The organism is Leucobacter sp. GX0328 (genome assembly GCF_053567315.1).
This window is the reverse complement of sequence record NZ_JBSGPC010000001.1, coordinates 624084-738133: the sequence shown is the minus strand read 5'-3', so window position 1 is coordinate 738133 and position 114050 is coordinate 624084. Positions and strand designations below refer to the sequence as shown.

Below are 114050 nucleotides of genomic sequence, written 5' to 3'. Positions count from 1 at the left end.
GACGTACTACATCGACCTGCGCAAGCTCTCGCTCGACCACCGCGCGGCCCCGCTCATCGGTCAGGTGATGCTCGACCTCATCGGCGACGTCGACGGCGTGGTCGCCGTCGGCGGCCTCACGATGGGCGCCGACCCGATCGCCTCGGCGATCATGCACCAGGGCGTCGCCCGCGGCGAGGTGTACGACTCGTTCGTCGTGCGCAAGGAGCCGAAGGATCACGGCCGCGGCCGCCAGGTCGAGGGCCCCGACCTCGCCGGGAAGCGCGTGATCGTCGTCGAAGACACCTCGACGACCGGCGGCTCACCGCTGCAGGCCATCGAGGCGCTCGAGAAGGTCGGCGCCGAGATCGCGGCCGTCGCCGTCGTGGTCGACCGCCAGGCGCCCGCCAAGGAGCGCATCGAAGCGGCCGGCTACGAGTACCGCTACGCGATCGGCCTCGCGGATCTGGGGCTCGACCCGCAGTGACTGCCGCCGCGGTGCCCGGGCGCGCGCCCGCCGTGTTCCCGCTGATCCTCGTCGGGGTCGCGGGCGGTCTGCTCTCGGGCCTGTTCGGAATCGGCGGCGGCACGATCATCGTGCCCGCGCTCGCCATCTGGCTGTCGATGCCGCAGAAGCTCTCGGCGGGCACCTCGGTCGCGGCGATCCTGCCGACGGCCGTCGTGGGCGCGACGACCTACGCGATCCAGGGGCACGTCGACTGGATCGCAGCGCTCTGCCTCGCGGTCGGCGTCGTCATCGGCGCCCAGATCGGCAGCCATCTGCTCGCGAAGCTGCCGCTCGGCGCGATCCAGTGGGGCTTCATGGCGTTCCTCGCCGTGATCATCGTGAGCCTGTGGTTCGTGGTGCCGCAGCGCGGCGACCAGATCGAGCTCACGGCGCTCACGATCTCGATGCTCGTGCTCACCGGCCTGCTGACCGGCGTCATGTCGGGCATCCTCGGTATCGGCGGCGGCGCCGTCGTCGTGCCCGTGCTCATGTTCTTCTTCGGCGCGGACGACCTCGCCGCGAAGGGCACGTCGCTGCTCATGATGATCCCGGGGTCGATCTCGGGCACGCTCGGCAACCTCCGGCGGAAGAACGTCGACCTGCGCGCCGCGGCCCTCGTCGGCGTCGCCGCCTGCCTGTTCGTGCCGGTCGGAAACCTCTTCGCGGTCGTCATCGACCCGTTCTGGGGCAACGTCGCCTTCTCGGCCTACCTCGCGTTCGTCCTCGGGCAGATGCTCGTGCGCAGGCTGCGGAACCAGTAGAGGCGTCGCCGGTGCGCTCGATCCCTGTCGAGGCCCTGGTTACGCCTCCGGCAGCAGCTCCGCCACCGAACCGAGCACCTCGTCGGGGCGGAACGGGAACTTCTCGATCTCGCGCTGGTCGGCGATCCCTGTCATCACCAGCACGGTGTGCAGCCCGGCCTCCATGCCCGCGACGATGTCGGTGTCCATGCGGTCGCCGATCATGCCCGTGTTGTGCGAGTGCGCGCCGATCTTGTTGAGCGCCGAGCGGAACATCATCGGATTCGGCTTGCCGACGACGTAGGGCGTCTTGCCCGTCGCCGTCGTGATGAGCGCGTTGATCGCCCCCGTCGCGGGCAGCGGACCCTCCGCGCTCGGCCCGGTCGCGTCGGGGTTCGTCGAGATGAAGCGGGCGCCCCGGTCGATGAGCCGGATCGCCTTGGTGATCGCCTCGAACGAGTAGCTGCGGGTCTCGCCGACGACCACGAAGTCGGGGTTCGACTCGGTCATGATGTAGCCGGCGTCGTGCAACGCGGTGTGCAGCCCCGCCTCGCCGACGACGTAGGCCGTGCCGCCGGGCTGCTGCTGCTTCAGGAACGCGGCGGTCGCGAGCGCGCTCGTCCAGATGCGATCCTCGGGCACCTCGATGCCGCTCGCCGCGAGCCGGGCCGAGAGATCGCGGGCCGTGAAGATCGAATTGTTGGTGAGCACGAGGTACGGGATCTCGTGCGACTTCCAATGGGCGAGCAGCTCGGCCGCGCCGGGGATCGCGTGCTCCTCGTGCACGAGCACCCCGTCCATATCGGTGAGCCAGCATTCGATGGCGGAACGGCGTTCGCGTGCGCTTTCAGTCATGCCTCCAGCGTATCGCCGCAGTGTGAACGGCGGGAGTCCTGCGCCGCGCCCTGGCAGACTAGGGGTATGCATGAGAGAGCGGGCAAGCCGGTTCCGGCCGATGAACTGATCGATGTCGAGGCGCTGCTGGCCGCGTACGCGGAAGTCGTGCCCGACCCGTCGGTCGCCGCGCAGCGCGTCGTGTTCGGCACTTCGGGCCATCGCGGGTCATCGCTGCAGGCGTCGTTCAACGACGCGCACATCGCCGCGATCAGTCTCGCGATCGCCGAGTACCGCGCCGAGCAGGGCATCCGCGGCCCGCTCTTCATCGGCTCCGATACGCACCCGCTGTCGGCCCCGGCGGAGGAGACGGCGCGCGAGGTGCTGGTCGCGGCGGGAGTGCAGGTGCTCGCCGCCGCGGGCACGGGCGACGAGATCTTCGTGCCCACCCCGGCGCTCAGCCACGCCATCCTGAGCCATAACCGCGATCGCGCGGCCGATGACCCCGACCGCGCCGACGGCATCGTGATCACACCGAGCCACAACCCGCCGGCCGACGGCGGCTTCAAATACAACCCGCCGCACGGCGGCCCGGCCGACACCGGCGCGACGAACCGCATCGCTGCCCGCGCGAACGAGCTGCTCGCATCGGGCGCCGGGATCGCCCGCGGCTCGGCGGCGGAGGCCGGCCACTACGACTTCCTCGGCGGCTACGTCGAGTCGCTCGGCGAGGCCATCGATATCGACGCGATCAGGCGGGCCGGCGTGCGCTTCGCCGCGCACCCGCTCGGCGGGGCGAGCGTCGCCTACTGGGCGGCGATCCGCGACCGCTACGACCTCGATCTCACCGTGCTCGGCCCGGGCGTCGACCCGCAGTGGGGGTTCATGCACCTCGACTGGGACGGCAAGGTGCGCATGGACCCGTCGTCGGCGCACGTCATGTCGACCGTCGACGAGTACCGCTCGCTGTACCCGCTCGTCACCGGCAACGACGCCGACGCCGACCGCCACGGCATCGTGACGGGCGACGCCGGCCTCATGAACCCGAACCACTACCTCGCGGTCGCGATCGACTATCTGCTCTCGCACCGCCCCGACTGGCCGGTCTCGGCGGGGATCGGCAAGACGCTCGTCTCGTCGGGCATGATCGACCGCGTCGTCGCCGCGCACGACCGCGAGCTGCTCGAAGTGCCGGTCGGGTTCAAATGGTTCGTGCCCGGCCTCGCCGACGGCTCCGTCGTGTTCGGCGGCGAGGAGAGCGCCGGGGCCTCGTTCCTGCGCTTCGACGGCACCGCGTGGAGCACCGACAAGGACGGCATCCTGCTCGCCCTGCTCGCCGCCGAGATCATCGCGGTCACCGGCCAATCGCCGTCGGAGCGCTACCGGGAGCTCGTCGAGCGGTTCGGCGCCCCCGCATATGCGCGCATCGACGCGCCCGCGACGCCCGAGCAGAAGGCGCGCCTCGGCGCCCTCGCGCCCGAGGACGTCACCGACACCGAGCTCGCGGGTGATCCGATCACCGCGATCCTCACGACGGCTCCGGGGAACGGCGCCGCGATCGGCGGTCTCAAGGTGCAGACCGAGCACGCCTGGTTCGCCGCGCGCCCCTCGGGCACCGAAGACGTCATGAAGGTGTACGCCGAGTCGTTCCGCGGCCCCGAGCACCTCGCGCTGGTGCAGGAGGCCGCGCAGGCGCTCGTCGCCCGCGTGCTCGGCTGAGCCGAGCGCGAAGGAGGCGCCGACCCCGTCGTCAGATCGGGAGCGCGAGATCGTCGAGCTCGGTCACCGTGCCTCCCGACGCCAGGACCTTCTCGTACGCGGCGAGCCGTTCAGCGTCGATCTGCGTATTGGTGGCGCCCCGTTTCCAGTAGCCGAAGACCGCGACGTCCTCCTTCGCGAGGCCCGCCTCGGTGCGGAAGAACCGCCGCACCTCGCGCATCTCATCGCGTTCTCCAGCGCCCCAGACCACGGCGGCAGACGGGTCCGCGATGTCGGCGAGCTGGGGGCCGAACCCGAAGCCGGGCCGGATCCGGCGGAGCGGCAGCCCGGGCAGCTGCGGCAGCTCCGCGAACGCCGTCGCGTCGTCGGTCGCGACCCAGCCCCGCCCGGTCAGCGACTCGTCCGCCTGCTGCAGGATCGCGTACAGCGCGGGAAGCGAGGTCGCATCCGCGAAGATCAGAGCCTCCCGTCCGTCGAGGTCGGGGATCGTGAAGTGGGGGCGCGGGCCGCCGAACCGCACGGCGTCCCCGATCTGCAGCGTCTCGAGCCAGCGCATCATCGGGCTCGCAGCACCGTGCCGCACCACGTCGACTTCCACGGTGCCCGCCACGGGGTCGGCCGAGCGCACCGTGTAGACCCGGGAGGTCGCCTCGAAGCGGTCGTCGAGGTAGAACCGCAGCGCCGTGTTCGGTCGCTCCCAGAGCGGCTCTGCGGCGAGGTCGGGGATGCGGAGCACGACCCGGACGAGAAACGGGGATATCTCGTGCAGCTCGTGCACCGCAGCGGTGCCCAGCACCAGGCCGCGATTGTGGTCGTCGGACTGGATCGCGGCGGATCGGTGCAGCGGGGTCTGGGAAGGCATGGGTTCTCCTCTAATCTGTCGGGGTTGGTCGAGCCGCGCGCCGGTCGCGCGGGATGATGAGCGGCCGCCCGGTCTCGGGGTCGGGGATGATTCGCGCGTCGAGGTCGAAGACGGTGCGCAGCAGCTCGACCGTGATGACCTCGTCGGGCGCGCCCTGCGCGACGATCGCTCCGTCGCGCATCGCCACGACATGAGATGCGTACCTGCCCGCGAGATTCAGGTCGTGCAGCACCGCCACCAGCGTGCGACCCTCCTCGTGCAGGCGGGCGCACAGATCCAGCACGTCGATCTGATGGGCCACGTCGAGGTACGTGGTGGGCTCGTCGAGCAGCAGGATCGGGGTCTCCTGCGCGAGCGCCATCGCGAGCCAGGCCCGCTGCCGCTGCCCGCCGCTCAGCTCCTCGACGAGACGGTCGGCGTGAGCGGTCATGCCGACCTCGTCGAGCGCGGCCGCGACGGCGCGCTCGTCATCGCGGCTCCACTGCCGCAGCAGCGCCTGGTGGGGGGTTCTGCCGCGCGCGACGAGGTCGGCCACGGTGATCGCGGCCGGCGTGGTCGGCGCCTGCGCGAGCGTGCCGACGCGGCGCGCGATCTGCTTGGCGCGCAGAGCGGCGAGATCCCTCCCGTCGAGCCGCACCGATCCGCGACTCGGGCGGATCATGCGCGAGAGCGATCTCAGCAGCGTCGACTTGCCGCAGCCGTTCGGCCCGATGATCACCGTGAACCCCCCGGTCGGTACTGCGAGATCCAGTCGGGAGACGACCTCGTGCCCGCCATAGCCGACGGTGAGGCCCCGCGCCGACAGGATCGCGGGCGCGGGGCTGCGGTCGGGCGGGACGGTCGCGTCCGCGATCGGAGGGGAGGCGGTGAGAGCATGTTCAGCCATGAGGGTCCGTTCAGATGCGGCGGGCCAGCAGCCACAGCAGGTAGAGGCCGCCGAGCACGCTCGTGACGAGCCCCACGGGTGTGCGCAGCCCGACATCGAGGTCCTGCGAGAGGAGGTCGGCGCCCGCGAGCAGCGCGGCGCCGATGAGGGCGGAGAGCCCGATCAGCACGCCCGGCACCGGCGCGAGGCGGCGGGCGATCTGTCCGGCGGCGAAGGCGATGAAGGCGATGGGGCCCGTCGCAGCGGTCGCGGCCGCGGCGGCGGCGACCGCGACGATCACGGCGACGAATCGGGTGCGCTCGACCTGCACGCCCACGCCGTGCGCGCTGTCGTCGCCCATCTCGATGAGCGCGAGATCGCGGCCGAGCCGCAGCAGCACCGGGCCGACCACGGCCAGCGCCGCGAGGGTCGCCCAGACGTGCGGCCAACCGCGGCCCGTGAGCGAGCCGGAGCTCCAGAGCTGCGCGAGCAGCGCATCGTCGATGTCGGCGCGCGCGATGAGCAGCGCCGATATCGCGCTGACGACCGCGCCCACCCCGATGCCGACGAGCACGAGACGCAGCCCGCCCGTGATCCCGTCCCGCCGGGCGAGGAGGTAGACGATCAGCGCCGTGATGATGCCGCCCAGCACCGCCGCGACCGCTGTGGCGATCATGCCGCCGCCGATCACGACGATCTGGAACACCGCAGCGGTCGCGGCCCCCGAGGTGAATCCGATGATGTCGGGGGAGCCGAGCGGATTGCGCGAGAGCGACTGGAAGGCGGCTCCGCTCATTCCGAGAAGCGCGCCGACGAGCGCGGCGGTGAGCGCGCGCGGCAGACGTCGCCCCAGCACCGAGCGGGTGAGCGACGGACGCGCCTCACCCGTGACGACCGCCGACAGATCGGAGAAGCCGAGCCGTTGCGAACCGATCAGCAGCGACGCTGTGACGATCGCGAGCAGTACGAGGAGCAGGATCGCGCCGACGAGCATCACCCGGGGCCGCACGCGCAGCGACAGCGGGCCGACGCGCAGCACCCGGCCGCTCGGAACGGGGAGCGCAGCCGCGCTCACAGCGATGCCACCCGTCGCGAACGCACGAGAGCGATGAAGAGCGGGCCGCCGAAGAGTGCGGCTGCGATGCCCGTCTGCAACTCGGACGGCGCGACGATGGCGCGGCCCGCCGTATCGGCGGCCACGAGCAGCGCCGCGCCGACGAGGGTCGCCGCAGGGATGAGGCGGCGGTGCTCGTTGCCGGTGAAGCGGCGCGAGATGTGCGCAGCGCCGAGGCCGATGAAGCCGATGGGCCCGGCCGCCGCCGTGGCCGATCCGGCGAGCAGCACGACCGCGAGGGCGGTTCCCGCTCGACCGGCGGCGACGCGCGTGCCGAGCGCCGCGGCCGTCTCGTCGCCCAGGCTGATCGCGTTGAGCGGGCCGATCAGCACCAGGGCGGCGAGGATGCCGGCCGCGATGAAGGGCAGCACGGTGAGGATCACCTCTGCCCCGCGCCCCTGGAGCGAGCCGACCACCCAGTACCGGTAGGTGTTGAAGGAGGTCTCGTTGCTGATCAGGATCATCTGGGCGACGGCGCCGAGCACGATGCTCACGGCGGTGCCCGCCAGCGCGACCCGCACGGGGGTCGCTGCGCTGCGCCGCGCCGATCCGAGGAGGTAGACCACCACCGCGGCGGCGGCCGCTCCGAGGAACGCGAACCAGATGTAGCCGCTGATGCCCGTCACCCCCAGATAGGCGATGGCGATGGTCACGAGCAGTGATGCTCCCGCGTTCACACCGAGGATTCCGGGGTCGGCCAGCGGGTTGCGGGTGACCGACTGCATGAGCGCGCCGGCGAGGCCGAGGGCTGCGCCGACGATGATCCCGAGGGCGACTCGGGGCAGTCTCGACTGCACGACGACGAGGTGGGCATCGTCGGCGGGATCGTACGCCGTCAGCGCCGCGACCACCGTCGCGGGGTCGATCCGGTTCGAGCCGAGTCCCAGGCCGAGCACCGCCGACACCGCGAGCGTGATCCCCGCGACGGCGATCAGCGCCGCGGTGCCGCGGGCCGGAGCGGGGCGGTGCTCGCTCGCCGCCCCGCTCTCGGCTCGAACCGTCAGGGCCATCGGCTCAGCCCGCGAAGGTGTCGACGAGCAGCTCGACGGTCAGCTTGGCGCTGTAGTAGTCGAGGCGGAACGACTGGGTGCCGAGGGAGAAGACACGATCGTTCGCGACCGCGGGCTGATTGGCGAGCAGCGGATCCGCCACGAAGTCGGCGACCGGATCGCCGCCGCCCATGGCGACCGCGAGAATGGTCTCGGCTCCGGCGAGGCCCGCCGCAGAGTTCTCGCTGGTGACCACGTCGACGCCCCGACCGCTCTGGTCATCGGCGCGGTACTCGGCTGCGACCGGCTCGTAGGTGAAGCCGAGCGATGCGAGGAGCTCGGCCTGGGGGCTGTCGGCGGTGAAGGCCCACGAACCGTCGGCTCCCATGTAGACGAGGGCGGTGACGGGCTGCTCGGGCAGCGAGATCTGCTGCGCCTGCTCGGCGACCCAGTCGTCGTACTCGGCGATGCGCTCGGCGGCCTCGGCCTCCATGCCCGTGATCTCGCCGAGCTCGGTGGTGAGCTCCTGCCAGGTGATGCTGCTGTAGTCGAGCATCACGGTGGGTGCGATCTCCGAGAGCTGCTCGTAGGCGTCGCCCGTGGCGTCGCCGCCGTTCGACGAGCCGATGATGAGGTCGGGCTCGAATGCGTCGACGGCGTCGATGTCGAGGGTGAGGTTCGTGTAGGCGACCTCGACGCCGCGCTCCTCGGCGGTCTCGGCCCACTGAGTGAAGAAGCCCTGGTCGTCGGTGAGCGGGGTCACGGTTGCAGCGCCGGAGGCGACGAGCGGTGCGTCGATCGCCAGCAGGCTTCCGGTGATCGAGGGCGAGGTGGAGACGATGCGCAGCGGCTTCTCGGGGATCTCGGCGGTGCCGAGCTCGTGCTCCACGGAGCGGGGCCAGCCCGCGGTGTCGGCCGAGCCTGTGGCGGTGTCGGATGCGGGGGCGGCCTCGCCGGATGCGCCGCATCCGGCGAGCAGGGCTGCGACAGCAGCGGCGACGATGAGGGCAGACAGGTGTCTCGCCATGCGGGGACCTCCGGGCGGTGTGGGGTTCTGGGCGCGGTCGGATCACCGCGCGGTACTATCAAGTTAGCCAACCCTTGCCTACATCTGTTGATTGAGAACGACACCGTGTTACCACCCCGAGCGACGCGACTTCCGGAGCCCCTGCTGTACGCCGTCCTGCGCGGTTCGGCGAGGATCATCGCGAACGGCGACCGCCACCTGGTCCGGAGCGGGACCGCGCTCTGGGCTCCCGCCGGAACGACGGTCGACGTGCGCGCTTCGTCGGAGGCGATCGTCGTCCCCGTGCCCGCCGCATCGACCGGACCCGTTCGGCCCGCGATCGTCGACGTGGCTCCGGCGCACCTCCCCGGCCTCCTCCACGAATTCGCTCGCGCGCTCGGCCACCTGGATGCGGCGCACGCGGACGCGGCCCGCTCCGAGCCGGGCGTGCGGGTGCGCGACGCGACGCGGAGCTGCGTCGGCCACGGCCTCTGGGCCCCGCCCGCCCCGGCGTCGCCCGAACTCCAGGACCTCGCCGAGATGCTGGCCGACGACCCCGACCTCGATCTCGCGAGCGCGGTCGAAGCCGCCGTCACCGGGTGGAGCGTGCGCACCGCGCAGCGCCGCTTCGCGGCCGAGACGGGGCTCACATTGAGCGCTTGGGTGCGCCGTGCGCGGGCCAGAACGGCGGCGGAGCTGCTCGCCGAAGGGCGCGACATCGAGTGGGTGGCCCACCGGGTCGGGTATCGCAGCAGCGCCGCGTTCGTGCGCGGCTTCGCCGAGGTCGTGGGAACGACCCCGGGGCGATGGCGTCGCTCCCCGGACGCCGAGGAGCCCGTGTCCGAACTCGTCGTCTCCCCGGCGTGGCGTCGTCGGGCCCACCGCACCTGGGCCCGCGTGAACGGCGGGCACGTCGCAGTCTGGGTCGCCATCGGATCCGCAACGATCGCGATCGGCGGGCGTGAGCTGCGCCTCCGCGCCGGAGAGGCCGTCGTGCTGCCCGCGGGAGTGCGCAACGACATCGGCATCGAGCCGGGGTCGCTGCTGCTCCCCGTCGGGTTCCGCTCCGGGCGCACCGGGGCGATCGGCGTGCCGATCGCCGCCGCCCAGGTGGGCGGCATCGACTCCTGGCACATGGTGTCCGCCATGCTCGACGCATACACCGACCGGGGCGGCGCAGACCCCTCGCGAGGATTCGACGCGGTGCTGCGGGGGTCGACGCGTGCCGATGTCGGAGACGACGACACGGGGCTCGCCGCGCTCGCGAGCCTCATCGCCCTCGAGCCCCATCTCACCATCGAAGCAGCCGGGCGCCGACTGGGGCGAGACGAGCGAGACCTGCACAGAATCGTGCGCGAGCGCAGCGGTGAGAACCCGGCCGCGTGGTCGCGGATGGTGCGGATGACCCGGGCCCGCAGCCGCCTCGGGCTCGGGGAGACGGCGACCGAAGTGTCGCGGGAGCTCGGCTACGCGCACCTTCCCGCATTCTCGCGGGCCTTCCGCGCGGCGCACGGGACCGCCCCTGTCTCGGTCGGATGCCGGGCACCCTCGGCACTGCTCCCCGTCCGTTCGGCGCAGCGCGTGCTCGCACCGCACGAGCGGTAGTCTGGTGTGCATGTCGCCCAGCCCCGAAGCACCCCGTCGCTACTCGTACCTCGGGCCGGCCGGCACCTTCACCGAGGCCGCGCTGAAGCAGGTGACCGAGGCCGAAGGGCAGGAGTGGAACCCCGTCTCGAACCTCGGCGAAGCGCTGAACGACGTCGTCACCGGCTTCAGCGACGCCGCGATGATCGCGATCGAGAACTCGATCGACGGCGGGGTCACGGTGGCGCAGGACGCGCTCGCGACCATCCCCGGGCTGCGCATCGTCGGCGAATACCTCGTGCCCGTGAACTTCGTGCTCGTCGCCCGACCCGGCACGCGCCTCGAAGACATCGCCGTCGTCTCGGGCCATCCCGTCGCCTACGGGCAGTGCCGCGCCTGGCTCGACGACCAGGTGCCCCGCCACCAGCACCTCCCCGCCGCCTCGAACGTGCAGGCCGTGGTCGACCTCTTCGAATCGAACGCCGAGATCGACGCGGCGATCGCCCCGCCCGGCATCGAGGCGCACCACGACGTCGAGGTGCTCGCCTCGGGCCTCGCCGAGAACCCCGACGCGGTCACCCGCTTCGTGCTCGTCAGCCGCGTGGTGGCGGTCGGCGAACCGACCGGGGCCGACAAGACCTCGCTCATCGTCGAACTGCCCGAGGACCGGCCGGGCGCGCTGCTCGACCTGCTCGAGCAGTTCGCGACCCGCAGCGTCAACCTCACCCTGCTCGCCTCGCGGCCGGTCGGCGACCGCATGGGGCGCTATCGCTTCGTGATCGACGCGGAGGGGCACATCAAGGACGAGCGCGTCGCCGACGCGATCCTCGGCGTGAAGCGCTTCAGCCCCCGCGTCGTGTTCCTCGGCTCGTACCCCCGCGCCGACCGCGTCGCCGCGACCTACCGCGATGCGCACGACGACGACGCCTTCCGCGATGCGCGCGACTGGCTGCGCGAGACGATCGCGGGTGCAGGTGCGCCTGCGAGCTCCGGTGCAGCTGCCGGCGCCGACGCGCCTCAGCCGGGGGAGTAGCCGGAAGCTCGGCGATCCCTGGCGGGACCGTGCGCCCGGGGCTTCAGGTCGCGGGCGTCCATTCGGGCAGCACGCGCACGATGAGCCCGCCCGGATCGACCGTACCGTTCACCGCCACCGCGAGCCCGAAGCCGTCGCCGTCGAGCTGGATCGGCTCGGGCTGCGGCACCGACAGCATGTAGTCGCGGGCGCGCAGGTAGTTCACCGACTTCGTATCGTTGACGAGATCGATGATCATGCGGCCCGCCTTCGACTTGCGCAGCACGCCGTTCTCCCAGCCGATCTTGTTCCAGATGCGCAGCCACGAGAACGGGCCGAGCGGGCGAAGCGCGACCACGTCGAGCATGCCGTCGTCGATCTCGGCGTCGGGGATGAGCAGCACGCCCCCGGGCAGCAGCCCGCAGTTGCCGATCATGACCGTATACACCGAGAGCGGCTTCGCCGGCTCGCGATTGACCGAGTAGTGGATCTTGAGCGGGCGATCCTTGATCATCGTGCGCAGCCCGGCGTCGACGTACGCCAGCCAGCCGACCCGCTTCTTCAGCCTCGACTTCGTCGCGGTGATCGTGCGGGCGTCGAGCCCCATGCCCGCGAGCACGAGGAAGACGTGGGTGCTCTCGGTCTCGTCCTCGCGGATGATGGTGAGGAGCCCGAGATCGACCGGACGGTTCTTGCCCGTGAACGCCGCGCGCACCGACGTCTCGATGCTGCCGAGCGGCATGCCGAGATTGCGGGCGAGCAGATTGCCGGTGCCCTGGGGTACGACCGCCATCGGCACCCCGCTGCCGCGCATGCCCTCGGCCACCGCGCGCACCGTGCCGTCGCCGCCGGCGGCGAGCACCACGCTCGCGCCGTCGGCGACCGCGCGCCGCGCCGCCGAGAGGCCCGCATCGTGCTCGGCGGTTTCGTACCATTGGGTCGGCGCCCACCCGAGCCGCGTCTCGTGCCGCGCAACGGAGGCCTGCAGCGCCGCGAGGTCGGTCTTGAACGGCTGGTAGACGACGGCAGCGTTCGGAAGGGCGCGCTCCACCGGTGTCGTCGTCATGGATCCCAGAGTAGCGGGGCAATCCTGCGGCCTCACCGGTAAGGTGAGGGGGGTGATCGATCCTGTTTTGCTCCGCAACGACCCAGAGGCCGTGAAGCGCTCGCAGCGCGCTCGAGGAAATGACGAGTCCGTCGTCGACGCGGCGCTCGCCGCCGACGCGGCCCGGCGCTCGGCGCTGACCGAGTTCGAGACGCTGCGCGCCGAGCAGAAAGAATTCAGCGGCCGCGTGAAGTCGGCGCCGAAAGACGAGAAGCCAGCGCTCATCGCGCAGGCGCAGGAGCTCTCGGCCCGCGTGAAGGCCGCCGAAGCCCGCGCCCGCGAGGCCGACGCCGAGTTCGAGACCGCCGCGCTGCGCATCGAGAACATCGTCGTCGACGGGGTGCCCGCAGGCGGCGAGGAGAACTTCGTCACGCTGCGCGAGGTCGGCGCGAAGCGCGAGTTCGACTTCGAGGCGCGCGACCACCTCGAGATCGGCGAGCTGCTCGGCGCGATCGACATGGGCCGCGGCGCCAAGGTATCGGGGGCCCGCTTCTACTTCCTCCGCGGTGTCGGCGCGCGTCTCGAGCTCGCGCTCATGAACCTCGCGCTCGACCGCGCCCTCGCGAACGGCTTCACTCCGCTCATCACGCCGACGCTCGTGAAGCCCGAGATCATGCAGGGCACCGGCTTCCTCGGCGAGCACGCCGACGAGGTCTACCACCTGCCCGCGCAGGATCTCTACCTCACCGGCACGAGCGAGGTCGCCCTCGCCGGCTACCACTCCGACGAGATCGTCGACCTCGCGGCGGGCCCGCTGCGCTACGCCGGCTGGTCGACCTGCTACCGCAGCGAGGCCGGCTCGCACGGCAAGGACACCCGCGGCATTCTGCGGGTGCACCAGTTCAACAAGCTCGAGATGTTCGTCTACACGACGCCCGAGGAGGCCGAGGCCGAGCACGAGCGCCTCGTCGCCTGGCAGGAGGAGATGCTGCAGATGCTCGGCCTCCACTACCGCGTCATCGACGTGGCGGCGGGCGACCTCGGCTCGAGCGCGGCGCGCAAGTTCGACATCGAGGCCTGGGTGCCGACGCAGGGCGCCTACCGCGAGCTCACCTCGACCTCGAACTGCACCGGCTACCAGGCGCGGCGCCTCGCGACCCGCTACCGCACCGAGACCGGCAAGACGGCCCCGGTGGCGACGCTCAACGGCACGCTCGCGACCACGCGCTGGCTCGTCGCGATCCTCGAGACGCACCAGCGAGCCGATGGCAGCGTCGTCGTGCCCGAGGCGCTGCGGCCGTACCTCGGCGGGCTCGAGGTGCTCGAGCCGCTCGCCGGGGCCGGAGCCGGGGCCGGTGCCTCGGGCGGGGCGCAGGGCTGACGGCATGCTGCAGCGGGTCTCGCCGGCCGAACGGCACATCATCGCGCTCGATCTCGACGGCACGGTGCTCGACCACGACTTCCTCGAGGGCGGCCCGAACGACGGCTACATCTCGGAGGGGCTGGCCGGGGCCATCCGCACGCTGCACGAGGCGGGCCACGAAGTCATCATCGCGACCGGCCGCTCGGTCGACGCGACGCTGCCGATCGTCGAGCGCCTCGGCATCCGCCCCGACTGGGTGATCGCCGCGAACGGCGCCGTGACGCTGCAGCGCGACGCGCTCGGCGACCGCGGCTACCGGCGCGAGTACGTCGAGGCCTTCGACCCCTCCGACGCGCTCCGGCGCCTGCGCACCCGCCTCGTCACGGCGCGGTACGCGGTCGAGCTCGCGTCGGGCGGGTTCCTCTTCACCGAGCCGATCCCTGCCGGCACCCTGCCCTCGCGCCAGCGCCAGGTCGCGTTCGACGAACTGCTCGGCGTGCAGGCGTCGCGCGTCGTCGTCGTGTCGCCCGATCATGCGCTCGAGGAGTTCCTCGACATCGTCGAGTCGCTCGGCCTCACCCACGTCACCTACTCGGTCGGCATCAACTCGTGGCTCGACATCGCTCCCGACGGAGTGACGAAGGCGAGCGCACTCGAGGTGCTCGCGACGCGGCTCGAGATCGACCGGTCGCGCGTCTTCGCCGCGGGCGACGGGCACAACGACGTCGACATGCTCGAGTGGGCCGGCCGCCGCGGCGACTCGGTCGCCATGGGGCAGGCCGCACCCGAGGTGCAGGCCTCGGCCCGCCGCGTGACGGCGTCCGTCGCCGAGGACGGGCTGCTCATCGCGCTGCGCGAGCGGTTCCCCGAGCTGCTCGGTTAGGCGCGCGGACGACCGGGGATCGGCGATCCCTGACGGCGCTCGCCCGTGTGCGCGGCCCGCTCCGACCTTGCTAAGCTTTCCCGCGGTGGGTTGTCCGAGCGGCCGAAGGAACTTGTCTTGAAAACAAGCAGGCGGTAACCCCGTCTCAGGGGTTCAAATCCCCTACCCACCGCCAGTCTTCCGCTCACGCGGCCGCGAATGCGGGATTTGGTGCGTAATCCGTCGATGATTGTGCACCAAATCCCGCATTCGCCGTTGCTGCGGGCGCAGGGCACGGGCCGCGGCACCCGGCACCCGGCACCTTGCAGCCCCGCGGCGCAGCGCGTATGCTTATGTGGTTTGCGTCCGCGCGCCCGAAAGCGCGAGCACGCGCGACGCGAACACGCACCGCCCCCCGGAACGGCCGGGGACGCGGGAGAGCACGCGCATCGGCGCGGGTTCGAGGAAAGGAAACAATCATGGCAAAAGCCAAGAAGGTTACCGGTCTGATCAAGCTTCAGATCGCAGCCGGCGCCGCCAACCCGGCACCCCCCGTGGGCCCCGCCCTGGGTCAGCACGGCGTCAACATCATGGAGTTCTGCAAGGCGTACAACGCGGCCACCGAGTCGCAGCGCGGCAACATCGTCCCCGTCGAGATCACCGTCTACGAGGACCGCTCCTTCACCTTCGTGCTGAAGACCCCTCCGGCAGCCGAGCTGCTGAAGAAGGCCGCAGGCGTTCAGAAGGGCTCGGGCACCCCGCACACCGTCAAGGTCGCGAAGGTCACCGCCGAGCAGGTTCGCCAGATCGCCGAGCAGAAGAAGGCCGATCTGAACGCGAACGATATCGACGCAGCAGCGAAGATCATCGCCGGCACCGCCCGTTCCATGGGCATCACGGTCGAAGGCTAAGGGGTACAGCACATGGCACAGAAGTCGAAGGCGTACCGCGCCGCTGCCGAGAAGATCCAGGCAGACAAGTTCTACACTCCCGCCGAGGCCGTCGCCCTGGCGAAGGAGACCGGCTCCACCAAGACCGACTCGACCGTCGAGGTCGCCGTCAAGCTCGGCGTGGACCCCCGCAAGGCCGACCAGATGGTGCGCGGCACCGTCAACCTGCCCCACGGCACCGGTAAGACCGCACGCGTCATCGTGTTCGCAGTCGGCCCGGCCGCCGAGGCGGCCATCGCAGCCGGCGCCGACGAGGTCGGCGGCGACGAGCTCATCGAGAAGGTGGCCGCAGGCTACACCGCATTCGATGCAGCGGTCGCGACCCCCGAGCTCATGGGCAAGGTCGGTCGTCTGGGCAAGGTGCTCGGCCCCCGTGGTCTGATGCCGAACCCCAAGACCGGCACCGTCACCCCCAACACGGCCAAGGCCGTCGAGGACATCAAGGGCGGCAAGATCGAGTTCCGCGTCGACAAGCACGCCAACGTGCACTTCATCGTCGGCAAGGCCTCGTTCTCGGCCGAGCAGCTGAACGACAACATCACCGCCGTTCTCGACGAGATCGTGCGTCTGAAGCCGTCGTCGTCGAAGGGCAAGTACGTCACGAAGGGCGCCGTTTCGACGACCTTCGGCCCGGGCATCCCGCTCGACGTCAGCGCGCTCTAAAGCGTCATCCGAGAACCCCCGTCTCATCGAGGCGGGGGTTCTCGCTTTGCTCCAGGGATCACCGCCGCCGATCCCGTGCGAATACCGCCCCCCGCGTGTCGTAGCATTGGATCATGTCTTCGAGCCAGGCCGAACCCGCGGTGCACCGCCTTGGCTAGCGCTGCGACGGTCGGCCCGCCGCGGATCTCGGGTTTCAACTATGTGCGCCCCCTCGGGTCGGGCGGTTTCGCGCAGGTGTACCAGTACGAGCAGGACATGCCGCGCCGTGTGGTCGCGGTGAAGGTGCTGACCGAGGATTTCACGACCCCGAGCTCGCGCTCGGCGTTCGAAGCCGAGGCCGATGCGATGGCGCGTCTGTCGAGCCACCCGTCGATCGTGTCGATCTTCGCGGCGAGCGTGTCGAGCGACGGGCACCCCTACATCGCGATGGAGTACTGCCCCGAGTCGTTGCGCAACCGTTCGAAGGGCAACCCGAGCCCGTTGCCCGAAGTGCTCGACGCGGGCGTGCGTCTCGCGGGCGCCCTCGAGACCGCGCATCAGGCGGGCGTGCTGCACCGCGACATCAAGCCGTCGAACGTGCTGATCGCGACGACCGGCCGCCCGAAGCTCGCCGACTTCGGCATCGTGTCGCTGCGCGGGCAGATGCGCGGCGAGGGTACGAGCCGGGCGATGTCGATTCCGTGGGCGGCGCCTGAGGTCGTGACCGAGCAGACGAGCGGCACCGTCGCGAGCGAAATCTGGTCGCTCGGTGCGACGCTCTACACCTTCGCCGCGGGCCGTTCGCCGTTCGCCCGCCCGGCGGGGTCGCACGAGACCGAGTCGCAGCTCGTCGGCCGCATCAAGCGGGCGCGGTACGCGCCGGTGCCGGGCGCGCAGGGCTACGAGCCGTTCGATCAGGTCATCGCGCGCGCCCTCGCCCAGCAGCCGGCGCAGCGCTTCGGGTCGATGCGCGAGTTCGGAGAGGCGCTGCAGCAGCTGCAGCGGCACTACGGCTTCGACGTGACGCCGCTCGACGTGGTCGGATCGGCATGGGTGCCGCCCGCGGTGACGACGAGCGAAGCGCGCGGCCCGGTCGTGTCGTCGGTGCACGGGGGCGGCGGCGGGCCGTCGCGCGCCGAGAAGCGCGCGGCGCTCGATGCCCGGTTGCGGGCAGGGGAGTCGCCGAGGCGCGAGCGCAGGGCCGGCGCGCCGGTGCTGAAGCCGGTGCTCATCGGCGCCGCGTCGGCGGTGGCGGTGCTCGTGGTCGCAGGGGTCGCGTTCGCGTTCGCGGGTGGCTTCTGATGGCGGCGGCGAGGCCCGAGGCACGGCAGCGGCGGGCTCGGGCGAACCCGGGCAAACGGGTGAAGCCGGGGCGGCCGGCGGCGCAGGGAGCCGCGGGTGCAGCCCCCCGCAGCCGCGTGATCAGCTGGATCGCGGGCGGGGTGTCGCTCGCGATGATCGGCACGATCGCGGTGCTGGCGTCGGGCTACGACGCTCGAGAGACGCCGCGCGAGGAGCCGTCGGTCTGGGCGGTGCGCAGTGCGGGGCAGTATGCGCGCGTGAACACGCTGACCGCCGAGATCGACACGGTGCGCAAGGTCGATGAGCCGAGCGGCGTACTGCAGTCGGGGGCCAGCGGCGTGGTGCTGAGCCACGGCGGCGGGCGCGCCTGGGTGATCGACCCGGCGCTGCCGGGCGACCTGGTCGATGCCGGAGCCCCGAGCGAGAGCGCGCCCGCAGAGGGCGCCGAGGCGACGCCGGCGGTGAACGACGAGGGTTCGGGCGCCGCGGCGGGCCCGGTCGCGATGCGCACCCCCGACGGCACGCGCGACATCCTGTCGTCCGACGACGGCGTGGTCTTCCGCACCGAAGACGGGCGGGTGTACTTCAGCGCGTACCTGCAGGCGGGCGACGACGCGACCGGCGAGGAGCCGCGGCTCGGCGACCCGGTGCAGCTCGACCCGCTGGCGCACGAGAAGCAGGCGCAGGAGGCACCGGCCGAGGGCGACGCCGATGCGGCGGCGGGCGCGCAGTCGAAGGATTACCACGCCGATGCGGTCGCGATCGACGCCGACGGGCGCATTTCGATGTATTCGAGCGCGGAGCAGGCGGTGCGCGGCTACGACATCGATCGCGGCGCGTTCGAGCGCGGCATGAGCGAGGTGCCCGAGGGGGCCCCGACCGAGAACCTGCAGTTCACCACGGTCGCGGGCGAGTGGGCGATGCTCGACGGCGAGACGGGCGATCTCTGGCGCGAGGGATCGGCCGACCCCGTCGCGCTCGCCCTCGAAGGCACTGCGCGCCTGCAGGCGGCCAGCCCGAAGCGGGCCGGCCCCGAGGTGCTGGTGGCCGACGAGGGCGGGCTCTGGTCGGTGGTCGACGCCGCCGCCGAGCGCGCCGACACCGCCGACGGGGTGCCGGCGCAGCCGATCGCGCTCGGCGAGGTGCGGCACGCGGCATGGATCGGCGCGTCGGAGGGGCGGCTGTGGTCGTCGGACGCGGAGAGCATCCCGCTCGAGCTCGACGGCAGCGTGAAGCTGCCGGGCGACCCCGAGGTCGCGATCCGTTCGAACGGCTCGAGCGCGCTCGTGACCGAGGTGAAGACGGGCATGATGTGGACGGTGCCCGACGGCACCCTGATCCCTGTCGACCAGTGGTCGCTCGCCGACCCGCCGCGCGAGCAGGAGGGCGTCGTGGTCGTCGACGACGTGACCGAGCAGGTGCCTCCGGTCGCCGTCGCCGATGCGTTCGGCGTGCGCGCCGGCGAGCAGGCGCCGCTGCCCGTGCTGCTGAACGACTTCGACCCGAACCGCAAGGACGTGCTGACGATCGTGCCCGAGGGGCTCGGCGAGGGCCTGCCCGAGGCGTTCGGTACCGTCTCGATGCTGCCCGACGGCCAGTCGCTCGTCGTCGCCCCGTCGCCGGCCGCCTCGGGCTCGGCGACCTTCAGCTACCGCATCACCGACGGCGTGCTCGTCTCGGAGCCCGCGAGCGTCACCCTGACCGTCGCAGATCCCGGCACGAACACCGCCCCCACGTGGTGCCCCGTCGAGGGCTGCCAGCGCGAATGGCCGAGCCCCGAGCTCGCGCCCGGCGGCACCCTCGTGATGCCGATTCTCGAGGGCTGGGTCGACCCCGAGGGCGACCCGATGATGCTCGAGTCGGCGCGGCTCGCGAACCCCGACGACCCGGCGCGCGTGCTCGTCACCGCCGACGGCCGCTTCGCGATCCGCCACGTCGACCCCAACGCCCCCGACAGCGACATCTCCGTGATGCTGCGCGTCGCCGACGCGCACGGCGAGGCGACCGAACGCGAGCTGCGCGTGCAGGTGCGCAGCAATGCCCGCGCCGAGCTGCTGCCCATCGCGGCGACCGCCGAGGTCGGCCGCACGATCGCGGTCCGCCCGCTGCCCCGCGTCGTCGGCGGCTCGGGCTCGGTCGTGCTCGTCGACGCCAGCGTGCTGTCGGGCAGCGCCACCAGCGCGGTGAACGCCGGCGCGGGCACCGTGTCGGTGACGGCGCGGGAGGCCGGCTCGACCGTGATCGCGCTCACCCTGCGCGACACCGTCACCGACGCCGAGATCACGGGCAACGTGCGCGTGACCGCCGTCGAGGCCCGCACGAAGCTCGGCCTGCCGCCGCTGCACGCCTTCGTACGCCCCCTCGCCGACTCGACGGTCGACGTACTGGCCGCCGTGCCGTCGGCGAACAGCCGCGAACTCGTCGTGCGCACCGCGAACGTCGTCGACGGCGAGCTGCGCGCCGACGTCATCGAGCATGCGACCGTGCGGGTGGCGGGCAGCACGCCCGATGGCGCGCCGGGCCGCATCGGCGCGGCCGATATCACGATCGCGGAGGGCGACGACGTCGCGGTCGGCAGGCTCACCGTCTTCCAGGTGCCCGACACCGGCTCGCTCGGCGCGATCGCCGTCGCCGACGCCGCCACGGTGCGCGCCGGCGACATCGCCGACATCCGCGTGCTCGACAATGATGTGGCGCCGCCCGGCCAGCGCCTCGTGCTGCACCCCGAGATCAGCGGGTCGGGCACGTCGGGCGAGCTCGCCTTCGCCTCGGGCAACACGCTGCGCTACCTCGCCCCGCAGACCCCGGGCACCTACACCGTGAGCTACACGACCTACAGCGCGAGCTCGCCCGAGGCGAGCGATGTCGGCCAGGTGCGCGTGACGGTGCTGCCGCGCGAGGGCAACCGCGACCCGCAGCCGAGCACGCTCACGGTGCGCGTCGCGCCGGGCGAGCGGGCGACCGCGCAGGTGCCGCTCTCGGGCGTCGACCCCGACGGCGACCGCGTGCGCCTCATGAGCGTCGGCGCTTCGGACGACCCGCAGCTCACCGCGACGCTCGCCCCGCGCAGCTCGGCCGTGCAGGTCTCGGCGTCGACGAACGCCGACCCCGGCACGCGCGCCATCAAGTACACAGTGCGCGACGACTTCGGCGGCAAGGCCGAGGGCACGCTGCGCGTCATCGTCACCGAGGCCGACCCCGCGGGCGGCGCCCCCGTCACCTACAGCGACTACGTGCGCCTCGAGAAGGGCGTCGCCGACCCCGCGACGGTGCGGCCCCTCGACAACGACGTCGACCCGGCGAACGGCCGGCTCGAGCTCGTCGAGGTCGTGCCCAACGTGCCGGGCGGCGCGGAGTCGCCCGAGTACCGCGATCTCGCCGCGCGGCTCGACACCTCCGATATGAAGCAGGGCCGCATCGCGGTGCGCGGCGGCGCCGAGCTCGGCACGGTGTCGTACCGCTACACGGCGCGATCGAAGGCGACGACGAGCACGGCCGACGGTCTCATCGTCGTGCAGACGTCGGCCCGCGTCGGCCAGCAGGCGCCGATGGTGCGCGACACGGTGCTCTCGGCGAAGGATCGCGCGGAGCTCGAGCGCGGCGGCGTCGATGTCGTCACCGACCGGGTCACCTGGGCCGGCGGCGATGTGCGCACGCTGAAGATGGCGGTCTGGGGCAGCGCGGCCGAGAACTTCATGGCCGACGGCAACCGCATCACGGGCACGTACCGCGCCGAGGGCGACCGGGTGCCGTTCAAGCTCTCGGGAGTCGACGCGACCGGGGCCGAGGTGTCGTCGTTCGGCTTCCTCGTGATCCCTCCGCTCGACGAGCTGCGCCTCACCTTCAAGCCGGGCCTGAAACCGATCAAGGTCGGCGAGGGCAAATCGGTCGACATCGCCCTCGCCGACATCATCGATCTCGCGAGCGGCGACCGCGCCGAGTTCCAGACCGGCGCCCTGCCGACCCAGCGCGGACAGGCAAGTTGCGAGGCGAGAAGCGCGACGTCGCTCACCTATTCGGCGGGCAAGGAGGCGCCGTGGGCCGACACCTGCGTCATCTCGGTGAAGCTCGCCGAACAGCAGGCGTGGACCCAGCTGGCGCTCCCGATCGAGATCGTGCCCGACTCGCCCGTCGTCGAGCTCGAGACGCTGACGCGCACGGTGCAGCCGGGCTTCTCCGAGACGATCGATCTCGCCGACATGGTGCGCTGGCAGGGCGGCCGCGAGGGCAAGGTCGGCGACCTCGCGTTCTCGGTCAGCGGCGGAGGCGGCGCCTTCGAGGTCGCTCTCGGCGGGCGGCAGCTGACGGTGCAGGCGCGCGCCGACGCCGTGCCCGGCACGCAGGATGCGCTGATCGTCGCCGTGACCGGCGCCGGTGAGAGCCGGGCGCCGCTCACGCTGCGCGTCGGCGAGGCCCCGCGCGATACGCCGCGCGGTGCGACCGTGCAGCTCAGCTGCACCGTCGGCTCGAACTGCCAGGCGCAGCTCATCGGCGCGCCGGGCGAATACGATCCCTTCCAGGGCAAGAGCGGCGGCGGGCTGAAGCTCGAGGGCGTCAGCGCCGGATCGTGCGCCGTCGCCTCGTTCCAATCCACGGGCGAGGGCGTCGCCGTCGCCTGGCCGAACGGCGCGCAGGGCCCCGGCGGCACGTGCACCGCGAGCTTCACGGTGCGCGATGCGCAGAACCGCGTCGGCCAGGGCACGATCGAGCTCGACGCGCAGGGCATCCCGCGCCCGCCCGCTGGGATCTCGCAGACGGGATACACCGGCAATAGCGTTACCTTGACGGTCACGTTGAGTGGTGAGGCCTCGTACCCGGCCACCACGGGCGTGCGTCTCCTCATGGACGGGCGTGCGGTCAACGCCTCTTGTTCCGGAGGCGGCAGCATATTCACGTGTGTAGTTGGGGGGCTGAATAACGGCGAGCAGCACGTGTTTTCGGCGATCGCCGTCAACGCCGTTGGTGACTCGGCGCCTTCTGCGAATGCAGCGACTGCATGGGCGTACGAACGCCCGGCGGCCCCAATGGTGACAGCGAAACAGGTATCTGCGGAATCGAGCGATACCGGCACCGTCCGCTTCGACATCACGGGCGCTCAAGGAACCAAGGCGTACCGACTGATCACAGCGGCTGGAGAAACCACCATCTCCGGGAAGAACGGTTCACCGAGGATCTCTGGCATTCCGGTCGGTTCGAGTCAGTTCACGGTGATTCCGCTGAGCGAATTCACTCCGCCGCCAGGAGACTCGTCAGAAGGCTCGCAAGTATCCGAGAATGTCACGGTTTCGGGGCTGCCCGTCGTGTCGGTCGCGTTCGAATCGTCCGAGCAGGGGAGTGAGAGCGCAACAGTATCGGTCGGCGTCGATCCCCGCGGTGGTTCCGCCGTCAAGTACGGTGCCGGAATCGACGGGTGCAGGGCGAATATCTCCGGGACCGGTGGCTCCGTCGAGGTTCAGGCTCGAGGGAAGACGTATCAACAAGTCTCGATTGTTGCTTGTGCAGAGAACGAATGGGGTCCCGCACCGACTAGGCCTGCCGTACTTGTGAGTATTGGCGGCTCGCCTCCCCAGCCGGTCGTCACATCCGGCTGGACCATCAGTACTTCGGCGAATGTCGGCAACAGGAATGCGCGATACGAATACACTTCGGGGCCGACGGTTGAAAACGCGTCCGGTCACCAACTCGACTATCGCGTAAATGGGGAAAGTGTTGGCCGATGGTTCCCGAACACAGTGGAAGCGGGCAATAGCTACTCAGTAGCGCAGTGTAAGAACAGTGTCTGCTCTGAGCCGGTAGAGATCACCGGAAACGCCCCGGGACCCGTGACCGTCGACCTGACCGGCTGCATCGCATCCACCGCCACCACGGCGGAGCTGCTGGCCAGGATCTCACCGCATGCTCAGGGTTCGGCATCGCCATCATTCGACCATGCCGCAGCTCAGCTCACGGTCGTCTGGTCGGGAGCGTACTCATCCCTCAGCACGCTCGTAGCGCCGGTCTGCGCAGAGCCTGATCCAACGTCGCCCGACCCGCCGACGACGCCATGACGCCGAGCGACGCCGTGGCCCGGCCTGAACGCGGAGCGATCCCTGGAGAGACTCCCGGGGGCCCGGCGCCCGACAGACATCCTCGCACCCGAGAGAAGGAAGCACCCATGACATCCGAGCCGAAGCTCACCGCCGACGCCGCGGGCCCCCTCACCGAAGAGCGCGCGCGCTGGGCGAGCGATGCCGTGCGCACTGCGGCCGACGCGATCGAGCACGCCATCCAGGGCAAGCGCCGCGTCATCGAGCTCGTCGTAGCGACGATGACGGCCGGCGGCCATGTGCTGCTCGAAGACGTGCCGGGCACGGGCAAGACCGCCCTCGCGCGTGCGCTCGCGAAGTCGATGCACGGCACCTCGTCGCGCATCCAATTCACGCCCGACCTGCTGCCCGGCGACGTGACCGGCATCACGGTGTACGACCAGAAGCAGGGCGTCTTCGACTTCCACGCCGGCCCCATCTTCGCGAACGTCGTGCTCGCCGACGAGATCAACCGCGCGAGCCCCAAGACGCAGTCGGCGCTGCTCGAGGTCATGGAGGAGCACCAGGTCACCGTCGACGGCAACACGCACCCCGTGCACGACCCGTTCCTCGTCATCGCGACCCAGAACCCCGTCGAGCAGGCCGGCACCTACCGGCTGCCCGAGGCGCAGCTCGACCGCTTCATGGTGAAGACGTCGATCGGCTACCCCGACGACGCGGCCATGATGCGCATCCTGCAGCACAGCGGCAGCGCCCCCGAAGTGCCGACCGTCATGAACGTCGGCACACTCACCCAGCTGCAGCAGTTCGCGCGGGGCGTCTACGTCAGCCCGCTCATCGCCGAATACATCACCCGTCTCGTCGAGGCCACCCGCCGCGCCTCCGAAGTGCGCCTCGGCGCGAGCGTGCGCGGTGCCCTCAGCCTGCAGCGCCTCGCCTCGGCCTGGGCGCTCGTCGCCGGCCGGCCCTACATCACCCCCGACGACGTGCGCGAGCTCGCCATCCCGGTGCTCGCGCACCGCCTCGTGCTCGAGGCCGAAGCAGAGTTCGACGGCGTCACCGCCGAGGCCGTCATCGGCCAGATCCTGCTCGACACCCCGATCCCGCAGGAGAACGGCACCGCGTGACCCAGGAGAACACCCGCAGCCGGCTCTTCCGCACCGGCAAGCGCGGCGGCACCCGGGGCAGTCGCGGCACGCAGGGCAGCCGCGGCACTCGCGGAACGCGCGGCACCGGCGGCACCGGCTACGGCGAGACGCGCACGCGCACCCGCGGGCTCGACAGCTCGCAGCTGCGGCGCGTCCGCCTGCGCCGGTGGTGGCGCCGTACGAAGCGCCGCATCGGCCGGGTGCAGCGCTCGGTGACGCGCGCCGTGACCCCGCTCGGCTGGTTCGCGATCGTCGTCACGGCGGTCGGGTTCGTGCTCGGCATCACGGCATCGTGGATCGAGGCCTGGTTCGTCGCGATCGTCGGCGCCCTGCTGCTCCTCATCGCGCTGCCCTTCCTCATCGGCAACCGCGCCTACAGCGTCGGTATCGTGCTCGACAAGCAGAGCGTCGTCGCGGGCGGTGAGGCGCACGTGCGCCTCCACGTCGAGAACCTCGGCGCCCGCCCCGCACTGCCGGCCGTCGCCGAGCTGCCCGTCGGCCCCGCCCTGCGCGAGATCACCATCCCGTTCATCGGTCCCGGCCAGAGCATCGACCTCGACGTCGTCGTGCCGGCGCCGCAGCGCGGTGTGATCCGCGTCGGCCCGCTCACCGTCGCCCGACGAGATCCGCTCGCCCTGCTGCGCCGCGAGGTCACCTGGCCCGAGAGGCACCTGCTGTACGTGCATCCCGCGACCGCGCAGCTGCCGCCGAACTCGGCGGGCCTCGTGCGCGATCTCGAGGGCGTCTCGAGCCGCCGCCTCACCGACTCCGACCTCTCGTTCTACGCCGTGCGCGAGTACGCGCCCGGCGACGCGATGCGGCACATCCACTGGAAGTCGACCGCGAAGACCGGCACGCTCATGGTGCGCCAGTACGAGGAGTCGCAGACCGCGCGCGTGGCCGTGCTGTTCGACGCGCGCCGCGAGGAGTACCGCAGCGACGAGGAGTTCGAGCTCGGTGTCAGCGTCGCAGCCTCGCTCTCGGTGCAGGCGGTGCGCGAGCGGCGCGAGCGCTTCGTCGTCTCGGCCTGGGCGCCGGGCCGCATGCGCCCGAGCATCGACGGCCTCGAAGAGCTGCCCTCGCGCGACCCGCAGCAGCTCTTGAACGCCTGGTCCGAGCTCGAGGCGGCTCCCGAGGGCCTGCCGTTCGAGGCGCTCGCCCGCGGCCTCGCCCACTCGCGCCGCCCGCTCTCGATCGTCGCGATCATCACGGGCGCCGAGGCCGACACGACGCGCATCCGCCGTGCGGCGGTCGCGTTCACGCCCGACGTGCACGTGCTCGCGGTGCGCTGCGAACTGCACGCCGAGCCCCGGGCGCAGCGCATCGACCCGCTCACCATGTTCACGGTCGGCGCGCTCGGCGACCTGCCGCAGATGATGATCAGGACGGCGCTGTGAAGCCGGGCGTGCGCATCATCGGGGGAGTATCGGCGTCGGCCGTCGCGCTCGCCCTCGGCGTGCTCGCCGCCTGGCCGATCTACCGCAGCGGCTGGCTCTGGCTCGTCGCGCTCGTCGCGCTCGTGCTCGGCGCCGGGATCGCCTGGGCGCGCGAGCGCTGGCGGCTCTCGTTCCCCGTGCTCGCGGCCCTCGTGCTCGGCGCCTTCGTCGTGACCGTCGTACCGGTCGCCGTGCCGCAGTCGCTCGCGAGCGGCCCGCTGCGCGGCCTCGTGAACGGTCTCGCCGCGGTCGCGCTCGGCTGGAAGCAGCTGCTCACCCTCACCCTGCCGGTCGGCACCTACCAGACCGTGATGGTGCCCGCCTACCTCGTGATGCTCGCGACCGCGCTGCTCGTCGTCTTCATCGCCGCGCGCCGCGGCCGTTGGCCCGTGCTCGCCGCCGTGCCGCTCGTCGCCCCCGTCGCGTTCGGTACGATCTTCGGCGCCTCGGCCGTCAGCCCGTCGCTGCGCCTCGGCCCCCTCGTCATCGCGGCCCCGCGCGAGATCGCGCTCTGGCTCGCCGCAGTCGCGCTCGCCGCCGCCTGGATCGTGTGGACCGCGGGCGCCGAACGCCGTGCGGCGCTGCGCCTCGGCCGGCTCGCGAGCGAGCGCGGCATCACGGGCGGCAAGGCCGCCCGGGCGGGCATCGGCGCAGGCATTCTGGTCGCCGCGCTCGCGGTGGGTCTCGCGGTCGCCCCGCTCGCCGATGACGGCGCGCGCACGGTGCCCCGCGATCGCATCGACCCCGAACTGGTGGTCAGGGACCGCCCGAGCCCCCTCGCCGCCTATCGCAATGCGAAGCGCGACGCCGCCCTCGACGCGCCGCTGTTCAGCGTCGCCTCGGACGGCGAGCTGCCCGAGCGGCTGCGCCTCGCCGTGCTCGACGCGTACGACGGCGTCGACTTCCACGTCAGCGGCGATGCCGCGGGCCGCTTCACCCGTTTTCCGAGCGGCGACCGCGTCTCGCGGCCCGCGCAGGTCGAGATCGCCGTCGGCGCAGGCTACGACGACATCTGGGCGCCGACCGCCGAGCTCGCCGACCCGCCGAAGTTCACGGGGCCGCGCTCGGCCGATCTCGCAGACGCGTTCTACGTGAACCGGCGCACGGGCGCCGCCATCGCGGTGCCGCGCGAGGGGCAGTCGCGCGTCGGGCTCGGCGAGGGCGACGGCTACATCGCGCGGATGGAGACCGCCGCCCCGAACCGGGTGCTCGGCGGCCCCGTCTCGAACGGCCCGCTCATCGACCTCGACGAGGTGCCGGCGCTCGCCTCGTGGATCGAGCGCCAGGGGGTGCCGGGCGACGCCCAGGGCCTCGAACGGCTCATCGGCATGCTGCGCGACCGCGGCTACCTCAGCCACTCGATGACCGAGAGCGCCGGCGACCGGCTGTGGCTGCAGCGCCTGAACGAACGGTACGGCACGGCGTTCGAGCCGAGCGCGGGCGGCCATTCGATCGCCCGGATCGAGGAGCTCTTCACGCAGCTGAACACCCAGCAGATCGCGGCGGGCGAAGACCCGAAGGAGTCCGATCTCGTCGCGGCCATCGGCGATGACGAGCAGTTCGCGACGGCGGCAGCGCTCGTGGCCCGGGCGCTCGGCTACGACTCCCGCGTCGTGGTCGGGCTGCGGCTCGCGGGCGAGGAGGTGCCCGGCACCCCGTTCTGCGCCGACACCTGCACGGGCGAGAACCTCGCCGCGTGGGTCGAGGTGCGCGGCGCCGACGGCGCATGGGCCGTGCTCGATGCGAGCCCGCAGGTCGAGCACGAGCCGCAGCGCCTCGAACAGGGCGAGCAGCTGCCCGAGTTCCCGACGACGCCCGAGGAGCGCGATGCGCAGGAGGTCGACCCGCCGGTCGGCTCGGGCGACCAGAGCGGCGACAGCGGTGAGAGCGACCGCGTGAACGACGGGCTCGGCTGGTTGACGGTGCTGAAGAACGTCGGCCTGTCGCTCGCGGCGCTCCTGCTCCTGCTGCTGCCGTTCCTGTTCCTCCCGTTCATGAAACGGCGCAGGTCGGCACGGCGCCGGCGCGAGACGGTGCCCGAACTGCGCGCGCTGGGCGCGTGGGAGGAGATGGTCGACCGGGCCCGCGACGCGGGCGTGGAGATCCCTGCAGACGCGAGCCGCGGCGAGATCGCGCGGCGGCTCGATACGAAGCCCGCGAGCTGGGCCGCGGTCGAAGTCGACCGGGCCGTGTTCTCGCACGCCGGGCTCGATGCGGCCGGCGCCGAGACCCTGTGGCAGGCTGTTGATGCCGACAGCGCCGAGCGCGCGGCCGGCCTCACGCGCCGCGCGAAGCTGCGAGCGGCCTATTCGCTGCGATCGTACAGAATTCGATTCGGGCGTCGAGCGCGCCCGACGGAAAGTGAGAACTCATGATCGACACGCCTGCAACGGGCGAGCACCCGCTCGTGTCGGGGCTGCCGACGCCTCCCGTGATCGAGGCGACCGCGCGCACCGACGTCGGGCTGCGCCGGCAGGTCAACGAGGATGCGATGCTCGCCGAGCACCCCGTCTACATCGTCGCCGACGGCATGGGCGGCCACGACGCGGGCGATCTCGCGAGCCGCGCTGCGGTCGCGGCGTTCCAGGGTCTGCCCGGCATCGCCGGGAACCTGGGTGTCGCCGACGTCGACGCCGCGATCGACGCCGCGCGGGCCGCCGTCGCGGCGGTCGCGGTCGGCACCGAGCGCGGTGCGGGGTGCACGCTCACGGGCGCCGTGATGATCGAGCACGAGGGCGCACCGCACTGGTACGTCGTGAACATCGGCGACTCCCGCGTGTACCAGTTCAGCAGCGCGGGCCTCACGCAGATCACCGACGACCATTCGCTGCACGCCGAACTGGCCGCGGCCGGTCGGGCCGAGGCCGCGGAGACGCCGCGCAATGTGATCACGCGGGCGCTCGGCTCGGACGATACGCGCCACGACGGCTGGCTGCTGCCGGTCGTCACCGGATCGCGCATGCTCATGTGCTCGGACGGGCTCACGACCGAGCTCGACGACGAGGAGATCCGGGCCGTGCTCGCGGTCGGCGGCCGGTCGGAGGCTGTGGCCGACGAACTCGTGCGCCGCGCGTTGGAGGCCGGCGGGCGCGACAACGTCACCGCGATCGTGGTCGACACGATCTCATCGGGCAGCGCCGGCACCGGGCCGATCGAGCTCGTCGGCGACGACGAGGCGGACACGTTGGAGACCATCGAGGTGACGAGGCCGGTGCGGTCGTGAACGACGCGGACGGGGCCATCGACGGGCCGGCGGACGCCGGGCCGGCGGACACCGGGCCGGCGGACGCCGAGGCGACGCGGGTCGTCCCGTCGCGTGTGCGCCGCGAGGCGACCGATACCGAGGCGACGCGGGTCGTCCCCGCGCGGGTGCGCCGCGATACGACCGGCGCGGAGGCGGCCGAGACCCATGCCGGGGCGACCGGGACCGACGCCGAAGGGACCGGGACCGACGCCGAGGCGACCCGCATCGTGCCCACGCGGGTGCGCGGGGCCGACCCAGGTTCGGACGGCCCGACGTCCGCACCCGGCCAGTCCGCACTCGGCGAGTCCGCACCCGGCAGCTCGTCGGGCGCGCAGACGCGATCTCGCTCGACGGAGCGGTCTCGGTCGCGGTCGGCGTCAGCATCGCGCCGCGGCATCCTCGAGCGCGCGGTCGGCACCACGGGCCCCGGCCCGGGCCCGGTGCCCGAGCCCGAGATCGCGCTGCCGGCGGGCCTCGGGTCGCCGACGGTGCCCCGCGCGTACGGCGCCCGGCAGATCCCTGTCGGCGGTGCCGAGCATCCGGATGCCGTGCAGCAGCGGCTGGGCGCGGCCCCCGAACCGGGCGGGGCCGGGCCCGGGTCTGCGCGCGAAGGGCTGCCATCGGTGCTGAAGCGTTCGGCCCGCGATCGTGCGGTCACGCTCGTGGCCTACGGCGCCGTCATCGCGATCTCGGCGGCGGGCCTGTGGGCGATCTCGCGGGTCGTCTGGGGCTGACCGTGGGCCCGCCGATGATGCGAACGCGTGCGGGATCGCGCGTTTTCATGGCAGAGTTATATGGCTGGACTGATGAATCGTGCGCGAATCGCGTACATCGAGCAGGGGATGCAGAACGACATGAGCAGTAGTGCGGGCTTTGACCCCATCATGATCCTGGTGCTGTACGGAATCTGGGCGGTCATCGCGATCGCGTTCTACGTCTGGTACCTGTGGTCGCTGTCGCGCCTCTTCCCGCGCATCGATCTGCCGTCGTCGCACGGCTGGATTCCGGTCTGGAACCAGTGGCAGCTCGTCGCCCGCGCCGGCCTGCCCGGCTGGCTGGTGCTCTTCGCGCTCGTGCCCGGCCTCGGCATCGTCGCCTTCGTCGTCCTGATCATCGCGATGAACCGCATCAACAACGAGTACGGCAAGGGCGCGGGCTTCACGGTGCTGGGCGCCCTGCTCGGACCCGTCTGGGCGATGCTGCTCGCGAACCACATCGATCAGACCGGCCACGGCGTCGTGCGCCGCAGCACCGCGAACCCGCAGGCCTACGCGCCTCCCGGGTACGCGCAGAACCAGCAGTACCCGCAGGGGCAGCAGTACGCGCAGCAGCAGCCGTACGTGCAGGCCCCGGCGGGCGGCTACCAGCAGCCCGCCGCCTCGCAGGCCCCTCAGCAGGCGGCTCCTCAGCAGATGCAGTCGAACACCGAAGCGCTCTTCGGAGCCCCCGCGCCCCGGCACGACCTGCCGCCCGTGCCGCCGCAGGCCCCGCCCGCGCAGCCCGCCGCCGATTCGGGCGCGGTGCGCATCACGCCGGCGGCTCCGTGGGAGACCCCGGCGCAGCCTGCTCCGAGTATGTTCCAGGCGCAGCAGCAGGCCGAGCAGGCCGCTCAGCAGCAGGCCCAGCAGGCTCAGCAGGGATCGTCGTGGGGCTTCAGCAACACCACGGAAGACGCGTTCGAGCGCCTCGCCGCCCAGGGCGCCGGGCCGCGTGCGGAGACCCCGCTCGGCTACGTCGAGCCGCCGCGCCCGTTCTCGTGGCCCGAGCAGCAGGCGCCGGTCGAGCAGGCACCGAGTGAGCAGGCACCTGTCGCGCAGGCGCCGGTCGAGCAGGCTTCCGCCGTGCAGGCGCCTGTCGAGTCGGCTCCCGCCGAGCAGGTTCCCGCCGAGCCGGCACCGGCCCCCGAGGCCGCGGTCGCCGACCACGCCGTCCCCGGGCAGTTCGTGCACGAGGAGCCGGAGTCGGAGCACACCGAGACCGTGTCGAGCACCGCCCCGGCAGCCCCCGCAGAAGTCGAGGCTGCCGCCGTGCAGGCGCCGGCCGCGAGCGCGCCCGAAGACGATGACGACGACCGCACGGTCGTGGTGCCGCGCCGCAAGCGCTGGGGCCTCGAATTGCCGAGCGGTGACATCGAAGAGCTCTTCGGCGACGACGTCGTGATCGGTCGCCGCCCCGAGAGCGACGAGGGCGTCACGCTGCTGAAGATCGCCGACCCGACCCGCACGCTGTCGAAGTCGCACGTGCGCATGCGGCGTACCGGCGACGACTGGACGATTGAGGACCTGCAGTCGACGAACGGCGTCTCGGTCGACACCGGCGCGGGCGCCGAGGTGATCGAGGCCGGTCGCGAGGTTCCGGCCACCGATCACATGGTCATCGGCACGCTCGAGGTCACGCTGCGCGAGGTCAAGTAGCTCAGCGGTCGGAAGGATTCGTGGTGTGGAGCCGAATGCACCACCACTGGGGCTCCAGTAGTGCAGACGGCTCCACGCGATTCCCTCCGGCCCCGCTGTGAGCGCGGTCAGTCGCTCGGCCTACGCTGAAGGCATGAACGCCGAACCGGCCCCGCTGCCGCGCCTCACGAGCGAGTTCGCGCACGAGCTGCCCGAGCTGTCGCTCCCGTGGAGCGCGGCCGAGTTCCCCGATCCGAAACTGCTCGTACTGAACGAGCCGCTCGCCCGCGAGCTCGGGCTCGACCCCGTGCTGCTTCGCTGCGAAGCGGGCACGGCGTCGCTGCTCGGCGCGCGCCTCGCCCCGGGCAGCGAGCCGGTCGCCCAGGCCTACGCGGGGCACCAGTTCGGTTCGTACGCGCCGCGCCTCGGCGACGGGCGCGCGCTGCTGCTCGGCGAGATCGTCGACGCCGGGAACCGCCGTCGCGACCTGCATCTCAAGGGATCGGGCCGCACGCCGTTCTCGCGCGGCGCCGACGGCTTCGCCGCGGTCGGTCCGATGCTGCGCGAGTACCTGATGGGCGAGGCGATGCATGCGCTCGGCATCCCGACGACGCGCGCGCTCGCGGTGCTCGGCACGGGCGCCCGCGTCATGCGCGACGAATCGCTCGACCCGCTCCCGGGCGCCGTGCTCGTGCGCACGGCGTCGAGCCACCTGCGCGTCGGCAGCTTCCAGTACGCGCGATCCCTCGAGAAGGGCGACGTGCTGCCGCGCCTCATCGACTTCGCCATCGACCGCCACTGCCCCGAAGCAGCCGGCGCCCCGCAGCCCGCACTGCGCCTGCTGCGGCACGTCGTCGAGGCGCAGGCCCGGCTCGTGGCGCAGTGGATGCTCGTCGGCTTCGTGCACGGCGTCATGAACACCGACAACATGACGATCTCGGGCGAGACCATCGACTACGGCCCCTGCGCCTTTATCGACGCCTACGACCCGGCCGCGGCCTTCAGTTCGATCGACTGGCGGGGCCGCTACGCCTACGGCAAGCAGCCCGCGATCGCGCTCTGGAACCTGACTCGGTTCGCCGAGACGCTGCTCGTGGAACTCGCGGATGACGGCGATACGGCCATCGAACTGGCGGTCGGCGAGCTCGACCGCTTCGACGCGCTCTACGCCGCCGCCTGGGGCCTCGGCATGGCCGCGAAGCTGGGCGTCGCGCACGCGGGCCCCGCGGTGTCGGCCGAGCTGCACGAGATCGCCGCGGGCCTGCTCGCCGAGCTGCAGCAGCATCACATCGATTACACGAACGCCTTCCGGGCGCTCGCCGGTGCCGCGCGGGGCGATGATGGGGCCCTCCTCGCGCTGTACCCGGGCGAAGCCGCGCCGGGCGAGTGGTACGGCCGGTGGCGCGCGCTCCGGCCCGATGGCGATGCGATGGACGCGGTGAATCCGCTCTACATCCCGCGAGGCCGCGTGGTCGACGACGCCCTCGGCGCCGCGACCGAGGGCGGCCTCGGGCCGTTCGAACAGCTGCTCGACGCGATGATGCGGCCGTACGAGGCGCGGCCCGGGTACGAGCGCTTCGCCGAACCCGCGCCCGCGGGCGCCCCGCGCTTCGTCACTTATTGCGGCACATAGTCTCTCGCAGAACAACTGTTTCGGTTGCGTACTTGACATATCACTACTGAAAACGCTGTGATATTGTATTTTTATCGCTGTTTCGGTTGAGTGAGTGTCGGGTTGAAGATGACTCGGCCGTCGTTGCAGCGTGTGAGTTGGAGTGATACCCGTGACCTCCCCAGGCCACACCTCGGGCGCCGATGCGCCCACCACCGCCCCCATCCACCTGCCGACGCGCGCGGTGCACGAGCCTCGCCCGGGCGCCCCATCGACGCGAAGCCGCCGCGGCCGGATTCGCGTCTTCCGCGGTCGCCCCGTGCTGCGGCGCGTCGTCTTCGTCGCCGGCTACGAGGGGCTCAGCGTGCTCTTCACCGTCGTGGTGCTCAGCGGGCTGCTCGGCCACGGTGGTGGCGACTCGACGGTCACCGCGATCCTGCTGTCGACCGTCGCGACCGGATGGAACTACATCTGGAACACCGTGTTCGAAGCGCTCGAGCGCCGTCGCGGCGTGACGGGCCGCAGCGCCCTCGCCCGCGCCGTGCACGCGGTCGGCTACGAGGGCGGCGTGCTCGTTTTCACGATTCCGCTCGTCGCCCTCATGCTGCACGTCGACCTGATCGCGGCGGCCCTCATCGAGACCAGCCTCCTCGTGTTCTTCCTCGTGTTCACCGTCGCCTACACCTGGGTGTTCGACCGCGTCTTCGGGCTGCCCGACTCCGTGAGCTGAGCCCGAGCCACGGGGCGCCGCGTCGCCGCAGCGCTGGCCGCGGTGAGGCTGCGCGCTCAGCGAAACCGCTGGTGCCCGCGAGCGCCGTGCGTAGGGTGGAGATATGGCACGCATCATTCTCTTCGGCGGACACGGCAGGATCGCACTGCTCCTCGAGCCCCTGCTCACGGAGCGCGGCGACGAGGTCACGGCGGTGATCCGCAACCCCGAGCACGCGGAGGAGGTGCGGCGCACCGGCGCCGTCCCGCTCGTCGCGGATGTCGAGCATCTCGACACGTCGGCGATCGCCGAGCTCATCTCGGGGCACGACGCGGTCGTCTGGTCGGCGGGCGCCGGCGGCGGCGACCCCGCGCGCACCCGCGCCGTCGACCATGCGGCCGCCGTGCGGAGTATGGACGCCGCCGAGCAGGCCGGGGTGCGACGCTACATCATGGTGTCGTACTTCGGCTCCTCGCCCGACCACGGCGTCGCCCCCGACCACGCGTTCTTCGCCTACGCCGCGGCGAAGGCCGCAGCCGACGAGTACCTGCGCGCGGGCGCGCTCGACTGGACCGTGCTCGGGCCGAGCACGCTGACCTTCGAAGCACCGACGGGCCGCATCGACACGGCGGCCGCGGAGCCGGGCAGCGTGTCGCGCGCGAACGTCGCCGAGACGATCGCGGCGACCCTCGCCGACGACGGCACGGTGCGCCGCACGATCCGCTTCAACGACGGCGAGACGCCGATCGCCGAGGCGCTGCGCCGGTAGCGGTCGCGCGAGCACCCCTGCGGGGGCCGCCGGCAGCGCGGGCTCCCGGGCAGCGGAACTTCTCAGGCGGTCTGGCCGGAGTGCGGACCCTCGGCGATCTCCTCGACGAGCTTCGCGTTGAACGCGGGCAGATCCTCTGGCGTGCGGCTGGTGACCAGGCCCTGGTCGACCACGACCTCCCGGTCGACCCACGTCGCCCCGGCATTGCGCAGGTCAGTGCTGAGGCTCGGGTACGAGGTCACGGTGCGGCCGTGCAGCACATCGGCGTCCGCGAGGATCCAGCCGCCGTGGCAGATCGCGCCGACCGGTTTGTGCTGATCGAAGAACTCCCGCACGAGCGCGACCGCGGCCTGATCCATGCGCAGCTTGTCGCCGTTCGCGACGCCGCCGGGCAGCACCAGGGCGTCGTAGTCGGCGGCCCGAGCGTCAGCGCTCGAGCACGACACGGGTACCTCGTGCCCGAGCTTGCCTCTGATCGTGCCGGACTGGGGCGAGACGATATCGATGTCCGCGCCGTGCTCGCGCAGCGCGGTCAGCGGCTCGGTCAGTTCCGAATCCTCGAAGCCGTGGGTGGCGAGCAGTGCGACGCGTTTTCCGGTGAGATGGGTCATGGCGCTCCTCCTGAGACGGGTGGCGATGGGGTGTGCGCCTCCCAGCCAAGCCTCCGGATCCCGCGCGCAACAGCCCGTTGCGCTCCGCCGCACGCCGCGTTACTCTCAGCGACCGCGCGGCCCGCGCCGCGCCGGCCTACAGCAGTGCGACGAGCCGGCGCAGCAGCTCCGCGAGGCGCGGCTCGGCCTCGCGCCCCGCCTCGATCACTTCGGCGTGGCTCAGCGGCGTCTCCTGGATTCCGGCCGCGAGGTTCGTGATGAGCGACAGCCCGATGATCTCCATGCCGGCTTCGCGCGCGGCGATCGCCTCGAGCGCCGTCGACATGCCGACGATGTCGCCGCCGATGATGCCTGCGTACCGCACCTCGGCCGGCGTCTCGTAGTGCGGCCCGGGGAACTGCACGTAGACGCCCTCGGCGAGCGCGGGCTCGATCTCGCGCGCGGCGCCGCGCAGTCGGGCCGAGTAGAGATCGGTGAGGTCGACGAAGGTGGCGCCCTCGAGGGGAGATGCCGCCGTCAGATTGATGTGGTCGGCGATGAGCACGGGCTGCCCCGGGCGGTAGGCCGGGTTCACTCCGCCGGCGCCGTTCGTGAGCACCATGGTGCGGGCGCCCGCGGCTGCTGCCGTGCGCACGCCGTGCACGACGGCGCGCACCCCGCGGCCCTCGTAGAAGTGGGTGCGGGCGCCGATGACGAGCGCGTGGCGCCCGTCGGGCAGCGCGATCGAGCGCAGCGTGCCCGAGTGTCCGGGCACCCCCGACGCGTGGAACCCGGGCACTTCGGCGGCGGGCACGACCGAGACGGTCTCGCCGATCGCATCGGCGGCCTTGCCCCAGCCGCTGCCGAGGGTCAGGGCGATGTCGTGCCGTTCGACGCCGCTGCGCTCCGCGAGCACGCGGGCCGCTGCGGCGGCGAGGGACTGCGGATCCTGCTCAGAAGCTGTCATGCGTCCCAGCATACGGCGGGCGATGCCGCGGGCGACAGCACCCGCTGCACCGCCGGCCGGACCGGTTATCCCTCGGGCCGCGTTTCGGGCCGCGTCTCGGGCGAGGCCTCCGGCTGAACCGCCGGCGGCCTCTCGGCCTTGAGGATGCGGTAGCCGCGACGCGGGTCGTAGCCGTGGATCTCGCGGGTATCGAGCACCGCCATGAAGTCGAGCACCTCGGCGGTGACGACCTGCCCCGGCACCAGTACGGGGAAGCCCGGCGGGTACGGCGTGACGAAGCCGCCCGAGACGGGGGCGTCGCCGGCCGCGACCCGCTCGCGCAGCTCGTCGAGCTTCACGTGCTCGACCGAACCGCGCCGCTGCCCGCGGAAGAAGGCGGGGCGGATGTCGCCGTCCGGCAGCCCGGCACCCGACGCGTACTCGGGTGCGAAGCGGCTGAAGTCGGGCATCGGCGGCATCTCCTGCGCGCCGTCGTCCACGAGCTCCGGGTCGAGTTGCGCCTGCTCCTCCTCGAAGCGCTCCGCGAGCTTCACCAGCACCTCGATGAGATAGGCGATCGCGCTGCGCGTCGTCCCGATATTGGTCATGAACAGTACGGTGTTGCGGCTCGTCTTGTTCACCTGGATGCCGTAGCGGTTCATCAGATGCTCGTGCTTGAACGTGTCGCCGTCGACGCCCGTGCGGGTGATCTCGACGGTGACCCGGCTCGGATCGATGACGAACTCATCGGCGGCCCACGCCTTCCACATGGCGCCGAATCCGTCGCGCAGCGGCATCGCGCGCGATTCGCCCCGGTGCTCGGCAGGGATCAGCTCCGACGCCGACAGTACGCGGAACGTGCGGCGCAGCAGCGGGTGCCGGGCGATCGCCTGCGACAGGCTCGTCGCGAGGTCGAGCTGCTGCTGCACGAGGTCGAAGCCCTCGAGCTCGACCTGGCGCCGCCCGAGGTCGAGCGAGGCGAGGATCTGGTAGTTCGGCGACGTCGACGTGTGGGTCATGAACGCCTCGTGGAACGCCTCCTCGGCATCGCGCACCCAGTCCTGGTCGTAGACGTGCACCATCGATCCCTGGCGCAGCGCCGTCAGCGTCTTGTGCGTCGAGTGCGTCGCGTAGACCCTGATGCGGGCCTCGGGGCTCGGGATCAGCCGTTCCGAGAGCCACACCTCGTCGCTCGCGGGCGTCCCGTCCTCGCCGTAGAGGCGCTGCTGCTGCTCGCGGTACGCCGCGGCGTGCGCGGCGGTCTTCAGACGCGCCTCGAGGTGCTTCGCAGACGCCATCGCCGTACGGCGGCGGGTGATCGGGTGGAAGGCGGCGAACGCGAACCAGGCCTCGTCCCACAGGAAGACGAGATCGGGTTTGATCGCGAGGCACTCGGCCATGACCCGTTCGGGGTCGTAGACGATGCCGTCGAAGGTGCAGTTGGTGAGCGTGACGAGGCGCACCTCGTCGAGCCGGCCCGCCGCGCGGTAGTCGAGCAGCATCTGCTTGATGCGGTGCAGCGGCACCGCGCCGTAGAAGGCGTAGTCGTCGAGCGGGTAGGCCTCGAGGTACGCCGGGCGCCCGCCCGTCAGCATCATCGCGTGATGGTGCGACTTGTGGCAGTTGCGGTCGACGAGCACGACGTCGCCCGGCGCGACGAGCGCCTGATGCACGATCTTGTTCGCGGTCGAGGTGCCGTTCGTGACGAAGAACGACTGCTTCGCCCCGAAGGCGCGCGCCGCGAGATCCTGCGCCTTCTTGATGGCGCCGGTGGGGGCGAGCAGCGAGTCGAGGCCGCCCGAGGTGGCGCTCGTCTCGGCGAGCAGCAGGTTGAGGCCGTAGAAGTCGGCGAGATCCTTGATCCACTTGGAGTTCACGACCGAGCCGCCGCGGGCGACCGGCAGCGCGTGGAAGACGCCGACCGGGCGGCGGGCGTGGTCCTGGATCGCCGAGAAGAAGGGGGTGTCGTAGAGGTGCGAAACGCGGCGCAGCAGCGTCAGGTGCAGTTCGAGCTGATCCTCGCGACGGAAGACGCGACGGAAGCGGCGAGTGAGGGCGCCCGCGAGCCCCTCGATGTGGGCGCCGGCGACGAGGTAGAGGTCGAGCTCGGGCCGCAGGGTCGCGAGGGCGTCGGCGAGGCCGAGCACCCGCTGCACGGCGGCGAGGGAGCTGTGCGACGAGGTCGGGTGCGAGTGCGCGGATCGCTGCGCCAGCCCGATCGATTCGCGCAGGTCGCGGCTCAGCGACTGCGACGTGCGATCGCTGAACCCCGGCCGCACGATGCAGGCGAGGATCTTCGGGTTCGTGAGCACCGCCGCGATCGCGTCCTCCGCCGAAGGCACGACGACGAAGTCGTAGACGAAGGCGTCGGCCTGGCCGCGCAGGCGCAGCCCCTCGGCGTGCAGCGCGTCGCGGTCGGCCTCGGTCGTCTCATCGACGACGAGCACCTCGAAGCGCGGCCGCGTGTCGACATCGGCGATCGCCTCGGCGCGCTCGGCCTCGTCGAGCACCTCCTCGCGCGACTCCTCGGCGATCGCTTCGCCCCGGATGCGGTTCACGACGCGGCCGATGCGCTCGAGCGCGATCTGGTAGTCGCCGTCTTCCAGCAGCTCGCGGATGCCGCGCACGTAGCGCTGACCGAAGCCGGCCCAGTACATCTCGATCGTCTCGAGCGCGCGCAGCGAGCGGTACGCCTCGCCGTCGTGCGCGAGCACGCTGTCGGAGTCGCCGCCGAGCGCGATGCGCTTCACCGCGAAGCGCAGGTACTCCCACGCGTCGCTGCGCAGGCGCCAGGTGCTCGTCGGCATGCCGGGGTCGCGCTCGAGCGCGCCGCCGACCGCGGCGGCCTTCGGCGCGGGCTGCGGCGCGAGCGGCGGCACATGGCCGGTGAAGAGGGAGTGCTCGGAATCGATACTCGTCATTGAACGCTGTCCTTCGTCGTCGCCGGTCTGTCCGGGCGCGGGGCCTGTGGCTCCGATCATATGACCTGGGAAATACCTCCTATTGCATCTGTTACGCCGTGCGGAACCCCGGCGGGTGGCGACCCCCACGTCTGATGATTTGCCGAAAGGTCAGCCGATGTTGGTAAGGATGCCCTAATATGGTGACGTGATGCCTTTCGAGTTCGAACACGCCGCCCCCATGGGCGACCTCGTGCTCGCCGTGGGCTCCGTGCGCGACCTCCCCGAGATCCGCGCCTGGCTCGCAGGCCTCCCCGCCGACGCGTACGGCCAGGTGCTCATCGAGAGCTGCAGCGGCCTCGCCGACGCCCTCGAACCGCTCGCGGCCCCCGCCGGCGTCGCCGTGAACAGCGTTCCGTTCGGTCTCGAACCGGGGGAGGGGCTCGCACGCGCGGTCACCGCCTGGCTCGACGAGTGGGTGTGGGCCGAAGCCGACATCGACCGCTCCGTGCAGATGCTCGCCTGCGACGACCCGTCGCCCGCGATGCGCGAGTGCTGGAGCCGCGTCGACCGCAAGATCGCGCGCAGGCGCTTCGCGATCGGAGCGACCGCGACGCCGGTCGACGCCACCGCCTGAACCGCGCGGCCGCGCAGGTCTGTGACGGCCGGCTCCCGAGTCGCGCAATCGGTCGAACGGCCCTGCCATCGTCACTAGACTGTGAGGCATGGCGAAAGCGTATGAGCGTAAGCATCGGATCGTCGTTCTCGGCGGTGGCCCGGGCGGGTACGAAGCGGCGCTCGCCGCGACCCAGCTCGGAGTGGACGTGACCCTCGTCGAACGCACCGGCGTCGGCGGTTCGGCGGTGCTCACCGACGTCGTGCCGTCGAAGAGCCTCATCGCGACGGCGGGCGGCGCGCAGGCCGTGCGCGACTCGGGCAAGCTCGGCGTGCAGGCGTTCGTGCCCGGCGGCGACGGCAAGCCGGTGCGCCCCCAGGTCGCCGTCAACCTTGCCGCGGTGAACAAGCGGCTGCTCGCCATGGCGGGCGCGCAGTCCGACGATATGCACCGCACGCTCGAGGGCGCCGGAGTGCGCCTGGTGCAGGGCGACGGTCGTCTCGACGGCCCGAACGCCGTGCTCGTATCGACCGCTCCCGGCATCGAGGGCACCGACTTCGACCGTATCGAGGCCGATACGATTGTCGTCGCCGTGGGTGCGAGCCCGCGCGAGCTCGACTCGGCGAAGCCCGACGGCGAACGCATCCTCACCTGGAAGCAGCTCTACGAACTGCCCGCGATCCCCGAGCACCTCATCGTCGTCGGCTCGGGCGTGACCGGCGCCGAGTTCGCGAACGCCTACCGCACCCTCGGCGCCGAGGTCACTCTCGTGTCGAGCCGCGAGCAGGTGCTCCCGGGAGAAGACCCGGATGCGGCGGCCGTCATCGAACGCGAGTTCACTCGCCTCGGCATGAACGTGATGTCGAAGTCGCGCGCCGACTCGGTCGTGCGCCAGGGCGACGGCGTGCTCGTCACGCTCGCCGACGGGCGCACCGTCGAGGGTTCGCACTGCCTCATGGCCGTCGGCTCCGTGCCGAACACCGACGGCCTCGGCCTCGAAGAGGCCGGCGTCGAGCTCACCGACAGCGGCCATATCCGCGTCAACAAGGTCGCGGCGACCTCGGTGCCCAACATCTACGCCGCGGGCGACTGCACCGACTTCTTCCCGCTCGCGTCGGTCGCGTCGATGCAGGGGCGTACCGCCATCATGCACGCGCTCGGCGACGTCGTGCGCCCCATCGACCTGCGCAACGTGGCGGCGAACGTCTTCACCTACCCCGAGATCGCGACCGTCGGCTGGAACGAGCGCACCCTCGCCGAGGCCTCCGACCTCGCCCAGCACGTCACCCACACGATCCCGCTGAGCATCAACCCGCGCGCCAAGATGATCGGTCTCACCGAGGGCTTCGTGAAGCTCTTCGCCTGGAAGGCTTCGGGCACCGTCATCGGCGGCGTCATCGTCTCGCACCGCGCCAGCGAGCTCATCTTCTCGCTCGCGCTCGCCGTCGAGCACCGTCTCACGGTCGACCAGGTCGCCTCGGCGTTCGCGGTCTACCCGTCGATGACCGGGTCGATCACCGATGCCGCGCGGGCGATGCATCGGGTATAGCGGGCGCATAGGAATGTTCCACGTGCAACTTCTCGCGGGGCGCCTGCTGCCGGCCCGCGCGCTCGCGGCGTTCGGCGCGATCGTCGCCCTGTGCGCGATGCTCGCGCTCGCCGGCTGCGCCGCGGGCAAGCCCGAGGTCGTGCCCTCCGACGACGAGGTGAAGGCCGCCGTCACGGTGCGCGTGATCGACAACGAGTTCGTGCCCGCCGAGGTGACCATCGCGCCCGGTCAGGCCGTGCGCTGGGTCTTCGAGGGCACCATGGAGCACGACGTCGTCGCCGAGGACGGCAGCTTCGTGAGCGGGCTGACGACGGAGGGCAGCTACACGCACGTCTTCGGCGAGGTCGGCGAGAACCCGTACGATTGCTCGATCCACCCCGAGATGACGGGAACGGTCACGGTCGCCGAATAGCAGGCCGGGCCTTCCGGGTTACCGGGCCTTCCGGGCTTGCACCCGCTCCCGACGCCCAGCACTCGGGCCGCGATTGCCCGAATAAGTGCGCAATCCTCGCGGAATTCTGCACTTTTCCGGGCAATCGCGGCCCGAGCCGCCGAGACGCCGAGCTGCCGGGCCTATTCGCGAGTGAAGACCGCCAGCGACTCGAAGTGGTGCGTGTGCGGGAAGAGGTCGAATGCGCGCAGCGTCTGCAGCTCGTAGCCCGACTCGCGCAGCGACTTCGTGTCGCGGGCGAGCGCGACGGGGTCGCAGGCGACGTATACGACGTTCGTCGGCGAGAGCTCGGCGAGCTGCGCCATCACGTCGCCGCCGGCGCCCGAGCGGGGCGGGTCGAGCACGATGGTGCCGCGGCGCAGGCGATCCCTGACCGGGGCCGCGGCCTGCAGCAGATCGGCGAGATGCCGGTCGACCTTCGCGGTCAGCGCGAGCGCCCCCACGAGCTCCGAGAGGTTCTCGGCGGCGTCATCGGTCGCGCCCTCGTCGGACTCGACGGTCGTCACCTTCAGGCCCGGGCCCGCGGCCTCCGCCATCGCCGCCGCGAGCAGGCCCGCGCCGCCATAGAGGTCGAGATTGCCGGCCGCAGGGTCGAAGAGCCCGTCGTCGATCAGCTCGCCGATCGCGTCGCGCACCGCGTCGAACAGCACGGTCGGCGCACCGCGGTGCACCTGCCAGAAGCCGCCGGCGCGCGCGATGAAGCCGCGATCCTCGACGAGCTCCTGCACCGTGTCGCGGGCGCCGGCGCGATCCTTCGCGCCGATCATGCCGAGCAGCATGCGGGGGTCGTCGCCCGCCGGGTCGACGAGGTCGACGGTCGCGACGTCGAGCATGGGCTCGCCGAGCGGGGCGATACGGTTGATGTTCTCGGTGGCGAGCGGCAGGGATTCGACCGGGATGACCCGCCGGCTGCGCGCCCCGTACGGGCCGACGAGGCCGGTGGCCGGGTCGACGTGCAGGCGCACGCGGGTACGGTAGCCGAGGCCGTTCGCCTCGTCGTCGCCGCGCACGGGCTCGACCATTTCGGCGAGGGCGTCGGCGAGCTCTTCGCCCTCCTCCGCCGCGAACTCGATGCCGCCGAAGCGCTGCATCGAGTCGGTGAGCACGCCGGCCTTGAGCGCGCGCTGACGGGCGAGGGCGATGTGCCCGAACTCGGCGCCGCCCGGGCGCTCTTCGGGGTCGCGCTCGACCGAGGCCTCGGCCCAGACGTGGTCGCGGCGATCGGCAGAGGCGTCGAGCACCTCGGTGACCGTCGCGCGGGCGAACGACTTCTTCTTCGCATCGGTCACCCGGGCGCGCACGCGCTCGCCCGGAATGGCATCGGCGACGAAGACGACTCGGCCGTCGTGGCGGGCGACGCTCACTCCGCCGTGGGCCATGCCGGTGACGTCGAGTTCGATCTCCGAGCCGATCTCGAGAGGGGCGGTGCTGCGCTGTGCTGACATGGGTTCTATTCTCGCATCGCTAGGGTGTGATCATGACGAATCCGAGAGGGCGGGGCCGGCCGAAGGGCCGCTCCGACGCGCGGAGGCGCATTCTGGCTTCGGCCGCCGAGGAGTTCGGCGAGCACGGCTACGAGGGGGCGACGATCCGTTCGATCGCGGCCCGCGCCGGCGTCGATTCGGCGCTCGTGCACCACTACTTCGGCACGAAGGCCGACCTGTTCGCCGAGGCGGCCGAGGTGCCGCTGCGCCCCGACATCGCGGTGCCGCAGATTCTCGCGGGCCCGCGCGACGGGGCGGGGGAGCGCATCGTGCGCTACGTGCTCGAATCGTTCGAGGACGACGCGGTGAGAAAGCGCGGCGTCATGCTGCTGCGCACCGCCGTCGGCGGCAAGCTGGGCGCTCCGCTCATCACCGGGTTCCTGGCGCGCGAGCTGCTGCCGCGGGTCGCGCGGCATCTCGAAGGTCCCGACGCGCAGCTGCGGGCCGAGCTCGTCGCCTCGCAGATCGCGGGGCTGCTCATGACGCGCTACGTACTGCGGCTGCAGCCGATCGCCGATGCCCCGATCGATGAGCTCGTGGCTCGGGTCGGCCCGACGGTGCAGCGGTACCTCTTCGACTGAGCGATCACTGCACGGGCCGGCGCCGCAGTCTTGACACCCGGGGCATCGCGATTTAAATTCATTCCATGATGAATAAATCGGCGGTCGAGCTCGCGGGCGTCGCCGTGCGCCGCGGGCGCCGCGCCGTGTTCGAGGGCCTCGACCTGACGGTTCGCGCGGGCGAAGTCACCGGCGTGCTCGGGCCCTCGGGCTGCGGCAAGTCGACGCTGCTGCGCACGATCGTCGGCGCGCAGGCCGGGGTCGACGGCGACGTGCGCGTGCTCGGCCTTGCCGCGGGCGCGAAGCCGCTGCGCTCGCGGGTCGCCTACGCGACGCAGGCGGCGTCGGTGTACGACGATCTCACGGTGATGCAGAACCTGCGCTTCTTCGCGCGGGCGCTCGGGGCTCCCCGGGGCGACGCCGAGCGCGTGCTCGAGCTCGTCGGCCTGCGCGCCGAGGCGAAGCAGCGGGTCGAGAGCCTGAGCGGAGGGCAGCGCAACCGGGTGTCGCTCGCCGCCGCCCTGCTCGGGGCCCCCGAGGTGATCGTGCTCGACGAGCCGACAGTCGGCCTCGACCCCGTGCTGCGGGCCGAGCTGTGGAGCCTCTTCGAGCGCCTCGCCGCCGCCGGCACCGCCCTGATCGTGAGCAGCCACGTCATGGACGAGGCGCTCCGGTGCGATCGACTGCTGCTGCTGCGAGACGGCGCGATCATCGCCGACACGACCCCCGACGAGCTGCTCGCCGCGACCGGGGCGGGCGATCCCGAATCCGCGTTCCTCGCGGTCATCGACGCCGAGGGCCTCCCGGCAGGGCAGGTCCAGGGATCGTCGCCCGCGGCGTCCCCGGAAGCGCAGGCGCCCGGTGCCCCGGATGCGCCGCGCCGCGGCCGCCACGGCGGAGGCGCATCATGAACCCGGGGCGCATCCTCGCCGTCGCGGGGCGCGTGCTGCGCCAGCTGCAGCACGACCCGCGCTCGATCGCGCTGCTGCTCGTGGTGCCCGCGCTGCTCGTCGGCCTCTTCGCGTGGCTCTTCGACGACCAGGCCGGCGTGTTCGATCGCATCGGCGGGCCGATCCTCGCGCTCTTCCCGTTCGTGCTGATGTTCGTCGTGACGTCGGTGACGACGCTGCGCGAGCGCCGTTCGGGCACCCTCGAACGCCTCATGACGACCCCGCTCGGCAAGGCCGACTTCATTCTCGGGTACGCCCTCGCCTTCGGGCTCATCGCCGTCGTGCAGGCGATCGTGACGGTGGGCTACGCGGTCGTCGTGTGCGGGCTGAGCATCGACGGGCCGGTCTGGCAGCTCGGTCTCGTCGCCGTCTGCGACGCCCTGCTCGGCACGGCGCTCGGTCTCCTCGCGAGCGCGTTCGCGCGCACCGAGTTCCAGGCGGTGCAGTTCATGCCCATCGTCGTGTTCCCGCAGATCCTCGTCGGCGGCCTGCTCATGCCGCGCGACGCGATGCCCGAGGCGCTGCAGCGCGTCTCGGACTGGCTGCCGCTGAGCTACGCCGTCGACGCGGTGAACGCCGTGACGGCGGGCGATGACGGGTGGGGTCTCTGGAAGCCGGTCATCGTGATCGTCGGCGTGTCGCTCGCCTCGCTCGCGGTCGCTGCCGCGACCCTGCGCCGCCGCACCCCGTAGCGATCACCGATCTCTGGTTGCACCGCCGCGAACCGTGGAGCCTGATGCACCACCGGGAACGGTCGGGCAGTGCATACGGCTCCACGACTCGCTGAGCACGGGGCAGTCGACCGCCCTAGACTCGACGCATGCGCCTGATCCTCGCCTCGACGTCGCCCGCCCGTCTCTCCGTGCTGCGGGGCGCCGGTATCGAACCGGTCTGCTTCGCCCCCGAGGTCGACGAGGAGGCCGCAGTCGCCGCCCGCGAGACCGAGCTCGGCCGCGCGCTGACTGCGCCCGAGCTCACCGAATACCTGGGGCGGTTGAAGGCCGAAGACGTGGTGCGGCGCTACGGCCCCGAGGGGTCGGGCGAGCTCGACGGGCTCGTGCTCGGCGGCGACTCCATGTTCCTGCTCGACGGCGAGATCCTCGGCAAGCCGCACCTGCCCGAAGTCGCGCTCGAGCGCTCGAAACGGCATCGCGGCCGCACCGGCGTGCTGCACTCGGGGCACTGGCTGATCGACTGCACGGGCGGCGAGGTGCGCGGCGCGGCCGGCTCCGTCGACACCGCGACGGTGACGCTCGCGAGCGATATCCCGGATGCCGAGCTCGAGGCCTACGTCGCGACGGGAGAGCCGCTCGAGCTCGCGGGCGGCTTCGCGATCGACGGGCTCGCGGGCGCCTTCATCGAGCGCATCGAGGGCGCGCCGAGCTGCGTCATCGGGCTCTCGCTGCCGGCGCTGCGCCGCCTCGTGATCGGGCTCGGGCACGACTACCCGGAGCTCTGGCAGAGCTGACCGATCGGCTCGTGGACGCCATGCAGACCCTGCGACCGCGCGCAGGATGCTCGACGGTCTACCCGCGCGCGAGCAGGGCCACGGTGAGCGTCGCGATGACCGTGCCGTCGGCGAGGTCGACGCTCAGCAGATCCTCGATCAGCGCGAGGCGCTGATAGAACACGGATCGCGAGAGCCGCGCCCGCTGCGCCGCGAGCGAACGGTTCGTCGGCTGCTCGAGGTAGGCGCGCAGCACGACGAGCAGGTCGCCGCTGTGGCCCGGGCCCGCCGCCGCGTCGTGCTCGATCAGGGGGCCGAGGGCGTCGTGCGCGAACTCCTGCACGTCGGGCATCGACGAGATGCGGCGCACGAGGTAGGCGAGCGCCTGCTGCTCGGCCTGCTGCACCGTGACCCGCCCGACCGTGGCCGAGGGGTCGAGCATCCCCGCCGCGCGCACGCGTTCGAGCGATGCGACCAGCGACCGGAGGCCGCTGCCGATCGACCCGAGTGCGAGATGCGCCCGCCACGGCGCAGGTGTCGTCGAGGGCAGCAGCATGTCGATCTCGCGTGCGAGCCGGGCTGCGAGCGGGGGAGTCGGGTGCGAGCCGAGCGCGGGCGCGACGCGAGGGTCGCCCTCGGGGAACGAGAGGAGCGCGAGGAGCGGCGGGCTGCGGTCGAAGCCGACGGTCGCGCCCGTGCCGGGGTCGCTCGAATCGGGCATGAGGATCGCCCGGCCCTCGGGAGCCACCGCCCGGCGGAGCGCGGTCTCGAGCACCGCCCGCTCGAGCGACGAATGCGCCCCGAAATCGCCGGCTCCGCGCAGCGTCGCCCCGACGAGCCGGCGCCCCTCGATCGGCAGACCCGCCGCCGTGAGCTGCACGGCCAGCTCGCTGTCGCGCCGGTAGCGGCCGCTCAGCAGGATGTCGAAGAGCTGCTTCGAGCCGAGGCGCAGCCATTGGTCGCCCTCGGTATCGGCGAGCCGGCCGAGCGCGAGCGCGAACGCCCCGAGCTCGAGCACCGTGCGCCGCCCGGCGGGGTGCGCGGGCCCGGGCAGCGACGACAGGCGGCCCCACCGCTTGCCCTGCGCCTCGACCGGCACGCTCGCCGAGCCCGCGGGCAGCGCCTCCTCGCGGGGCCCGAAACCGGGGCGCGCCCCGGCTGCCCATGGAGCCAGCACGACCTCGGGGTCGGCGTCGCGGGCCGACCACGAGACCACCCGGCCCGATGAGTCCTCGAGCACGACCGGCGCGTCGAGCGTCTTCGACAGTCGCTCGATCACGTAGTCGACCGGGCTGCGGTTGAGCCCGAGCTCGGTGAGCATCGCGTGCACCTCGGCGCGCGCCGCGAGCGCTTCGGTCTGCGCCTCGAGCACGCGCTGGTGCACGCGCTGCGTGATCTGCACGAAGCGCACCGGCCGGTGCAGCACGATGAGCGGGATCGCGTGCGCTCGGCACGCCGCGACGAGCTGTCGCGGGGCCGCCGAGAAGTACTGGCCGAGCTCGAGGATGAGGCCCGCGGGCCCCGACCCCACGAACTCCTCGGTCAGGGCATCGAGCGAGGCCGCGTCGGTGGGCCAGCCGGCACCGGTGGCGAGCAGCAGCTCGCCGCCGTCGAGCAGCGGGAAGGCGCTCATTCCCGCGACGACGTGGGCCCAGCGCACCGGGCGGTCGAGGCCGGCGCTGCCGGCGACGAGCTCCGGGTCGCCCGCGCTGAGCTCGGGGAGCGAGAGCACGTCGTCGACGCGCAGCCGGTTCTGCATCAGGGCCCTCCATCGGTCGCTCGAGCGAGCCTCGCCCGCTCCCGTACAAAGTGTATGGCAAACGGCCACAATTGCGATGGTGTGCGTCTGGCCTCGCCCGGTAGCCGCTGAAATACTGAATCCCAGACGGAGCGGTCGGCTCCGACATCTTGATCGAAAGGAACATGATGGCACGCATTCCTCACCTGATCGGTGGCGAGAAGGTGGACGCGGCGGAGCGTCTGCAGCCGGTGTACAACCCCGCGACCGGCGAGGCCCAGCACGAGCTGAGCATCGCTTCGGTCGCAACCGTCGACGAGGCCGTCGCGACCGCGAAGGCGGCGCTGCCGGCGTGGCGCGCGACCAGCCTGACGAAGCGCGCCAACGTGTTCTTCAACCTGCGCCAGCTGCTCAAGCAGCGTTCGCCCGAGCTCGCAGCGCTCATCACGAGCGAGCACGGCAAGGTGCTCTCGGACGCGGGCGGCGAGATCGCGCGCGGTCTCGAGAACGTCGAGTTCGCAGCTGGCCTCCTCCACCTCCTCAAGGGCGAGCGCGATGAGCAGGTCTCGACCGGCATCGACGTGCACTCGGTAAAGCAGCCCGTCGGCGTCGTCGCGGCCATCACCCCCTTCAACTTCCCGGCGATGGTGCCGCTGTGGATGGTCTGCAACGCCATCGCCTGCGGCAACACCGTCGTGCTGAAGCCGTCCGAGCGCGACCCCTCCGCCCCGCTCTTCATCGCCGACCTCTTCCACGAGGCCGGCCTCCCCGCCGGTGTGCTGAACGTCGTGCACGGCGACAAGGTCGCGGTCGATGCGCTGCTCGACAACCCCGATGTCAAGGCGGTCTCGTTCGTGGGCTCGACCCCGATCGCCCGCGCGATCTACACCCGTGCCTCGGCCAACGGCAAGCGGGTGCAGGCCCTCGGCGGCGCGAAGAACCACATGCTCGTCATGCCCGACGCGGATCTCACCGTCACCGCCGACGCCGCCGTCTCGGCCGCGTACGGTTCGGCCGGCGAGCGCTGCATGGCCGTCTCGGTGCTCGTCGCCGTCGGCGACATCGCCGATCGCCTGATCCCCGAGCTCAAGACCCGCATCGCGGCGCTCAAGATCGGCGACGGCACCGACCCCGCATCCGAGATGGGCCCGCTCGTCACCCGCGAGGCCAAGGAGCGCGTCGAGTCGTACGTCGCCGGCGCTGCCGCCGAGGGCGGCGAGGTGCTCGTCGACGGCCGCGAGCAGCAGTTCGAGGGCGACGGCTTCTTCACCGGGGTCAGCCTGATCGACCACGTGAAGACCGACAGCAAGGTCTACCTCGAGGAGATCTTCGGCCCGGTGCTCGCCATCGTGCGCGTCGACAGCTACGAGGAGGGCGTGAAGCTCATCAACGAGCACCAGTTCGGCAACGGCACCGCGCTCTTCACCCGCGACGGCGCGACCGCCCGCCAGTTCGAGTTCGAGGTCGAGGCCGGCATGGTCGGCATCAACGTTCCGGTCCCGGTCCCGGTCGGTTCGTTCTCGTTCGGCGGTTGGAAGGATTCGCTCTTCGGCGACACCCACATCTACGGCCCCGAGTCGATCAACTTCTACACCCGCTCCAAGGTGGTCACCACCCGCTGGCCGAACGCCGACCAGTCGCGCGTCGACCTCGGCTTCCCGAGCAACCACTAGCGATCCCCGCATACACGAAGCGCGGTGATAATGGAGTCGGGGCCGAAGAATCGGTCCCGACTCCGCCGCGCTTCCGCGACAGCTCACAGTTCTAAGGAGAAACAACCATGGCCGACTTCATCGACCTGAACGGTGCCGAGCAGAGCTTCGGCGATTCCGAGGCGCAGCGCAAGGTGCGCGCCGAGGACAAGCAGTACGTCTTCCACTCGTGGTCGGCGCAGAACAAGATCGATCCGCTGCCGATCGCCAAGGGCGAGGGCGCCCGTTTCTGGGATTACGACGGCAACGAGTTCCTCGATTTCTCGGCGCAGCTCGTCAACCTCAACCTCGGCCACCAGCACCCGGGCCTCGTCAAGGCGATCCAGGAGCAGGCGGGCCGCCTCGCGACCATCCAGCCCGCCGTCGCCAACGACGTGCGCGGCGAGCTCGCCAAGCGCATCGTCGAGCACTCCTTCGAGGGCGCCCGCTCGGTGTTCTTCACCAACGGCGGTGCCGACGCCAACGAATACGCGATCCGCATGGCGCGCCATCACACCGGCCGTCAGAAGGTGCTCGCGCGCTACCGCTCGTACCACGGCTCGACCGCGACGGCCATCACCATGACCGGCGACCCCCGCCGCTGGAACAACGGCGTGCTCGACGCGAACGTCGTGCACTTCTTCGGCCCCTACCAGTACCGCTCGGAGTTCTACTCGGAGACCCCCGAGCAGGAGACCGACCGCGCGCTCGCGCACCTCGAGCACACGATCGAGCTCGAGGGTTCGAACACCATCGCCGCGATCATCCTCGAGACCGTTACCGGCACCAACGGCGTGCTCGTGCCGACCCCCGGCTACCTCGCCGGCGTGCGCGCGCTCTGCGACAAGTACGGCATCATGATGATCTGCGACGAGGTCATGGTCGGCTTCGGCCGCATCGGCGAGTGGTTCGGCTACCAGGCCTTCGACGTCACCCCCGATCTCGTGACCTTCGCGAAGGGCGTCAATTCGGGCTACGTGCCGCTCGGCGGCGTCGTCATCTCCGAGGCGATCCACAACACCTTCGGCGACCGCGCCTTCCCGGGCGGCCTGACCTACTCGGGGCACCCGCTCGCCTGCGCCGCGGGCGTCGCGACGTTCGACATCTTCGAGGAGGAGGGCATCCTCGAGCGCGTGCGCGACCTCGGCGAGCGCGTCGTCGGCCCCCGCCTCGCGGAGCTTGCCGAGAAGCACAAGTCGATCGGCGAGGTGCGCGGTCGCGGTCTCTTCTGGGCCATGGAGCTCGTCGTCGACCGCGAGACCCGCGAGCCCCTCGTGCCGTACAACGCGGCGGGCGAGGCAGCGGCGCCGATGAACGCGGTGGTCGCCGCCTGCAAGCAGGCCGGTCTCGTGCCGTTCGTGCACTTCAACCGCCTGCAGGTCGCACCTCCGCTGGTCATCAGCGAGGAAGACCTCATCAAGGGTCTCGACATCATGGATGCGGCCCTCGACGTGGCCGACGGCTACTACACCGGCAACTGATCCGGATCCAGCCGCCGACCGGCTGCAGGCCCCGATCCCTCGAGCGATATTCGCCAGGGATCGGGGCCTGCGCCGTCTCCGCGGGCATCGCGCCGCGGGGCCGTTCGCCGGGTGCTACACCTCGGGCACCGCGTCGGGGCCCGCGCCGTGTTCGTCGAGATACGCTTCGGGGCCCTGCTCGGCGGCCTGCGGCTCCATGAAGTTGAACTCGATGATGTTGCCGTCGGGGTCTTCCATGCTGCGCTGGTACATGAAACCGTAATCCTGCGGCTCGCCGTTCTCGCTGCCGCCGGCCGCGAGCCCGGCCTCGACGGTCGCATCGACGTGGGCGCGGGAGTCGCGGGTGAGTGCGACGATCACCTGCGCGCTCGTGCGCGGGTCGACGATCTGCTTGTCGGTGAACTGCGAGAAGTGGGCATGGGTCAGGATCATGAAGTACGTGCGTTCGTCCCAGACGATGCACGCCGCGTTCTCGTCGGTGAAGAGCGGGTTGATCTCGCAGCCGAGCGCCGTGTAGAAGCCCTTGCTGCGCTCGAGGTCGGTGGTGGTCAGATTGACGAAGATCATGCCGGGCTCCTGGGGGTCGGGTCTCTCGGGTCGGCCGGGCGGCCGGATGGAACCCAGAATCGCAAGCTCCGGCCCCCGGGTCAATGCGCAATCGCCGTGAGAGAGTCGTCGTCGTACAAAATAGATAGGGATACGATGTAATCGGTGCTAGGATTCATGAACATGAGCGGAACGAATGCGGCAACCTCATCGGATATCGATGCGATCGCCCTCGCGCTCACGCGCAGCGCCGGCCGGTTCTCGAAGATCGTCGGGCGCATTCCCGGCAACGCGTACTCGCCGATCGCCTGGCGGGTGCTCGTCGAGCTCGACTCGGACGGGCCCGCCCGCATCAGCGAGCTCGCGCACCGGCAGCGCATCGCGCAGCCCTCGATGACCGGCCTCGCCCAGCGCCTCGAAGGCGAGGGGTGGGTCGAGCGCCGCCCCGACCCCGCCGACGGGCGCGCCACCCTCGTGCGCATCACCGCCGCCGGGCGCGAAGCGCTCGACGACTACCGGCGATCCGCCGCGTCGCGCGTGCGCCCCCACCTCGCCGACCTCACCGACTTCGACCGCGCCACGCTCGCCCGCGCGGCCGAACTCATGCAGCAGCTCAGCGAGCGCATCGAGCCGCACGGCTGAGCCCGCCGACCCAGAACCCTGCAGCACGACGACCCGAAGGAGCCTCCCACGTCTTCCACCGCCGCACCCCCGACCGCAGCCGCCGACCGGCCCTCGATCTTGCGCCAGCCCCTGGCCGTGTGGGCCATCGCATTCGCCTGCACCGTCTCGTTCATGGGCATCGGGCTCGTCGACCCCATCCTGCCGGCCATCAGCAAGGAGCTCGAGGCCACCCCGGGGCAGACCATGTGGCTCTTCACCAGCTACCTGTTCATCACCGGCATCGCCATGTTCTTCACGAGCTGGGTCTCAGGTCGCATCGGCGTGAAGAAGACGCTCATCGCGGGCCTCGTGCTCGTCGTCCTCTTCGCGGCGCTCGCCGGGGCCTCGGGCTCGGTCGACGCGATCATCGGATTCCGCGCCGGCTGGGGTCTCGGCAACGCGCTCTTCATCTCGACAGCGCTCGCCGCCATCGTCGGCGCCGCATCGGGCGGGGCCCGCCAGGCCATCGTGCTCTACGAGGCCGCGCTCGGCGTCGGCCTCGCGACCGGCCCGCTGCTCGGCGGTCTGCTCGGCAGCGTCTCGTGGCGCGGACCCTTCTTCGGCACCGCGGCGCTCATGGGCATCGCCATGATCGCGATCATCGCCATGCTGCGCACGCCCCAGGGCGCGCCGGCGCCGCAGCGCGTCTCGATCGCCGCCAGTTTCCGGGCCCTGCGCCACCCCGCCCTGCTCGCGCTCGCCGCGGTCGCGCTCTTCTACAACTTCGGCTTCTTCGTGCTGCTCGCCTACAGCCCCTACCCGATGGAGGCCGCCGCCGCGGCCCACGGCCAGGAGTTCGGCGCGCACGAGCTCGGGCTCGTCTTCTTCGGCTGGGGCCTCGCGCTCGCGATCACCTCGGTGCTGGTCGCACCGATGCTCACGCGCCGCTTCGGGCTGCGACCCGTGCTCTTCGCGATGCTCTCGGGGCTCGCGGTGTGCCTCGTGCTGCTCGGCCTGCTCGTCGAGCACCTGACCGGCCTGATCGCGGTCGTCATCGCCGCCGGCCTCCTGCTCGGCGTCATGAACACGGCGCTCACCGAGGCCGTGATGGAGGCGACCGACCTGCCCCGCAACGTCGCCTCGTCGGCCTACTCGGGCGTGCGGTTCATAGGCGGTGCCGTCGCCCCCGCTGTCGCCGGGCCCATCGCCGTCGCGTTCGGCGCCGGCGTGCCGTACGGGGTCGGAGCCGCCTCGGTCGTCGTCGCGATCGTGGTGCTCGCGCTGTCGGGCCACCGCCTCGCGCATATCGGCCGATCGCACGAGAGCGAGGTCGGCGAGGCCGCGGCGATCGCGGTGGGCGACGCGGCTTAGGGGGCGTGATCCCTGTCGGCTCGCCGCCCGAACCGCTCTGCTGTCGCCCTCTCGAAGGCGGCCGTCGCCCTTCCACGTGCTTTCGGCCTGAGATCTGACATTCCGCCAGGGATCGGCCGTATCTTCAGCCGAAGACATGCGGACGGGCGGTGCTACAGGCTTACCTGCCGCCCCGCGCTTTGCTCCGTGGGCCGCGGCAGTGGCCGCGGCGGGCTCGCGCCGAAAGCTGGCGCTTCCGGCTATGCTCGCCCGCCCGTCGCCATGCGCATGAGGTCGCTGTTCAGGTCGATGCCGAGCTCCGTGCCGCCCGCGCTGCCGTACGAGTGCTGGTACGACCCCCACGAGTCGCCGCGCACGGACTCGCGGAAGCCGGCGGCGACGAGCGCCACCAGCTCCGTCGCGACGCGCTCGATGCGGCCGCCGAGCCCGCGATCGTTCCAATCCTCCGGCGAGGCGAACAGCGACGTCGGCACGGTGATGGTGCGCAGGTATGAGAACAGGCCGCGCAGCTGGTCGTCGACCACGAGCGCGTGGCGCGGGCTGCCGCCCGTCGCCGTCAGCGCGACCGGAGTCCCGATCAGCAGATCGTTGTCGAGCACCTGGAAGAAGGCGCTGAACAGTCCGCTCGCGCCCGCCTTGTAGACGGGAGTCGAGGCGACGATCGCGTCGGCGTCGCGCATGATGTCGCTCGCCGCCTGCAGTTCGGGCGATACGTGCTGCGACACGAGCGCCGTCATCACGTCGTCGGCGATGGCGCGCAGGTCGACGAAGCGGATCTCGAGCGCGATGCCCTGGCTCGCGGCGAGCGACGCGGCCTTGTCGGCGACGCGATTGGCGAGCATCGTCGTGGTCGATGGGTCGCTCGTGCCGGCGCTCACCACCGCGAGCCGCTTGGTGCGGGGCTGCCCGGCATCGCCGGAGTCGATGCCGTCGATGCCGTCGAAGTCGATGCCGTCGTAGGGGGCGTTCATGAGGTGCTCCTCGAGAGAGTTCGTGGGGTGAAAGGTGAGTGCGGGCGGCCCGAGTCAGGGATCCCTGACCGGCCGTCGCTCAGTCTGCGGCGGGGGAGGCGCCCGCGGCGAGCTTCCGGGCGAGGCGCCCGAGCTCGCGGATCTCGTCGATCGACAGCGCCGCGGTCAGCTCGCGGGCGACGCTCTTGGCATGCGCCCGGCCGGCCTCGCGCTGCACGCGCGCGCCCTCCTCGGTGAGCGAGACGCGCACCGCGCGCCCGTCGGTCGCATCGGTCTCGCGCGAGACGAGGCCGCGCTGCGCGAGGCGCTCGATCATGCGCGAGAGCGCCGGCTGGCTGAGCAGCACCCCGCTCTGCACCTCGCAGATGCGCAGCGGCTCGCCGCTCTTCGCGAGCGTGTAGAGCACATCGTACTCGCGCATGTTCACGTCGCTCCACATGCCCTCCGAAGCGAAGAGGGCCATGAGCCCCGCGTGGGCCGACATGACGGCCTCCCACGATTCGTTCGCGAGGCGGATGTCGGTGCGGGGGCTCATGGTGCGTCCTTCGGCGTAGGTGGGGCGGTCGGGTGCGGGCGGCAGGGTCGGCTCAGAGGCCGAACGACGCGCCCTGCTTCATGGGCGAATCCTGGTAGGGGGAGCCGCCGGTGACATTATCGCCGCGATTGGCGTTCGGCTTCGGCTGGCGCGGCGCCTCATCACCGTACTTCGCCTGCACGAGGTCGGCATGCGACGGCGACTCGGGCACCTCGGGGCCGCGATCCTTCGCATACTCTTCGCGCAGCACCGGGATCACGTGCTCGCCCAGCAGATCGAGCTGCTCGAGCACGGTCTTGGTGGGCAGGCCCGCGTGGTCGATGAGGAACATCTGGCGCTGGTAATTGCCGAAGATCTCGCGGAAGCCGAGGGTCTTGTCGATGATCTCCTGCGGGCTGCCCACCGAGAGCGGGGTCTGCCGCATGAAATCCTCCATGCGGGGGCCGTGCCCGTAGACCGGCGCCTCGTTGAAGTAGGGGCGGAACTGGTCGAGGGCGTCCTGCGACTTCTTGGCGATGAAAGTCTGCCCGCCGAGGCCGACGATCGCCTGCTCCTTCGTACCGTGGCCGTAGTGCTCGAAGCGCTCGCGGTAGAAGTTGATGAGGCGCAGCGAGTGCTCGCTCGGCGCGAAGATGTGGTTCGAGAAGAATCCGTCGCCGTAGTAGGCCGCCTGCTCGGCGATCTCGGGGGTGCGGATCGAACCGTGCCACACGAACGGGGGCACGTCGTCGAGCGGGCGCGGGGTCGACGTGAAGCCTTGCAGCGGGGTGCGGAAATTGCCGTCGTAGTCGACGACGTCCTCGCGCCACAGGCGGTGCAGCAGGTTGTAGTTGTCGAGCGCGAGCGGCAGCGACGAGCGGATGTCCTTGCCGAACCACGGGTACACGGGCGCGGTGTTGCCGCGGCCGAGCATGAGGTCCATGCGGCCCTTCGCGAGGTGCTGCAGCATCGCGTACTCCTCGGCGATGCGCACGGGGTCGTTCGTGGTGATGAGCGTGGTGCTCGTCGACAGCTTCAGCGTCTTCGTGAGCGCCGCGATGTAGGCGAGGAAGGTCGTCGGGCTCGACGAGAAGAACGGCGGGTTGTGGTGCTCGCCGATCGCGAAGACGTCCATCCCGACCTCTTCGGCGTGCACGGCGATCTCGGCGAGGCCCTGGATGCGCTCGGCCTCGCTCGGGGTCTCTCCGCTGACCGGGTCGCGGGTGACGTCGCTGACGGAGAAGATTCCGAATTCCATGGCTCCAACTTTCTGTGACGGTACGTCAATTATATGCGTGTGCATGTAAATAACGGAACCCCTGCCCCGGGTATTCCCGGCCGTTCCCAACTCCGATGAAATGGCCTAGTCTGAGGCCATGCCTCACCTGTTTCGGCCCGGCTCAGAGCAGAGCGTCGGCGCCCAGATCGATATCAGCCCCGTGTTCGTGCGCCCCGGCGAGGCGACGACGCTCTCGAAGTACGAGCTGCCCGACGGGCTGATGGCGCCCGACACCGCCTATCAGATCGTGCACGACGCGGCGATGCTCGACGGCAACTCGCGCCTCAACCTCGCCACCTTCGTCTCCACCTGGATGGACGAGAACGCGCAGAAGCTCTACGCCGAGTCGGCCGACAAGAACATGATCGACAAGGACGAGTACCCGGCGACCGCCGACATCGAGGACCGGTGCTGGCGCATGCTCGCCGACCTCTGGAACGTGCCCGACACGGGCGACACCATCGGCACCTCGACGATCGGCTCCTCCGAGGCGTGCATGCTCGGCGGCCTCGCCCTGAAGCGCCGCTGGCAGGAGGCCCGGCGGGCGGCGGGCGCATCGACCGAGCGCCCGAACCTCGTGCTGTCGGCCGGGGTGCAGGTCGTGTGGGAGAAGTTCTGCAACTACTGGGAGGTCGAGCCGCGCTACGTCCCCGTGACCGAGGAGCATCTGGTGCTCGACGGCTTCGAGCTCGAGCGGTACGTCGACGAGAACACGATCGGCGTCGTGGCCATCCTCGGCCAGACCTACACTGGACTCTACGAGCCGGTGCGCGAGATCGCCGCGAAGCTCGACGAGATCGAGAAGGCCACCGGGGTCGACGTCAGGATCCACGTCGACGGCGCATCGGGCGCGATGGTCGCCCCGTTCTGCCAGCCCGAACTCGAGTGGGATTTCCGGGTCGACCGCGTGAACTCCATCAGCACTTCGGGGCACAAGTACGGGCTCGTCTACCCGGGCGTCGGCTGGGTCGTGTGGCGCGACAAGGTGGCCTGCCCCGAGAGCCTCATCTTCCACGTCAGCTACCTCGGCGGCGACATGCCGACGCTCGCGCTGAACTTCTCGCGACCGGGCTCGCAGGTGCTGCTGCAGTACTACCAGTTCTTGCGCCTCGGTCGCGAGGGGTACCGTCAGGTGCAGCAGGATTCGCTCGACGTCGCCCAGTACCTCTCGGCCGCGATCGCCGAGATGGGGCCGTTCGAACTGGTGAGCCGCGGCGATACGATTCCGGTGTTCGCCTGGCGCCTGAAGCCGGGGCCCGCGAAGAACTGGGACCTGTACGACCTCGCCGACCGCCTGCGCATGCGGGGCTGGCTCGTGCCCGCGTACCCGATGCCCGACGACCTGGCCGAGCTGGTCGTGCAGCGCATCGTCGTGCGCCTCGGGCTGAGCCGTGACCTCGCCGGCTACCTCCTCGATGCGATCCGCGAAGAGGTCGCCTTCCTCGAAGCGCTCTCGGCGCCGCTGCCGCGCGAGGCGGCGGGCACGAGCTTCGCCCACTGAGCCCGGGGGAGCGCGTCCCGCCTGCCCGGCCCTGCCTGCCCCGTCCGGCCCGTCCTGACCGCGCTGCCCTGCCCCGCCCTGCCTGCCCTGCCCGGCCCTGCCCCGCCCGGCCTGCCCTGACCGCGCTGCCCGGCCCTGATCCTTCGCGGTTCTTGCGTTCGCCGGGTACCCGAAGCGCGAGCGTATAGCTCGGTCGCCGTGATTCGCCTATCCAGTGGTGCGTCAGCTATCCGGTGGGCGTCCGGGGGCGAGACTGGCGGGGGCCGGAGCCGTCGCGCCCGGCGAGGCTGAACGCCGGCTGGGTGTCTTCTTGACGCACGCGCATCTTCGTTTTAGACTGACTAGTCAGTTCAAGAAAACGCAATCATCCGTGAGGAACCAACGTGAGCACATCGGAAATCGCACCGATCCTCGACCTGCAGGGCGCCGGCGTCAGCGCGAAGCGCGGCACCGTCTTCGGCCCGCTCTCCACGACCAGCGCGCGCCCCGTCACCGTCGTGCGCGGCACCACCGGCACCGGTCGCACCTCGCTGCTGCTCAGCATCGCCGGCCGCATGCGCCTGACCGAGGGCGCACTGAGCACCCTGGGCGAGTCCGGGCTCTCGAGCATCCGCGAGCGCGTCGGCATCGTCGGCTTCGCCGAGATCGACGCCCTCGAGCCCGCCGTCACGCTCGGCGCCACGCTGCGCGAGCGCCTGTCGTGGGCCATGCCCTGGTACCGCCGTACGCCCCGTATGACCGACGAGCTGGCGGCGGACCTGCTCGGCGGCGCCTTCGGCGAGACTCCGCTGCCCGCGCACGAAGACCTCGTACGCGAACTGAACGCGCATGAGCAGATGCTCGTGCGCATCGCCCTCGCGCTCATCGACGGCCCCGAGATGCTCGTCGTCGACGACTTCGACGCGCTGCGCGATCCCTCCGACCGCGCGCTCGTCGCCGGCCGGCTGAACGCCCTCGCCGCGAACGGCATGCCGATCGTGCTCGCGACGAGCGACCCGGGCGACGTCGGCCTCTTCGCCGAGCACGACCCGGCCGTCATCGAACTCTAGGCGACGGGCGGCCGCGGCCCGATCGCCGGCCCCGCCCCTCGCGCCACCGCACGTCACCAGCAGAAACCTGAAAGCACATGTCACTCTTCACGCGCAGCACCGAGCTCAAGCGCTTCCGCCAGGGCGTACTGCCCAAGATCGCGCTCGCAGTCCTCCTCGTCATCCCGCTCATCTACGGCGCCCTCTACCTGTGGGCGTTCTGGGCGCCGACCGAGAACATGAACCGACTGCCCGTCGCGATCGTCAACCTCGACGAGTCGGCCGAGGCGCCCGACGGTTCCGAACTCGCCGCGGGCGACGACGTCGTCACCGAGCTGCAGAAGGGCGGCGACCTCGACTGGAAGCCGCTCTCGGACGCCGACGCACAGACCGCGGTCGCCGACGGCGACGTCTACTTCGCCGTGACGATTCCCCGCGACTTCTCGCAGACCCTCGCAGGGCTCCAGGACGACCCGAAGGCCGGCCAGCTCGAGGTCGTCTACAACGACAACAACTCGTTCCTCGCGTCGACCCTCGGCAAGACGGCCATGGTGCAGTTGCGCGACGCGGTCGCCGAGACCACCACCCGCACCGCGGCCGAGCAGGTCATGGTCGGCGTCGAGAAGCTGAGCGACGGTACGCGCGACGCGGCAAGCGCCGCCGGCACCCTCGAAGACGGCACGAAGGCCGTCGCCGACGGCACCACCCAGCTCAGCGCGGGCCTCGGCGAGCTCGCCGACGGCACCGCCCAGATCGTCGCGGGGTCGCCCGAGCTCGTCGACGGCACGAACCGCCTCGCAACCGGCCTCGGCGCGGCGAGCAGCGGCAGCGCGCAGCTCGCGGCAGGCGCGGGAGAGCTCGACGCGAAGCTCGGTGAAGCGCAGGCCGGTTCGACTCAGCTCCGCGCCGGTATGGACGAGCTCGCCGCGCAGGCACCGCAGCTCTCCGGAGGAATCGATGCCGCCCTCGCCGGCAGTCAGCAGCTCCAAGCGGGCGTCGGCGCTGCACAGGCCGGCGCGCAGACGCTGTCGGGCGGCCTGGATGCGGTCGCCGCACTCGCAGCCGCCAACCCGACGATGACCCTCGCCGAGCTGGATGCGGCGCTCGCCACGCAGGGCTCCTCGATCGCGGGCCTTGCCGCCGGCGGTCAGCAGCTCAGCGGCGGCATCGATGAACTCAGCGCCGGCTCCCAGGGCCTCACCGGCGGACTCACCGAACTGAGCGGCAAGGCCTCCGTGCTTCCGGCCAAGGCGAACGAGGCGCAGGCCGGCGCGACGCAGCTCGAGCAGGGTCTCGTGGCGCTCAAGGGGGGAACTTCGACGATCGCCGGCAAATCGGGTGAACTCGCGGCAGGGATCGCGACCGCCTCCGACGGAGCGAACCAGCTCGCGGCCGGGGCGTCGCAGCTCGCCGACGGGGCGTCGCGGCTCAACGACGGTGCGCAGCAGGCCTCCGAGAAGTCGGGCGAGCTCGCCGAGGGCGCCTCGAAGGTCAGCTCGGGCTCGGCGACCTTCGCCGACAAACTCACCGAGGGCGCCGCCGAGGCGCCGGCCTTCGCGAAGGGCCAGCCCGAGAAGATCGCCGAGACCATGGCCGCTCCGATCGAGCTGACCGAGGTCACCGAGAACGAGGTGCAGGGCTTCGGCGAGGGCTTCGCCCCGTTCTTCATCGCGCTCGCATCGTTCGTCGGCGCGCTCATCACCTGGCTCATCCTGCGGCCGATGCCGCGCCGCCCCTTCGCATCGAACGTGTCGGGCCTGCGCTCGGTGCTGACCGGCTTCTGGCCGGCCGCGCTCATCGGACTCGGCCAGGTCGTCGTCATGATGCTCGTGCTCGTCTACGGCATCGGCATGCAGCCCGTGCACTGGTTCGGCATGGCCTCGTTCATGCTCCTCGTGACGCTCGCGTTCCTGGCGCTGCAGCAGATGTTCATCGCCGTGCTCGGTACCGCGACCGGACGCGTCGTGAGCCTCGTGCTGCTGATGCTCATGCTGTCGTCGTCGGGCGGCACCTACCCGGTCGAGACGACGCCCGCGTTCTTCCAGGCGCTGCACCCGTTCATGCCGGCCTCGTACGTGGTCGACGGTCTGCGCCAGCTCATCGGCGGCGGCATCGACGGTCGATTCTGGGGGTCCCTGCTCGTCATGGTCGGTGTGCTCATCGGGTCGCTCGCGATCAGCGCGATCGCCGCCCGGCGCCAGAAGGTGTGGACGATCGGTCGTCTGCATCCTGAACTGGCGATCTAAGTCGGGAGCCCCGGGCGGCGATCTCACGATCGCCGCCCGGATACGAGAGGATTGAGAGCATGGCACGCGGGAAAACGAAGCAGCTCATCGTCGATGCGGCGGTGCAGGTCGCCGCGCAGCACGGCATCAGCGGTGCATCGATGGATCTGATCGCCGAGACGGCCGGCGTCGCGAAGGGCAGTCTCTACTACAACTTCGCGTCGAAGGATGCGCTGTTCGCCGAGGTGATGCGCGACGGCTTCGAGAAGCTCGGCGCGACCATCGACGAGGCGCACGCCCGAACGGTCGAGAACGGCGACGCGACCGGTCTGCCCCGTGCGGTCGCCGCGGCGACGCTCGAAGGGCTGCGCGGCAACCTCGACCTCGCGAAGCTCATGGCCTCCGAGGTGTTCCGCACCGATCGCGCCTGGGCCGAGATCATGGAGCACGCCCGGTCGTCGGTCGTCGTGAAGTACCGCGATGCGCTGCGCGAGGCGCAGGCCGCCCGCGGCGACGACGGCGAGATCACCGAGACCGCCGGAGCCGCGTTCTTCGGCGCGATCGCGGGAGCCTGCCTCGACTGGCTGCTGTTTCGCCCCGAGCAGCCCGTCGAACAAGTGCTCGACCAAGTGCTGCGCGCGTTCTGACGGGTGTCCGCGCTCCGCTGCGCCGTGTGCTCTGCTCGGCGGAGCGCTCCGCCCTGCAGGGGAGCGGAGCATGCGCGCTATCAGCCTCGAAGCTGAGGGCGTTCACTCCGACGGCTGATGCCTCTAGAGCACCGCATCTCTAACGTGGAAGGTACCCGGTCACCGATACCGATACCGACCACGGAACCCCAGGGGGCGCGCATGATCGAACAGCTGCAGGAATTCGCGAACGGCTTTCCGGAATGGTCGCGCGGTCTCGCCGTGGCGCTCATCGCGGCGATCCCGTTCGTCGAGTCGTACTTCGGCTCGGCCATCGGCGTCGCGATCGGTCTGCACCCGGTCGCCGCGATCTCGGCCGCCGTCATCGGCAACGCCGCCTCGATGCTCGCGTTCGTGCTCGGCGCCGATGCGACGAGGCGCAAGGTGCGCGCATCGCGCGGTAGCGCCGATGAACCGCTGACGCCGCGCAAGGCGAAGGTCAAGCGCATGTTCGACCGCTTCGGCGTTCCCGGGGTCTCGCTGCTCGGCCAGACGATGCTGCCGAGCCAGATCACCTCGGCCGCGATGGTCGGGTTCGGCGCCTCGCGCAACGCCGTGATCGCGTGGCAGATCGTGTCGATCGTGCTGTGGGGCGTGCTCTTCGGGATGCTCGCGCACCTCGGCGTGGGCTTCGCGGTCGGCGCGTAGTCTGCGGGCTACTCCGCTTCCGACAGCAGCTTCTCGATGCGGCCGACACCCTCGACGATCGCCTCGTCGCCGAGCGCGTAGCTCAGGCGCAGGTAGCCGCTGCGGCCGAAGCCCTCGCCGGGCACCGTCGCGACCTCGGCCTCGGTGAGGATGAGGTCGGCGAGCTCGAGCGTGTTCGCCGGCGTGACGCCGCGGTAGGTCTTGCCGAGCGCGGCGGTCGCGTCGACGTAGGCGTAGAAGGCGCCCTCGGGCATCGGGCAGTGGAACCCGGGTACGCGGCCGAGCGCCTCGACGATCAGGCCGCGGCGGCGCTCGAAGGCGACGCGCATGTCCTCGGCCGCCTGCTGCGAGCCGTTCAGCGCCGCGATCGCCGCGCGCTGCGCGATGTTGTTCACGTTCGAGCACAGGTGCGACTGCAGGTTGGCCGATCCCTTGATGATGTCTGCCGGGCCGACCATCCAGCCGAGGCGCCAGCCCGTCATCGCGTAGGTCTTCGCGACGCCGTTCACGAGGATCGCGCGATCCTGCAGCGCGGGCACGGCCTCCACGATCGAGAGTGCGCGCCCGCCGTTGTAGACGAGGTTCTGGTAGATCTCGTCGGCGACGACCCACAGGCCGTGACTCTCGGCCCACTCGCCGATGGCCCGCGTCTCCTCGGCCGTGTACACGGCGCCGGTCGGGTTCGACGGCGACACGAACAGCAGCGCCTTCGTCCTCTCGGTGCGGGCGGCCTCGAGCTGCTCGACCGTCACCTTGTAGCCCTGGTCGGCGCCGGCGAAGACCTCGACGGGCTCGCCGTCGGCGAGACGGATCGCTTCGGGGTAGGTCACCCAGTACGGTGCGGGTACGAGCACCTCGTCGCCCGGATCGAGCAGCACCTGGAACGACTGGTAGACGGCCTGCTTGCCGCCGTTGGTGACGACGACCTGCGACGGCTCGATGTCCCAGCCCGAATCGCGCGCGGTTTTCGCGGCGATCGCCTCGCGCAGCTCGGGCAGGCCCGTCGCCGCGGTGTAGCGGAAGTTCTTCGGGTCGTCGAGGGCGGTGCGCGCGGCGTCGATGATGTGGGCCGGCGTCGCGAAATCGGGCTCGCCGGCGGCGAAACTGATCACATCGCGGCCCTCGGCCTGCAGCGCCTTGGCCTTCGCATCGACCTTGAGGGTGGCGGACTCGGCGATCGCGCCGATCTTCTTCGACAAACGGGAGATGTTGCTCACGTCTGCAAGCCTACGGCACCTGCCCCCGGCGCGTGCGAGTGGAGCACGGGTGAAGTTCTCGCCGAATGCGTTCACGGGGCCGTTACGCGGCGGCAGAGCTCCCGTCACCTTGTATTGACAACTTTGATGCGGGGCGAAATCGCCTCTATCGAGCATCACGGAATCGAGCATCGGAGCAGTACATGGGGAAGCGTTGGATCGCGACGGTCGTGTTGGGGGCGTCGGCACTGATCGTCGCGCAGGGAGCCGGGCCGGGTGTGCCGTCAGCCGCGGTCGTCGCGGCGAGCGGGGGCGCCGCGCCCTCGGCGAGCATCGAGAGCGGCCGCTACGTGGGCGCCCAGGTCGTCGAGCTCGCGGCCGATGCGGGGGCCGAGATCCGCTACACGCTCGACGGCACGCTCCCGACGCGCGCGAGCGCGTTGTACGAGGCACCCGTCACGGTCTCGGAGTCGGCGAATCTCACCGCCGTCGCCTTCACCGACCGCGGCGAGAGCCGGCCGGTGATCCGGGGCATCCTGATCAAGACCGAGGAGGCTCCGCTCGCGCAGTTCGCGGTGATGAGCGACATCCACCTCTCCTCGGACAGCGAGGACCAGGTGGTGAAGTGGCAGAGCTACTTCGACACGCTGCAGCGCGTTGCACCGGTCCTCGACGCGATCGTGTCGAACGGCGACCAGATCAACGACAACGATTTCGACAGCGCGAGCGACCACCGCTACCCCCGCGCGATGCTCGAGCAGAATCTCGAGCGCACCGGCATGGTCGGCACCGACGTGCTCATGACCTTCGGCAATCACGACGACCTCGTGACCCGCATGGCCGAACAGTACCCCGACGAGTGGTTTCCGGGCGATACCGGCTACTACGAGGCCGAGATCGGCGGGTTCCCCGCGTTCGTCGTGAATACCGAGGCCTGGAACGCGCAGCAGGCGGGCTGGCTCTACGCGAGGCTCACCGAGCTCTCGAACGACCCCGCGACCGCGGGCGCTCCGGTCTTCGTATTCGGTCACCGGCCGCTGCCCGACACGGTGTGGGATGGCGCCCAGGCGTCGAACGCGGGGCTCAGGAGCAACCTCGCCGACTTCCCGCAGGTGGTCTACTTCTCGGGGCATTCGCACCTGAACATCAGCGATGAGCGCTCGATCCACCAGGAGTCGTTCACCTCGATCAACGAGGGCTCGATGTCGTACGAGGAGATCGACAGCATGTACCAGGCGTTCGGCGCCGGGCTCGCGAGGGAGCACACGGTGCCGACCGCGCAATCGGTCGTGGTGGAGGTGTACGGAGACCGCGTCGAGGTCGATCGCATCAACTACGCGGCCGACGCCGGCCGCACCTACGACGACACCGGGGCCTGGAGCTTCCAGAAGCAGCCGCCGTTCGCTTCGACCGGCACGCTCGCCGGGCCGAGCTGGGTGATCGGCAGGGGCGAGGATCCGCAGGCCGTGCAGGCCGGGTTCACGTACACCGCCGCGAACCGCAACGCCGTCGCTCCCGACTGGGGCGATGCGGCGCCGACCGTGAGGCAGACGGTGGCCGGGCCGGTGCTGCGGCTGCCGCAGGCCCGGGACGACCAGTTCGTCAACGACTACACGGTCGAGCTGCGGGATCTGGAGACCGGTGCGGTCGTCGAGCTGATCCCTGCCGGGCAGCGCCTCTATGCGGAGTACGTCGTGGCGCCCCGCCCGTCGGTGCTCGACGTGCCGCTCGCGGTGCGCGAGGGCGGCAGAGTCGGCGGGACCGTGCAGCAGGCGCTCGTCGACGGCCGCGCGTACGAGGCGACGCTCATCGCCCGCGACTCGTACGGCAACGAGAGCGCCGCGCGGGCCATCGAGTTCGTGGCAGGGGCGCTGGATCGCACCGCACTCGACGCCGTCGCCGCGCGCGTCGAGGAGCTCGCGGCGACGATCGAGCGGGTGCTCGGCGCGACGACGCCCGCCGAGGAGGGCGACTACGGCTACGCGATCGCCGATGCCGCAGCGGCCGAGCAGCTCGTCGCGGATGCGCGAGGGATAGTGGGGGCGGAACCCGCGACCCAGGACGCGGTCGATGCGGCGGCGCTCGATGCCGAGGCCGCGGCGGTCGCGCTCGAGCGGGCGCTCGTCGCGGTAGACCGCGCCGGTCTGGTCGATGCCATCGCGCGCGCCGAAGCCGTGCTCGAGGGGGCAGAGGGCGCAGGCGGCGGTGCCGCTGACGACGGTGCGGCTGACGACGCCCTGCGCGACGCGATCGCCGAGGCGTCCGGGGTCGTCGAGGCGCTGAATCGGTCGCAGGCGCAGCTCGATGAGGCCACGGCCGTGCTCGAGACCGCGCTCGAGGCGTACCTCGAGGGCGGCTCCGGTGCCGACGGTGTCGACGGTGTCGACGGTGCGCACGGTGCCGACGGTGCCGACGGTGCGGACGGTGCGGACGGTGCGGCGGGCGCCGCAGGCGGCTCGGCACCCCTCGCCGCCACGGGCGGCTCGGCCGAGGCGGTCGCCGGGTACGCCGGTGCCGCGGGGCTGCTGCTCGCGGCGGGTGCCGGCGCCGTCGCGCTCGGTCGCTGTCTCCGTTCGAGCGGGGAGTGACCCGCGGGGCGGCCCGATGCATCGATCGGGCCGCCCCGGGGCACCGCGCCCGGGCGTACGCGCGCGGTTCGACATCCCGGGCTGGATCGCGTAGAGTGTTCTCAGGTGATTGACTTTCACCAGAATTTTCTGTGCCCGAAGTAGTTTTTCAGCTGCGATGGTGTGAGATGGTTCTGGAGGAGTTCGTTCTCCATAGGGTGGTGGCGCAATTGGTAGCGCAACGGTCTCCAAAACCGTAGGTTGCAGGTTCGAGTCCTGTCCGCCCTGCCACGTTGCCGTTCGATACCCAGTGGTATCGGCGGCGTGATGAAAGGACGTGCATGAGCAGCGGAGAAGTCGAGGAAAGCGGCGGCGGTCTCGTCGAGCGTGCCAAGGCCGATCGCGCAGCCAAGCGCGGTCTCTTCGGCCGCATTATCCTGTTCATCCAGCAGGTGATCGCGGAGCTCAAGAAGGTCGTCACGCCGACGCGCAAGGAGCTGATCAACTACACCATCGTCGTGCTCGCGTTCGTCGTGATCATGATGCTGCTCGTGTGGCTGCTCGACCAGGCGTTCCTCTGGTTCACCCTCTTCGCATTCGGCACTCCGGTCGGCTGATTCGCCGCCGAGCGCGAGCGACAGACCCCCGAATCCTCAAGCAAAGTAAGGCATGGAAATGACGAGCGAGAACACCAACAACCCCGAGGCCGACCTCAACGCGGTACTCGACGCGATGGTGCTGTCGGAAGATCCCGTCGCCGATGCCGCAGTGACCGACGCCCTCGAGATCGACGATGCCGCAGAGGCCGCTGCCGCCGCCTCCGCGATCGTCGACGAGGAGTCTGAGGAAGAGGCTGTCGACGGCGAAGCCGCCGCGGCCGAAGACCCCTACAAGGCGTTCAAGAAGGATCTGCGCCGCCGCCCGGGCAAGTGGTTCGTGATCCACACCTATGCCGGCTACGAGCGCAAGGTGAAGTCGAACCTCTGGAACCGCCGAGAGGTCATGGGCGCTGTCGACGACATCCACGAGATCCAGGTCCCCATGGAAGAGGTCATGGAGGTCAAGAACGGCCAGCGCAAGATGGTCACCCGCGTGCGCATCCCGGGCTACGTGCTCGTGCGCATGAACCTCAACGAGATGACCTGGGGCGTCGTGCGCCACACGCCCGGCGTGACCGGCTTCGTCGGCAATGCGAACAACCCCGTGCCGCTGCGCCTGAACGAGGCCTTCGAGATGCTCAAGAGCACCGTCGAGCTCGAGCCCGCCGCAACGGCGAAGGGCAAGGCCGCCGCGACCGCAGTCGCCCAGGGCAATGTCGAGATCGACTTCGAGATCGGTGAGACCATCACGATCAAGTCGGGCTCGTTCGAGGGCCTCCCGGGCACCATCAGCGAGATCAATCCCGCGTCGGGCAAGCTCACGGTGCTCGTCTCGCTCTTCGAGCGCGAGACCCCGGTCGAGCTCAGCTTCGATCAGGTCACCAAGGTCGTCTGACTCGTAGACCCTGCGGTCCACTGCGTGCGAGAACGTCCGCGCCCTCTTCGGAAGGCGCGGGCGTTCTGCGTTTCCGGGGCGCGCCCCGCGGGATCGCCTCGGGGAGCGTGCTGGGCGAGCGCGGCGCTGGGAGCAGCGCCGCTCGCTACTCGCCGGCCGGCGGGGTCGCGAGCGGGTGGCGCACCATCTGCGGAGCGTCATCGAGGTACTCGTCCTCCTCGACCCGTTCGCGCACGTCGGCGTAGGCGATGCCGATCGCGAAGATCACGAGCACGAAGGCGATGATGCCGAGCGGGTTGCAGAGCGCGATCGACATCTCCGACGAGAACGCCGACCCGCTCCAGTGCCCGAGCAGCGACACGAGCCCGTCGGGGGTGCTCTCGGGCGCCGTGAAGCCGAATCCGATGGCGCACGCCCATGACAGGATGAGCGTGACGGTCACCGAGCGGCGGTTCCGCTTGCCGAGGCGCTTCGTCACGACGAGGCGGTGCGCGAGCCAGATCTGCAGCGCCGCGTACGCGAAGCCGATGGTCGCGACGAACCAGAGCGAGAGGGGCCCCATGATGCCGAACGGCCAGCGGCCGATCGACATCCACAGTGCGAGCAGCACTCCGACGACGCCTACGATGCGGCTGTTCACGCGACCTTCTCCTTCTCGGCCGGCACTCTGCGGGGTGAGCGCTCGGCGGGTTCGGGGAGAGCGGCGGGCGGGTGCCCTGCGATGCTCGATCCCTCCCCTCGAGTCTAGTTCGCGGCGGCATCTACGGGCTCCGATTCGCCAGGGATCGTCGCGCCCACGCATGCGACACGCACGGGCGACGCAGCATGCCCGCCCGATTTCGCATCGCGCCGGGAATGGTGTTATTCTTTAACGGTTGTCGCCGAACGGGTCTGCCCGAGATGGCGACTTCGCCCTGATAGCTCAGTGGTAGAGCACTTCCATGGTAAGGAAGGGGTCGCCAGTTCAATCCTGGCTCGGGGCTCTGACTCTCTGGCCCGCCTCGTGCGGGCCAGTTTGGCTGAGTAGCTCAGCTGGTTAGAGCGCACGACTCATAATCGTGAGGTCGCGGGATCGAGCCCCGCCTCAGCTACAGAGAGTCACGAGTGAAACCCCCGGTCTTCCGGGGGTTTCGTCGTTCTCGGGGGAGCCCCCGCGCTGTTCACCTCGCCGCTACCCGGGCGACGTTCTCCGGCTACGCGGCTCTGGTGTGATCGAAGCGATTCTGCTTCGAGAACGAAAGGCCCGTGGTGCCTCGACCTGCTCTGCTCACGATGATCGCCGCCGCCCTCGGCGTCGCCTCGCTCACGCTCACCGGCGCGACCGCCGCGCTGGCGGCTCCCGACGCCGCCCCGGCGGCCCCGAACCTCAAGATCAATGAGATCGAGACCGATGGGGGGCCCGACTGGGTCGAGCTCATCAATCTCGATGCGGTGCCGGTCGATGCCTCGGGCGTCACGGTGACCGACCGTGAGAACGCCGCGACGAAGGCGATCCCGGCGGGCACGGTGATCCCTGCGGGCGGCGTCACCCTGCTCGAGGGCGACGACGTCTTCAAGTTCAAGAAGAACGATCGCCTCGAGCTCTTCGCCGCGGACGGCACGACGCTGCTCGACTCGTTCGAGTGGGGCGACCACCACCTGAGTACCTGGGGCCGCGTGCCGAACGGCACCGGCGACTTCGCGGCGCAGGCGACGAAGACTCCCGGCGCGCTGAACCCCGAGGGCGGCACCGGGGAAGAGGGTCCGGGCGACGCCGCCGCGATCACGATCAACGAGGTGACCTCCGAGAACGTCGCCCCGTACCGAGACGCCTTCGAGCTGTTCAACAGCGGTGACACCGACATCGACGTCGCCGACTGGCTCCAGGCCGACAGCGGCAGCGCACCCGCCGCGATCATTCCGCAAGCCGGCAGCACCGTGGTGCCCGCGGGCGGCTTCCAGATGTTCCTGTCGAATCAGGGCCTGAGCTCCGACGGAGACTCGGTGCGCCTCTTCCTGCCCGACGCGGTCACGCTCGTCGACCAGGCGACCTGGGGCATGAACGACGCGCAGCCCGGCTCGTTCAGCCGCTGCGGCGACGGATCGGCCACCTGGCTGCACACCGAGAGCAACAGCTGGGGCGAGTCGAACGCCGAGGCCTGCAGCGGCCGCATCATCGACCTGAGCGGCGACAGCGACGTGCCCTGCCAGACCGAGCCCGCCTCCGACCTCGCCGCCGAGATGCCCGGAGGCATCGCCTGGCCCGGCAGCCGGGATTGGCGCACCGCCGACAACCAGTGCCAGTTCGACTCGGCTGTCTCGGGGCAGGACGTCTCGGGCCTCGACATCGACCCGAACGAGCCGGGCGTCATGTGGGCCGTGAAGAACAAGAACCATCTGTACCGCCTCGTGCAGCAGGGCGACCTCTGGGTGAAGGATCGCGCGAACGGCTGGGCCGAGGGCAAGGCGCTCGTCTTCCCGGGACAGACCGACCCGCTCACGAGCCAGCCCGACACCGAGGGCATCACGGTCGGCCCCGACGGGCTGCTCTACATCACCACCGAGCGCGACAACGTCGACAAGAACGTCGCCCTCGACAGCGTGCTGCGCTTCGACCCGAACGAGGCGGGCTCGGTGCTGCACCCGACCGCGCAGTGGGATGTGACGGCCGACTTCGCGGGCGTCATCGACCCCGGAGTGAAGGCCGACGCGAACCTCGGCTTCGAGGGCATCACGTGGGTGCCCGACGCATTCCTCACCGCGCAGGGCTACATCGACGAGAGCACGGGCGCGGGCTACGACCCCGCCGACTACCCGCACCACGGCGACGGCCTCTTCTTCCTCGCGCTCGAGAAGAACGGCAATCTCTACGCCTACGCCCTGGGCGAGGACGGTGCGACCGCCGACCGCGTCGGCGTCGTCGAGTCGGGCATGCCGCGCATCGCCGAGGTGCAGTGGGACGGCGACAACGGCCGTCTCTGGGCCGTCGCCGACGACAGCGTCGGCGGTTCGGTCACGCTCATGAAGCCTTCGGGCGGCGACTTCGTGGTCGACCGGGTCTTCAATCGCCCGACCGGGCTCGAGAACCTCAACCTCGAGGGCTTCGCGCTCGCCCCCGACTCGAGCTGCGTCGAGGGGCAGAAGCAGGTCGTGCGCTCGGACGACGGCAACAACGGCGGGCACTCGCTGTGGGCGGGCACGGTCGACTGCGACCTGGCGCTGGGCGACGGCACCGACGGCGGTGCCGGTGGTGCCGCTGATGGCGGTGCCGGTGGTGCTGCCGATGGCGGTGCGGCTGGCGCCGGCACTGCCGGTGCCGGCGAAGGATCGGCCGCCGTCAGCACGACCGCGAGCCCGCAGACGCTCGCGTCGACCGGCGGCGGCCTCGGCGGGCTGACCGCCCTCGCAGCCGGCGCGCTGGTACTGCTGCTCGCGGGCGCCGCGCTGCTCGATGCCCGTCGCCGCACCGGGGCCCGCCGTACCCGCTGACCCGTCGGGGCCAGCGCAGGCCTTGAGCAAGGAACTCGGCGCTCGGGGCGGGAGCCGCCTCGCGTCCGGCGGCTCCCAGGAACTTCCCGGCGTTTCCGAAGCCGGCCGCGGAGCGCGCGGGCCCATCGGGTGCGAGACTCGACGCATGCGCGAAGTCCGCGCCCGTCGAGAGGAGCCCGACAGTGAACGGCACGCATATCGGAGTGGTCTGGAACCCTACCAAGGTCGAGCGCGCCGAACTCGACGCGGCCTTCGATGCGGCGCGCGGCGGCGCGAACGGTGCGCGCATCGGCCGGGTCGACTGGTTCGAGACGCAGGAGGACGACCCGGGGAGCGCTGCGGCGCAGCGGGCGCTCGACGCCGGCGCCGAACTCGTGCTCGCAGCCGGCGGCGATGGCACGGTGCGCGCGGTCGCCGAACGGCTCGCCGAGCGCGCGGGCTCGGGAAACGGAGCCGAGATGGGCATCATCCCGCTCGGCACCGGCAACCTGCTCGCGCGCAACCTCGACATCCCGCTGAACGACATCGCGGCGGCCCTCGACCGCGCGCTCACCGCCACCGCGCAGCCGCTCGATGTCGGGTGGGTCGAGATCACGGGCCCGGAGACCGTCGAGAGCTCAGCAGCCCCCGATCGGCACGCATTCGTGGTGATGGCCGGCTTCGGCATCGATGCGCACATGATCGTCGAGACCGACGACGGCCTCAAGAGCAAGGCGGGCTGGCTCGCCTACGTCGAGTCGATCGGCCGGGCGGTCTCGGCGAGCGAGGTCATCGGCCTGGGCATCGCCCGCGACGGCGGCGAGGCGGCCCGCGACGAAGCGCACACGCTCATCGTGGGCAACTGCGGTACGCTCCAGGCCGGCATCACCCTGCTCCCGGACGCCGACCCGCGCGACGGCAGCCTCGACCTGCTGCTGCTCCGTTCCGACGGCGTCGCGGGGTGGCTCGATACGCTCCGCAACCTCACCTGGGACAACGGACTGAAGCGTCTGCTGCCCGGCGCCGGCGATCCCGAGGACGACGCCGAGAGCACCGACTCGACGGCCCACGGCAGGGCGCGGTCGCTCGTCGTCGAGCTCGACGAGCCGCGCGTGTTCGAAGTCGACGGCGACGACCTCGGCGAGACCGTCCGCATCGCGATCGAGGTGCAGCCGGCCGCGATCCAGGTGCGCTGAGTCGCCCGGGTCACACCCCGAAGCACCGGCTTCGCATCGAAATGCCGAGGTCGTACGTCATTCGTGTGAATAACGTACGACCTCGGCAGCAGTGCGCGAACTCGGCGCGGGGGGCGAGCCCCGACGGCCCCCGGCCTGCTACTTCAGCTGCTTCGCCGCCTGCGCGGACGCGCGCTGCGAGAAGTAGACCGGAATGAGCGACATCAGGATGATGACGGTGGCGACCACGTTCACCTGGTTCGCCTCGTTGGGGCGGCCCATCTGGTTCATGAACCACAGCGGCAGGGTGTCGACGCCCGGGGGAGCGGTGAAGATGGTCACGTAGACCTCGTCGAACGACAGGGCGAAGGCGAGCAGGCCGCCGGCGATGAACGCGCTGCGGAACTGCGGGAAGGTGACCTGGCGGAAGGTCTGCATGATGCCCGCGCCGAGATCCATCGACGCCTCTTCGAGGTTGGGGTTCATGCGGCGCAGGCGCGCGATGACGTTGTTGAACACCATGACCACGCAGAAGGTGGCATGGGCGATGATCATGCCCATGTAGCCGACCTTGATGCCGATCGGGTCGAGCACCTGGTAGAAGGTGTTCGACAGGGCGACACCGGTGACGACGCCCGGCAGGGTGATCGGCAGGATGATGATGAGGTTCACGGTCTCGCGGCCGTAGAACTTGAAGCGCTGCAGCGCGAACGCCGAAAGCGTGCCGAGCAGCAGTGCGATGGCGGTGGCCGCCGAAGCGACGATGACCGAGTTCAGCACGGCGGCGTGCATCGCCGGGTTCGTGAGCGCCTTCTCCCACCAGACCAACGAGAAGTCGACGACGGGCCAGCCGGCGACGCGGTTCGCGTTGAACGAGTTGATGACGATCACGAACAGCGGGATGTACGTGCAGATGATGATGAGGGCGGTGATCACCGAGAGCGTGATCTTGGTGCCTCGACCGAGACGCAGCATGGCGGCCTCCTAGATGTTCTCGATGGCGCCGCTCTTGCGAACGACGAGCAGGTAGACCACCACGATGACGATGGGCACGACCGAGAAGGCGGCGGCGACGGGTGGGTTGAGGTTGATGTTCGATGCGATGATCGTGCCGATCATCTGCGTCGAGCCGCCGACGAACTTCGCGGCGAGGTAGTCGCCGAGGCTCAGCGAGAAGGTGAAGATCGACCCGGCGATGAGGGCGGGCTTCAAGAGCGGCAGCACGACGGTGAAGATGGTGCGCACGCCCTGGGCGCCGAGGTCGGCGGAGGCGTCGAAGAGGTTGTTCGAGACCTGGCTGACGGCGGTGTATACCGGGATAGCCATGTACGGGAACCAGAGGTAGACGAGGGCGACGATGGTGACGAAGACGCCGTAGCCGGGGCTCGTGATGCCGAGAGGGCCGAAGACCGAGTTGATGAAGCCGCCGTCCGAGAAGACGATGCGCACGGAGAGGATCTTGACGAGGTAGCCGGCCCAGAGCGGCAGGGTGACCATGACGGCGAGGGTGGCGCGCTGCCAGGGGCGTGCGATCTTCGCCATGTAGATGGCGAGCGGCACGGCGAGGGTCGCGCAGATCGCGGTGACCGCGAGGGCGATACCGAGGGTGCGCAGCGCGGCCGAGAGGTAGGCGGGCACCGTGACGATGCTGGTGAAGTGCTCGAGCGTGAAGCCGGGCTTCACCTTCGACGTGAAGGGGTCGGTCTCCCAGAACGCCGTGATGAGCATCAGGATGATGGCGAGGATGTAGACGCCGACGAGCCAGACCATCGGCAGCGTCAGGAGCGCGGCGAGGCGTCCTTTCGGATGCCGGTGCAGGGCCGAGGAGACCGGCTTGGGGCGGGTCTCGAAGATTTTGGGAGTCGACACGACGAGTCCTTACGTGAGCGTGCTGTCGATGGAAAAGGAGAGGGAAGCGGGGAGGGTGGGGCCGGTGGCGGGCATGCGCCCGCCACCGGGGTGCTGCGGATGCCGGGGATCAGCCCTTGACGGTCATCCAGGCGTCGGTCCACTGCTGGAAGTTGGTGCAGGTGACGTCGGTGCGGCCGTCGATGCACTGCTCGATCGGGGTGGTCCAGAACCATACCTTCGAGAAGTACTCTTCATCGGTCGCGTTGAAGGTGTCGCAGTGCTCGCGGGCCTCGTCGCTGGTCTCGCAGAATGCCGCGTTCGCGGGGGCCATGCCGAAGTTCATGGCGATCGCACCGTTCACCTCGGGCGACGAGGTGTAGTCCATCCACAGGTAGCCGCAGTTGGGGTTGTCGGATTCGGCTGCCAGCATCCAGGCATCCGACCAGCCGGTCGAGCCTTCTTCGGGCAGCGTGCCCTCGAGCGACGGGTTCTCCGACAGCTTCTTCAGCACCTCCCACGAGGTGCCGGCGACGACGTCGCCGCCGTTGAACGCGGTGATCTGCGCGGTCGGGTCCGACCAGTAGTCGCCGATGATCTCGTTCTGCTGCTTCAGCAGCTCGACTGCGGCATCGAGCTGATCCTGATCGAGCGCGTAGGGGTTGGTGATGCCGAGGTCGGGCTCGTGCTCCATGAGGTAGACGGCCGCGTCGGCGATGTAGATCGGCGCATCGTAGCCGATGATCTTGCCGGCGTAGGGGCTGTCCTTCTCCCAGGTGATGTCCCAGCTGGTGGGTGCTTCCTTCACGACATCGGTGTTGTACTGCAGGATGTTCGCCCCGCGGCCGATGGGCACGCCGTACGACTGGCCGTTGAGCGTGTCGTAGAGCTGGCCCTTCATGCCCTCCACGATGTCGTCGCCGAAGTTCGGGATGAGGTCGAGGTTGAGGGGCTGCACGTCGCCGCCGACGATGAGGCGCAGGCTCGCGTCGCCCGAAGCCGAGACGAGGTCGTAGTTGCCGGTGCGCATGAGCTGCACCATCTCGTCCGAGGTGCCGGCGATCTTGCGGTTGACCTTGCAGCCGGTCTCTTCTTCGAACTGCTGGGTCCATTCGGGCTCCACGAAGCCCGACCAGGCGACGATGTTGACTTCCTTCTCGGCATCGCCGAGCGACTCCATCATCGGGATATCGGGCACGTCGATCTTGAGTTCGCCCGAGCCGCCTGCGGTGTCGCCGCCGCCGGCGCAGCCGACGAGGGCGAGCCCGATCGCAGCGGTCATGGCGAGCGGTGCTGCCAGTTTCTTGAGTTTCATCATTACTCCTTCGTGTGATGTCCCGCTGTGCGAGAGAGTGCGGGCCGGGCCCGCGGTGGTGATGCTTCCGGGTAGTGGTGGGTGTACGGGGTCTGGGGGGGGGGGGGGGTCAGGCGGCGGTCTGCTCGGCGCCCGTGCCATCGGCGCNTCCCCTTTTTCTCTCCGTCTCGCCTTCTCATCCTCCGGTCTGCTCGGCGCCCGTGCCATCGGCGCCGGGGATCGGCGTGGCGTGATCCCTGTGGAAGCGCACCGCGACCCGGTCGCCCCGCTGCGCCGAAGCGACAGTGGAGGGGGTCTGCGAGTTGTGCTTCTCGGCGATGATGCGCTCGCCGCCGTCGGTATCGATGAGGTAGCGGGTGTTGGGGCCGGCGTACACGGCCTCGGCGATGGTGCCGCCGAGGGTGACGGTGCCGAGCTCTTCGGGCGCCGTCGGGTCGACGAGGTGCACGCGCTCCGGGCGCAGGCTGTGGGTCTGCGCCGAGCCGAGCAGCTCGTGCGAGAGCTCGGCGGGGAGCAGGTTCGTGACGCCGAGGAACTTCGCGACGAACTCGGTCTGCGGGAATTCGTAGACCTCGCGGGGGCTGCCGACCTGCTCGATCTTGCCGTTGTTGAAGACGGCGACGCGGTCGGAGAGCGTGAGCGCCTCCTCCTGGTCGTGCGTGACGAAGATGAAGGTGATGCCGACTTCGCGCTGGATCTGCTTGAGCTCGACCTGCATCTGCTCGCGCAGCTGCTTGTCGAGGGCGCCGAGGGGCTCGTCGAGCAGCAGCACGCGGGGGCGCAGAATGAGGGCTCGGGCGAGGGCGATGCGCTGGCGCTGGCCGCCCGAGAGCTGCGAGGGGCGGCGGTCGGCCACGTGGGCGAGCTGCACCTGCTCGAGCGCTTCGGCGACGAGGCGGTCGCGCTCCGCCTTGGCGACCTTGCGCACCTTCAGGCCGTAGGCGACGTTCTCGGCGATGGTGAGGTGCGGGAAGAGCGCGTAGTCCTGGAAGACCGTGTTGACCTCGCGGTCGAAAGGGGCGTCGTTCGTGACGTCGTTGCCGTGCAGCTCGATCTTGCCCGCGGTGACGTTCTCGAAGCCGGCGATCATGCGCAGGACCGTGGTCTTGCCCGAGCCCGAGGGGCCGAGCATGGAGAAGAACTCGCCGTCGCGGATCTCGATGTCGAGATCCTTCACCGCCGTGAACGAGCCGAACTGCTTCGTGACACCTTGCACCGATACCGCGGTGGAGGCGGTGGGGAGCAGGTGGGTGTGCTCCTCGTGCTTGCGAGGCCGGGCGATGCCGTGGCCGAAATCCGCGCCGGTGTCGGCGGGTGAAGTGTGAGACATGTCTCGCTCCTCAACGTCGTTGTCGAATCGATGTTTGAAACCATAACATATGTTTTTATAGGTAATAATTGCAAACGGGCGCTCCCGAATCACGTTTTGGTTACGATCGATGCATCGGATTCAGTGGCTTCGAAGGCGGGACCTGCCAGAATCGAGGCGTGGCGCATGCCGCACGGAAAGGAGACTCCGATGAACACCATCGCCGCGCAGTCTCCGCCGAGCCGCCTGCGCACCGCGGCATTCGCCCCCATCGGCGAAGAGGGCCGCACCGCGCTCGTCGAATCGCGACTGGTGCAGGCGATCTCGGTCGGCGCGTTCACCGAGGGCGAGAAGCTGCCGAGCGAGAACGAGCTCTCGAGCCTCATGGGCGTGGCCGTCGTGACGGTGCGCGAGGCGCTCGGCACGCTGCGGCACCGCGGTCTCATCGAGACCAAGCGCGGCCGCAACGGCGGCAGCTTCGTGCGGCCGAGCCGCATGGCCGTCGAAGAGGTGAACGCGCGCGCCCTCATGGAGATCCCGCGCGTCGAGCTCTCGGATCTCGGGCTGCACTACGAGGTCGTCTCTGCCGCGTGCGCCGAATACGCTTGTCAGCGCGCGATGGAGGACGAGCTCGACATCGTCCGGGGCATCCTCGAGGCCGCGCGCGGTCTCGAAAGCGACGCCTGGCGCCGACGCATCACCGAGGTGCAGCTCGAGCTCGCCGCCCTCAGCCAGTCGGTGCGCCTCACGCGCGAGCATGTGCGCGTGCAGACGGAGTTCACGCCGCTGCTCGCGCTGCAGGATCTGGACGACGCGGCGCGCGGCGCCACCCACGAACTGCTCGCCGCCCAGATCGCCGCGACGCGCGCGGGGGATGTCGCCGCGGCCCGCGCTTCGGTGCGCGAGAGCGTGCGCGGGTCGATGCGCTGGCTCATCGGATTCCGCACCGAGCTCCTCGCCGCTCCGCAGGGGAGCGATCTTCATGACACACTTGAGGCACGTCGACAGCCGGAGGCGGCGGTCGAGAGCCGGTAGGGGGAGTTGATGACGCTGACGTGCCAGACCCGCGATGAAGCGCTGAGCGGGATGCTCTCGAAGGTCGACGTGTTCTTCGACGGGGTCTTCACGCCGCTCGAAGCGTGGCGCCCGCGGCTCGTCGACGAGCTGCGCGGCGCGGTGGCCTCCGGCCGCCTGACGGGCGCGCAGCTCGCAGCCCTCATCCGCCCCGGTGCCCACGAGGTGCTGTCGGTCACCGAACGGCCCATCTACGGCGCCGGCTACTGCGCGAGCGACGCGGTCGTGTCCGAGGGCAACCCGCTGGCCTGGTGGCAGGGCGAAGACCGCAGCCTGCTCGCCTCCTCGACGTTCGGGCCGGGCCAGGCCGCCATCGACCTCGTGCGCCTCGAGTGGTATCGGGTGCCGCAGGAGACGGGCGAGCGCCATGTCGCAGGCCCCTTCGTCGACTACCTCTGCTCGAACGAGATCACGCTGACCTCGGCGGTGCCGCTCGTCGTCGATGGCGCGTTCTGGGGCGTCGCGTGCGCCGACGTGCTGGTGTCGTCGCTCGAGCGCGCCATGCTCGCCGACCTCGCCGACGTGCCGAACGTCACCCTCGTGAACTCGGGCGGCCGCGTCGTCATCTCGACCGACCCCGACTTCGACACGGGGCAGCGCTACCCGGGCGCCGATGCCGCGGGCGGCGTCGGCGGCGACGGGGTGCGGGTCGCGCGCTCCGAGCGCTACCCGTTCTCGCTCGTCGTGCCCGAATAGGGGCGTTCGAGAGCAGGCGCGCGCCCGAATCTGGTCGGCCGGCTACAGCAGGTGGCGGCCGCCCGACCCCTTGATGCGGTTCACCAGGTTCTTCACGTCTTGAGCGCGGCTCTTCGAAGTGACGAGCAGCACGTCGGCCGTGTCGACGACGACCACGTCGTCCATGCCGACGAGCGCGACGAGCCGGTCGCTGTCCGAGACGACGATGCCGCTCGACGCGTCCGAGAGCACCTGCGCCCCGTCGCCGAGTACGGCGAGGTCGCTGCCTCGGCCGCGGGTGAGCAGGTTCGCGACCGACGCGAAGTCGCCCACGTCGTCCCAATCGAAGTGCGCGGCGACGCAGACCATATTGCCGGCCGCCGCCGCAGGCTCGGCGACCGTGTAGTCGATCGCGATCTTCGGCAGCGTCGGCCACAGGCGCTCGCGCACCGCCGCGGCATGCTTCGTGCCCCACGCGGCGGCGATCTCTCGCAGCGAGGCGACCATCTCGGGCTGCTGCTCGGCCATCTGATCGAGCAGCACGCTCGCCCGCGCGATGAACATGCCGGCGTTCCAGAGATAGCCGCCGTGATCGAGGTAGGCCTGCGCCTGCACGGCGTCGGGCTTCTCCACGAACTCGGTCACGTCGTAGAGGTCGAACGGCGCGATGTCGGTGCGGGCGCCGCCGCACGCGATGTAGCCGAAGCCGGTCGCAGGGTTCGACGGGTGGATGCCGATCGTCGCGATGTAGCCCTGGGCCGCGGCGCGGGCAGCTGCGGCGACGGCGCGCTGGAAGAGCACATCGCCGCGGATGACGTGGTCGGCCGCGAACGAGCCGAGGATCGCATCGGAGTCGCGCAGCTCGAGGATGGCCGCGGCGAGCCCGATCGCGGCCGACGAATCCTTCGGCTCGCTCTCGGTGATGAGGTTCTCGGGCAGCAGTTCGGGCAGCTGGTCGACGACCGAAGCGCGGTGCGCGTTGCCGGTCACGACGAGCACGCGCTCGGGCGGCGCGATCGGGGCGAGCCGCGACCACGTGTCGCTGAGCAGGGAGTCGCCCGAGCCCGTGAGGTCGAGCAGGAACTTCGGGGCGTTGGCGCGCGAGAGCGGCCAGAGCCTCGAGCCGACGCCGCCGGCAGGGATCACGCACGTGAGTCGATCCAACGCGCTGTCTCGCACAGGCATAGCTGAACACATGCCGACCAGACTATCGCGCGCAGGAGGGCGATCGGCTGGATGCGGACATCGGGCGGAACGATCGCGCCAGCGCCCGGGCGGCCGGCATCGGCCCGCCGGCATCGCAATCATCAGATGTTGCGGGGGTGCGGAGCGCAGCCGTGCCGTGCTGGAGCCGGGCGAGAATGGTGCCATAATGGGTCTGCAGCGGATTCTCAGTTACGGTTCGGCGCGCCTCGACGTGCCCGGGCCACGGAACCGCGGCGGCAGCGTCGGGCAGGCCCCGACTCGGCAGGACCAAGGAGGACGCACGTGACAGCCCAAACGGCAGAGGCCGCAGCCGCGCCGAAGCGGAAGAGCCGGCCCGGCGGCACGCTCTACCGCGGCAACGAAGGAATGTGGTCGTGGGTGCTGCACCGCATCACCGGTGTCGCGATCTTCTTCTTCCTCCTCGTGCACGTGCTCGACACCGCCCTCGTGCGGGTCAGCCCCGAGGCGTACAACGCCGTCATGAGCGTGTACAAGACCCCGATCATGGGCCTCGGCGAGGCCGTGCTCGTGGGAGCCGTCGTCTTCCACGCCTACAACGGCATCCGCATCATCCTCGTCGACTACTGGCGCAAGGGCGCGCACCACCAGCGCGCCATGTTCTGGATCGTCATCGCACTGTGGGTCATCACCATGGCCGGCTTCCTGCCGCGCCACCTGATGAACGTGTTCGGGTTCTGAGAGGGGAGACCAGGGATATGACATCGACCATCGAAGCTCCTCGTTCGCAGGCTCCGGCCAAGAAGCGCACCAACTGGGAGAAGTGGGGCTGGATCTACATGCGCGTATCGGGCGTTCTGCTCGTCGTGCTGGTCTTCGGCCACCTCTTCTCGAACCTCATCGCGACGCCCGGCGGCGTGCACGCGATCGACTTCGGCTTCGTCGGCGGCAAGCTGGCCAAGCCCTTCTGGCAGTGGTGGGATGTGCTGCTGCTCTGGCTCGCGCTCATCCACGGCGGCAACGGCATGCGCACCATCGTCAACGACTACGTGTCGCGCACGGGCGTCGCGAAGACCCTCAAGGTGCTGATCTTCCTCGCGGTGGCGCTGCTGATCGTGCTGGGCACCCTCGTGGTGTTCACCCTCGACCCCTGCCCTGCCGGAGCCGACCCCTCGCTCGTCGCCTCCTTCTGCCCGGCGAGCTGACCGGCATCCCGCTCACGGGCTGAGCGGCGCACGCAGTGAACACAGATTTCGAAGAATAGGAAGCACGTGACTACGAACACCCACGAGGGCGAAGAAGTTACCGTCAAGGACGGCGTCACCTACCACCAGTTCGACGTCGTCATCATCGGCGCCGGCGGTGCCGGGATGCGCGCGGCGATCGAGGCGGGGCCGAAGGCGAAGACGGCCGTCATCACGAAGCTCTACCCGACCCGCTCGCACACGGGTGCGGCGCAGGGCGGCATGGCCGCGGCGCTCGCCAACGTGGAAGAGGACAACTGGGAGTGGCACACCTTCGACACCGTCAAGGGCGGCGACTACCTCGTCGACCAGGACGCGGCCGAGATCCTCGCGAAGGAGGCCATCGACGCGGTCATCGACCTCGAGAACATGGGCCTGCCCTTCAACCGCACCCCCGAGGGCAAGATCGACCAGCGCCGTTTCGGCGGTCACACCCGTGACCACGGCAAGGCGGCGGTGCGCCGCGCCTGCTACGCCGCCGACCGCACCGGCCACATGATCCTGCAGACGCTGTACCAGAACTGCGTCAAGCTCGGCATCAACTTCTTCAACGAGTACTACGTGCTCGACCTCGTCATGACCGGCGAGGGCGCGGACCGCCGCCCCTCGGGCGTCGTCGCCTACGACCTCGCCTCCGGCGACCTGCACGTCTTCCAGGCGAAGTCGTTCGTCTTCGCGACCGGCGGCTTCGGCAAGATCTTCAAGACCACCTCGAACGCGCACACCCTCACGGGCGACGGGGTCGGCATCGTCTGGCGCAAGGGCCTGCCGCTCGAGGACATGGAGTTCTACCAGTTCCACCCGACGGGCCTCGCGGGTCTCGGCATCCTCCTCACCGAGGGCGCGCGCGGCGAAGGCGCGATCCTGCGCAACGCTTCGGGCGAGCGCTTCATGGAGCGCTACGCCCCGACCATCAAGGATCTCGCGCCGCGCGACATCGTGGCGCGTTCGATGGTGCAGGAGGTGCTCGACGGCCGCGGCGCCGGCCCGCACAAGGACTACGTCTTCCTCGACTGCACCCACCTGGGCGCCGAGGTGCTCGAGACGAAGCTCCCCGACATCACCGAGTTCGCCCGCACCTACCTGGGCGTCGACCCGGTGACCGAACCGGTGCCCGTCTTCCCGACCGCGCACTACGCGATGGGCGGTATCCCCACGAACGTGCAGGCCGAGGTGCTGCGCGACAACGAGACCGTCGTGCCCGGCCTCTACGCCGCCGGCGAGTGCGCCTGCGTCTCGGTGCACGGCTCGAACCGCCTCGGCACGAACTCGCTGCTCGACATCAACGTGTTCGGCAAGCGCGCGGGCAACGCCGCGGCCGACTACTCGCAGACCGCCGAGTTCACCCCGCTGCCCGAGGACCCGGCCCGCGAGGTGCGCGAGATGGTCGAGCAGCTGCGTACCGGAGGCGGCACCGAGCGCGTCGCCGATCTGCGCCGCGAGCTGCAGGAGAACATGGACCGCGGCGCCCAGGTGTTCCGCACCGACGAGTCGCTCACCCAGGTGCTCGGCACCATCCACGATCTGCGCGTGCGCTACATGAACGTCGGCGTGCAGGATCGCGGCAAGCGATTCAACACCGACCTGCTCGAGGCGATCGAGCTCGGCTTCCTGCTCGACCTCGCCGAGGTGCTCGCGTACACCGCGCGCAACCGCAAGGAGAGCCGCGGCGGCCACATGCGCGACGACTACCCGAAGCGCGACGACGAGAACTATATGAAGCACACCATGGCGTACCTCGTCGGCGACCCGCATTCACCGGACCCCGAGGATCACATCCGTCTGGACTGGAAACCGGTCACGTTCACGAAGAACGAGCAGGGCGAGTTGCGCTACCCGCCGCTGGAGAGGAAGTACTGAGCCATGAGTCACGCCACCGCACCCGCACCGAAGGCCGCTCCCGACGCGCCCCAGCCGTTCACCGTCACCTTCCTGGTCCGCCGCTACATCCCCGAATCGGGGCGCGAGGCGTACTGGGAGGACTTCGACGTCGAGATGTACCCGACGGACCGCGTGCTCGATGCGCTGCACCGCATCAAGTGGGAGGTCGACGGCTCGCTGTCGTTCCGCCGCTCGTGCGCGCACGGCATCTGCGGCTCCGACGCGATGCGCATCAATGGTAAGAACCGCCTCGCCTGCAAGACCCTGATCAAGGACCTCGACATCTCGAAGCCGATCTACGTCGAGGCGCTCAAGGGCCTGCCCCTCGAGAAGGACCTCATCGTCGACATGGAGCCGTTCTTCGACGCGTTCCGCGCCGTCAACCCGTTCCTGATGCCGAACTCGGCACCGGCGACGCCCGGTAAGGAGCGCCTCCAGTCGGCCGAGGATCGCGAGCGCTTCGATGACACCACCAAGTGCATCCTGTGCGCCGCGTGCACGACGAGCTGCCCGGTCTTCTGGACCGACGGCCAGTACTTCGGCCCGGCCGCCATCGTGAACGCGCACCGCTTCATCTTCGACTCGCGCGACGACAACGCGCAGGTGCGCCTCGACATCCTCAACGACAAAGAAGGCGTGTGGCGCTGCCGCACGACCTTCAACTGCACCGACGCCTGCCCGCGCGGCATCCAGGTCACCAAGGCGATCGCCGAGGTGAAGGCTGCGATCCGCACCGGCAAGACCGACTGAGTCAAGGCCCTCACGCCCGCTGCGGCGAGTGCGATAGGCTCTGCCCGTGATGACGCCCCCTGAAGCCCCCCGGCGAGATGCCGAGGCCGCTTCCGGGGCGTCGCTCGTCTCCGAGACCGTCGAACGCGGCAAGGGCTTCTGGGCGTGGGTGCAGCGCACCCGCGCCTGGCGCACCTTCTCGCGCTTCACCGACGTCGGCGGCAGCGTGCTCACCGGCGGCATGAGCTATCAGGCGCTCTTCGCGGTGTTCGCCGCGCTCTGGCTGGGCTTCGGCATCTTCGGCATCCTGCTGCGTTCGCACGACGAGCTCTTCGACACGCTCGTCACGCAGATCAACGGCTTCGTGCCGGGGCTGCTGTCCCTCGACGGCCAACCGGGCGCGGTCGACCCGGCCCTGCTGCTGCAGGCGCGCACGCTCGACTGGACGAGCGCCGTCGCCGGCGCCTCGCTGCTGTGGGTCGCCGTGAACTGGTTCACCGGCACACGGCGCTCGCTGCGGCTCATCTTCGGGCTCGAGGTGAAGCAGTACAGCAACGCGCTGCTGTTGAAGCTGCGCGATCTCGTGCTCGCGGTCGTCTTCTTCCTGCTGATCCTGACCTCGGCGGCGCTCACGGTGGCGAGCACGACGCTCATGTCGGTCATTCTCGACTGGCTCGGTGCGAGCCCCGACAACTGGCTGCTCGGCACGCTCGGCCGGCTCGTGCGCTATGCCGTCATGGTCGCCTTCGACACGCTGCTGCTCGCGATCATGCACCGCTACCTCGCCGAGATCGAGGTGCCGTGGCGGAGGCTGCTCATGGGATGCCTGGTCGGCGGGCTCGCCCTGCTCGGGCTCAAGCTCGGCGGCACGGCGCTGCTCGGCGGGGCGACGAGCAACCCCCTGCTCGCGACCTTCGCAGTGGTGGTCGGTCTGCTGATCTGGTTCAACCTGATCTGCCGCGCCCTGCTGCTCACCTCGTCGTGGATCGCGTGCGGCCTCGACCGCGCGCTCGGGGTGCGCGAGGCCGACCTCGGAACGTCCGATGCGTCCGCCCCGCTGCGGGAGGGCGTCGACGGCGCGAAACCCGACGGGGCGGAGCGGGACTGATCTCCGCTGCCGTTCCGGGGGCGCCGACGCTCCGGATCAGCAGTTCGGCGTCGCGCTGCCGGCGGTCTTGATCGTCTCCCAGGGGGAGACCGCGCCGCCCGGCGTGACGAGGCGGGCCTCGATGACGGCTGTCGCGTAGTCCGTGCCCACCGCGGCCGCGCCCCACTGATCGAGCGGTGCCAGCGCGGGGAGCTGCCAGTAGGTCAGCCAGCTCGGATCGGTCAGCGTCATGAAGCCGGTGGTGAACGCATTGCCCCGCGGGTCGATGTAGACGCCGTCCACGAACAGGGACGCGGGGCTCGCGGGGTCGAAGTCCGGGTGCACCAGTTCGACCGGTTCGCGGCCCGGCGATGTCGCGCGCATCTCGATCGCTCCATAGGCATTCGCGATGCCCCAGAACTCGAAATCCGTGCGGCAGACGAACCCGGTGGTGAGCATCGGATCGACCCAGGGGGTCGGCGGATCGACCGGCGGGACGACGACCGGCTGCTCGGTCTCCCCTGAGCCTTCGGAGTCCCCGGAGCCTCCGGAATCTTCGGGCGCCGGCGGCTCCGGGGGAGCGGCGGTCGACGGGTCGGCGGCGCCCGCCGCTGCGTCGACGACCGCCTTTCCGGGACCACCGGCGTCGCCCACGGGTGCGGCATCGGGTACGACGCGCGTCTCGCGCTCCTGCTCGGACCCGATATCCTGCTGGCCGTCTTCGTCGTCGGTATCGGAGGCGGCGCCGTTCGCGGGCTCGTCGGCGGAGGAGGCCGCGGGCGGCTGGGCGATTATCTCCGACGACGGCGGGCTGGACAGCCAGACCGACGCCGTGACTACCGCTGCGGCGACCGCGATCCCTGCCGCCACGAGCGAGATGCCGCCGAGCCCGATGCCCGCGCCGACGGTGCCCGCTGCGGTCGTGCCCGCTGCCGTCGCGCCCGCGGATACCGAGCCTGCTGAGGCCGTGCCGGCAGAACCCGCCGTTCCGGTCGAGCCAGCCGTGCCGGTCCCTGCGCCCGGGATCGCCGGCAGCGCGGCGGCCATCGCGGCCGTCGGCTGCAGCGTCTGCAGCAGCGCGGCGGCTCCTCCCATGCCGAGCACGATGCCCGCGAGCACGAGGCCGATGCGACGGTTCAGGGTGCCGAACTCGGCGGCGATCTGCGCGCACTGCTCGCAGTGCTCGAGGTGCGCGGCGACCTCGCGGCCCGCCCGCGCGGTGAGCGTGCCGCGCTGGTAGCGCTGCAGGCGTTCGATCGTCGTGCGGCACTCCGCGGCAGCGACCTCGCGGTTCGCGTGCGCCTCGACCCAGGCCGACTGCAGCGCCGACCGGGCTCGCGCCGCGAGCGCCGATGTGCTGTTCGCCGAGAGCCCGAGGTGCTTGGCAGCCTCACGGGGCGGCAGCTGCTCCACTTCGGTGTACCAGAGCGCCGCCTGCCAGCGCGGCGACAGCGTCTCCCAGGCCTCGGCGACGGCGTTGAGGTCGAACGCGTTGTCCTCCCACGGGCCCGCCTCGTGCAGCTCGGGCACGCTCTCGATGTCGGCGTGCATGCGCTCGGGCGAGCGCAGGCGGTCGGCGGCGACCGTCTTGATGACCTGGTACAGGTAAGGGCGGAACGCGCCCTGCGGCCCGCGGCCGTTGCGCACCAGCGTGAAGATCTTCAGATAGGCCTCCGAGACCACGTCCTCGGCCTCGAGGCCGGGGGCGAGACTGCGGGCGGCAACGATCCCTGCCCCGCGGTGCATCTCCCAGAGCTTGGAGAATGCGGCGGTATCGCCTTCGCGGCTGGCGCGGAGGAGCTCTTCATCGGCTCCGGACTCGCTGCGTTCCAAGATGGTCTCCCCGAGAAAAACGCACGCGCATCGTCCGAATGCGCATGCGCGTCGTGCGCGACTGATGCACCGCAACGGGCTGTTCCCGTCGAGTTCCCCCGCTCCAGTATGCGCAATTTTCCTGAAAGTTACACATCGACCGGAAATTTTTTTCAGATCTTGTCAACCGAGCGTCACGAAACGCGAATTCCGCCGTGTTAGAGAGTGCCCGGCTTCTGCCCTGAAGTTCCCCCCTGAACACATCGCGGGGTAGAAGCCGGGTCGGTGCAGCGCGATCTGGCGCTGCGGAGCAGACCTGGGGAAGAGGGTAGTGATGGAACTGCGGAACGAGTCGCCTCGCGGCGCGAGGTGGCGATTGAAGCTGAAGCGCGCGATCGCCGGAGTGGTCGGGTTCGCACTCGCGGCCACCGGAGCGGTCGCGACGTCGAGCGTCGCCTACGCCGCTGAGGGCGACGGCAACACGATCAACTCGATCACCCTCTCCACCGTCTACGACGGCGCCCAGGTGCCGAACGAGTTCGATGACGGCGCGAACAACGGCGTCGTCGCGAACAATGACGTCGTCGGGTTCCGCTGGGACCTGAACGCGACCGACCTCACCGGCGGCGTGTTCGAGCAGACTCTGCCCGAGGGCTGGAGCTGGGACCCGCAGTCGCTCGGCTCGCTCGACAGCTCGAGCAGCGCCTACCAGGCGAGCTACACGCTGTCGCCCGACGGCCGCACCCTCACCGCGACCGTGAGCATCGGGAGCGGCACGGGCAACCCGAGCGTCGTCGGCTTCGGCGTGCTCAAGGCGATTCCGTCGGGCGCGGTGCTGAACGGCAGCGTCTACGAGCCGGAGCTCACCGCATCGGTCGCGGAGACGCAGGTGACCGCGACGACCGGCCCGATCGAGGTGCGCGGCGCACCCCGCGCCGACATCGTGAAGACCCGCGCCGACAACAACAAGAAGTCGACCTTCGACTTCGGCGACGGCGCAGGCGCCGTGCCCGCCCGCTACATCGACTTCCCGATCACAGTGACGGACGCGGCCGGCAAGATCGGCGCGATCGACACCCAGCTCGCGCAGCCCTTCACCATCACCGACAGCTTCGCGCTCGAAGCCCCGAACGGTTTCGCCGACGCAGAGTTCGTCGCGCAGGTCGTGTCGGTCTCCGAGGCGAACGCGAGCGTCGGCATCGAGCAGTCGGGCAACAGCCTGACCCTGACCTACGACGGCTTCGCCCAGGCCCCGACGGCCTCGGCGACCGTGCGCTTCTGGGTGCGCGACGCCGAAGTGCCCGTCGACACCGTCGGCGCGATCAAGCTGAAGAACACCGTCGCCGCGGGCGACGGATGGACGAGCACGACCGGCGGGCCCGTCGCCGAGGAGCCCGCAGGCAACACCGCCGAGGGCACGGTGAACCGACCGCCGGCGCACGGCAACATCTCGCGCGACAAGTCCATCTGGCTCTACACCGACCAGCAGGGCGATTTCTCGATCACCGCCGACCCCTACCGCAAGGGCCAGCCGTTCCAGAACGTCAGCCAGAAAGAGATCTCGCTGGGCAGCGTCGTCGCCTCGCGCACCTCGCTGCGCCCCGCGGTCGACAACGCGACCGGCCAGGCGACGCCCGCGACGAACCTCGTCGCGTACGATTTCTGGAACCCGGCCGAGCAGCAGATCGTCGACGGCGCGAGCATCTACGTCGGCTCGAACAACGGAACCGCCCCGACGGATGCAGCGAACTACACGCTGCAGTACACCTCGGGCACCGACACCGCGAACCCCGAGAACAACACCTGGGTCGACTCGATCGCCGCAGCCGGCGGCGTCGCCGGCGTGAGCGGTGTGCGCATCGCCTACACCGCGGGCGCCTGGGTCGCGCAGAACGGCTACTTCACCGTCGCGGTGCCGCTGAAGATCGTGGCCCCGCTCGGCGCGAGCGTGCAGGATCACGCCCGCTGGTCGTTCACCGACTGGCAGGGCGCGACGCAGACCCCCGCCGTCACGCAGTACGTGAACATCGGCTCGTACCGTCTGGGCCTCGCGAAGAGCTCCGACCGCAGCTCGATCGTGAGCGGCTCGCAGCTCGCCTACACGCTCACGCCCACCGTGCAGCGCGCGCTCGGCGCGATCGAGGACGTCGAGGTGCGCCAGCTCCAAGTGGTCGACACGCTGCCGGCCGGCCTCGTGTCGGTCGACACGAGCTCGCTCCAGGCCCCGTGGCAGGTGACCCGCAGCGGCAGCGCCGAATCGGGCCTCGTACTGACCTTCACCTACGACGGCGTCGTGCGCACCGGCGACACGCTGCCCGAGATCACCTACACCGCCACCACCTCGGTGCAGGCGCCCGCCGACAGCCGCCTGGTGAACACGGCGGTCGTGAGCGCGGAGGGCACGCTGCAGCCCGAGCGGGCGCGCACCGCGACGAACACCGTCACGGTCTACCAGGCCGAGGTCATCACCGAGGAGAAGGTCGTCGTCGGCGAGGAGCAGATCGAGGTCGGCGACCCGCAGGTATCGTGGGAGGGCCGCTGGTTCAACTTCCAGACCGCCTCGCAGGGCGAGAGCCACTTCGTCGACGTGCTGCCCTACAACGGCGACGCGCGCGGCACGAGCTTCTCGGGCACCGCGAAACTCGCGTCGGCGGTCGTGACCGACGGCGCCGGCAACCCGGCGGCCGACGGCTACGGCACGCTGCAGTACACGACGGCCCCCGCGGCAGACGTGTATCAGGCAGCCGCGAACGATGACTCGATCGGCTGGGTCGACGCGACCGGCGTCGACCTCGCATCGATCGACGGCATCACCGCGCTGCGCGTGGTCGTGCACGACTTCGTGAGCGGCGCCGCCGGCACCGGCGGCCTGCTCGTCACGATGGATGTCGCCGGGCAGCGCTCGGGCGACCGCTACGTCAACACGATCAACGGCTGGCTCGGCCACAACGGCGAACTCGGCCGTTCGAACCCGGCCGAGGTGAGCGTAGTGGGCTCGTCGATCAGCGGCGTGGTCTGGGAAGACCTCAACGCCGACGGCGTGCGCGACGCGGGCGAGCCCCTCATCCCGGGCGGCACCGTCCAGCTGCTCGACGCCTCGGGCGCCGTGATCGGCACGGCGCAGACCGCGGCCGACGGCTCGTACCTCTTCGACCAGCTGCACTCGGGCGAGTACCGCACCGTCGTCGACCCCGCATCGCTCGGGTTCGCCGCGAACATGGTCGTTGTCAACACGTACGACCTCGACGGCGATCTGAACAGCGACTCGGGGCCCATCGTGCTCGCGAAGGCCGAGCAGCGCACCCTCGTCGACTTCGGCTACATCACCCGCGTCTCGGATATCGATCTCGAGAAGACCGGGAAGCTCGCGGGCGAAGCGCGCGCGGGCGAGTGGGTCGACTGGTCGTTCACGATCACGAACTCGGGCGAGAACCCGCTGACGGCGGTCGAGCTGATCGACCACCTCGACGGGGTCGTCGACCTCGAGATCCAGTGGCCGGGCGCAGCCGGCGAGCTCGAAGCGGGCGCCAGCGCTCCCGCGACGGCCCGGTACCAGCTGACGCAGCAGGATATCGACCGCGGCTACGTGACCAACACGGCGACCGCGCAGGGCCTCGACCCCAACGAGACCCCCGTCGACGACCCCGCCGACGCCACGGTGACCCTGCCCGAGGGCGGTTCGCTGCAGCTGCTGAAGAGCGGCGAGCTGACGGGCGACGCCGCGGCGGGAGAGACGGTGCGCTGGAGCTTCACGCTCGTCAACACCGGCAATGTGACGCTCACGGGCATCGAGCTGCACGACGATCTCGCCGGCCTCGGCGAGATCGCGTGGGGCGAGTGGCCGGCCGAGCCGTTCGTGCTCGCTCCGGGCGAGCAGGTGCAGGCGACCGCCGACTCGGGCCTGACCCAGGCGCAGGTCGACGCGGGGTGCGCGGTGAACACCGCGAACGCCCAGGCGACCACCCCGGGCGACGCGACAGTGCCCTCGAACGAGGCGACTGCCGAAGCGTGCTTCAGCGCCGCGTCGTCGATCTCGCTGGTCAAGAAGACCAACGGGGTCGAGTACGACAAGGCGCCGGGCGCGCAGCTCACCGTGGGCGACAAGGTCGAGTGGAGCTACGTCGTGACGAACACCGGCGCGACGACGCTCACCGATGTGCGGGTCGATGACGACATGGAGGGCGCCATCGCACCCCCGGCCGGCTTCGACGGCGTGCTGCTGCCCGGCGAGTCGGTGACCTTCACCGCTCACGGAGTCGCGAAGCTCGGCCAGTACCACAACACGGCCGTGGCGACCGGCGAGACCCCGTCGCAGCAGGGCGTGACCGACGACGACGAGTCCTGGTACTCGGCGGCGGCACCGGTGCCCCTCGCGGTCACCGGTGGGCAGCTCGCGGGCCTCGCGGGCGGCGGTGCGTTGCTCATCGCAGCCGGTGCGGTGCTCTGGCTGATGCGCCGACGCCGCGCATAACCCGCAGCGGTCCCAGGGACCGCAGGGATCGACGGTGGCCCACAGCGCCTGTGCGCCGGGGGACCCCGACCGTCCGGNCAGGGATCGATGGTGCCCCCCGGCGCTTGCGCGCCGGGGGCCACCGCTCGTCCGGGTGCATCGTCGCCGGGGCCGGGGCCGGGGCCGGGGCCGGGGCCTTGCCGATCCTTGCCGTGCCAGTTCGCGCACGGCCGCGAACGCTACGATGGTGCCCATCTGACCGTGTTCCGAAGGAGAACTACTGTGTGCGCACGCGTGACCTGTGAAAACTGCAGCAAGCCGACCTGGCAGGGGTGCGGCGAGCATATCGAAGACGCGCTCGCGGGCGTGCCCCAGGCCGACCGCTGCGCCTGCGCGCGCTGAATTCATCGGCGGGCTGATCGAGCCGGCTCGCTGAACTCATCGGCCGGCTGAACTCACCGGCCTGCTGGTCGAGACGGCCCGCTGAGCTCGCCTGCCCGCAGCCGCGCGAACGCCGCAGGCAGCGCATGCGCCGCATCGAGCGCCGTGATCGGTCGGCCCTCCGCCGCATCATCGATGCCGCCGCTCGCGATGCGGGCGGCGGCATCGTGCAGGTGGGCGGCCGCGGCGCCGAGCTCGGCGAGCAGCGCCGGGTCCTGCCGCACCGCATCGGCATGCGCGGCCACGAGCGCGCCCAGCGTTCCCGCGAGCACGTCGCCCGTGCCGGCCGTCGCGAGCCACGCGGTCGCAGGCCCCACGAGCACGGGGGCGGCGCCGGGAGCAGCAGTGATCGTCACCGATCCCTTCAGCAGCACCGTCGCACCGAGCGCCTCGGCGAGCCGGGCGACGCCCGCCGCCCGTGAGCGCTGCGACCCGGCATCGGGCGTCTCCCCGAGGCCTGCAGCGACCCAGAGCCCGGTGAACTCTCCGAAGTGCGGGGTGAGCACCGCGGGCGCGAGCGCCTCTCCCGAGCGCGCGATCTCGGCCGTGAGCCCCAGCGCCCCCGCGTCGACCACCACCGGTGCATCGCCCGTGAGCATCGCGCGCAGCTCGGACGTTTCGGCGTCCGGCCGCGTCGCCGCGTCGGTGCCCGAGCCGATCAGCCACGCGTCGCAGGGCCGCCCGCTCCCCTCACCGAAGACAGTCTCGGGGTGCGCGGCGAGTACGGCGGCGGCGGGGGAGGGCAGGCCGTGATCGGCCCGACGCACTTCGACCGGCGGCACGTAGCGCACCATGCCGATGCCGGCCCGCCAGGCCGCGGCGACGCCGAGTACGGCGGCCCCGGGGTATGCGGCAGAGCCGGTGCGGGCGCCGAGCACTCCGCGACGGTATTTGTGGTCATCGGCGCCGGGCACGCGCAACCAGGCGGCGGTACGCGTCTCATCCCAGCGGGCCGGCACGGTTACGCGTCTCCCTGCAGACCCTCGAACAGCGCCCGCACCGCAGCCTCTACGCGCGAAAGGGCCGCCTCGGCCGCGGCGCGCCGCTCGGCCGCCGTGCCCGTGTCGCTGAACGTGTCGAGATACACCTTCAGCTTCGGCTCGGTGCCGCTCGGCCGCATCATGATGCGCGAGCCGTCGACCAGGTCGAATCGCAGTACGTCGGCGGGCACCTCGGCAAGGCCCGGCTCGAGCAGATCACGCACCTGCTCGACCGCGACGCCCGCGAATGCGCTCGGCGGGCTCTGCCGCACCCGCTTCGACAGCGCGCTCGCCGCGGCCATCGACTCGAGGCGCAGCGTGACCTGCGTGCTCGCGAAGTGGCCGAATCGTTCGCTCGCCTCGTCGAGCAGGTCCCACAGCGTGCGGCCCGTCGCCTTGCACTCGCGCGCCATCGCGATGGCATCGGCGCTCGCCGAGATACCGTCTTTATCGCGTACGACCGCGGGGTGCGTGAGGTAGCCGATGGCCTCCTCGAACCCGAAGATGAGGTCGGGCACCCGCGACACCCATTTGAACCCCGAAAGCGTCTCGGCGTAATCGAGGCCGTAGGCGTCGGCGACGACGCGCAGCGCGGGCGACGAGACGATGGTGCAGGCGAGCGCGCCGCGCGGCTCGACGCCCGCGAGCTCGGCACGTACCCGTTCGCGTTCGGCGGCGCGCCAGCCGAGCAGCAGACCGAGTTCGTTGCCGCTCAGGCGGCGGTAGCCGCCGGCATCGCCGGGGCTCGTACCGGGCGCCGGAGCCGCGATCGCGAGCCGGTCGGCGTCGGGGTCGTGAGCGACGATGAGTTCGGCGCCGAGCGCCTCCGCGTCGCGGAACGCCAGATCGAGGGCGCCGTGCTCCTCCGGATTCGGGAACGCGACGGTCGGGAAAGCACTGTCGGGCCGATCTTGTTCGGCGACCGGATGCACCGCGGGCAGCCCGGTCGCGGTGAAGACGCGGCGGGCGATATCGGCGCCGACGCCGTGCATCGCGGTGTAGACGATCTCGAGGTCCTCGGTGAAGCCGATCGCGGTGCCGGGCGCTGCCGGCTCCTGCGGCAGGCCCGCCAGCACGGCCGCAGCGGTGAGCGCCACGTAGCGGTCGGCGACTTCGCCGCCCGCCGTGCGATAGGCGTTCGAGCGCGGCAGTTCGGCGACGGGCCCGGCCGCGGCGGCGCGCTCGATGCAGGCCGCGATCTCGGCATCGACCGGCGGCACGATCTGCGAGCCCGCGTCGGCGTCGCCCAGGTAGACCTTGTAGCCGTTGTCCTGCGGCGGGTTGTGGCTCGCGGTGACCATGATGCCGGCCGAGACGCCGAGCTCGCGCACGGCGAATGCGGTGAGTGGGGTCGGGCCGGCGACGGGCAGCAGCGTCACGGCGATGCCCGCGGCGGCCATGACCTCGGCGGCGTCGCGTGCGAAGACGTCGGAGTTGACGCGGCCGTCGTAGCCGATGACGACCGACGGCGGCGTCGCACAGGCTCCGGCTGCGGCACGATCGTGCAGGTAGGCGGCGAAGCCCGCGCTCGTCTGCGAGACGACGACCCGGTTCATGCGGCGGGGGCCCGGGCCGATCTTGCCGCGCAGACCGGCGGTGCCGAAGGCGAGGCGGCCCGAGAAGGCATCGCGCAGCTCGTCGATCGAGCTCTCGGAGCCGGTGCGGGCGAGCGCCACGAGGTTCAGCGCGGCGCTGCGGGTCTGCGGGTCGATGTCGAGCTCTGCCCAGGCCTCGGCCTGTGCGATCAGATCATCGAGCGCGGCGAGTGCAGCCATAGCCGGTTCCTCATCCCTCCCCGGGGACAGCCGGGTCGTTTCAAGCTATCACTTGAAACCGCGCCCGCCTATCACGTGCGGCGCCGGTGTCGCGGCTCGGTCGTGTCACGGGTGCGCAGCGGCAGCCGCAGCGGCAGCCGCGCTGCTGCCGCGCTGCTGCTGCGCTGCTGCTGCGCTGCTGCCGCGCTGCTGCTGCCGCCCGGTCGCAGCGGTCATGCCGCCCCTGCACCCGCGCGCTGCCGCCTGCCGAGTTCGAGCGCGTTGTCGGCCTCGAGCCTCGCCTGCAGCTCGGCGACGAGCAGCGCGAAGTGCTCGTTGCAGTCGGCGATCTCGGCTCCCAGCGCCCGTTCGGCCGCGTCGGAAGGCCGTGCCTCGAGCTCGAGCGCAGCATCGCGCACCCGGTCGAGCTGGAACGCGATGCGGGCGACGTGCTGCAGCACGTCCTCGTTGTCGCCGGTGGTGGTGAGAAATTCGGCCCAGCGGCTGAGCGCCTCCGAGAGCGATCTGCGCTCGGTCGCGACGGTTTCGCGCAGGGCGTGCAGTTCGGCGGCGAACTCGGGCGACGCCTGTCCGGCGACGGCCTCGGGGAGCCGCCGCGGCACGATCACCCCGTGCGCGATCTCGCTGCGGTCGTCGTCGGCGATGGCGTGCAGAAATTCGACGATCGCGATGCGGTTCACCGGCGCCCAGCGCTTCGCGGTCGCCCGCGCGACGAGCGAGCGGAGCACGAGCGTGGTGAGGAAGAACGACACGAAGCCCGCGGCGAGCCCCGAGAGGATGACGAGGTTCTGCCAGAGGCCGGTCGCGACATCGATCCACACGATGATCACGATCATGAGCGCTCCGCCGACGAACGAGGCGATCTTGAGAATGCGCTGGCGATCCTCTTCGCGAATACGGGTCACGGTCTGCTCCTTCTCGAACCGGCTGTGATTGCCGCCCACCATAGCGCGGAATCATGCCGCGCGGCGCGGCCTGCGGGGTGTCGCGTGCGGGTGCGGCTCCGTGCCCCCGGAACGTCTGCGGGACATCCCAGGCAGCATGTGCCAGGATACCCGGTATGGGTATCGGAGTCAGGTTCGCGCCGCTGATCGTCGCCGCCGCGCTGCTGCTCTCGGGCTGCGCCGCCGGGACCGGAGGGGCAGCGGGTGCTGACGGCCCCGAGAACTCTGACGGCCCTGCTGCGCCCGCGGGCGCGCTGCCGTCGCCGGCCGACGCGCTGCAGCAGCTCGGGCTTTCAGGCGACGACCCCCGAGGCATCGTCGACGCGCTCGACGCGCTGCCCCTCGCCGAGCGCCCCGACGATCTCATCGTCTCGGTGCTGCCCGATGCACTGCGCGTGCAGCCCGACCAGCCCGACGAGCTCGTGCTGCCGCTCGAAGCGGGCGAGTTCTATCTCTCGATCGCCCCCTACAGGGATCAGACCCACCCCTGCACCTTCCACAGCCTGACGACGTGCGTCGGCGAGATGCGCTCGGCCGAGGTCGGGCTGCGCATCACCGACGCCGCGACCGGCGAGCTCATCGTCGACCGCCGGACCCGCACCGCCGACAACGGCTTCGTCGGCGTGTGGCTGCCGGCCGACCGCGAGCTCGAGGTCGAGATCACGGCCGAGTCGGCCGCCGGCACCGAGGCCGGGCGCACGACCGTGACGACGGGTGCCGGCGACCCGACCTGCCTCACGACGATCCGCCTGACCTGACCTGACCTGACCTGGCCTGGCCCTGACGTCGCCTGGCCCTGACGTCGCCGGCCCGGCCCTGACCTCGCCGGCCGATCCCTGTCGACGCACCCGCGAATGCCCGAATATGTGCGTAATCCCGCCCGCATTCTGCACTTTTCCCCGCACTCGGCGCGGAAGCTCGGTGCGAAGGCTCGGCGCGGAAGCTCGGCGCGAAGGCACGGGCGGAGGGCCAACCGCGCGGCTACAAGGTCCCCGCTCACCCGGCGAGCGTCAGCCGCACCGACTCCAGCTGCTCGACCCGCGTTGGCGCGACGTGCACCGTGACGAGCTCGTCGGCGTCGGCGTGCGCGGCGAATTCCGCGAGCTCGGTGCGCACGCGCTCGGGCGACCCCATCGCCGTGAACCGCAGCATGCCGCGGATATCGCGGCCGGCGGGCGTATCGAACAGCGCCGAAGCCTCGTCGTCGGTGAGTTCGCGCTCACGGCCGCGCGACAGGAACGAGCGCACGCGGGCCAGCTCGCTGCGGGCGAAGAGGGCCTCGGCGGCGGCGTCGTCGGCGGCCGCGACGACGTTCACCCCGGCGCTCACGTAGGGCTCGGGGTGCGCCTCGCTCGGCACGTAGTGGCTGCGGTAATAGGCGACGGCCGAGGTGAGCTGCTGCGGCGCGAAGTGCGAGGCGAACGAGTAGGGCAGGCCGAGCTGGGCAGCGAGCGAGGCGCCGAAGAGGCTCGACCCGAGAATGGTGAGGGGCACGCGGGTGCCGTGCCCCGGGTAGGCGTTCACGGCAGTTCGGGGCAGATCGTCCGAGAGGTAGCGCTGCAGCTCGATGACGTCGCTCGGGAAGCTGTCGGCGGCCTCCATCGTGCGGCGCAGCGCGCGGAACGTCGCCCCGTCGGTGCCGGGCGCGCGCCCGAGTCCGAGGTGGATGCGGCCGGGGTGCAATTCGGCGAGCGTGCCGAACTGCTCGGCGATGACGAGCGGGGAGTGGTTCGGCAGCATGACGCCGCCGGCGCCGAGGCCGATCGTCTCGGTGTGCGCCGCGATATGGGCGATGAGCACCGAGGTCGCGCTCGACGCGATCGAGGGCATGTTGTGGTGCTCGGCGTACCAGATGCGCTCGTATCCGACCTGTTCGGCGAGACGGGCGACAGCGAGCGAGTGCGTGAAAGCGTCGCGTATGGTGCCGCCGGCCTCCACTGTCGCGAGATCGAGCAGGGACAGTTTCAGGGCAGCCATGCGAAGTGCAACCGGGGTCCGGTCCCGGGTATTCCGTTCGCCCCGAAAACGATCGACGCCCCTGCCCGGCGCGGGTGCTGCGCGGGCAGGGCATCTCGTCAGGGATCGCCCTGGGCGCGCCTCGGTTTCTTACTCCGGGTCGACGATGCTGAGCAGCACGTGCCCGTTCGGCACGGTCTGGCCGACCGGCGCGTCGATGGACTGCACGACGCCGCTGCGGTGCGCGTAGATGGACTGCTCCATCTTCATCGCCTCGAGCACGACGACGAGGTCGCCCTCGGCGACCGTGTCGCCCTCGGCGACGGCGAGCTTCACGACAGTCGCCTGCATCGGCGTGGTGACCGAGTCGCCGGCCGCGGCCGCGACGCCGGCGCCCTTCGCGCGCTTCGGGGCGGGGCCGCGGGTGACCTCCTGGTCGACGAGCGGCAGCAGCGTCGCGGGCATGACGACCTCGATGCGGCGGCCGTCGGCCTCGACGACGACGGTCTGACGCTTGGCGTCCTGCAAGAGCGGGGGCACCTCGCCCTCCCAGGCGTCGATGTCGTTCACGAACTCGCTTTCGATCCACAGGGTGTAGACGCCGAAGCGGCCTTCGGCGGCGACGAAGGCGGGATCCCTGACGATCTTGCGGTGGAAGGGCAGCACGGTGGGCAGCCCCTGGATCTCGAACTCGTCGAGGGCGCGGCGGGCGCGCTCGAGCGCCTCCTCGCGGGTGGCGCCCGTGACGATGAGCTTGCCGAGCATCGAATCGAATGCGCCCGAGACGACGTCGCCCGAGACGACGCCGGTGTCGACGCGCACGCCGGGGCCGAGCGAGGGGCGGAACACGGTGACGGGGCCGGGGGCCGGGAGGAACCCGTTGCCGGGGTCTTCGCCGTTGAGGCGGAACTCGAACGAGTGGCCGTGCGCGACGGGGTCGGCGTAATCGATGACGCCGCCCTCGGCGATGCGGAACTGCTCGCGCACCAGGTCGATGCCGGTGACCTCTTCGGAGACGCAGTGCTCGACCTGCAGGCGCGTGTTCACTTCGAGGAACGAAACGGTGCCGTCGCGGGCGACGAGGAACTCGCAGGTGCCGGCGCCGACGTAGCCGACCTCTTTCAGGATGGCCTTCGACGACGAGTAGAGGCGCTCGATCTGCTCGTCGGTGAGGAAGGGCGCAGGCGCCTCTTCGACGAGCTTCTGGTGGCGGCGCTGCAGCGAGCAGTCGCGCGTCGAGACGACGACGACGTTGCCGTGGGCGTCGGCGAGGCACTGCGTCTCGACGTGGCGGGGCTTGTCGAGGTACTTCTCGACGAAGCACTCGCCGCGGCCGAACGCCGCGACGGCCTCGCGGGTGGCCGACTCGAAGAGCTCGGCGACCTCGTCGCGCTCGTAGGCGACCTTGAGGCCGCGGCCGCCGCCGCCGAACGCCGCCTTGATGGCGATGGGCAGGCCGACCTCGTCGGCGAACGCGAGCACTTCGTCCGCGTTCTGCACGGGGTCGCTGGTGCCCGCGGCGAGCGGGGCGCCGACCTTCTCTGCGACGTGGCGCGCCGACACCTTGTCGCCGAGCTGCTCGATCGCCTCGGGCGAGGGGCCGATCCAGGTGAGACCCGCGGCGATGACGGCGCGGGCGAAGTCGGCGTTCTCGGCGAGGAAGCCGTAGCCCGGGTGCACTGCGTCGGCGCCCGAGCGGCGGGCGACGCCGAGGATCTTCTCGACGACGAGGTAGGTCTCGGCGCTCGTGGTGCCGTTCAGGGCGTACGCCTCGTCGGCCAGGCGGGCGTGCAGAGCATCCCGATCCTGGTCGGCGTAGACGGCGACCGAGGCGATACCGCTGTCTGCGGCGGCGCGGATGATGCGGACGGCGATCTCGCCACGGTTGGCGATGAGCACTTTACGAATACGCGACATGAGAACCAGCCTATTCCAGGTCGGGTCGCTCGCCTTGGATATACGTCACAAACCTTTCGAGAAATCGTTGCCGGAGTCCACTACGGAGCGTCGTTCGCGGCGCGACAGGGATCGCCGACCCATGAGGCCCTGCTGAGAGGTCTCGCTGCGACGCCACGCTGCGAGGCCCCGTGCGGCGCCCTCAGCACGGCCCCCGGGCGCGCCCCGTTAGACTGGATGCGTGGTGAATCCAGAGATCCAAGGCCGGGTATACCCGCCGACCGCCCCGTATCTTGTCGGCCGCGAGAAGGTGCGCGAGTTCGCGCGCGCCGTGCTCAGCGAGTCGCCGCTGCACCTCGACCCCGAGGCCGCGCGCGCCGCGGGCTTCGCCGACGTCATCGCTCCGCCGACCTTCGCGGTCACGGTGCAGGAGGCGACGCTGGCCCAGCTGCTCGCAGACCCCGAGGCCGACGTCGACTTCACCCGCGTCGTGCACGGCGACCAGCGCTTCACGTACACGCGCCCCATCGTCGCGGGCGACGAGCTCACCGCGACGCTCACGATCGCGGCGGTGAAGCAGCTCGGCGGCCACTCGATGGTGACCGCCTCGAGCGAGGTCGTCGACGCGTCGGGTGCGCACGTGGTGACCGCGATCTCGACCCTCGTGGTCCGCGGCGAGGAATAGGGATCGGGAGACAGACATGACTGCAGCACCGGATTTCGCAGCCCTGAGCGTCGGCGACGTCGTCGCCGAGCGCGAGCTCGTCTTCACCCGCGACCGCCTCGTGCGCTACGCGGGCGCCTCGGGCGACTTCAACCCCATCCACTACCGCGACGACGTCGCCCAGTCGGTCGGCCTGCCCGGCGTGCTCGCGCACGGCATGCTCACGATGGGCGCCGCCGGCTCGGTCGCGACCGACTGGCTCGGCGCCGCGGGCTGGGTCAAGGACTACCAGTCGCGCTTCACGCGCCCCGTGCCCGTCGACGCAGCCGACGGCGCAGCGGTCACGATCACGGCGACGGTCGGCGCGCTCGACGCCGATGCGCGCACGGCGCGCATCGATCTGAAGGCCGTCTTCGACGGCTCCACGGTACTCGGCAAGGCGCAGTTGGTGGCGGCGTTCGCGTGACCTCCGCAGACGCCTTCGACGCAGCGGCCGCCGGCGCCCTCGAGAGCACCGCGCGCCTCGCCGACCTCACGACGATGCGCGTAGGCGGCCCGGCCGATCGACTGCTCGTCGCCCGCACGCGCGATGAGCTGATCGCGCACGCGACCGAGCTGTGGCGCATCGACGAGCCGTGGCTGCTGCTCGGCGGCGGGTCGAACACGGTCGTCTCGGACGAGGGCTTCCCGGGCACGGTGCTGCTGGTGCGCACCTCGGGCATCGAGGCGGTCGACGACCCGGCGCTCTTGCCGGGCACGCTGCGGCTGCGCGTCCAGGCCGGGCACGACTGGGATGCGCTCGTCGCGGAGTGCGTCGAGCGCGGGCTCGTGGGCCTCGAAGCGCTCTCGGGCATTCCGGGGCTCGCGGGGGCGGCTCCGGTGCAGAACATCGGAGCGTACGGCGCCGAGCTGTCGGACGTGCTGCACTCGATCGAGTTTCTCGACGCCGGCACCGGCGAGGCGATCACGATGACGGCGGCCGAGCTCGAGCTCGGCTATCGCGATTCGGTCATCAAGCAGGGCCTCGAGGGCGTGGTGCTCTCGGTCGACCTGGTACTCGTCGACGGCGGCCAGGGTGCCCCGGGTGCTCCGGTCGGTCGCCGCCGCGGGCGCCACGGCGCCGACGAAGCAGGCGGCGCGGGCGCGGGCGCCGACCGCACCGGCGCCGAAGCCGGGGCGCTCTCGGCCCCGATCGCGTACGCGCAGCTCGCGAAGGCGCTCGGCGTCGAGCTGGGCGCGCGCGTGCCGGTCGCCGATGTGCGCCGCGAGGTGCTGCGCCTGCGCGCCTCGAAGGGCATGGTGCTCGACGCCGACGACCACGACACGTGGAGCTCGGGCTCGTTCTTCACGAACCCGATCGTGTCGTCGGGGTTCGCGCGCACGCTGCCCGAGGACGCCCCGCGCTTCCCGATCGACGATGTCGAACCGGCCGCTGCGGTCACCACCTTCGAGGAGCTCGCCGCGGGGCAGCCGCTGCGCGTGCCCGAAGCGGCGCGCGAGACGCGGGTGAAGCTGTCGGCGGCGTGGCTGATCGAGCGCGCGGGAGTGCCCCGCGGCTTCCGCCTGCCCGGCTCGGGCGCCGCTATCTCGTCCAAGCACACGCTCGCGCTCACGAACCGCGGCGGCGCGACGGCCGCGCAGGTGGCCGAGCTCGGCCGCTTCGTGGTGCAGCGCGTGCAGCAGGAGTTCGGCGTCGTGCTCGTGCCCGAACCGAACCTGTACGGCCTGGAGCTGTAGCCGGGGTCGGTCGGGGCATCGGCCGCGGCGCGCGTTCGCGGCCGGGCCATGCAGAAGCCAGGAGAAGCGCAGGTATGAGGGTACAGATCGTGGGCCGCGGCCGCATGGCGACCGCGCTCGAGGCGGCGCTTTCAGGGCGTTCGGGGGTCGACCTGCTGCCGCTCGCGGGTCGCGGCGCCGACGGCACGGTCGCAGGCCCGGGCGTCGGCGCGGTCTCGCCAGGGATCGCTGCGCGCACCGGCACCGAGCCTGTGCAGACCGAGACCGAGACCGAGACCGAGACCGGGACCGGGACCGGGACCGCTGGCTCCGCACGCGCCGACGTCGTCGATGTCGTGCTGCTCGCGGTGCCCGACGCCGAGATCGAGCGCGCCGCCCGTGCGATCGTGCCGGGCCCCCTCGTGGGGCACCTGTCGGGGGCGACGGGCATCGGCGCGCTCGCACCGCACGAGGCGTTCGCCGTGCATCCGCTCCTCACCGTCACGGGGCCGGGCACCTCGTTCGCCGGCGCCCACGCCGCGGTCGACGGCTCGACGGACCACGCGCTCGCCGCAGCCGAGGCGCTCGCACGGCTGCTCGGGCTCGAGACGTTCCGCATCGCCGACGCAGACCGCGCCGCCTATCACGCGGCCGCGTCGGTCGCCTCGAACTTCTTGCTCGCGGTCGAGCACTTCGCCGGCCAGCTCGCCGAGACGGCCGGGGTGCCGCGGGCGGCGCTCGTGCCGCTCGTGCGCGAGACCGTCGAGAACTGGGCCGAGCGCGGCGCCGCCGACGTGCTGACCGGGCCGATCGCCCGCGGCGACGAGTCGACGGTCGCGCGCCAGCGCGCGGCGGTCGCCGAGCGGATGCCCGACCGGCTCGCACTCTTCGATACGCTTGCCGAGGCGACGCGACAGCTCGCCCGAGAGGGAGCCCGATGAAGATCGTACGCACGGTCGCCGAGCTGCGAGCGACCATCCGCGAGCTGCGCGACGCATGCCGTCCGCACCACGGGGCACCCGGCGAGCCCGCGGGCGAGGCGCCGCAGGTCGGCCTCGTGCCGACGATGGGCGCGCTGCACGAGGGGCATCTCACGCTCATCCGCGCGGCGCGCGCCGAGAACGTCGTCGTCGTGGTGTCGATCTTCGTGAACCCGAAGCAGTTCGACGAGGCCGCAGACCTCGACGCGTACCCGCGTCAGGAGGCCGACGACGCCGCGCTCGCCGCGAGCGCCGGCGCCGACGTGATCTTCGCGCCGACCGCCGACGAGCTCTACCCGGCGGGCTTCGCGACGACCGTGAGCGTGCGCGGTACCGTCGCCGAGACGCTCGAGGGGGCGGCGCGCGGCGGCGCGCACTTCGACGGCGTCGCGACCGTCGTCTCGAAGCTGCTCATCGCGGCGCTGCCCGACCGGGCGTACTTCGGGCGCAAAGACGCCCAGCAGCTCGCCGTCGTCGAGCGCATGGCCGCCGACCTCGGGCTGCCCGTGACCATCGTGGGCTGCCCGACGTCGCGCGACGACGACGGGCTGGCCCGTTCGAGCCGCAACGTCCGCCTCGATCAGGCGGCGCGGCGGAAGGCGCTGGCGATCCCCGGCGCCCTCGATACCGCGGCCCGTCGGGTCGCGGGGGGCGAGCGCGACCTCGCGGCCCTCGGCGCCGAGCTCGAGGCCGGGCTCGCAGAGGCCGGGCTGGGCGTCGACTACGTCGCGTTCGTCGACCCGAAGAGTTTCGAGGCGGCTACCGCCCCCGACGGCCCCGTGCTGTGCGCGATCGCGGCGCGGGTCGGCGAAGTGCGCCTCATCGACAATCACATGCTGAACGTTGGAGACTGAAGCCATGGCGAAGATCACCATTCCGAATCTGATGCAGAAGAAGGCCGACCGCGAGCCCATCGCGATGGTCACCGCCTACGACTACCCGGGCGCGCGCATGGCCGAGCGCGCGGGCGTCGACATGGTGCTCGTCGGCGACTCGGGCGCGCAGGTCGTGCTCGGCTACTCGTCGACCGTCGAGGTCACCGTCGACGAGATGCTCGTGCTCGCGCGCGCCGTGCACCGCGGCATCGAGAGCGCCTTCATCGTGTGCGACGTGCCGTTCGGGTCGACCGAGCAGTCGGATGCCCAGGCCGTCGCGACCGCGATGCGCTTCGCGAAGGAGGCGGGGGCCGACAGCATCAAGATCGAGGGCGGCGGGGCGCCGCAGCTCAGCCGGATCCGCGCGATCGTCGCGGCCGGCATCCCGGTCGTCGGCCACGTCGGCCTCACGCCGCAGACCGCGACCGCGCTCGGCGGGCTGCGCGCCCAGGGCCGTACGGTCGCCAGCGCCGAACGCATCGTGCGCGAGGCGCTCGCGGTGCAGGAGGCGGGGGCGTTCTGCATCGTCGTCGAGGCCGTACCCGCCGAGATCACGGCGGTGCTGAGCGACGTGCTCGACATCCCGATCATCGGCATCGGCGCCGGCCCGACCGACGGCCAGGTGCTCGTGCTGCACGACCTCGTCGGTCTCACCGAGGGCAAGGGCGCGAAGTTCGTGAAGCGCTTCGGCACCGTCGGCGACGACATGACCGCCGCGATCGCCGCCTATGTCGCCGAGGTGCGTTCGGGCGCGTTCCCGGCCGATGCGCACCAGTACGCCGCGGCCGCCGACGCGGTCGAGGCGGCGCGCAGCATGGCGGCTCAGCTCGGCGAGGGCTGACCCCGGCGGGCAGCCCCATCGGTTCGGAACGGCCGGCCGTGCCGGCCGCCGAGCCCGGCTCAGGCGCCGAGCTCGGCGACCCGGTCGAGGCCCCAGCGCAGGTCGCGCATGAGGTCATCGGCCGATTCGAGCCCGATCGAGAGGCGCAAGAGGCCCGGCGTGATGCCGAGCTTCTCGTTGAGCTCGGGGCTGAACGAGGCGTGCGTCGACGTGCCGGGGTGCAGCACCATCGAGCGGGTGTCGCCGATCCCTGTCATGCGCGAGAAGATGCGCAGCCCGTTCACGAAGGCGCGCGCCCCGTCGATGCCGCCGCGCACGGTCACGCCGAACACCGAGCCGGTCTTGCCGTAGCCCGCGGCGTCGGCGCCGTAGTCGCGCACGGCGAGATCGTGGAGCGGGCTCGAGGGCAGGCCGGCGTAGTCGACCGATTCGACCTCGGGCTGCGTCTCGAGCCACGCGGCGATCGCGATCGACGAGGCGACGTGCCGCTCCACGCGCAGCGACAGCGTCTCCATGCCCTGGTGCAGCAGAAACCCGTTGAAGGGCGACAGCGACGGGCCGATGTCGTTCACGACCGACTCGCGCACGGCGCGGGCGTAGGCGGCGCGGCCGAAGCGTTCGAGCATCGGGGCGACGCCCGCGCGGCTCGACTGCGTGATGAGCGGGAACGAGCGCCCGGCCGCCTCGGCTGCGGCCCAGTCGAAGTTGCCGCCGTCGACGACGGCGCCGCCGACCGCAGCCCCGTGGCCGGTGAGGAACTTGGTCGTCGAGTGCACGACGATGTTGCAGCCGTGCTCGAACGGGCGGATCAGCGCCGGCGTGCCGACGGTGTTGTCGACGACGACCGGCAGGTGGTACCGCGCCGCGACCTCAGCGATGCGGCGCAGGTCGGTGATGTCGTTGCGGGGGTTCGGGATGGTCTCGGTGAAGATCGCCTTCGTGTTCGGGCGGATGGCCCGCTCCCATGCTTCGTCGTCATCGGCATCCCACACATAATCGGTCTCGATGCCGAAGCGGGCGAAGCTGCGGCCGAAGAGGATGCGGGTGCCGCCGTAGATCGAACCGGTCGAGACGATATGGTCGCCGCTGCGGGCGAGCGTGAAGAGCGCGGCAGAGATGGCGGCCTGCCCGCTCGAGACCGCGACCGAGACCTCGCCGCCCTCGAGCGAGGCGAGGCGGTCTTCGGCGACCCAGTTGGTGGGGTTGCCCTGGCGGGAGTAGATCGGCGATTTCTCGCTCGGCGAGAACGCTTCGGCGCCGTGCTCCTCGGCGAACCCGGCCTCCTCGGGCTGCCAGTGGATGCTGCCGTTGAAGCGGTTCACCTGATCGTCGAAGTCGTCGAAGAGGTAGCCCGCCGAGAGCGCGAGGGGCGGCACGCGCAGCCCGTGGTTCTTGTCGGGGTACTCGCCGGCGTGCACCTGGCGGGTGTCGAAGTCGAAGCCGTCCCAGTCGTAGATGGGATCGATGGCGTCCGCGGTCATGCCGGGTTCTCCTGCGAGTCGATGGTCGGTGGGACTGGGGAAACGGGGGTCGATGTCTGCGTCGATGCCGGCGGGGCCTGCGCCGGCGGGGCGCCCTCGGCGGCCCGCAGCACCGCGGCGACGCGGCGCACCGCCTCGCGCAGGGTCGCGGGCGCGCAGGCGAGGTTGACGCGTACGTGCCCGGCGCCCTCGCCGCCGAAATGCAGGCCGTCGCCGAACGCGACGCGGCCCTCGTCGAGGATGCGCTCGTACGCGCGCTCGCCGAGCGCCGTGCCGCGGAAGTCGAGCCAGGCGAGGTAGCCCGCCGCCGGCTTCGTGCGCCGCACGCCGGGCAGATGCTCGGCGACGAGCTCGCCGAGCAGGGCGTCGTTCCGCTCGATCTGCGCGATGGCGCGGTCGAGCCAGTCGCGGCCGTCGGCGAACGCCGAGACGTTCGCGTGCAGGCCGAGGATGCTCGCGCGGGTCACGGTCTCGGGCGGCAGCCGCTTCAGCCCCTCGTTCGCGCGCTCATCGGCGGCGACGATGACCGAGCACTTGCCGCCCGCGAGGTTCCACCCCTTGCTCGCCGACGTCACGGTCACCGAGAGCGCGCCTGCGGCGGCGGCGATGGGGGCGAACGGTACGAACGTCTCGCCCGCATGGGTGAGGGGTGCGTGGATCTCGTCGGAGACGACGAGCACGTCGTAGCGGGCGGCGAGGCGGGCGAGCTCGGCGAGTTCGTCGCGGGTGTGCACGGTGCCGTGCGGGTTGTGGGGGTTGCACAGGATCAGCGCGTCGATGCCGGCACCGGAGCCGGATCCGGAGCCGGTGCCGGAGGCGAGGCCGGTGCCGAGGCCGGAGCCCGCGAACTCGCGCTCGAGCGCGGCGAGGTCGAGTCGGGCCGGGGCGATGGCGCCCGCGGGGAGCCCCGCGGCGACCGCAGCAGGTCCGGCCCCCGCATCATTCCCCACCGCCGCATCCTCGCGCAGCGGCACCTCGACCACGTCGAACGGCACTTCTTCGAGCATCTCGAAGAATCCGGGGTAGGTCGGCACGGGCACCGCGATGCGGCCGCCCTCCGGCCGCAGCACGCGCAGCGCCTCGACGACGCCGGTGGCGACGTCGGTCGCGAGGTGCACATGGTCGTGCGGCACGGTCCACGCCCAGCGATCCCTGCAGAAATCGGCGAACGCCGCGGCGAGCGGGCCGGGGCCGTCGAGATAGCCGGTGTCCGAGGCCTCGATGCGCTCGACGAGCGTGCGCCTGATCACGGGGGCGACCGCGAAATCCATCTCGGCGACGAAGAGCGGCAGCACGTCGGCGGCGAAGCGCGTCCACTTGAGGCTCGTGCGCCGGGTGCGCAGCAGAGCCGGGTCGAGGTCGTCGAAGGGCACCCCGCTCGGGTCGAGACAGTCGTCGTGGTCGCTCATTCCCCCATGCTCTCGCGGGGCTGCCCGCTCCGCGAGCGGGGGAGTAAGACGGCGTCACACTTCGTTGAACACCTCAATCGTCGCCCGGCGAGGGCTCGCGCCGCCGCGGACCGGCCCGCGTCGGCAGTGAACGCGTCAGCCCTGCCCGCGATTGCGCCGGCGTACCCCGCGCGGGGGTTTGCCGCCCGCGAACGACGCCGCCGAATCGACGATGAAGCCCTGCCGCAAGAGCTCGCGCCCGATGAGCATGCGGAACACCATCTCGTCGCGATCGGTGAGCGTGAGCTCGGCGTGCACCTCGCGGCCCGCGAGCTGCACGTCGGCGAGCACCACCGGGCGCTCCTGCGCGTGCCCCGACGAGCTGCGCACGACGCGCCGATCGTGCACGGGCAGCTCGACGACCGTCGCGTCGGCCTCCGACTCCTGCCAGGGATGCACCGTGAATCGCACCCACGACGCGCCGTCGCGCTCGAACTCCGCGATGTCGGTCGCGTGCAGCGCAGAGGTCTGCGCACCCGTGTCGATCTTTGCCTTGATCCACGGCACGCCGAGACCCGGGAGACGCACCCATTCACGCCACCCCGTGAGAGTGCTTGAATGGTGTGACACAGTCATGCACCTATCTTGGCAGGTATCCCACGTGAAACTCGCGATTCTCTCGCGCGCCCCACAGGCGTACTCCACGCAGCGCCTCATGACGGCCGCCCTCGACCGCGGCCATAAGGCCCGCGTGCTCAACACCCTCCGCTTCTCGATCGACCTCGCGGGCGAGGAGCCCGATCTCGCCTACCGCGGCAAGCAGTTGAGCGATTACGACGCGATTCTGCCGCGCATCGGCAACTCCATCACCTACTTCGGCACGGCCGTGGTGCGCCAGTTCGAGCAGATGGACGTGTACACGCCGAACACGGCTAACGGCATCTCGAACGCCCGCGACAAGCTGCGCGCCATCCAGATCCTCTCGCGCCACAGCATCGACATGCCGGCGACCGCGTTCGTGCGCAACCGCGCCGACGTCAGGCCCGCGATCGAGAGCGTCGGCGGGGCGCCCGTCGTCATCAAGCTGCTCGAGGGCACGCAGGGCATCGGCGTCATCCTCGCGCCGCAGGTGAAGGTCGCCGAGGCGATCATCGAGACGCTGCACTCGACGCGGCAGAACGTGCTCATCCAGCGCTTCGTCGCCGAGAGCCGCGGGCGCGACGTGCGCGCGCTCGTCGTGGGCGACCGCGTGGTGGCGGCGATGCGGCGCATCGCGTCAGGCGACGAGTTCCGTTCGAACGTGCACCGCGGCGGCACCGTCGAGGCCGTGCAGCTCGACCCGGTGTACGAGCAGACCGCGGTGCGCGCGGCGCAGATCATGGGCCTGCGCGTCGCGGGCGTCGACATGCTCGAGGGCGACGAGGGCCCGCTCGTGATGGAGGTCAACTCGTCGCCCGGCCTGCAGGGCATCGAGGCGGCGACCGGGCTCGATGTCGCGGGCGCGATCATCGACTACATCTCGAACCAGGTGAACTTCCCCGAGATCGACGTGCGCCAGCGGCTATCGGTGTCGACCGGGTACGGCGTGGCCGAACTGACGATGCATGCGGGCTCCGAGCACGTCGGCAAGGCGCTCGGCGACCTGGGGCTGTGGGATCGCGACATCACCGTGCTCACGCTGCACCGCGGCGTGCAGGTCATCCCGAATCCGCGCAAGCACGTCGTGCTCGAGCCCGAAGACCGGCTGCTGTGCTTCGGCAAGCTCGAGGAGATGCGCGGCATGATTCCCGAGAAGCGGCGCAAGCGGGCGCGGGTGCGCAAGCTCCCGCGGGCGGCCCAGGAGCTCGCCGAGGGCTGAAGGGTTTCCTGCTTGCCGCCGGCCCGCCCGTCTTCGGGCCGACCGCGCCTTCCCCCGGCCCAATCCGCTCCGGTGCCCGATTAGGTGCGCAATCCGGCTCGGATTCAGCACAATTTCGTGCACACGGGGTGCACACGGGGTGCTCACCAGGGATCACCGCCGACCCGAATACGCCCGACCGTGGGGCTCGGGCGCTCGACGTCGGGGATGCACGACACGGCGTGCGAACGCTTCCAGGCCCGTCGGCCGGGTTTCCGGTGAGCGACGAGATCGTTCTGCGCTGAAGTGCTGGCCGGCGGTAACGGTGCAAGAGCGACCCTGCGCCCCGAAGCCGTTGGCGGCGTCCTCTACCACGGTCTCAAGGCCGATCGCATCACCCGCTCCATCCGAAGCTGCGGAACCGACTGAGCAACCGTTCACGCAGCTCAGCGCGCCGGATATAGAGCAGCTCGCTCGTCACGCGGAACACTTCCCACCCGTGCTCGCGGTAGTCGTGGTACTTCTCGATATCTCGATTCCACTGCCGCGCTTCGACCCGGTGATGATCGCCCTCGTACTCGATGGCGAAACGGTACTCGGGGTACGCGAACTCGCTGGCGCCCAGCAGGCGGCCGCTCGGGCTCGTCACGTCGTAGTCGAGCCGCGGTTCCGGCAGGCCCCAATCGAGCAGCAGGAGCCGTATGAGGCTTTCCGGCGGCGACGCCGAGTGCGGTGAGAGCAGGGCCAGCATCTGCCGCAGCGCGGGCCCGCCCGGGCGGCGAGGCATCGCGGCCAGGCGTTCGAGCTCCGCTATCTCGGCGTGCGGCGGCCGCTCGAGCCGTGCGGTGCCGGGGATGCGCGCTTCGCGAATGACGGCATCGCCGAGGGCGACCGCGTCGCCGCGACCGAGCTTCGGGGCGAGCATCGCTCAGGTCGACGCGGGGTCGGTCACGCGCAGTGCGCCGCGAGCGACGACGGTGACGTGCGCCGCCTGGACGACCTGCATCGCGAAGCCCCGCGAGTCGAGGCGCTTCGCGCGGGTATGGCAGCCGAGGTCGATGCCGCCGAGGGCGAGCGCGAGGTTCGCGACGACTGCGGGCTCGCGCCCGGCGGGCCCGGCCTGCGGTAGTGCACGGGGCGCCGGAACGGGGAGCCGATGGATCGCGGCCGCAGTGCGCCCGGCAAAGAACACTCCGCCCGGCAGTAAGGGCCCGATGAGCTTCGCGACTGCGCGCTGGTACTGGCGCCACCGTTCGGCCGGATGCCCGGTCGCGGCATCACCGGGCCAGAGCGGCAGCGGAGCGCGCGCATAGTAGCCGGGTGCGAGACGCACGACGTCGACCGCGTTCAGCCTCCGCGATCCGAGGCCGAGCGCCCGTGCCTCGGCGGCGGTGAATGCGGCCCCGAGCGTACGAGGCAGAGGGTCGAGATGCCGGGCCATGCGGCCAGCTTGGCCGGGCCGGCCGGCTCACGCACCCGGTACTCGAGCGAAATGAATAACTTCTGCGCTTTCGCCCTATTCGGCGGCCTGTGGAGGAAGGTCGCCAAGCGCGAATGCCCGATCTGATGCACAATTCGGCACCGATTCCGCACTATTTCCCGCACCCGCACCCGCACCCGCAGCCGCAGCCGCACCCGCAGCCGCACCCGCAGCCGCACCCGAAGCCGCACCCGAAGCCGCACGGCCCCAAGCCCCACCCGCACCCGCACCCGCGGCCGAAGGCCCGACATGCCTACCGCGTCGCGGTCAGCTGAAACTCCACATACCCTGTCGGTTCGACCTTCACGAACCCGAGCGACGGCGCGTCGACCCCGAAGTCGGCGAACGCGACGGGGATGGTCCCCGCGATCTGCGCGGTCTTCCCGTCGCTGCGCACCGACACGTCGGCGGTGACCGAGTGCGTGACGCCGGCGATGGTGAGGTCGCCGGTGGCCTGTGCTTCGGCTGTCGCGCCCGAGGCGGGCAGCTCACCGAACGCGACGGGCGACGTCAGCACGAAGGTGGCGGTCGGGTACTCGTCGGCGCGCAGGGCGCGGTCGCGGAAGTAGGCGTCGCGCGACGAGCTGCCGGTCTCGATCGAGGCGACGTCGACGGTGAGCGCGGCTGCCTCGAGCGCGGTGCCGGTGGGGTTGATGGTGAGGGTGCCGGAGACATCGGGGGTGCGTCCGGTCACGGTGACGCCCGCGCCGTTGAGCACTTCGTCGACGCGGTACCCGGCCTCCGATCCGCTGCCGATGGTCCACGCACCGGCGAGCGCGGCGGCGTCGAGCGGCGCTCCCGAGGGCGACATCGCATCGGTGGAGTCGGGTGACTGCGGTGCCTCGCCGAGCAGGTCCGAGTTCGAGCCGAGCGTGGGGGCGTGCGCGGCGGGCGGGGCGATGAAGTCGCGGTAGACGATCGGGCCGATCGTGGCGGCGACGACGGTGACCGCGAGCACGCCGGTTCCGACGCCGATGAGAATCTTCTGCGATCTCTGCACTGCCTCCCCCTCTCCGGCCGTTTCGCATGAACTGTGCGCTCGTGAGGCGAACGCGCACGTTCACTCTCGCAGGGCAACCGATGAAGAAGCCCGGAGCCAGCCTGAAGCCCGCTGAGTTTCATAAGAACGGGCATCGCCAGGGATCGCCGAGCGCGCCCGCCAGAAGTTCGATAGGCCTGTAGCGCGCCGGCCCGGCTCAGAGCTCGGCGAGCAGCGTCTTCCAGTGCGCGCGCCAGGTCTCGATGAGGTCGCCGTCGGCGAGTTCGGTGTGGTTCACCGCGAGGATGGTGCGGTCGTCCCCTTTCGGGGTTGCCGAGATCTCGACGCGGCCCGCGCCGTCGAGGTCGAAGCGGCGGAAGCTGCGCTTCTCCGTGCGCGAGAACCGCGGTTCGCCCGAGGCGTGCCCGAGGTGTTCGGAGAGGGCGCCGTGGGCGGCGCCCCAGGCCTCGATCGCGGCGTCGCGGTCGAGGGGCAGGGTGCGGCTGACGCTCACGCGGAAGGTGCCGGTCGACGACTGGCCGGGCACCCGCATGCCGGCGTGGTGCTCGTAGGCGATGGCTGCGCCCTGCGCCCACCAGTCGGGGTTCTGCAGCGAGTCGGGCATCGCGGCCCGGGCGATGCGGGCGATCTCGGGGTGTTCGAGGGTCTTCGCGTTCGCGGCTTCGAAGAGGTCGACCCATTCGGCCCAGCTCTTGCCGCTCGCGCGCTCGAGGGCGGGGAGGTTGCTGGCGCGCGTGCGGTTGCCCGCGTCGGATGCTGCATTGCTCATGCTGGCAGTCTATGGCGGGCCTGCGACACGAGACAGTGCGAGACGCGAGCGGCGGCGCGGAGGGGTGGCGGCGCATCAATAGAGTAGAAGCATGAACGCAGGCAACGCGAGCACCGAAGCGAGCACCGAAGCGAGTACCGCGACTCCCACGCACCGCGAGACCCGCCGTTACGTCGAGCACGTCTCGTCGCAGCATCGTTCGGCGGGTCTCGACGGCAGCGCCGGCAGCGACGCCGCGGCGGGCATTGACGACGAGACGGGCCCGCACATCGACGCGGCCGAGATCGCGGGGGTGCGCGAGGCGCAGGAGTACCGGGTCGACCTCGAGCGCATCCGCTTCTCGTCGTTCTTCGCGAGGCTCTCCGATGTGACGCAGGTGGTGCCGCAGTCGGGCGTCGGCCCGGTGATGCACAACCGCCTCACTCACTCGCTCAAGGTGAGCGCGGTGGCGCGCGTCATCGCGGCGCAGCTGGCCGGCCGAGAGGCCCGGCACGAGGCCTTCGAACGCGGGCAGCGCGCCGAGGATGACGCGGTGGGCGCGGTCGTTGCGCGTCTCGGCGGGTGCGATACGGTCGTCGCGCAGGCGGCGGCGCACGCGCACGATCTGGGGCATCCGCCGTTCGGGCATCTGGGGGAGCGCGTGCTCGATCGGGTGGCGCGCGAGCGGCTCGGCCTCGCCGAGGGGTTCGAGGGCAACGCGCAGAGCTTCCGCATTCTGACGCAGCTCGACACGCTCGGCCGCGATTTCCCGGGCCTGAATCTGACGGCGGCGACGCGGGCCGCGACGCTGAAGTATCCGTGGACGCGCGCCGATTGGCTCGGCGAGGCGAGCGGGCGGGTGTCCGAGAGCGAGCGCCCGCGCGGGGTCGGTCGCGCCGAGGCCGAGGGTGCCGAGAAGTTCTCGGTGTACTCGCTCGATGTCGCCGAGATGGATCAGGCGCTCGCCGCTTTCCCGACGGTGGGCCGCGGTTTCCAGACCATCGAGTGCGCGGTCATGGATCTCGCCGATGACATCGCGTACGCCGTGCACGATCTCGACGATTTCGCGCGGGCCGGGGTGCTGCAGCAGGCGGCGATCTCGGCCGAGTTCCGGGCCTGGCTGAGGGATTCGGGCGAGCTCGCGGCCGAGCCGCTGGGTGAGCTCGCGGGGGCGTGGCGCCGGCCGGGCCGGTCGCTCGAGCTCTTGTGGCGGCGGCTGCAGCGCAAGGATGCGTGGATCGCCGACCGCGATGCCTTCCAGGAGGCGGTGCACCGGGTGAGCACCGACATCGACGAGTCGCTGCTCGCCGCACCGTACGACGGCGGTATCGAGAGCGAGCGGGCCGTGTCGACGTTCACCCGCAGCTGGATCGAGCACCTGCGCACGTCGATCGTGGTCGAGGAGCACCCGCACGTGCGCGGCGGCTACGTGCATCTCGACCGGCGGGCGTGGCACGAGGTGATGGTGCTGAAGTTCGTGCACGCGCATTTCGTGCTCGAGCGGCCCGAACTGGGGCAGTCGCAGCGCGGCATGGGGCGCGTGGTCGAGGAGCTCGTGCTCGGCTTCGACGAGTGGTTGAGCGATGCCGACGATGCCGGTCGGGCACCGCGGCGCTTGCTCGAGTGGGTCGACGAGGCGACCGATGCCGGTTTCGCGCTCTTCCGCAGCCGCCCCGAGATCATCATGGGCGACACGAGCGATGCGGGCCTGCGCCGTCAGGGGCGTGCGCGGGCGATTCTCGACTACGTGTCGTCGCTGAGCGACCAGCAAGCGGTCACCACGCATCGCGCCCTCACCAGCGTCGAGGGGTGAGCCCGGACCGCGCTGGCGCTACTCCGCCGCTGAGCGGCGCTCCCGCTCCTCCGCGAGGCGCCCGAGCGCGCTCGGGCCGAAGCCGTGCAGCGGCAGCAGTTCGGCGAGGTCGTCGGGCAGGGTGTCGAGCGTCGTGTATCCGGCGTCGATGAGCGCGCCCGTCGCGGGGCGGCCGATCTTCACGCCGTCGAATACGGGGCCGCGGTCGTCCATGCCCACGATGATAGCCGCCGGCGGCACCGGCAGACCCGGCAGACCCGACAGCGGCACCGTCTGCCGC

96 protein-coding genes and 4 tRNA genes (2 of these 100 cut by a window edge) are annotated in these 114050 nt (G+C 71.0%); 62 read left to right on the top strand and 38 right to left on the bottom strand.

Annotated features, from left to right (window positions below):
* Both pyrE and ACUYTF_RS03260 read left to right on the top strand, forming a co-directional pair.
* A protein-coding gene (pyrE, locus tag ACUYTF_RS03265) for an orotate phosphoribosyltransferase (RefSeq protein ID WP_434143137.1) crosses the window boundary here: on the top strand, positions 1 to 466 show its 3' portion. Its footprint begins 89 nt before the window's first position; the window shows 466 of its 555 coding nt (coding positions 90–555); its start codon lies off the left edge, out of view; it ends in the stop codon at positions 464 to 466.
* Complete coding sequence (locus ACUYTF_RS03260) at positions 463 to 1248, top strand: TSUP family transporter (RefSeq protein WP_434143138.1); 786 nt, start codon at positions 463 to 465, stop codon at positions 1246 to 1248. Before pyrE ends, ACUYTF_RS03260 begins: the two co-directional genes overlap by 4 nt.
* 39 nt (positions 1249 to 1287) lie before the next feature.
* Here the strand turns inward: ACUYTF_RS03260 and ACUYTF_RS03255 are convergent, their stop codons facing one another.
* A complete protein-coding gene (locus tag ACUYTF_RS03255; protein ID WP_434143139.1) occupies positions 1288 to 2082 on the bottom strand; it encodes an HAD-IIA family hydrolase in 795 nt (264 codons plus the stop codon).
* A gap of 66 nt (positions 2083 to 2148) precedes the next feature.
* Between ACUYTF_RS03255 and pgm the strand changes: the two genes are divergently transcribed.
* A complete protein-coding gene (pgm, locus tag ACUYTF_RS03250; protein ID WP_434143140.1) occupies positions 2149 to 3780 on the top strand; it encodes a phosphoglucomutase (alpha-D-glucose-1,6-bisphosphate-dependent) in 1632 nt (543 codons plus the stop codon).
* Positions 3781 to 3811: 31 nt separating this feature from the next.
* Here the strand turns inward: pgm and ACUYTF_RS03245 are convergent, their stop codons facing one another.
* The 5 genes from ACUYTF_RS03245 to fepB are packed head-to-tail and all read right to left on the bottom strand — an operon-like array spanning position 3812 to position 8637.
* Positions 3812 to 4642 (bottom strand): SIP domain-containing protein, encoded by an 831-nt coding sequence (locus tag ACUYTF_RS03245; protein WP_434143141.1) that lies wholly within the window; start codon positions 4640 to 4642, stop codon positions 3812 to 3814.
* Positions 4643 to 4652: 10 nt separating this feature from the next.
* On the bottom strand, positions 4653 to 5528 hold the full coding sequence (locus ACUYTF_RS03240; protein WP_434143142.1) for an ATP-binding cassette domain-containing protein: 876 nt from the start codon (positions 5526 to 5528) through the stop codon (positions 4653 to 4655).
* Positions 5529 to 5538: 10 nt separating this feature from the next.
* Positions 5539 to 6582, bottom strand: a complete 1044-nt coding sequence (locus ACUYTF_RS03235; protein ID WP_434143143.1) for an iron chelate uptake ABC transporter family permease subunit — start codon at positions 6580 to 6582, stop codon at positions 5539 to 5541.
* Complete coding sequence (locus ACUYTF_RS03230; protein ID WP_449279343.1) at positions 6579 to 7631, bottom strand: FecCD family ABC transporter permease; 1053 nt, start codon at positions 7629 to 7631, stop codon at positions 6579 to 6581. Before ACUYTF_RS03230 ends, ACUYTF_RS03235 begins: the two co-directional genes overlap by 4 nt.
* A gap of 4 nt (positions 7632 to 7635) precedes the next feature.
* A complete protein-coding gene (gene fepB / locus ACUYTF_RS03225) occupies positions 7636 to 8637 on the bottom strand; it encodes a Fe2+-enterobactin ABC transporter substrate-binding protein (protein ID WP_434143145.1) in 1002 nt (333 codons plus the stop codon).
* Between the two features lie 87 nt (positions 8638 to 8724).
* On the opposite strand from fepB, the gene ACUYTF_RS03220 reads away from it, so the two are divergent.
* Together ACUYTF_RS03220 and pheA are read left to right on the top strand one after the other, a co-directional pair.
* Positions 8725 to 10221 carry a helix-turn-helix domain-containing protein gene (locus ACUYTF_RS03220; protein ID WP_434143146.1) on the top strand — a complete coding sequence of 499 codons (1497 nt, stop codon included), beginning with the start codon at positions 8725 to 8727 and terminating at the stop codon, positions 10219 to 10221.
* Between the two features lie 10 nt (positions 10222 to 10231).
* Positions 10232 to 11233: a prephenate dehydratase gene (pheA, locus tag ACUYTF_RS03215; RefSeq protein ID WP_434143147.1), complete on the top strand. Its 1002-nt coding sequence runs from the start codon at positions 10232 to 10234 to the stop codon at positions 11231 to 11233.
* Between the two features lie 43 nt (positions 11234 to 11276).
* On the opposite strand, the gene ACUYTF_RS03210 is transcribed toward pheA, so the two are convergent.
* Positions 11277 to 12278, bottom strand: coding sequence for a diacylglycerol kinase family protein (locus ACUYTF_RS03210; RefSeq protein ID WP_434143148.1), 1002 nt, complete (start codon positions 12276 to 12278; stop codon positions 11277 to 11279).
* Positions 12279 to 12330: 52 nt separating this feature from the next.
* Here ACUYTF_RS03210 and serS point away from each other — a divergent pair, with 52 nt between their 5' ends.
* From serS to ACUYTF_RS03130, 16 genes are all read left to right on the top strand, one after another.
* A complete protein-coding gene (serS, locus tag ACUYTF_RS03205; protein WP_434143149.1) occupies positions 12331 to 13638 on the top strand; it encodes a serine--tRNA ligase in 1308 nt (435 codons plus the stop codon).
* Positions 13639 to 13642: 4 nt separating this feature from the next.
* Positions 13643 to 14503 (top strand): HAD hydrolase family protein, encoded by an 861-nt coding sequence (locus ACUYTF_RS03200; RefSeq protein ID WP_434143150.1) that lies wholly within the window; start codon positions 13643 to 13645, stop codon positions 14501 to 14503.
* Positions 14504 to 14587: 84 nt separating this feature from the next.
* Positions 14588 to 14678: transfer RNA gene (locus ACUYTF_RS03195), tRNA-Ser, on the top strand.
* A gap of 283 nt (positions 14679 to 14961) precedes the next feature.
* Entirely contained in the window at positions 14962 to 15393 is a 432-nt protein-coding gene (rplK, locus tag ACUYTF_RS03190) for a 50S ribosomal protein L11 (protein WP_434143151.1), read from the top strand.
* A 12-nt stretch (positions 15394 to 15405) separates the two neighbouring features.
* Positions 15406 to 16095 carry a 50S ribosomal protein L1 gene (gene rplA, locus ACUYTF_RS03185; RefSeq protein WP_434143152.1) on the top strand — a complete coding sequence of 230 codons (690 nt, stop codon included), beginning with the start codon at positions 15406 to 15408 and terminating at the stop codon, positions 16093 to 16095.
* Between the two features lie 150 nt (positions 16096 to 16245).
* Positions 16246 to 17376 carry a serine/threonine-protein kinase gene (locus tag ACUYTF_RS03180; protein WP_449279342.1) on the top strand — a complete coding sequence of 377 codons (1131 nt, stop codon included), beginning with the start codon at positions 16246 to 16248 and terminating at the stop codon, positions 17374 to 17376.
* Complete coding sequence (locus ACUYTF_RS03175) at positions 17376 to 23423, top strand: Ig-like domain-containing protein (RefSeq protein ID WP_449279341.1); 6048 nt, start codon at positions 17376 to 17378, stop codon at positions 23421 to 23423. The genes ACUYTF_RS03180 and ACUYTF_RS03175 overlap by 1 nt, the downstream gene beginning before the upstream one ends.
* Positions 23424 to 23530: 107 nt before the next feature.
* On the top strand, positions 23531 to 24529 hold the full coding sequence (locus ACUYTF_RS03170; protein ID WP_434143155.1) for an AAA family ATPase: 999 nt from the start codon (positions 23531 to 23533) through the stop codon (positions 24527 to 24529).
* Positions 24526 to 25947, top strand: a complete 1422-nt coding sequence (locus ACUYTF_RS03165) for a DUF58 domain-containing protein (RefSeq protein WP_449279340.1) — start codon at positions 24526 to 24528, stop codon at positions 25945 to 25947. Before ACUYTF_RS03170 ends, ACUYTF_RS03165 begins: the two co-directional genes overlap by 4 nt.
* On the top strand, positions 25944 to 28361 hold the full coding sequence (locus ACUYTF_RS03160; RefSeq protein WP_449279339.1) for a transglutaminase domain-containing protein: 2418 nt from the start codon (positions 25944 to 25946) through the stop codon (positions 28359 to 28361). The genes ACUYTF_RS03165 and ACUYTF_RS03160 overlap by 4 nt, the downstream gene beginning before the upstream one ends.
* Entirely contained in the window at positions 28358 to 29209 is an 852-nt protein-coding gene (locus ACUYTF_RS03155) for a protein phosphatase 2C domain-containing protein (RefSeq protein ID WP_434143158.1), read from the top strand. Before ACUYTF_RS03160 ends, ACUYTF_RS03155 begins: the two co-directional genes overlap by 4 nt.
* Entirely contained in the window at positions 29206 to 29964 is a 759-nt protein-coding gene (locus tag ACUYTF_RS03150) for a hypothetical protein (protein WP_449279338.1), read from the top strand. The genes ACUYTF_RS03155 and ACUYTF_RS03150 overlap by 4 nt, the downstream gene beginning before the upstream one ends.
* Positions 29965 to 30036: 72 nt before the next feature.
* Positions 30037 to 31644 (top strand): DUF5684 domain-containing protein, encoded by a 1608-nt coding sequence (locus ACUYTF_RS03145; protein ID WP_449279337.1) that lies wholly within the window; start codon positions 30037 to 30039, stop codon positions 31642 to 31644.
* Positions 31645 to 31777: 133 nt separating this feature from the next.
* Entirely contained in the window at positions 31778 to 33256 is a 1479-nt protein-coding gene (locus ACUYTF_RS03140; protein WP_449279336.1) for a protein adenylyltransferase SelO, read from the top strand.
* 151 nt (positions 33257 to 33407) lie between these two features.
* Positions 33408 to 33965 (top strand): PACE efflux transporter, encoded by a 558-nt coding sequence (locus tag ACUYTF_RS03135; protein ID WP_449279335.1) that lies wholly within the window; start codon positions 33408 to 33410, stop codon positions 33963 to 33965.
* A 103-nt stretch (positions 33966 to 34068) separates the two neighbouring features.
* Positions 34069 to 34713 (top strand): SDR family oxidoreductase, encoded by a 645-nt coding sequence (locus ACUYTF_RS03130; RefSeq protein ID WP_449279334.1) that lies wholly within the window; start codon positions 34069 to 34071, stop codon positions 34711 to 34713.
* Between the two features lie 62 nt (positions 34714 to 34775).
* Here ACUYTF_RS03130 and ACUYTF_RS03125 read toward each other — a convergent pair whose 3' ends face one another.
* The 3 genes from ACUYTF_RS03125 to ACUYTF_RS03115 all read right to left on the bottom strand — a co-directional run bounded on the left by ACUYTF_RS03125 (position 34776) and on the right by ACUYTF_RS03115 (position 39170).
* Complete coding sequence (locus tag ACUYTF_RS03125; protein WP_449279333.1) at positions 34776 to 35324, bottom strand: type 1 glutamine amidotransferase domain-containing protein; 549 nt, start codon at positions 35322 to 35324, stop codon at positions 34776 to 34778.
* 136 nt (positions 35325 to 35460) lie between these two features.
* Positions 35461 to 36270 carry a purine-nucleoside phosphorylase gene (locus tag ACUYTF_RS03120; protein WP_449279332.1) on the bottom strand — a complete coding sequence of 270 codons (810 nt, stop codon included), beginning with the start codon at positions 36268 to 36270 and terminating at the stop codon, positions 35461 to 35463.
* A 65-nt stretch (positions 36271 to 36335) separates the two neighbouring features.
* On the bottom strand, positions 36336 to 39170 hold the full coding sequence (locus tag ACUYTF_RS03115; protein ID WP_449279331.1) for an aminotransferase class I/II-fold pyridoxal phosphate-dependent enzyme: 2835 nt from the start codon (positions 39168 to 39170) through the stop codon (positions 36336 to 36338).
* Between the two features lie 187 nt (positions 39171 to 39357).
* Here ACUYTF_RS03115 and ACUYTF_RS03110 point away from each other — a divergent pair, with 187 nt between their 5' ends.
* The 3 genes from ACUYTF_RS03110 to ACUYTF_RS03100 all read left to right on the top strand — a co-directional run bounded on the left by ACUYTF_RS03110 (position 39358) and on the right by ACUYTF_RS03100 (position 41726).
* Positions 39358 to 39786, top strand: a complete 429-nt coding sequence (locus ACUYTF_RS03110; RefSeq protein WP_449279330.1) for a hypothetical protein — start codon at positions 39358 to 39360, stop codon at positions 39784 to 39786.
* Between the two features lie 88 nt (positions 39787 to 39874).
* Positions 39875 to 41314: an NAD(P)H-quinone dehydrogenase gene (locus ACUYTF_RS03105; protein WP_434143168.1), complete on the top strand. Its 1440-nt coding sequence runs from the start codon at positions 39875 to 39877 to the stop codon at positions 41312 to 41314.
* A gap of 22 nt (positions 41315 to 41336) precedes the next feature.
* Entirely contained in the window at positions 41337 to 41726 is a 390-nt protein-coding gene (locus tag ACUYTF_RS03100; protein WP_449279329.1) for a cupredoxin domain-containing protein, read from the top strand.
* Positions 41727 to 41887: 161 nt separating this feature from the next.
* On the opposite strand, the gene ACUYTF_RS03095 is transcribed toward ACUYTF_RS03100, so the two are convergent.
* Positions 41888 to 43210, bottom strand: a complete 1323-nt coding sequence (locus tag ACUYTF_RS03095) for a class I SAM-dependent RNA methyltransferase (protein ID WP_449279328.1) — start codon at positions 43208 to 43210, stop codon at positions 41888 to 41890.
* A gap of 32 nt (positions 43211 to 43242) precedes the next feature.
* Here ACUYTF_RS03095 and ACUYTF_RS03090 point away from each other — a divergent pair, with 32 nt between their 5' ends.
* From ACUYTF_RS03090 to ACUYTF_RS03075, 4 genes are all read left to right on the top strand, one after another.
* Entirely contained in the window at positions 43243 to 43830 is a 588-nt protein-coding gene (locus ACUYTF_RS03090; protein ID WP_449279327.1) for a TetR/AcrR family transcriptional regulator, read from the top strand.
* 65 nt (positions 43831 to 43895) lie between these two features.
* Positions 43896 to 44720, top strand: a complete 825-nt coding sequence (locus tag ACUYTF_RS03085; RefSeq protein WP_449279326.1) for an ABC transporter ATP-binding protein — start codon at positions 43896 to 43898, stop codon at positions 44718 to 44720.
* A complete protein-coding gene (locus ACUYTF_RS03080) occupies positions 44717 to 45451 on the top strand; it encodes an ABC transporter permease (RefSeq protein ID WP_434143173.1) in 735 nt (244 codons plus the stop codon). Before ACUYTF_RS03085 ends, ACUYTF_RS03080 begins: the two co-directional genes overlap by 4 nt.
* A 128-nt stretch (positions 45452 to 45579) precedes the next feature.
* Entirely contained in the window at positions 45580 to 46227 is a 648-nt protein-coding gene (locus ACUYTF_RS03075; protein ID WP_434143174.1) for a Maf family nucleotide pyrophosphatase, read from the top strand.
* A gap of 58 nt (positions 46228 to 46285) precedes the next feature.
* Here the strand turns inward: ACUYTF_RS03075 and ACUYTF_RS03070 are convergent, their stop codons facing one another.
* Entirely contained in the window at positions 46286 to 47965 is a 1680-nt protein-coding gene (locus tag ACUYTF_RS03070; protein WP_449279325.1) for a PucR family transcriptional regulator, read from the bottom strand.
* Positions 47966 to 48132: 167 nt separating this feature from the next.
* On the opposite strand from ACUYTF_RS03070, the gene ACUYTF_RS03065 reads away from it, so the two are divergent.
* Together ACUYTF_RS03065 and ACUYTF_RS03060 are read left to right on the top strand one after the other, a co-directional pair.
* On the top strand, positions 48133 to 49617 hold the full coding sequence (locus tag ACUYTF_RS03065; RefSeq protein ID WP_434143176.1) for a CoA-acylating methylmalonate-semialdehyde dehydrogenase: 1485 nt from the start codon (positions 48133 to 48135) through the stop codon (positions 49615 to 49617).
* 107 nt (positions 49618 to 49724) lie between these two features.
* On the top strand, positions 49725 to 51116 hold the full coding sequence (locus ACUYTF_RS03060; protein WP_449279324.1) for an aminotransferase class III-fold pyridoxal phosphate-dependent enzyme: 1392 nt from the start codon (positions 49725 to 49727) through the stop codon (positions 51114 to 51116).
* A gap of 114 nt (positions 51117 to 51230) precedes the next feature.
* Here the strand turns inward: ACUYTF_RS03060 and ACUYTF_RS03055 are convergent, their stop codons facing one another.
* Complete coding sequence (locus tag ACUYTF_RS03055) at positions 51231 to 51683, bottom strand: VOC family protein (protein ID WP_434143178.1); 453 nt, start codon at positions 51681 to 51683, stop codon at positions 51231 to 51233.
* A gap of 162 nt (positions 51684 to 51845) precedes the next feature.
* On the opposite strand from ACUYTF_RS03055, the gene ACUYTF_RS03050 reads away from it, so the two are divergent.
* Together ACUYTF_RS03050 and ACUYTF_RS03045 are read left to right on the top strand one after the other, a co-directional pair.
* Positions 51846 to 52304 (top strand): MarR family transcriptional regulator, encoded by a 459-nt coding sequence (locus ACUYTF_RS03050; RefSeq protein WP_434143179.1) that lies wholly within the window; start codon positions 51846 to 51848, stop codon positions 52302 to 52304.
* Between the two features lie 117 nt (positions 52305 to 52421).
* Positions 52422 to 53636 carry an MFS transporter gene (locus tag ACUYTF_RS03045; RefSeq protein ID WP_449279323.1) on the top strand — a complete coding sequence of 405 codons (1215 nt, stop codon included), beginning with the start codon at positions 52422 to 52424 and terminating at the stop codon, positions 53634 to 53636.
* A gap of 239 nt (positions 53637 to 53875) precedes the next feature.
* Here the strand turns inward: ACUYTF_RS03045 and ACUYTF_RS03040 are convergent, their stop codons facing one another.
* The 3 genes from ACUYTF_RS03040 to ACUYTF_RS03030 all read right to left on the bottom strand — a co-directional run bounded on the left by ACUYTF_RS03040 (position 53876) and on the right by ACUYTF_RS03030 (position 56379).
* Positions 53876 to 54607, bottom strand: a complete 732-nt coding sequence (locus ACUYTF_RS03040; protein WP_449279322.1) for a CE1759 family FMN reductase — start codon at positions 54605 to 54607, stop codon at positions 53876 to 53878.
* Between the two features lie 79 nt (positions 54608 to 54686).
* Positions 54687 to 55142 (bottom strand): MarR family transcriptional regulator, encoded by a 456-nt coding sequence (locus ACUYTF_RS03035; RefSeq protein WP_434143182.1) that lies wholly within the window; start codon positions 55140 to 55142, stop codon positions 54687 to 54689.
* Positions 55143 to 55194: 52 nt separating this feature from the next.
* A complete protein-coding gene (locus ACUYTF_RS03030; RefSeq protein WP_449279321.1) occupies positions 55195 to 56379 on the bottom strand; it encodes a CE1758 family FMN-dependent luciferase-like monooxygenase in 1185 nt (394 codons plus the stop codon).
* 118 nt (positions 56380 to 56497) lie between these two features.
* Between ACUYTF_RS03030 and ACUYTF_RS03025 the strand changes: the two genes are divergently transcribed.
* The 5 genes from ACUYTF_RS03025 to ACUYTF_RS03005 all read left to right on the top strand — a co-directional run bounded on the left by ACUYTF_RS03025 (position 56498) and on the right by ACUYTF_RS03005 (position 62488).
* A complete protein-coding gene (locus ACUYTF_RS03025; protein ID WP_449279320.1) occupies positions 56498 to 57901 on the top strand; it encodes a glutamate decarboxylase in 1404 nt (467 codons plus the stop codon).
* Between the two features lie 383 nt (positions 57902 to 58284).
* Positions 58285 to 58950 (top strand): ATP-binding cassette domain-containing protein, encoded by a 666-nt coding sequence (locus tag ACUYTF_RS03020; protein ID WP_449279319.1) that lies wholly within the window; start codon positions 58285 to 58287, stop codon positions 58948 to 58950.
* A gap of 77 nt (positions 58951 to 59027) precedes the next feature.
* On the top strand, positions 59028 to 61175 hold the full coding sequence (locus ACUYTF_RS03015) for a YhgE/Pip family protein (protein ID WP_449279318.1): 2148 nt from the start codon (positions 59028 to 59030) through the stop codon (positions 61173 to 61175).
* A gap of 59 nt (positions 61176 to 61234) precedes the next feature.
* Positions 61235 to 61801 carry a TetR family transcriptional regulator gene (locus ACUYTF_RS03010; protein WP_434143187.1) on the top strand — a complete coding sequence of 189 codons (567 nt, stop codon included), beginning with the start codon at positions 61235 to 61237 and terminating at the stop codon, positions 61799 to 61801.
* 201 nt (positions 61802 to 62002) lie between these two features.
* Complete coding sequence (locus ACUYTF_RS03005) at positions 62003 to 62488, top strand: hypothetical protein (protein ID WP_434143188.1); 486 nt, start codon at positions 62003 to 62005, stop codon at positions 62486 to 62488.
* A gap of 8 nt (positions 62489 to 62496) precedes the next feature.
* On the opposite strand, the gene ACUYTF_RS03000 is transcribed toward ACUYTF_RS03005, so the two are convergent.
* Positions 62497 to 63705 carry a pyridoxal phosphate-dependent aminotransferase gene (locus ACUYTF_RS03000; protein ID WP_449279317.1) on the bottom strand — a complete coding sequence of 403 codons (1209 nt, stop codon included), beginning with the start codon at positions 63703 to 63705 and terminating at the stop codon, positions 62497 to 62499.
* Between the two features lie 182 nt (positions 63706 to 63887).
* Between ACUYTF_RS03000 and ACUYTF_RS02995 the strand changes: the two genes are divergently transcribed.
* The 4 genes from ACUYTF_RS02995 to nusG all read left to right on the top strand — a co-directional run bounded on the left by ACUYTF_RS02995 (position 63888) and on the right by nusG (position 67745).
* Positions 63888 to 66272 carry a chitobiase/beta-hexosaminidase C-terminal domain-containing protein gene (locus ACUYTF_RS02995; RefSeq protein ID WP_434143190.1) on the top strand — a complete coding sequence of 795 codons (2385 nt, stop codon included), beginning with the start codon at positions 63888 to 63890 and terminating at the stop codon, positions 66270 to 66272.
* A 194-nt stretch (positions 66273 to 66466) separates the two neighbouring features.
* Positions 66467 to 66542 (top strand) — tRNA-Trp (locus ACUYTF_RS02990).
* 50 nt (positions 66543 to 66592) lie between these two features.
* Positions 66593 to 66868 (top strand): preprotein translocase subunit SecE, encoded by a 276-nt coding sequence (gene secE, locus ACUYTF_RS02985; protein ID WP_434143191.1) that lies wholly within the window; start codon positions 66593 to 66595, stop codon positions 66866 to 66868.
* Between the two features lie 58 nt (positions 66869 to 66926).
* Positions 66927 to 67745 carry a transcription termination/antitermination protein NusG gene (gene nusG, locus ACUYTF_RS02980; RefSeq protein WP_434143192.1) on the top strand — a complete coding sequence of 273 codons (819 nt, stop codon included), beginning with the start codon at positions 66927 to 66929 and terminating at the stop codon, positions 67743 to 67745.
* Between the two features lie 145 nt (positions 67746 to 67890).
* Here the strand turns inward: nusG and ACUYTF_RS02975 are convergent, their stop codons facing one another.
* On the bottom strand, positions 67891 to 68385 hold the full coding sequence (locus tag ACUYTF_RS02975) for a hypothetical protein (RefSeq protein WP_434143193.1): 495 nt from the start codon (positions 68383 to 68385) through the stop codon (positions 67891 to 67893).
* 271 nt (positions 68386 to 68656) lie between these two features.
* On the opposite strand from ACUYTF_RS02975, the gene ACUYTF_RS02970 reads away from it, so the two are divergent.
* From ACUYTF_RS02970 to ACUYTF_RS02955, 4 genes are all read left to right on the top strand, one after another.
* Positions 68657 to 68728: transfer RNA gene (locus ACUYTF_RS02970), tRNA-Thr, on the top strand.
* Positions 68729 to 68762: 34 nt separating this feature from the next.
* A tRNA-Met gene (locus ACUYTF_RS02965) sits at positions 68763 to 68836 on the top strand.
* A 154-nt stretch (positions 68837 to 68990) separates the two neighbouring features.
* The gene (locus ACUYTF_RS02960) at positions 68991 to 71213 is read left to right on the top strand and encodes an esterase-like activity of phytase family protein (protein ID WP_434143194.1); all 2223 of its coding nucleotides are present in this window, start codon (positions 68991 to 68993) and stop codon (positions 71211 to 71213) included.
* 182 nt (positions 71214 to 71395) lie between these two features.
* Positions 71396 to 72388: a diacylglycerol kinase family protein gene (locus tag ACUYTF_RS02955; RefSeq protein WP_434143195.1), complete on the top strand. Its 993-nt coding sequence runs from the start codon at positions 71396 to 71398 to the stop codon at positions 72386 to 72388.
* A 138-nt stretch (positions 72389 to 72526) separates the two neighbouring features.
* Here the strand turns inward: ACUYTF_RS02955 and ACUYTF_RS02950 are convergent, their stop codons facing one another.
* The 4 genes from ACUYTF_RS02950 to ACUYTF_RS02935 form a co-directional block, all read right to left on the bottom strand.
* The gene (locus ACUYTF_RS02950) at positions 72527 to 73342 is read right to left on the bottom strand and encodes an ABC transporter permease subunit (protein ID WP_434143196.1); all 816 of its coding nucleotides are present in this window, start codon (positions 73340 to 73342) and stop codon (positions 72527 to 72529) included.
* Positions 73343 to 73351: 9 nt separating this feature from the next.
* The gene (locus ACUYTF_RS02945; RefSeq protein WP_434143197.1) at positions 73352 to 74236 is read right to left on the bottom strand and encodes an ABC transporter permease subunit; all 885 of its coding nucleotides are present in this window, start codon (positions 74234 to 74236) and stop codon (positions 73352 to 73354) included.
* Positions 74237 to 74345: 109 nt separating this feature from the next.
* Positions 74346 to 75533 (bottom strand): extracellular solute-binding protein, encoded by a 1188-nt coding sequence (locus ACUYTF_RS02940; protein WP_449279316.1) that lies wholly within the window; start codon positions 75531 to 75533, stop codon positions 74346 to 74348.
* A 172-nt stretch (positions 75534 to 75705) separates the two neighbouring features.
* A complete protein-coding gene (locus tag ACUYTF_RS02935) occupies positions 75706 to 76860 on the bottom strand; it encodes an ABC transporter ATP-binding protein (RefSeq protein WP_449279315.1) in 1155 nt (384 codons plus the stop codon).
* 189 nt (positions 76861 to 77049) lie between these two features.
* Between ACUYTF_RS02935 and ACUYTF_RS02930 the strand changes: the two genes are divergently transcribed.
* Both ACUYTF_RS02930 and ACUYTF_RS02925 read left to right on the top strand, forming a co-directional pair.
* On the top strand, positions 77050 to 77874 hold the full coding sequence (locus ACUYTF_RS02930; protein ID WP_434140844.1) for a GntR family transcriptional regulator: 825 nt from the start codon (positions 77050 to 77052) through the stop codon (positions 77872 to 77874).
* 9 nt (positions 77875 to 77883) lie between these two features.
* Positions 77884 to 78609, top strand: a complete 726-nt coding sequence (locus tag ACUYTF_RS02925; RefSeq protein ID WP_434140845.1) for a hypothetical protein — start codon at positions 77884 to 77886, stop codon at positions 78607 to 78609.
* Between the two features lie 42 nt (positions 78610 to 78651).
* Here the strand turns inward: ACUYTF_RS02925 and ACUYTF_RS02920 are convergent, their stop codons facing one another.
* Positions 78652 to 79773, bottom strand: a complete 1122-nt coding sequence (locus tag ACUYTF_RS02920; RefSeq protein ID WP_434141662.1) for a sugar phosphate nucleotidyltransferase — start codon at positions 79771 to 79773, stop codon at positions 78652 to 78654.
* Positions 79774 to 80076: 303 nt separating this feature from the next.
* On the opposite strand from ACUYTF_RS02920, the gene sdhC reads away from it, so the two are divergent.
* From sdhC to ACUYTF_RS02895, 5 genes are all read left to right on the top strand, one after another.
* On the top strand, positions 80077 to 80493 hold the full coding sequence (gene sdhC, locus ACUYTF_RS02915; RefSeq protein ID WP_434140846.1) for a succinate dehydrogenase, cytochrome b556 subunit: 417 nt from the start codon (positions 80077 to 80079) through the stop codon (positions 80491 to 80493).
* A 17-nt stretch (positions 80494 to 80510) separates the two neighbouring features.
* The gene (locus ACUYTF_RS02910; protein ID WP_434140847.1) at positions 80511 to 80957 is read left to right on the top strand and encodes a succinate dehydrogenase hydrophobic membrane anchor subunit; all 447 of its coding nucleotides are present in this window, start codon (positions 80511 to 80513) and stop codon (positions 80955 to 80957) included.
* 66 nt (positions 80958 to 81023) lie between these two features.
* Complete coding sequence (sdhA, locus tag ACUYTF_RS02905) at positions 81024 to 82856, top strand: succinate dehydrogenase flavoprotein subunit (protein WP_434140848.1); 1833 nt, start codon at positions 81024 to 81026, stop codon at positions 82854 to 82856.
* A gap of 3 nt (positions 82857 to 82859) precedes the next feature.
* Complete coding sequence (locus ACUYTF_RS02900; RefSeq protein WP_434140849.1) at positions 82860 to 83627, top strand: succinate dehydrogenase iron-sulfur subunit; 768 nt, start codon at positions 82860 to 82862, stop codon at positions 83625 to 83627.
* Between the two features lie 49 nt (positions 83628 to 83676).
* On the top strand, positions 83677 to 84714 hold the full coding sequence (locus ACUYTF_RS02895) for a YhjD/YihY/BrkB family envelope integrity protein (protein ID WP_434141663.1): 1038 nt from the start codon (positions 83677 to 83679) through the stop codon (positions 84712 to 84714).
* 36 nt (positions 84715 to 84750) lie between these two features.
* Here the strand turns inward: ACUYTF_RS02895 and ACUYTF_RS02890 are convergent, their stop codons facing one another.
* Positions 84751 to 86526, bottom strand: coding sequence for a sigma-70 family RNA polymerase sigma factor (locus ACUYTF_RS02890; protein WP_434140850.1), 1776 nt, complete (start codon positions 86524 to 86526; stop codon positions 84751 to 84753).
* Positions 86527 to 86881: 355 nt separating this feature from the next.
* Between ACUYTF_RS02890 and ACUYTF_RS02885 the strand changes: the two genes are divergently transcribed.
* Entirely contained in the window at positions 86882 to 90976 is a 4095-nt protein-coding gene (locus tag ACUYTF_RS02885) for a DUF7507 domain-containing protein (RefSeq protein ID WP_449279314.1), read from the top strand.
* A 434-nt stretch (positions 90977 to 91410) separates the two neighbouring features.
* Here ACUYTF_RS02885 and ACUYTF_RS02880 read toward each other — a convergent pair whose 3' ends face one another.
* The 3 genes from ACUYTF_RS02880 to ACUYTF_RS02870 form a co-directional block, all read right to left on the bottom strand.
* Complete coding sequence (locus ACUYTF_RS02880) at positions 91411 to 92355, bottom strand: NAD(P)H-hydrate dehydratase (RefSeq protein WP_434140853.1); 945 nt, start codon at positions 92353 to 92355, stop codon at positions 91411 to 91413.
* A gap of 2 nt (positions 92356 to 92357) precedes the next feature.
* Positions 92358 to 94151 carry a phospho-sugar mutase gene (locus ACUYTF_RS02875; RefSeq protein WP_449279313.1) on the bottom strand — a complete coding sequence of 598 codons (1794 nt, stop codon included), beginning with the start codon at positions 94149 to 94151 and terminating at the stop codon, positions 92358 to 92360.
* A 212-nt stretch (positions 94152 to 94363) separates the two neighbouring features.
* The gene (locus tag ACUYTF_RS02870) at positions 94364 to 95056 is read right to left on the bottom strand and encodes a hypothetical protein (protein ID WP_449279312.1); all 693 of its coding nucleotides are present in this window, start codon (positions 95054 to 95056) and stop codon (positions 94364 to 94366) included.
* A gap of 155 nt (positions 95057 to 95211) precedes the next feature.
* Here ACUYTF_RS02870 and ACUYTF_RS02865 point away from each other — a divergent pair, with 155 nt between their 5' ends.
* Positions 95212 to 95853, top strand: coding sequence for a CueP family metal-binding protein (locus tag ACUYTF_RS02865; protein ID WP_449279311.1), 642 nt, complete (start codon positions 95212 to 95214; stop codon positions 95851 to 95853).
* 238 nt (positions 95854 to 96091) lie between these two features.
* On the opposite strand, the gene ACUYTF_RS02860 is transcribed toward ACUYTF_RS02865, so the two are convergent.
* A complete protein-coding gene (locus tag ACUYTF_RS02860; protein ID WP_434140859.1) occupies positions 96092 to 97072 on the bottom strand; it encodes an MsnO8 family LLM class oxidoreductase in 981 nt (326 codons plus the stop codon).
* 129 nt (positions 97073 to 97201) lie between these two features.
* Positions 97202 to 98968, bottom strand: coding sequence for an ATP-binding protein (locus tag ACUYTF_RS02855; protein ID WP_434140861.1), 1767 nt, complete (start codon positions 98966 to 98968; stop codon positions 97202 to 97204).
* A 220-nt stretch (positions 98969 to 99188) separates the two neighbouring features.
* On the opposite strand from ACUYTF_RS02855, the gene ACUYTF_RS02850 reads away from it, so the two are divergent.
* From ACUYTF_RS02850 to panB, 6 genes are all read left to right on the top strand, one after another.
* Positions 99189 to 99632: an FAS1-like dehydratase domain-containing protein gene (locus ACUYTF_RS02850; RefSeq protein WP_434140862.1), complete on the top strand. Its 444-nt coding sequence runs from the start codon at positions 99189 to 99191 to the stop codon at positions 99630 to 99632.
* Between the two features lie 16 nt (positions 99633 to 99648).
* Entirely contained in the window at positions 99649 to 100077 is a 429-nt protein-coding gene (locus ACUYTF_RS02845) for a MaoC/PaaZ C-terminal domain-containing protein (protein WP_434140864.1), read from the top strand.
* Between the two features lie 74 nt (positions 100078 to 100151).
* A complete protein-coding gene (locus ACUYTF_RS02840; protein WP_434141664.1) occupies positions 100152 to 101348 on the top strand; it encodes an FAD-binding protein in 1197 nt (398 codons plus the stop codon).
* Positions 101349 to 101422: 74 nt separating this feature from the next.
* Entirely contained in the window at positions 101423 to 102268 is an 846-nt protein-coding gene (locus tag ACUYTF_RS02835) for a DUF2520 domain-containing protein (protein WP_434140866.1), read from the top strand.
* On the top strand, positions 102265 to 103161 hold the full coding sequence (panC, locus tag ACUYTF_RS02830) for a pantoate--beta-alanine ligase (protein WP_434140868.1): 897 nt from the start codon (positions 102265 to 102267) through the stop codon (positions 103159 to 103161). Before ACUYTF_RS02835 ends, panC begins: the two co-directional genes overlap by 4 nt.
* Positions 103162 to 103165: 4 nt before the next feature.
* Positions 103166 to 104023: a 3-methyl-2-oxobutanoate hydroxymethyltransferase gene (gene panB / locus ACUYTF_RS02825; RefSeq protein WP_434140869.1), complete on the top strand. Its 858-nt coding sequence runs from the start codon at positions 103166 to 103168 to the stop codon at positions 104021 to 104023.
* A gap of 59 nt (positions 104024 to 104082) precedes the next feature.
* Here panB and ACUYTF_RS02820 read toward each other — a convergent pair whose 3' ends face one another.
* From ACUYTF_RS02820 to ACUYTF_RS02810, 3 genes are all read right to left on the bottom strand, one after another.
* A complete protein-coding gene (locus ACUYTF_RS02820; RefSeq protein ID WP_434140871.1) occupies positions 104083 to 105504 on the bottom strand; it encodes an aminotransferase class I/II-fold pyridoxal phosphate-dependent enzyme in 1422 nt (473 codons plus the stop codon).
* The gene (locus ACUYTF_RS02815) at positions 105501 to 106913 is read right to left on the bottom strand and encodes an aminotransferase class I/II-fold pyridoxal phosphate-dependent enzyme (protein ID WP_434140872.1); all 1413 of its coding nucleotides are present in this window, start codon (positions 106911 to 106913) and stop codon (positions 105501 to 105503) included. Before ACUYTF_RS02815 ends, ACUYTF_RS02820 begins: the two co-directional genes overlap by 4 nt.
* 135 nt (positions 106914 to 107048) lie before the next feature.
* Positions 107049 to 107528: a putative ATP-dependent zinc protease gene (locus ACUYTF_RS02810; protein ID WP_434140874.1), complete on the bottom strand. Its 480-nt coding sequence runs from the start codon at positions 107526 to 107528 to the stop codon at positions 107049 to 107051.
* 25 nt (positions 107529 to 107553) lie between these two features.
* Between ACUYTF_RS02810 and ACUYTF_RS02805 the strand changes: the two genes are divergently transcribed.
* Positions 107554 to 108750, top strand: coding sequence for a RimK family alpha-L-glutamate ligase (locus tag ACUYTF_RS02805; protein ID WP_434140876.1), 1197 nt, complete (start codon positions 107554 to 107556; stop codon positions 108748 to 108750).
* Positions 108751 to 109123: 373 nt separating this feature from the next.
* On the opposite strand, the gene ACUYTF_RS02800 is transcribed toward ACUYTF_RS02805, so the two are convergent.
* The 4 genes from ACUYTF_RS02800 to ACUYTF_RS02785 form a co-directional block, all read right to left on the bottom strand.
* On the bottom strand, positions 109124 to 109654 hold the full coding sequence (locus ACUYTF_RS02800; RefSeq protein WP_449279310.1) for a hypothetical protein: 531 nt from the start codon (positions 109652 to 109654) through the stop codon (positions 109124 to 109126).
* 3 nt (positions 109655 to 109657) lie between these two features.
* Entirely contained in the window at positions 109658 to 110170 is a 513-nt protein-coding gene (locus tag ACUYTF_RS02795; RefSeq protein WP_449279309.1) for a hypothetical protein, read from the bottom strand.
* Positions 110171 to 110462: 292 nt separating this feature from the next.
* The gene (locus ACUYTF_RS02790; RefSeq protein WP_434140878.1) at positions 110463 to 111209 is read right to left on the bottom strand and encodes a YceI family protein; all 747 of its coding nucleotides are present in this window, start codon (positions 111207 to 111209) and stop codon (positions 110463 to 110465) included.
* A 196-nt stretch (positions 111210 to 111405) separates the two neighbouring features.
* The gene (locus ACUYTF_RS02785) at positions 111406 to 111978 is read right to left on the bottom strand and encodes a hypothetical protein (RefSeq protein ID WP_434140879.1); all 573 of its coding nucleotides are present in this window, start codon (positions 111976 to 111978) and stop codon (positions 111406 to 111408) included.
* A gap of 91 nt (positions 111979 to 112069) precedes the next feature.
* Between ACUYTF_RS02785 and ACUYTF_RS02780 the strand changes: the two genes are divergently transcribed.
* The gene (locus ACUYTF_RS02780; protein WP_434140880.1) at positions 112070 to 113770 is read left to right on the top strand and encodes a deoxyguanosinetriphosphate triphosphohydrolase family protein; all 1701 of its coding nucleotides are present in this window, start codon (positions 112070 to 112072) and stop codon (positions 113768 to 113770) included.
* A gap of 18 nt (positions 113771 to 113788) precedes the next feature.
* On the opposite strand, the gene ACUYTF_RS02775 is transcribed toward ACUYTF_RS02780, so the two are convergent.
* Together ACUYTF_RS02775 and ACUYTF_RS02770 are read right to left on the bottom strand one after the other, a co-directional pair.
* On the bottom strand, positions 113789 to 113983 hold the full coding sequence (locus ACUYTF_RS02775) for a helix-hairpin-helix domain-containing protein (protein WP_434140881.1): 195 nt from the start codon (positions 113981 to 113983) through the stop codon (positions 113789 to 113791).
* Between the two features lie 66 nt (positions 113984 to 114049).
* On the bottom strand, position 114050 holds a 1-nt sliver of the coding sequence (locus tag ACUYTF_RS02770) for an NUDIX domain-containing protein (RefSeq protein WP_434140883.1). It continues 740 nt past the right edge of the window; a 1-nt sliver of its 741-nt coding sequence is all that appears in the window; its start codon lies off the right edge, out of view; its stop codon straddles the right edge of the window (only 1 of its three bases is visible, at position 114050).

What these genes read in the sequence shown, in the direction of transcription:
- ACUYTF_RS03050 (WP_434143179.1), top strand. Translation starts at nt 51,846, where the DNA reads ATGAGCGGAACGAATGCGGCAACCTCATCGGATATCGATGCGATCGCC.
- ACUYTF_RS02785 (WP_434140879.1), bottom strand. Translation starts at nt 111,978, where the DNA reads ATGAGCAATGCAGCATCCGACGCGGGCAACCGCACGCGCGCCAGCAAC.
- ACUYTF_RS02940 (WP_449279316.1), bottom strand. Translation starts at nt 75,533, where the DNA reads ATGATGAAACTCAAGAAACTGGCAGCACCGCTCGCCATGACCGCTGCG.
- ACUYTF_RS02835 (WP_434140866.1), top strand. Translation starts at nt 101,423, where the DNA reads ATGAGGGTACAGATCGTGGGCCGCGGCCGCATGGCGACCGCGCTCGAG.
- ACUYTF_RS02810 (WP_434140874.1), bottom strand. Translation starts at nt 107,528, where the DNA reads ATGACTGTGTCACACCATTCAAGCACTCTCACGGGGTGGCGTGAATGG.
- pheA (WP_434143147.1), top strand. Translation starts at nt 10,232, where the DNA reads ATGTCGCCCAGCCCCGAAGCACCCCGTCGCTACTCGTACCTCGGGCCG.
- ACUYTF_RS02865 (WP_449279311.1), top strand. Translation starts at nt 95,212, where the DNA reads ATGGGTATCGGAGTCAGGTTCGCGCCGCTGATCGTCGCCGCCGCGCTG.
- panB (WP_434140869.1), top strand. Translation starts at nt 103,166, where the DNA reads ATGGCGAAGATCACCATTCCGAATCTGATGCAGAAGAAGGCCGACCGC.
- ACUYTF_RS03025 (WP_449279320.1), top strand. Translation starts at nt 56,498, where the DNA reads ATGCCTCACCTGTTTCGGCCCGGCTCAGAGCAGAGCGTCGGCGCCCAG.
- ACUYTF_RS02840 (WP_434141664.1), top strand. Translation starts at nt 100,152, where the DNA reads ATGCGCGTAGGCGGCCCGGCCGATCGACTGCTCGTCGCCCGCACGCGC.
- ACUYTF_RS02860 (WP_434140859.1), bottom strand. Translation starts at nt 97,072, where the DNA reads ATGGCTGCCCTGAAACTGTCCCTGCTCGATCTCGCGACAGTGGAGGCC.
- ACUYTF_RS03060 (WP_449279324.1), top strand. Translation starts at nt 49,725, where the DNA reads ATGGCCGACTTCATCGACCTGAACGGTGCCGAGCAGAGCTTCGGCGAT.
- ACUYTF_RS02925 (WP_434140845.1), top strand. Translation starts at nt 77,884, where the DNA reads ATGACGCTGACGTGCCAGACCCGCGATGAAGCGCTGAGCGGGATGCTC.
- ACUYTF_RS03175 (WP_449279341.1), top strand. Translation starts at nt 17,376, where the DNA reads ATGGCGGCGGCGAGGCCCGAGGCACGGCAGCGGCGGGCTCGGGCGAAC.
- ACUYTF_RS03240 (WP_434143142.1), bottom strand. Translation starts at nt 5,528, where the DNA reads ATGGCTGAACATGCTCTCACCGCCTCCCCTCCGATCGCGGACGCGACC.
- ACUYTF_RS03170 (WP_434143155.1), top strand. Translation starts at nt 23,531, where the DNA reads ATGACATCCGAGCCGAAGCTCACCGCCGACGCCGCGGGCCCCCTCACC.
- ACUYTF_RS03055 (WP_434143178.1), bottom strand. Translation starts at nt 51,683, where the DNA reads ATGATCTTCGTCAATCTGACCACCACCGACCTCGAGCGCAGCAAGGGC.
- ACUYTF_RS03065 (WP_434143176.1), top strand. Translation starts at nt 48,133, where the DNA reads ATGGCACGCATTCCTCACCTGATCGGTGGCGAGAAGGTGGACGCGGCG.
- ACUYTF_RS02900 (WP_434140849.1), top strand. Translation starts at nt 82,860, where the DNA reads ATGAGTCACGCCACCGCACCCGCACCGAAGGCCGCTCCCGACGCGCCC.
- ACUYTF_RS02800 (WP_449279310.1), bottom strand. Translation starts at nt 109,654, where the DNA reads ATGCTCGCCCCGAAGCTCGGTCGCGGCGACGCGGTCGCCCTCGGCGAT.
- rplA (WP_434143152.1), top strand. Translation starts at nt 15,406, where the DNA reads ATGGCACAGAAGTCGAAGGCGTACCGCGCCGCTGCCGAGAAGATCCAG.
- ACUYTF_RS03125 (WP_449279333.1), bottom strand. Translation starts at nt 35,324, where the DNA reads ATGACCCATCTCACCGGAAAACGCGTCGCACTGCTCGCCACCCACGGC.
- ACUYTF_RS03095 (WP_449279328.1), bottom strand. Translation starts at nt 43,210, where the DNA reads ATGTCAGCACAGCGCAGCACCGCCCCTCTCGAGATCGGCTCGGAGATC.
- secE (WP_434143191.1), top strand. Translation starts at nt 66,593, where the DNA reads ATGAGCAGCGGAGAAGTCGAGGAAAGCGGCGGCGGTCTCGTCGAGCGT.
- ACUYTF_RS02910 (WP_434140847.1), top strand. Translation starts at nt 80,511, where the DNA reads ATGACATCGACCATCGAAGCTCCTCGTTCGCAGGCTCCGGCCAAGAAG.
- ACUYTF_RS03140 (WP_449279336.1), top strand. Translation starts at nt 31,778, where the DNA reads ATGAACGCCGAACCGGCCCCGCTGCCGCGCCTCACGAGCGAGTTCGCG.
- ACUYTF_RS03120 (WP_449279332.1), bottom strand. Translation starts at nt 36,270, where the DNA reads ATGACAGCTTCTGAGCAGGATCCGCAGTCCCTCGCCGCCGCAGCGGCC.
- nusG (WP_434143192.1), top strand. Translation starts at nt 66,927, where the DNA reads ATGACGAGCGAGAACACCAACAACCCCGAGGCCGACCTCAACGCGGTA.
- ACUYTF_RS03210 (WP_434143148.1), bottom strand. Translation starts at nt 12,278, where the DNA reads ATGACGACGACACCGGTGGAGCGCGCCCTTCCGAACGCTGCCGTCGTC.
- ACUYTF_RS02795 (WP_449279309.1), bottom strand. Translation starts at nt 110,170, where the DNA reads ATGGCCCGGCATCTCGACCCTCTGCCTCGTACGCTCGGGGCCGCATTC.
- ACUYTF_RS02845 (WP_434140864.1), top strand. Translation starts at nt 99,649, where the DNA reads ATGACTGCAGCACCGGATTTCGCAGCCCTGAGCGTCGGCGACGTCGTC.
- ACUYTF_RS03015 (WP_449279318.1), top strand. Translation starts at nt 59,028, where the DNA reads ATGTCACTCTTCACGCGCAGCACCGAGCTCAAGCGCTTCCGCCAGGGC.
- pgm (WP_434143140.1), top strand. Translation starts at nt 2,149, where the DNA reads ATGCATGAGAGAGCGGGCAAGCCGGTTCCGGCCGATGAACTGATCGAT.
- ACUYTF_RS03155 (WP_434143158.1), top strand. Translation starts at nt 28,358, where the DNA reads ATGATCGACACGCCTGCAACGGGCGAGCACCCGCTCGTGTCGGGGCTG.
- rplK (WP_434143151.1), top strand. Translation starts at nt 14,962, where the DNA reads ATGGCAAAAGCCAAGAAGGTTACCGGTCTGATCAAGCTTCAGATCGCA.
- ACUYTF_RS02780 (WP_434140880.1), top strand. Translation starts at nt 112,070, where the DNA reads ATGAACGCAGGCAACGCGAGCACCGAAGCGAGCACCGAAGCGAGTACC.
- ACUYTF_RS03200 (WP_434143150.1), top strand. Translation starts at nt 13,643, where the DNA reads ATGCTGCAGCGGGTCTCGCCGGCCGAACGGCACATCATCGCGCTCGAT.
- ACUYTF_RS03245 (WP_434143141.1), bottom strand. Translation starts at nt 4,642, where the DNA reads ATGCCTTCCCAGACCCCGCTGCACCGATCCGCCGCGATCCAGTCCGAC.
- ACUYTF_RS02930 (WP_434140844.1), top strand. Translation starts at nt 77,050, where the DNA reads ATGAACACCATCGCCGCGCAGTCTCCGCCGAGCCGCCTGCGCACCGCG.
- ACUYTF_RS03075 (WP_434143174.1), top strand. Translation starts at nt 45,580, where the DNA reads ATGCGCCTGATCCTCGCCTCGACGTCGCCCGCCCGTCTCTCCGTGCTG.
- ACUYTF_RS03255 (WP_434143139.1), bottom strand. Translation starts at nt 2,082, where the DNA reads ATGACTGAAAGCGCACGCGAACGCCGTTCCGCCATCGAATGCTGGCTC.
- ACUYTF_RS03130 (WP_449279334.1), top strand. Translation starts at nt 34,069, where the DNA reads ATGGCACGCATCATTCTCTTCGGCGGACACGGCAGGATCGCACTGCTC.
- panC (WP_434140868.1), top strand. Translation starts at nt 102,265, where the DNA reads ATGAAGATCGTACGCACGGTCGCCGAGCTGCGAGCGACCATCCGCGAG.
- ACUYTF_RS03230 (WP_449279343.1), bottom strand. Translation starts at nt 7,631, where the DNA reads ATGGCCCTGACGGTTCGAGCCGAGAGCGGGGCGGCGAGCGAGCACCGC.
- ACUYTF_RS03005 (WP_434143188.1), top strand. Translation starts at nt 62,003, where the DNA reads ATGATCGAACAGCTGCAGGAATTCGCGAACGGCTTTCCGGAATGGTCG.
- ACUYTF_RS02775 (WP_434140881.1), bottom strand. Translation starts at nt 113,983, where the DNA reads ATGGACGACCGCGGCCCCGTATTCGACGGCGTGAAGATCGGCCGCCCC.
- ACUYTF_RS03040 (WP_449279322.1), bottom strand. Translation starts at nt 54,607, where the DNA reads ATGAACGCCCCCTACGACGGCATCGACTTCGACGGCATCGACGGCATC.
- ACUYTF_RS02895 (WP_434141663.1), top strand. Translation starts at nt 83,677, where the DNA reads ATGACGCCCCCTGAAGCCCCCCGGCGAGATGCCGAGGCCGCTTCCGGG.
- ACUYTF_RS03145 (WP_449279337.1), top strand. Translation starts at nt 30,037, where the DNA reads ATGAATCGTGCGCGAATCGCGTACATCGAGCAGGGGATGCAGAACGAC.
- ACUYTF_RS03115 (WP_449279331.1), bottom strand. Translation starts at nt 39,170, where the DNA reads ATGACGAGTATCGATTCCGAGCACTCCCTCTTCACCGGCCATGTGCCG.
- ACUYTF_RS02995 (WP_434143190.1), top strand. Translation starts at nt 63,888, where the DNA reads ATGGGGAAGCGTTGGATCGCGACGGTCGTGTTGGGGGCGTCGGCACTG.
- ACUYTF_RS02875 (WP_449279313.1), bottom strand. Translation starts at nt 94,151, where the DNA reads ATGGCTGCACTCGCCGCGCTCGATGATCTGATCGCACAGGCCGAGGCC.
- ACUYTF_RS03030 (WP_449279321.1), bottom strand. Translation starts at nt 56,379, where the DNA reads ATGGAATTCGGAATCTTCTCCGTCAGCGACGTCACCCGCGACCCGGTC.
- ACUYTF_RS02950 (WP_434143196.1), bottom strand. Translation starts at nt 73,342, where the DNA reads ATGCTGCGTCTCGGTCGAGGCACCAAGATCACGCTCTCGGTGATCACC.
- ACUYTF_RS02920 (WP_434141662.1), bottom strand. Translation starts at nt 79,773, where the DNA reads ATGCCTGTGCGAGACAGCGCGTTGGATCGACTCACGTGCGTGATCCCT.
- ACUYTF_RS03090 (WP_449279327.1), top strand. Translation starts at nt 43,243, where the DNA reads ATGACGAATCCGAGAGGGCGGGGCCGGCCGAAGGGCCGCTCCGACGCG.
- ACUYTF_RS03010 (WP_434143187.1), top strand. Translation starts at nt 61,235, where the DNA reads ATGGCACGCGGGAAAACGAAGCAGCTCATCGTCGATGCGGCGGTGCAG.
- ACUYTF_RS02855 (WP_434140861.1), bottom strand. Translation starts at nt 98,968, where the DNA reads ATGTCGCGTATTCGTAAAGTGCTCATCGCCAACCGTGGCGAGATCGCC.
- ACUYTF_RS03085 (WP_449279326.1), top strand. Translation starts at nt 43,896, where the DNA reads ATGATGAATAAATCGGCGGTCGAGCTCGCGGGCGTCGCCGTGCGCCGC.
- ACUYTF_RS03080 (WP_434143173.1), top strand. Translation starts at nt 44,717, where the DNA reads ATGAACCCGGGGCGCATCCTCGCCGTCGCGGGGCGCGTGCTGCGCCAG.
- ACUYTF_RS02935 (WP_449279315.1), bottom strand. Translation starts at nt 76,860, where the DNA reads ATGTCTCACACTTCACCCGCCGACACCGGCGCGGATTTCGGCCACGGC.
- fepB (WP_434143145.1), bottom strand. Translation starts at nt 8,637, where the DNA reads ATGGCGAGACACCTGTCTGCCCTCATCGTCGCCGCTGCTGTCGCAGCC.
- ACUYTF_RS03070 (WP_449279325.1), bottom strand. Translation starts at nt 47,965, where the DNA reads ATGCAGAACCGGCTGCGCGTCGACGACGTGCTCTCGCTCCCCGAGCTC.
- ACUYTF_RS03105 (WP_434143168.1), top strand. Translation starts at nt 39,875, where the DNA reads ATGGCGAAAGCGTATGAGCGTAAGCATCGGATCGTCGTTCTCGGCGGT.
- ACUYTF_RS02815 (WP_434140872.1), bottom strand. Translation starts at nt 106,913, where the DNA reads ATGAGCGACCACGACGACTGTCTCGACCCGAGCGGGGTGCCCTTCGAC.
- ACUYTF_RS03035 (WP_434143182.1), bottom strand. Translation starts at nt 55,142, where the DNA reads ATGAGCCCCCGCACCGACATCCGCCTCGCGAACGAATCGTGGGAGGCC.
- ACUYTF_RS02820 (WP_434140871.1), bottom strand. Translation starts at nt 105,504, where the DNA reads ATGACCGCGGACGCCATCGATCCCATCTACGACTGGGACGGCTTCGAC.